The organism is Marinobacter sp. BSs20148 (genome assembly GCF_000283275.1).
GTDB lineage: Bacteria > Pseudomonadota > Gammaproteobacteria > Pseudomonadales > Oleiphilaceae > Marinobacter > Marinobacter psychrophilus.
Window position 1 is genome coordinate 171,594 of record NC_018268.1, and the last position, 115,343, is coordinate 286,936.

The 115,343-nt window shown below is 55.4% G+C and carries 101 protein-coding genes, 3 pseudogenes and 1 riboswitch (2 of these 105 cut by a window edge); of the genes and pseudogenes, 52 read left to right on the plus strand and 52 right to left on the minus strand.

Annotated elements, in window-relative coordinates:
- Together MRBBS_RS00740 and MRBBS_RS00745 are read left to right on the plus strand one after the other, a co-directional pair.
- Positions 1 to 1,353: the 3' portion of an FAD-dependent oxidoreductase gene (locus MRBBS_RS00740; RefSeq protein WP_014869488.1), read on the plus strand. 798 nt of this gene lie to the left of the window's left edge; 1,353 of the gene's 2,151 nt are visible here — the last part of the coding sequence; the start codon falls outside the window, past its left edge; its stop codon occupies positions 1,351 to 1,353.
- A gap of 113 nt (positions 1,354 to 1,466) precedes the next feature.
- Complete coding sequence (locus MRBBS_RS00745; protein WP_014869489.1) at positions 1,467 to 2,447, plus strand: radical SAM protein; 981 nt, start codon at positions 1,467 to 1,469, stop codon at positions 2,445 to 2,447.
- 145 nt (positions 2,448 to 2,592) lie between these two features.
- On the opposite strand, the gene MRBBS_RS00750 is transcribed toward MRBBS_RS00745, so the two are convergent.
- Positions 2,593 to 3,102: a MaoC family dehydratase gene (locus MRBBS_RS00750; protein WP_014869490.1), complete on the minus strand. Its 510-nt coding sequence runs from the start codon at positions 3,100 to 3,102 to the stop codon at positions 2,593 to 2,595.
- A 14-nt stretch (positions 3,103 to 3,116) separates the two neighbouring features.
- Between MRBBS_RS00750 and MRBBS_RS19590 the strand changes: the two genes are divergently transcribed.
- From MRBBS_RS19590 to MRBBS_RS00760, 3 genes are all read left to right on the plus strand, one after another.
- Entirely contained in the window at positions 3,117 to 3,341 is a 225-nt protein-coding gene (locus MRBBS_RS19590) for a hypothetical protein (RefSeq protein ID WP_187290816.1), read from the plus strand.
- Positions 3,342 to 3,480: 139 nt separating this feature from the next.
- Positions 3,481 to 3,996 (plus strand): diaminobutyrate acetyltransferase, encoded by a 516-nt coding sequence (gene ectA / locus MRBBS_RS00755; RefSeq protein ID WP_041635005.1) that lies wholly within the window; start codon positions 3,481 to 3,483, stop codon positions 3,994 to 3,996.
- Between the two features lie 194 nt (positions 3,997 to 4,190).
- Positions 4,191 to 5,651, plus strand: a complete 1,461-nt coding sequence (locus MRBBS_RS00760; RefSeq protein ID WP_014869493.1) for an aspartate kinase — start codon at positions 4,191 to 4,193, stop codon at positions 5,649 to 5,651.
- A gap of 106 nt (positions 5,652 to 5,757) precedes the next feature.
- Here MRBBS_RS00760 and MRBBS_RS00765 read toward each other — a convergent pair whose 3' ends face one another.
- The 4 genes from MRBBS_RS00765 to pdxH are packed head-to-tail and all read right to left on the minus strand — an operon-like array spanning position 5,758 to position 7,979.
- Complete coding sequence (locus MRBBS_RS00765; RefSeq protein WP_014869494.1) at positions 5,758 to 6,213, minus strand: DUF3429 domain-containing protein; 456 nt, start codon at positions 6,211 to 6,213, stop codon at positions 5,758 to 5,760.
- Positions 6,210 to 6,512: a DUF6482 family protein gene (locus MRBBS_RS00770; RefSeq protein ID WP_014869495.1), complete on the minus strand. Its 303-nt coding sequence runs from the start codon at positions 6,510 to 6,512 to the stop codon at positions 6,210 to 6,212. The genes MRBBS_RS00765 and MRBBS_RS00770 overlap by 4 nt, the downstream gene beginning before the upstream one ends.
- A 57-nt stretch (positions 6,513 to 6,569) precedes the next feature.
- Positions 6,570 to 7,331, minus strand: coding sequence for a 4'-phosphopantetheinyl transferase family protein (locus MRBBS_RS00775; protein ID WP_014869496.1), 762 nt, complete (start codon positions 7,329 to 7,331; stop codon positions 6,570 to 6,572).
- On the minus strand, positions 7,332 to 7,979 hold the full coding sequence (gene pdxH / locus MRBBS_RS00780; RefSeq protein ID WP_014869497.1) for a pyridoxamine 5'-phosphate oxidase: 648 nt from the start codon (positions 7,977 to 7,979) through the stop codon (positions 7,332 to 7,334).
- Positions 7,980 to 8,133: 154 nt separating this feature from the next.
- Between pdxH and MRBBS_RS00785 the strand changes: the two genes are divergently transcribed.
- Positions 8,134 to 10,845, plus strand: a complete 2,712-nt coding sequence (locus tag MRBBS_RS00785; protein WP_014869498.1) for a DUF748 domain-containing protein — start codon at positions 8,134 to 8,136, stop codon at positions 10,843 to 10,845.
- 5 nt (positions 10,846 to 10,850) lie between these two features.
- A complete protein-coding gene (gene yfbR / locus MRBBS_RS00790) occupies positions 10,851 to 11,444 on the plus strand; it encodes a 5'-deoxynucleotidase (protein WP_041635006.1) in 594 nt (197 codons plus the stop codon).
- A 28-nt stretch (positions 11,445 to 11,472) separates the two neighbouring features.
- Here yfbR and MRBBS_RS00795 read toward each other — a convergent pair whose 3' ends face one another.
- Positions 11,473 to 12,507, minus strand: a complete 1,035-nt coding sequence (locus MRBBS_RS00795; protein WP_014869500.1) for an SPFH domain-containing protein — start codon at positions 12,505 to 12,507, stop codon at positions 11,473 to 11,475.
- 2 nt (positions 12,508 to 12,509) lie between these two features.
- The gene (locus MRBBS_RS00800) at positions 12,510 to 12,968 is read right to left on the minus strand and encodes an NfeD family protein (protein ID WP_014869501.1); all 459 of its coding nucleotides are present in this window, start codon (positions 12,966 to 12,968) and stop codon (positions 12,510 to 12,512) included.
- Positions 12,969 to 13,135: 167 nt separating this feature from the next.
- On the opposite strand from MRBBS_RS00800, the gene MRBBS_RS00805 reads away from it, so the two are divergent.
- Both MRBBS_RS00805 and MRBBS_RS00810 read left to right on the plus strand, forming a co-directional pair.
- Positions 13,136 to 13,957: a class II glutamine amidotransferase gene (locus MRBBS_RS00805; protein ID WP_014869502.1), complete on the plus strand. Its 822-nt coding sequence runs from the start codon at positions 13,136 to 13,138 to the stop codon at positions 13,955 to 13,957.
- Positions 13,958 to 14,045: 88 nt separating this feature from the next.
- Complete coding sequence (locus MRBBS_RS00810; RefSeq protein ID WP_014869503.1) at positions 14,046 to 14,450, plus strand: NINE protein; 405 nt, start codon at positions 14,046 to 14,048, stop codon at positions 14,448 to 14,450.
- Between the two features lie 10 nt (positions 14,451 to 14,460).
- Here the strand turns inward: MRBBS_RS00810 and MRBBS_RS00815 are convergent, their stop codons facing one another.
- On the minus strand, positions 14,461 to 15,168 hold the full coding sequence (locus MRBBS_RS00815) for a hypothetical protein (protein ID WP_227497553.1): 708 nt from the start codon (positions 15,166 to 15,168) through the stop codon (positions 14,461 to 14,463).
- Between the two features lie 132 nt (positions 15,169 to 15,300).
- A pseudogene (locus tag MRBBS_RS00820) lies at positions 15,301 to 15,787 on the minus strand (Hcp family type VI secretion system effector).
- Positions 15,788 to 16,152: 365 nt separating this feature from the next.
- On the opposite strand from MRBBS_RS00820, the gene MRBBS_RS00825 reads away from it, so the two are divergent.
- Complete coding sequence (locus MRBBS_RS00825; RefSeq protein ID WP_227497554.1) at positions 16,153 to 18,498, plus strand: diguanylate cyclase domain-containing protein; 2,346 nt, start codon at positions 16,153 to 16,155, stop codon at positions 18,496 to 18,498.
- A 16-nt stretch (positions 18,499 to 18,514) separates the two neighbouring features.
- Here the strand turns inward: MRBBS_RS00825 and MRBBS_RS00830 are convergent, their stop codons facing one another.
- On the minus strand, positions 18,515 to 19,279 hold the full coding sequence (locus MRBBS_RS00830; RefSeq protein WP_014869508.1) for a sulfite exporter TauE/SafE family protein: 765 nt from the start codon (positions 19,277 to 19,279) through the stop codon (positions 18,515 to 18,517).
- Entirely contained in the window at positions 19,270 to 20,415 is a 1,146-nt protein-coding gene (locus MRBBS_RS00835; RefSeq protein ID WP_014869509.1) for a hypothetical protein, read from the minus strand. Before MRBBS_RS00835 ends, MRBBS_RS00830 begins: the two co-directional genes overlap by 10 nt.
- A 233-nt stretch (positions 20,416 to 20,648) precedes the next feature.
- On the opposite strand from MRBBS_RS00835, the gene MRBBS_RS00840 reads away from it, so the two are divergent.
- The 4 genes from MRBBS_RS00840 to MRBBS_RS00855 all read left to right on the plus strand — a co-directional run bounded on the left by MRBBS_RS00840 (position 20,649) and on the right by MRBBS_RS00855 (position 23,946).
- A complete protein-coding gene (locus MRBBS_RS00840) occupies positions 20,649 to 21,281 on the plus strand; it encodes a hypothetical protein (RefSeq protein ID WP_014869510.1) in 633 nt (210 codons plus the stop codon).
- 158 nt (positions 21,282 to 21,439) lie between these two features.
- On the plus strand, positions 21,440 to 22,447 hold the full coding sequence (locus MRBBS_RS00845; RefSeq protein ID WP_014869511.1) for a methionine ABC transporter ATP-binding protein: 1,008 nt from the start codon (positions 21,440 to 21,442) through the stop codon (positions 22,445 to 22,447).
- On the plus strand, positions 22,447 to 23,124 hold the full coding sequence (locus MRBBS_RS00850) for a methionine ABC transporter permease (RefSeq protein WP_014869512.1): 678 nt from the start codon (positions 22,447 to 22,449) through the stop codon (positions 23,122 to 23,124). Before MRBBS_RS00845 ends, MRBBS_RS00850 begins: the two co-directional genes overlap by 1 nt.
- 39 nt (positions 23,125 to 23,163) lie before the next feature.
- The gene (locus MRBBS_RS00855) at positions 23,164 to 23,946 is read left to right on the plus strand and encodes a MetQ/NlpA family ABC transporter substrate-binding protein (protein WP_014869513.1); all 783 of its coding nucleotides are present in this window, start codon (positions 23,164 to 23,166) and stop codon (positions 23,944 to 23,946) included.
- Between the two features lie 145 nt (positions 23,947 to 24,091).
- Here MRBBS_RS00855 and MRBBS_RS00860 read toward each other — a convergent pair whose 3' ends face one another.
- Positions 24,092 to 25,438 (minus strand): alanine/glycine:cation symporter family protein, encoded by a 1,347-nt coding sequence (locus MRBBS_RS00860; protein WP_014869514.1) that lies wholly within the window; start codon positions 25,436 to 25,438, stop codon positions 24,092 to 24,094.
- A gap of 160 nt (positions 25,439 to 25,598) precedes the next feature.
- On the opposite strand from MRBBS_RS00860, the gene MRBBS_RS00865 reads away from it, so the two are divergent.
- Positions 25,599 to 26,030 (plus strand): CBS domain-containing protein, encoded by a 432-nt coding sequence (locus MRBBS_RS00865; RefSeq protein WP_014869515.1) that lies wholly within the window; start codon positions 25,599 to 25,601, stop codon positions 26,028 to 26,030.
- Positions 26,031 to 26,069: 39 nt separating this feature from the next.
- The gene (gene fghA, locus MRBBS_RS00870) at positions 26,070 to 26,927 is read left to right on the plus strand and encodes an S-formylglutathione hydrolase (RefSeq protein ID WP_014869516.1); all 858 of its coding nucleotides are present in this window, start codon (positions 26,070 to 26,072) and stop codon (positions 26,925 to 26,927) included.
- Here fghA and MRBBS_RS00875 read toward each other — a convergent pair.
- Positions 26,888 to 28,294, minus strand: coding sequence for an MATE family efflux transporter (locus MRBBS_RS00875; protein WP_014869517.1), 1,407 nt, complete (start codon positions 28,292 to 28,294; stop codon positions 26,888 to 26,890). The genes fghA and MRBBS_RS00875 overlap by 40 nt on opposite strands.
- Before the next feature lie 198 nt (positions 28,295 to 28,492).
- On the opposite strand from MRBBS_RS00875, the gene MRBBS_RS00880 reads away from it, so the two are divergent.
- The 5 genes from MRBBS_RS00880 (at position 28,493) to msrB (ending at position 34,575) form a co-directional block, all read left to right on the plus strand.
- On the plus strand, positions 28,493 to 29,368 hold the full coding sequence (locus MRBBS_RS00880) for a carboxylate/amino acid/amine transporter (protein WP_041635008.1): 876 nt from the start codon (positions 28,493 to 28,495) through the stop codon (positions 29,366 to 29,368).
- A gap of 116 nt (positions 29,369 to 29,484) precedes the next feature.
- The gene (locus MRBBS_RS00885) at positions 29,485 to 30,882 is read left to right on the plus strand and encodes a sodium-dependent transporter (RefSeq protein ID WP_014869519.1); all 1,398 of its coding nucleotides are present in this window, start codon (positions 29,485 to 29,487) and stop codon (positions 30,880 to 30,882) included.
- Between the two features lie 200 nt (positions 30,883 to 31,082).
- A complete protein-coding gene (locus MRBBS_RS00890) occupies positions 31,083 to 31,784 on the plus strand; it encodes a response regulator transcription factor (RefSeq protein ID WP_014869520.1) in 702 nt (233 codons plus the stop codon).
- 2 nt (positions 31,785 to 31,786) lie between these two features.
- On the plus strand, positions 31,787 to 33,271 hold the full coding sequence (locus MRBBS_RS00895; RefSeq protein ID WP_014869521.1) for an ATP-binding protein: 1,485 nt from the start codon (positions 31,787 to 31,789) through the stop codon (positions 33,269 to 33,271).
- 95 nt (positions 33,272 to 33,366) lie between these two features.
- Entirely contained in the window at positions 33,367 to 34,575 is a 1,209-nt protein-coding gene (gene msrB, locus MRBBS_RS00900) for a peptide-methionine (R)-S-oxide reductase MsrB (protein WP_014869522.1), read from the plus strand.
- Between the two features lie 49 nt (positions 34,576 to 34,624).
- Here msrB and MRBBS_RS00905 read toward each other — a convergent pair whose 3' ends face one another.
- Both MRBBS_RS00905 and MRBBS_RS00910 read right to left on the minus strand, forming a co-directional pair.
- Positions 34,625 to 35,362, minus strand: a complete 738-nt coding sequence (locus MRBBS_RS00905; protein ID WP_014869523.1) for a 3'-5' exonuclease — start codon at positions 35,360 to 35,362, stop codon at positions 34,625 to 34,627.
- Positions 35,352 to 37,229, minus strand: coding sequence for a putative nucleotidyltransferase substrate binding domain-containing protein (locus MRBBS_RS00910; RefSeq protein ID WP_041635414.1), 1,878 nt, complete (start codon positions 37,227 to 37,229; stop codon positions 35,352 to 35,354). Before MRBBS_RS00910 ends, MRBBS_RS00905 begins: the two co-directional genes overlap by 11 nt.
- A gap of 279 nt (positions 37,230 to 37,508) precedes the next feature.
- On the opposite strand from MRBBS_RS00910, the gene MRBBS_RS00915 reads away from it, so the two are divergent.
- Entirely contained in the window at positions 37,509 to 39,569 is a 2,061-nt protein-coding gene (locus MRBBS_RS00915; protein ID WP_014869525.1) for a bifunctional diguanylate cyclase/phosphodiesterase, read from the plus strand.
- 43 nt (positions 39,570 to 39,612) lie between these two features.
- Here the strand turns inward: MRBBS_RS00915 and MRBBS_RS00920 are convergent, their stop codons facing one another.
- Together MRBBS_RS00920 and cobT are read right to left on the minus strand one after the other, a co-directional pair.
- Positions 39,613 to 40,227 (minus strand): histidine phosphatase family protein, encoded by a 615-nt coding sequence (locus MRBBS_RS00920; protein WP_014869526.1) that lies wholly within the window; start codon positions 40,225 to 40,227, stop codon positions 39,613 to 39,615.
- Complete coding sequence (gene cobT, locus MRBBS_RS00925) at positions 40,220 to 41,311, minus strand: nicotinate-nucleotide--dimethylbenzimidazole phosphoribosyltransferase (RefSeq protein WP_014869527.1); 1,092 nt, start codon at positions 41,309 to 41,311, stop codon at positions 40,220 to 40,222. Before cobT ends, MRBBS_RS00920 begins: the two co-directional genes overlap by 8 nt.
- A 177-nt stretch (positions 41,312 to 41,488) precedes the next feature.
- Here cobT and cobU point away from each other — a divergent pair, with 177 nt between their 5' ends.
- From cobU to bluB, 12 genes are all read left to right on the plus strand, one after another.
- The gene (gene cobU / locus MRBBS_RS00930) at positions 41,489 to 42,007 is read left to right on the plus strand and encodes a bifunctional adenosylcobinamide kinase/adenosylcobinamide-phosphate guanylyltransferase (RefSeq protein WP_014869528.1); all 519 of its coding nucleotides are present in this window, start codon (positions 41,489 to 41,491) and stop codon (positions 42,005 to 42,007) included.
- Positions 42,007 to 42,969, plus strand: coding sequence for an adenosylcobinamide-phosphate synthase CbiB (gene cbiB, locus MRBBS_RS00935; RefSeq protein ID WP_014869529.1), 963 nt, complete (start codon positions 42,007 to 42,009; stop codon positions 42,967 to 42,969). Before cobU ends, cbiB begins: the two co-directional genes overlap by 1 nt.
- The gene (gene cobD, locus MRBBS_RS00940; protein ID WP_014869530.1) at positions 42,969 to 43,988 is read left to right on the plus strand and encodes a threonine-phosphate decarboxylase CobD; all 1,020 of its coding nucleotides are present in this window, start codon (positions 42,969 to 42,971) and stop codon (positions 43,986 to 43,988) included. The genes cbiB and cobD overlap by 1 nt, the downstream gene beginning before the upstream one ends.
- Before the next feature lie 28 nt (positions 43,989 to 44,016).
- Positions 44,017 to 44,227, plus strand: a riboswitch (cobalamin riboswitch).
- A 160-nt stretch (positions 44,228 to 44,387) separates the two neighbouring features.
- Positions 44,388 to 46,229, plus strand: a complete 1,842-nt coding sequence (locus tag MRBBS_RS00945) for a TonB-dependent receptor domain-containing protein (RefSeq protein WP_041635416.1) — start codon at positions 44,388 to 44,390, stop codon at positions 46,227 to 46,229.
- Positions 46,230 to 46,252: 23 nt separating this feature from the next.
- Positions 46,253 to 47,197, plus strand: coding sequence for a cobalamin-binding protein (locus MRBBS_RS00950; RefSeq protein WP_144012675.1), 945 nt, complete (start codon positions 46,253 to 46,255; stop codon positions 47,195 to 47,197).
- A gap of 30 nt (positions 47,198 to 47,227) precedes the next feature.
- A complete protein-coding gene (locus tag MRBBS_RS00955) occupies positions 47,228 to 48,187 on the plus strand; it encodes a FecCD family ABC transporter permease (protein WP_014869534.1) in 960 nt (319 codons plus the stop codon).
- Entirely contained in the window at positions 48,187 to 48,957 is a 771-nt protein-coding gene (locus MRBBS_RS00960; protein ID WP_014869535.1) for an ABC transporter ATP-binding protein, read from the plus strand. The genes MRBBS_RS00955 and MRBBS_RS00960 overlap by 1 nt, the downstream gene beginning before the upstream one ends.
- A 25-nt stretch (positions 48,958 to 48,982) precedes the next feature.
- Entirely contained in the window at positions 48,983 to 50,311 is a 1,329-nt protein-coding gene (locus MRBBS_RS00965) for a cobyrinate a,c-diamide synthase (RefSeq protein ID WP_014869536.1), read from the plus strand.
- A gap of 12 nt (positions 50,312 to 50,323) precedes the next feature.
- Positions 50,324 to 54,526, plus strand: coding sequence for a cobaltochelatase subunit CobN (locus MRBBS_RS00970; protein ID WP_014869537.1), 4,203 nt, complete (start codon positions 50,324 to 50,326; stop codon positions 54,524 to 54,526).
- 53 nt (positions 54,527 to 54,579) lie between these two features.
- A complete protein-coding gene (gene cobO, locus MRBBS_RS00975) occupies positions 54,580 to 55,191 on the plus strand; it encodes a cob(I)yrinic acid a,c-diamide adenosyltransferase (protein WP_014869538.1) in 612 nt (203 codons plus the stop codon).
- 3 nt (positions 55,192 to 55,194) lie between these two features.
- Positions 55,195 to 56,703 (plus strand): cobyric acid synthase, encoded by a 1,509-nt coding sequence (locus MRBBS_RS00980; RefSeq protein WP_014869539.1) that lies wholly within the window; start codon positions 55,195 to 55,197, stop codon positions 56,701 to 56,703.
- Positions 56,700 to 57,398 (plus strand): 5,6-dimethylbenzimidazole synthase, encoded by a 699-nt coding sequence (gene bluB, locus MRBBS_RS00985; RefSeq protein ID WP_014869540.1) that lies wholly within the window; start codon positions 56,700 to 56,702, stop codon positions 57,396 to 57,398. Before MRBBS_RS00980 ends, bluB begins: the two co-directional genes overlap by 4 nt.
- A 13-nt stretch (positions 57,399 to 57,411) precedes the next feature.
- Here bluB and MRBBS_RS00990 read toward each other — a convergent pair whose 3' ends face one another.
- Together MRBBS_RS00990 and MRBBS_RS00995 are read right to left on the minus strand one after the other, a co-directional pair.
- Entirely contained in the window at positions 57,412 to 58,851 is a 1,440-nt protein-coding gene (locus MRBBS_RS00990) for an ATP-binding protein (protein ID WP_014869541.1), read from the minus strand.
- Complete coding sequence (locus MRBBS_RS00995) at positions 58,842 to 59,528, minus strand: response regulator transcription factor (protein ID WP_014869542.1); 687 nt, start codon at positions 59,526 to 59,528, stop codon at positions 58,842 to 58,844. The genes MRBBS_RS00990 and MRBBS_RS00995 overlap by 10 nt, the downstream gene beginning before the upstream one ends.
- Positions 59,529 to 59,732: 204 nt before the next feature.
- Between MRBBS_RS00995 and MRBBS_RS01000 the strand changes: the two genes are divergently transcribed.
- The 5 genes from MRBBS_RS01000 (at position 59,733) to MRBBS_RS01020 (ending at position 67,493) form a co-directional block, all read left to right on the plus strand.
- A complete protein-coding gene (locus tag MRBBS_RS01000; protein ID WP_227497556.1) occupies positions 59,733 to 60,452 on the plus strand; it encodes a thermostable hemolysin in 720 nt (239 codons plus the stop codon).
- Positions 60,436 to 62,625 carry an AMP-binding protein gene (locus MRBBS_RS01005; RefSeq protein WP_014869544.1) on the plus strand — a complete coding sequence of 730 codons (2,190 nt, stop codon included), beginning with the start codon at positions 60,436 to 60,438 and terminating at the stop codon, positions 62,623 to 62,625. Before MRBBS_RS01000 ends, MRBBS_RS01005 begins: the two co-directional genes overlap by 17 nt.
- Positions 62,612 to 63,394, plus strand: coding sequence for an SDR family oxidoreductase (locus tag MRBBS_RS01010; protein WP_014869545.1), 783 nt, complete (start codon positions 62,612 to 62,614; stop codon positions 63,392 to 63,394). Before MRBBS_RS01005 ends, MRBBS_RS01010 begins: the two co-directional genes overlap by 14 nt.
- A 164-nt stretch (positions 63,395 to 63,558) precedes the next feature.
- A complete protein-coding gene (locus tag MRBBS_RS01015) occupies positions 63,559 to 65,112 on the plus strand; it encodes an NADH-quinone oxidoreductase subunit L (protein WP_014869546.1) in 1,554 nt (517 codons plus the stop codon).
- The gene (locus MRBBS_RS01020; RefSeq protein WP_014869547.1) at positions 65,112 to 67,493 is read left to right on the plus strand and encodes a YbcC family protein; all 2,382 of its coding nucleotides are present in this window, start codon (positions 65,112 to 65,114) and stop codon (positions 67,491 to 67,493) included. Before MRBBS_RS01015 ends, MRBBS_RS01020 begins: the two co-directional genes overlap by 1 nt.
- On the opposite strand, the gene MRBBS_RS01025 is transcribed toward MRBBS_RS01020, so the two are convergent.
- The 13 genes and pseudogenes from MRBBS_RS01025 to MRBBS_RS01085 all read right to left on the minus strand — a co-directional run bounded on the left by MRBBS_RS01025 (position 67,377) and on the right by MRBBS_RS01085 (position 79,211).
- Positions 67,377 to 68,456, minus strand: coding sequence for a F0F1 ATP synthase subunit gamma (locus MRBBS_RS01025; RefSeq protein ID WP_227497557.1), 1,080 nt, complete (start codon positions 68,454 to 68,456; stop codon positions 67,377 to 67,379). The genes MRBBS_RS01020 and MRBBS_RS01025 overlap by 117 nt on opposite strands.
- Positions 68,440 to 70,086 (minus strand): F0F1 ATP synthase subunit alpha, encoded by a 1,647-nt coding sequence (locus MRBBS_RS01030; RefSeq protein ID WP_014869548.1) that lies wholly within the window; start codon positions 70,084 to 70,086, stop codon positions 68,440 to 68,442. Before MRBBS_RS01030 ends, MRBBS_RS01025 begins: the two co-directional genes overlap by 17 nt.
- Before the next feature lie 6 nt (positions 70,087 to 70,092).
- Complete coding sequence (locus tag MRBBS_RS01035) at positions 70,093 to 70,863, minus strand: F0F1 ATP synthase subunit delta (RefSeq protein WP_014869549.1); 771 nt, start codon at positions 70,861 to 70,863, stop codon at positions 70,093 to 70,095.
- Positions 70,864 to 70,901: 38 nt separating this feature from the next.
- Complete coding sequence (locus tag MRBBS_RS01040; RefSeq protein ID WP_007349152.1) at positions 70,902 to 71,189, minus strand: F0F1 ATP synthase subunit C; 288 nt, start codon at positions 71,187 to 71,189, stop codon at positions 70,902 to 70,904.
- The gene (locus MRBBS_RS01045) at positions 71,186 to 71,950 is read right to left on the minus strand and encodes a F0F1 ATP synthase subunit A (protein WP_014869550.1); all 765 of its coding nucleotides are present in this window, start codon (positions 71,948 to 71,950) and stop codon (positions 71,186 to 71,188) included. Before MRBBS_RS01045 ends, MRBBS_RS01040 begins: the two co-directional genes overlap by 4 nt.
- The gene (locus tag MRBBS_RS01050) at positions 71,950 to 72,261 is read right to left on the minus strand and encodes an ATP synthase subunit I (RefSeq protein ID WP_014869551.1); all 312 of its coding nucleotides are present in this window, start codon (positions 72,259 to 72,261) and stop codon (positions 71,950 to 71,952) included. Before MRBBS_RS01050 ends, MRBBS_RS01045 begins: the two co-directional genes overlap by 1 nt.
- Positions 72,251 to 72,589 carry an AtpZ/AtpI family protein gene (locus tag MRBBS_RS01055; protein ID WP_014869552.1) on the minus strand — a complete coding sequence of 113 codons (339 nt, stop codon included), beginning with the start codon at positions 72,587 to 72,589 and terminating at the stop codon, positions 72,251 to 72,253. The genes MRBBS_RS01050 and MRBBS_RS01055 overlap by 11 nt, the downstream gene beginning before the upstream one ends.
- A complete protein-coding gene (locus MRBBS_RS01060) occupies positions 72,586 to 72,996 on the minus strand; it encodes an ATPase (RefSeq protein WP_014869553.1) in 411 nt (136 codons plus the stop codon). The genes MRBBS_RS01055 and MRBBS_RS01060 overlap by 4 nt, the downstream gene beginning before the upstream one ends.
- Positions 72,993 to 74,365: pseudogene (gene atpD, locus MRBBS_RS01065) on the minus strand (F0F1 ATP synthase subunit beta). The gene MRBBS_RS01060 and the pseudogene atpD overlap by 4 nt, the downstream one beginning before the upstream one ends.
- A 76-nt stretch (positions 74,366 to 74,441) precedes the next feature.
- On the minus strand, positions 74,442 to 75,365 hold the full coding sequence (gene arcC / locus MRBBS_RS01070) for a carbamate kinase (RefSeq protein WP_014869555.1): 924 nt from the start codon (positions 75,363 to 75,365) through the stop codon (positions 74,442 to 74,444).
- Positions 75,366 to 75,399: 34 nt separating this feature from the next.
- Complete coding sequence (gene argF / locus MRBBS_RS01075) at positions 75,400 to 76,401, minus strand: ornithine carbamoyltransferase (RefSeq protein ID WP_014869556.1); 1,002 nt, start codon at positions 76,399 to 76,401, stop codon at positions 75,400 to 75,402.
- A gap of 17 nt (positions 76,402 to 76,418) precedes the next feature.
- Positions 76,419 to 77,648, minus strand: a complete 1,230-nt coding sequence (locus MRBBS_RS01080) for an arginine deiminase (protein ID WP_014869557.1) — start codon at positions 77,646 to 77,648, stop codon at positions 76,419 to 76,421.
- 45 nt (positions 77,649 to 77,693) lie between these two features.
- Positions 77,694 to 79,211, minus strand: a complete 1,518-nt coding sequence (locus MRBBS_RS01085; protein ID WP_014869558.1) for a YfcC family protein — start codon at positions 79,209 to 79,211, stop codon at positions 77,694 to 77,696.
- 228 nt (positions 79,212 to 79,439) lie between these two features.
- Between MRBBS_RS01085 and MRBBS_RS01090 the strand changes: the two genes are divergently transcribed.
- Positions 79,440 to 80,108, plus strand: coding sequence for a DNA-3-methyladenine glycosylase I (locus MRBBS_RS01090; protein ID WP_014869559.1), 669 nt, complete (start codon positions 79,440 to 79,442; stop codon positions 80,106 to 80,108).
- A 152-nt stretch (positions 80,109 to 80,260) separates the two neighbouring features.
- Positions 80,261 to 80,767, plus strand: coding sequence for a YSC84-related protein (locus tag MRBBS_RS01095; protein ID WP_227497610.1), 507 nt, complete (start codon positions 80,261 to 80,263; stop codon positions 80,765 to 80,767).
- A 53-nt stretch (positions 80,768 to 80,820) separates the two neighbouring features.
- Here MRBBS_RS01095 and cobS read toward each other — a convergent pair whose 3' ends face one another.
- Entirely contained in the window at positions 80,821 to 81,606 is a 786-nt protein-coding gene (gene cobS / locus MRBBS_RS01100; protein WP_014869561.1) for an adenosylcobinamide-GDP ribazoletransferase, read from the minus strand.
- A gap of 198 nt (positions 81,607 to 81,804) precedes the next feature.
- On the opposite strand from cobS, the gene MRBBS_RS01105 reads away from it, so the two are divergent.
- Complete coding sequence (locus tag MRBBS_RS01105) at positions 81,805 to 82,653, plus strand: transporter substrate-binding domain-containing protein (protein WP_014869563.1); 849 nt, start codon at positions 81,805 to 81,807, stop codon at positions 82,651 to 82,653.
- 46 nt (positions 82,654 to 82,699) lie between these two features.
- Here the strand turns inward: MRBBS_RS01105 and ehuA are convergent, their stop codons facing one another.
- From ehuA to ehuC, 3 genes are all read right to left on the minus strand, one after another.
- Positions 82,700 to 83,464: an ectoine/hydroxyectoine ABC transporter ATP-binding protein EhuA gene (ehuA, locus tag MRBBS_RS01110; protein WP_187290789.1), complete on the minus strand. Its 765-nt coding sequence runs from the start codon at positions 83,462 to 83,464 to the stop codon at positions 82,700 to 82,702.
- Positions 83,465 to 83,526: 62 nt separating this feature from the next.
- Complete coding sequence (gene ehuD, locus MRBBS_RS01115; protein ID WP_014869565.1) at positions 83,527 to 84,198, minus strand: ectoine/hydroxyectoine ABC transporter permease subunit EhuD; 672 nt, start codon at positions 84,196 to 84,198, stop codon at positions 83,527 to 83,529.
- A 3-nt stretch (positions 84,199 to 84,201) separates the two neighbouring features.
- Complete coding sequence (gene ehuC, locus MRBBS_RS01120; protein WP_144012676.1) at positions 84,202 to 84,846, minus strand: ectoine/hydroxyectoine ABC transporter permease subunit EhuC; 645 nt, start codon at positions 84,844 to 84,846, stop codon at positions 84,202 to 84,204.
- A 269-nt stretch (positions 84,847 to 85,115) separates the two neighbouring features.
- Between ehuC and MRBBS_RS01125 the strand changes: the two genes are divergently transcribed.
- From MRBBS_RS01125 to MRBBS_RS01135, 3 genes are all read left to right on the plus strand, one after another.
- On the plus strand, positions 85,116 to 85,988 hold the full coding sequence (locus MRBBS_RS01125; RefSeq protein WP_014869568.1) for an MBL fold metallo-hydrolase: 873 nt from the start codon (positions 85,116 to 85,118) through the stop codon (positions 85,986 to 85,988).
- A 7-nt stretch (positions 85,989 to 85,995) separates the two neighbouring features.
- Positions 85,996 to 87,723 (plus strand): SulP family inorganic anion transporter, encoded by a 1,728-nt coding sequence (locus tag MRBBS_RS01130; RefSeq protein WP_014869569.1) that lies wholly within the window; start codon positions 85,996 to 85,998, stop codon positions 87,721 to 87,723.
- A gap of 62 nt (positions 87,724 to 87,785) precedes the next feature.
- Positions 87,786 to 88,445 (plus strand): energy-coupling factor ABC transporter permease, encoded by a 660-nt coding sequence (locus tag MRBBS_RS01135; RefSeq protein WP_007349074.1) that lies wholly within the window; start codon positions 87,786 to 87,788, stop codon positions 88,443 to 88,445.
- A gap of 34 nt (positions 88,446 to 88,479) precedes the next feature.
- Here the strand turns inward: MRBBS_RS01135 and MRBBS_RS19750 are convergent, their stop codons facing one another.
- The 3 genes and pseudogenes from MRBBS_RS19750 to MRBBS_RS01145 all read right to left on the minus strand — a co-directional run.
- Positions 88,480 to 89,703, minus strand: coding sequence for a putative bifunctional diguanylate cyclase/phosphodiesterase (locus MRBBS_RS19750; RefSeq protein WP_201764329.1), 1,224 nt, complete (start codon positions 89,701 to 89,703; stop codon positions 88,480 to 88,482).
- Positions 89,631 to 91,787 carry a PAS domain S-box protein gene (locus tag MRBBS_RS01140; protein ID WP_014869571.1) on the minus strand — a complete coding sequence of 719 codons (2,157 nt, stop codon included), beginning with the start codon at positions 91,785 to 91,787 and terminating at the stop codon, positions 89,631 to 89,633. Before MRBBS_RS01140 ends, MRBBS_RS19750 begins: the two co-directional genes overlap by 73 nt.
- Positions 91,788 to 92,146: 359 nt before the next feature.
- Positions 92,147 to 92,617 (minus strand): annotated as a pseudogene (locus tag MRBBS_RS01145) (response regulator transcription factor); the annotation flags it as partial.
- 36 nt (positions 92,618 to 92,653) lie between these two features.
- On the opposite strand from MRBBS_RS01145, the gene MRBBS_RS18755 reads away from it, so the two are divergent.
- Genes MRBBS_RS18755 through MRBBS_RS01175 form a run of 6 tightly spaced genes read left to right on the plus strand, consistent with a single transcriptional unit; the run spans position 92,654 to position 101,648 of the window.
- Complete coding sequence (locus MRBBS_RS18755; RefSeq protein WP_264641333.1) at positions 92,654 to 92,953, plus strand: efflux RND transporter permease subunit; 300 nt, start codon at positions 92,654 to 92,656, stop codon at positions 92,951 to 92,953.
- A gap of 17 nt (positions 92,954 to 92,970) precedes the next feature.
- Complete coding sequence (locus MRBBS_RS01155; protein ID WP_014869574.1) at positions 92,971 to 94,200, plus strand: efflux RND transporter periplasmic adaptor subunit; 1,230 nt, start codon at positions 92,971 to 92,973, stop codon at positions 94,198 to 94,200.
- The gene (locus MRBBS_RS01160; RefSeq protein ID WP_014869575.1) at positions 94,197 to 97,394 is read left to right on the plus strand and encodes an efflux RND transporter permease subunit; all 3,198 of its coding nucleotides are present in this window, start codon (positions 94,197 to 94,199) and stop codon (positions 97,392 to 97,394) included. The genes MRBBS_RS01155 and MRBBS_RS01160 overlap by 4 nt, the downstream gene beginning before the upstream one ends.
- Positions 97,391 to 98,068 (plus strand): ABC transporter ATP-binding protein, encoded by a 678-nt coding sequence (locus MRBBS_RS01165; RefSeq protein WP_014869576.1) that lies wholly within the window; start codon positions 97,391 to 97,393, stop codon positions 98,066 to 98,068. The genes MRBBS_RS01160 and MRBBS_RS01165 overlap by 4 nt, the downstream gene beginning before the upstream one ends.
- A 5-nt stretch (positions 98,069 to 98,073) precedes the next feature.
- On the plus strand, positions 98,074 to 100,539 hold the full coding sequence (locus MRBBS_RS01170; RefSeq protein ID WP_014869577.1) for an FtsX-like permease family protein: 2,466 nt from the start codon (positions 98,074 to 98,076) through the stop codon (positions 100,537 to 100,539).
- Complete coding sequence (locus MRBBS_RS01175; RefSeq protein WP_014869578.1) at positions 100,536 to 101,648, plus strand: lipocalin-like domain-containing protein; 1,113 nt, start codon at positions 100,536 to 100,538, stop codon at positions 101,646 to 101,648. Before MRBBS_RS01170 ends, MRBBS_RS01175 begins: the two co-directional genes overlap by 4 nt.
- Positions 101,649 to 101,663: 15 nt before the next feature.
- On the opposite strand, the gene MRBBS_RS01180 is transcribed toward MRBBS_RS01175, so the two are convergent.
- The 11 genes from MRBBS_RS01180 to MRBBS_RS01230 form a co-directional block, all read right to left on the minus strand.
- A complete protein-coding gene (locus MRBBS_RS01180; protein ID WP_014869579.1) occupies positions 101,664 to 102,389 on the minus strand; it encodes a proteasome-type protease in 726 nt (241 codons plus the stop codon).
- Between the two features lie 93 nt (positions 102,390 to 102,482).
- On the minus strand, positions 102,483 to 103,268 hold the full coding sequence (locus MRBBS_RS01185) for a transglutaminase family protein (RefSeq protein WP_041635010.1): 786 nt from the start codon (positions 103,266 to 103,268) through the stop codon (positions 102,483 to 102,485).
- A complete protein-coding gene (locus MRBBS_RS01190) occupies positions 103,265 to 104,203 on the minus strand; it encodes an alpha-E domain-containing protein (RefSeq protein ID WP_014869581.1) in 939 nt (312 codons plus the stop codon). The genes MRBBS_RS01185 and MRBBS_RS01190 overlap by 4 nt, the downstream gene beginning before the upstream one ends.
- Entirely contained in the window at positions 104,197 to 105,630 is a 1,434-nt protein-coding gene (locus MRBBS_RS01195; RefSeq protein WP_014869582.1) for a circularly permuted type 2 ATP-grasp protein, read from the minus strand. The genes MRBBS_RS01190 and MRBBS_RS01195 overlap by 7 nt, the downstream gene beginning before the upstream one ends.
- Positions 105,631 to 106,006: 376 nt before the next feature.
- Positions 106,007 to 106,924 (minus strand): MotB family protein, encoded by a 918-nt coding sequence (locus MRBBS_RS01200; RefSeq protein WP_014869584.1) that lies wholly within the window; start codon positions 106,922 to 106,924, stop codon positions 106,007 to 106,009.
- Positions 106,925 to 106,927: 3 nt separating this feature from the next.
- A complete protein-coding gene (locus MRBBS_RS01205) occupies positions 106,928 to 107,713 on the minus strand; it encodes a MotA/TolQ/ExbB proton channel family protein (RefSeq protein WP_014869585.1) in 786 nt (261 codons plus the stop codon).
- A gap of 73 nt (positions 107,714 to 107,786) precedes the next feature.
- On the minus strand, positions 107,787 to 108,185 hold the full coding sequence (locus MRBBS_RS01210) for a YkvA family protein (RefSeq protein WP_014869586.1): 399 nt from the start codon (positions 108,183 to 108,185) through the stop codon (positions 107,787 to 107,789).
- Between the two features lie 27 nt (positions 108,186 to 108,212).
- A complete protein-coding gene (locus MRBBS_RS01215) occupies positions 108,213 to 109,538 on the minus strand; it encodes a DASH family cryptochrome (protein WP_041635011.1) in 1,326 nt (441 codons plus the stop codon).
- Positions 109,539 to 109,741: 203 nt separating this feature from the next.
- Positions 109,742 to 110,491, minus strand: coding sequence for an SDR family oxidoreductase (locus tag MRBBS_RS01220; RefSeq protein ID WP_014869588.1), 750 nt, complete (start codon positions 110,489 to 110,491; stop codon positions 109,742 to 109,744).
- A 33-nt stretch (positions 110,492 to 110,524) separates the two neighbouring features.
- Positions 110,525 to 111,652 carry an alkene reductase gene (locus MRBBS_RS01225; protein ID WP_014869589.1) on the minus strand — a complete coding sequence of 376 codons (1,128 nt, stop codon included), beginning with the start codon at positions 111,650 to 111,652 and terminating at the stop codon, positions 110,525 to 110,527.
- A gap of 68 nt (positions 111,653 to 111,720) precedes the next feature.
- Positions 111,721 to 112,308 carry a TetR/AcrR family transcriptional regulator gene (locus tag MRBBS_RS01230; RefSeq protein ID WP_041635424.1) on the minus strand — a complete coding sequence of 196 codons (588 nt, stop codon included), beginning with the start codon at positions 112,306 to 112,308 and terminating at the stop codon, positions 111,721 to 111,723.
- Between the two features lie 114 nt (positions 112,309 to 112,422).
- Between MRBBS_RS01230 and MRBBS_RS01235 the strand changes: the two genes are divergently transcribed.
- Positions 112,423 to 113,535 (plus strand): S-(hydroxymethyl)glutathione dehydrogenase/class III alcohol dehydrogenase, encoded by a 1,113-nt coding sequence (locus MRBBS_RS01235; RefSeq protein WP_014869591.1) that lies wholly within the window; start codon positions 112,423 to 112,425, stop codon positions 113,533 to 113,535.
- 53 nt (positions 113,536 to 113,588) lie between these two features.
- Here the strand turns inward: MRBBS_RS01235 and MRBBS_RS01240 are convergent, their stop codons facing one another.
- Positions 113,589 to 114,635 (minus strand): peptidoglycan -binding protein, encoded by a 1,047-nt coding sequence (locus MRBBS_RS01240; RefSeq protein ID WP_041635012.1) that lies wholly within the window; start codon positions 114,633 to 114,635, stop codon positions 113,589 to 113,591.
- Positions 114,632 to 115,343, minus strand: partial view of a MotA/TolQ/ExbB proton channel family protein gene (locus MRBBS_RS01245; protein WP_014869593.1) — the 3' portion only. Its footprint extends 17 nt past the window's final position; the window shows 712 of its 729 coding nt (coding positions 18–729); the start codon falls outside the window, past its right edge — the gene reads right to left on this strand; it ends in the stop codon at positions 114,632 to 114,634. Before MRBBS_RS01245 ends, MRBBS_RS01240 begins: the two co-directional genes overlap by 4 nt.

Consider the following 115,343-nt stretch of genomic DNA (forward strand, 5'->3'; position numbering starts at 1 on the left):
GAAAAACACAAAATGGGTGGTGACTGCCTTAATACCGGATGTATTCCTTCGAAGGCACTCATTCGAAGCGCGAAGGCGGCGGATACATTGCGCCATGCCAATCGTTACGGCCTCGAATCGGTGCCGGTGAAAAGCTCATTTCTGAACATCATGAACCGTGTCAAAGACGTGATTGCCAAAGTAGAGCCCCATGACTCCCCTGAGCGCTATCGGCAGCTGGGAGTGGACTGCATCGCTGGCGAGGCGAGCTTCGTCTCGCCCTGGGAATTGGAGGTGCGGCACAACGATGGCCACACAGAGCGGCTGACGGCGCGAAGTATTATTGTCGCCACCGGCGGTAAGCCGGCCATGCCGCCGATTCTGGGGCTGGAAGGTATGGAGCCTTTGAACTCTGACAACCTTTGGGAGCTGCAGGAACAGCCGGAGCGTTTGCTGGTGTTAGGTGGCGGCCCTATCGGTTCCGAGCTGGCCCATGCTTTTGCCCGTTTGGGCAGCCAGGTGATTCAGGTAGAAATGGGCGATCGCCTGTTGGCAAAAGAAGACAAAGATGTGTCTGAACTGGTGAAAACCCAATTCGTAAACGATGGTGTTGACCTTCGTCTGGAACATGCGGCTAAAGAGTTCGCCATCGAAGAGGGCGAGAAAGTGGTTTACTGCGAGCACAAAGGGGAGATGGTTCGAATCGCCTTCGATCAGGTGCTGGTCGCGGTGGGCCGTGCCGCAAACACCAAAGGCCTGGGGCTTGACAAAATCGGCGTCGAAACCCTGCCCAATGGAACCGTTCCGGTGGAAGAAGACATGAGTTTGCGCTATCCGAATGTGTTCGCCTGTGGCGATGTTGCCGGGCCTTATCAGTTTACCCATGCCGCGGCGCACCAAGCATGGTATGCCTCTGTGAATGCCCTGTTTGGTCAGTTTAAACGCTTCAAGGTAGATTACCGGGTTATGCCGTGGGTCACTTTCACCTCGCCGGAAGTGGCGCGCGTCGGGCTGAGTGAAGCCGAAGCTAGCGAGAAGGGCATTGCCTTTGAAGTCACCAAATACGGTCTGGACGATCTGGATCGGGCCATTACTGAAAGCGAAGACTCAGGTTTCATAAAGGTGCTCACGCCGCCGGGCAAAGACAAAATTCTCGGCGTGGTGGTGGTGGGTTCCCATGCCGGCGAAATTCTGGCGGAATTCACTCTGGCGATGAAGCACGGCCTGGGACTCAATAAAATTCTTGGCACAATTCATCCGTATCCGACCTGGAATGAAGCGGCCAAAGCCACTGCGGGTCAGTGGAAGCGGGCCAATGCGCCCCAGCGTTTGCTGGCCGTGGTGGAAAAGATTCACAGTTGGCGTCGCGGTTGAGACGCGTCCGGCGTCAGCGCCGGTCTGATTGCTGCTGTTTGACGGCGATCCTAATGCTGTCTGACTGCTAACTATCTAAAACGAGTGTCGAAATTTTTAATTATGGAGCCTTTATGCCGCCGACCCTGGCCAGCACGCCCGTTAAGGCTTCCCGTACACGCATTCCGCTGGTGGAAGTTCTAGAGCCCCGCGCAGCCGACAGCTGGACGCATACCCGCAACGACGACCCCCGTGGGTATATTGATGCGGATACTTTAAAAGAGCTGTGGATTCACACTGGCACTGCCTGCAACCTGGCGTGCCCGTTCTGTCTGGAAGGCAGTCATCCTGGTGATGGCCGCATCCCCGGTATGAAGCTGAGCGATGTGAAGCCGTTTATCCATGAAGCTATGGGTATGGGCGTGGAGCAGTTTTCCTTCACCGGTGGCGAGCCGTTTGTGATTCGGGATTTTGTGAATATCCTGAATTATGCCAGCCAGCACCGGCCATGTTTTGTCTTGACCAACGCCACCGAGCCGCTGTTGAAACGCAGGCATCAGGTGCTGTCGCTGCTGAACAATCCCTATCCCATTCACTTCCGCGTTAGCCTGGATTTCCCCGACCGCGCCCGCCATGACAAAGACCGCGGTGAAGGCAGTTTTGATCAGGCATTAGAGGGTGTGCACTGGCTGGTTGAGCAAGGTTTTAAGGTGTCTATTGCGCGCCAGACCGATGTCAACGAAGTGGCGGCCGAGGTGGAAGCTGCGTTCCGCGAGATCTTCCGCGAATGGGGCATTCCTGAAACCCTGGCGTTTACCGCGTTTCCAGACCTGGGTACGCCGGGTTCGGAAGACGGTAGTCCGGAGATTACTGAAAACTGCATGGAGAAATACCCCACCAGTGATAGCCGCGCGCACTTTATGTGCACCTACACGCGGATGTTGGTGAAGAAGGGTGACGATGTGCGGGTGTATGCCTGTACGTTGGTGGATGATGATCCGCAATACGATTTGGGTGGCTCGCTGACTCAGAGCATGGATGAGCGCGTTATGTTGCGCCATCATCGGTGCTTTTCTTGTTATCGCTATGGGGCCAGTTGTTCGGCGCCTGCTTAGGTTTTTTTTGGGTGTTTGGGCTTGGTCATTCTGGCATTGGAGTTAACGGTCTGGGTGGTGGGGCTTTGTGCTTGCTTCTTGGACTAGCGCTTCGCGTGTTGGTCGTTGGAAGTATTGTTTGGTGCCGTTCAGTCAGGAGGAGCATTTACGCGTAGAGATTTCTGACGCCGTTGGTGGGATCGCCTTCGGTGAGCATCTCGGTCAGGCGTTTTCGCTCGTTTTCATTGGGCAGGACACCGGTTATTTCTGCTTCAAGAACGGTGACTCCGTCACCATTGATGACGCTGATTTCCGCCTTCGCGCGTTCTTGTTCGTCGATTTTGCTGATGACCCAGTCGCAGGTCAATGTTTCACCGGCATAGACAGGTCGTTTGAACTTGAATGACATACCTGATGCCAGCCAGCCTATTTGACCGCCGATTTCGGTGATCAGACTTGCTGTCAGGAGGCCGTGAGCAATAGGTTCGCGCATACCTTTGATCGTCGCAAAATGGCTGTCGCAATGGACCGGGTTGTAGTCTCGGGAAATCGCCGCGAAGGATGCGATGTCTTCAGGGCTAAAACAGCGGGTTATGGTAAAGCGATCGCCGGCAATTAGCCCTTCGGCAGCGCGCTGGCGGATGTTTCTGATGAGTACCCGAGGCTTGTCTGGCATGGTCTGTTTTCCTTATGAGGCTTAACCCGCCGGTGGCCGTTGAGTGTTCAGCTGAGCTTCTGGACCGGTCTTGCGCTAGGCCTGGCCTTGGCCGTTGGTGCTATTCCCGCTGGGGGATTGGTGACGGCAAGTACGGCCTGCTGTTGGGCGTTAATGCCTGGGGCTTTTTGCCTTGGCGCACCTTCAAGCTCCCGGACCCGTCAATTCCGTACAAAAAGCCATCAAAATTTGTTGTTTAATCTCGGTATTGACGGCTATTATTTTGACGGATTATGCTGCCGAAAATCCATAATCAGTCTGCCATCTTTAGAGTAAACTTGAAATTTAGTGCGTGGTCTATATAATTTACCTTGAATTTTCAAGGTAAATAGATTCGTTATGACATCAGAAGGATCGAATACCACCGCCATTAACCTGCGGAAACCTGTGAAGGATGATGGCTTCAGGCTGAATCAGCTGGTGGCTGAGTGTCCACCGCTGGATCCGAATTCAATTTACTGCAATCTTTTGCAGTGCAGCGATTTTGCCGACACGGCAGTGGCTGCGGAGAAAGACAGCGATCTTGTAGGCTTTATTTCCGGTTATATCCCCCCCCAAAAGCCGGAAACAGTCTTTGTATGGCAGGTTGCGGTCCATGAGAAAGGTCGCGGTCAAGGGCTTGCCAAGCGTATGTTGAAGGCGATTGTGGCACGGCAAGAACTTAGCCACATTAGCTATATGGAAACCACCATTACCGCTGATAACGACGCTTCCTGGGCGCTGTTCCGCTCGTTCACCCGCGATATGGGCACCGAATTGACCTTTGAGGAGCACTTCACGAAAGACGTGCACTTTGGCGGTCAGCACGACTCCGAAATTTTGCTGCGCATTGGGCCCTTCACCAAGCCTGACTGAGCCCGAATGCCCGAGTAAATGCGCTAGCCGACAAGCCACTGGTTGAGCTTGCCACAGCGTGCCGTCTGAAATCTGACGTGCAAAGAGGTAAAATCATGGGATTATTTAAAACCGTTGAATCTGAAGCGCGTGCCTATAGCCGTGCTCTCAAGGGTTTGTAATCGCACCAAAGAACCGATAGTAAAGGTGAAATTATGACTGCGCAATTACATACCGTTGAAAAAATCGGCGGCACCTCCATGACCAACTACGAGGCCGTACGCGACAACATCATTATTGGTAATCGTAGCAAAGACGAGCTGTATCAGCGCATCTTTGTGGTGTCGGCCTACGCCGGTGTCACCAACGAGTTACTAGAGCATAAAAAAACGGGTAAGCCGGGCGTTTATGCCCTGTTCGCGGATGCGGAATCGGATTGGGCCTGGGGCGACGATCTCACCAAGCTGGTGCGCTTTCTTACCGACATCAACGGCGAGATGTTCGAAGACTCGATGTTAAAGCAGCAAGCCGACCAGTTCATTACTGATCGGGTTGAAGGCGTGCGAGGCTGTCTGATCGACCTGCAGCGCTTGTGTTCGTATGGTCAGTTTCAGCTTGAAGAACACTTGCTGACGGTGCGCGAGATGCTGGCCGGTATTGGCGAAGCCCACAGTGCCTTCAACACGACATTAAAACTGCAGCAGGAAGGTGTCAACGCCCGCTTTGTAGACTTAACCGGCTGGCGCGATGCAGAACTGTTGCCGCTGGATGAAAAGCTTAAACACGCGTTCGATGCGGTAGACCTCACCCGTGAACTGCCTATTGCCACCGGTTATGCGCAGTGTAAGGAAGGCCTGATGCGTACCTTTGATCGCGGCTACAGCGAAATGACCTTCAGCCGAGTGGCGGTGATCACCGAGGCCCGTGAGGCCGTTATTCACAAGGAATACCATTTGAGCTCGGCCGACCCCAATATTGTGGGTGCCGACAAGGTAGTACCTTTGGGCCGCACCAACTACGACGTGGCCGACCAACTGGCCAACCTGGGTATGGAAGCCATTCATCCACGTGCCGGTAAAGGCCTGCGCCAGAATGATATTCCACTGCGGGTGATGAACACTTTTGAACCGGAACATACCGGTACTCTGATCACCAAAGACTACGTTAGCGAAAAACCTCAGGTAGAAATTATCGCCGGTGCCAAGGGCATCTTTGCTATTGAATTGTTTGATCAAGACATGCAGGGCGAGCCAGGTTCAGACCGCAAGATTTTGGACGTGCTGAGCCGATTTAAGGTGCGCTTTGTGTCAAAAGACACCAACGCTAACACCATCACCCATTACGTGAGTACCACGCTGAAACACGTAAAGCGGGTGGTGAACGCGCTGAAAGAGACGTTTCCCAATGCTGAGGTGAATACTCGCAAAGTGGCGCTGGTATCGGCAATTGGCAGTGACATGAAAGTGCTTGGCATTCTGGCACGATCAGTAAAAGCGCTGGCCGATGCAGAAATCAGTGTGCTGGCGTTGCACCAGTGCATGCGCCAGGTGGATATTCAATTCGTGATCGATGAAGACAATTATAAGGCTACTATTGTGGCGCTCCATGCCGCGTTGATAGAACCGCACAATCACGAGTACGCGATTGCCTCGGCCGAGCAGTGCGCTCTCGGTTAAAATATGCCCTAAGTGAAAGGGGGCGCTTAATCAAAGTGTGCCCCGGATTGGCAAGAAGGCTAGCGCCAATCTTTTTCTGCGAAGTGAACCACTTGGTTCTGGTAAATTAGCCGTAATGTACGGCAAAGAACCAAGTGGCTACAATCACTTGACATAACACGACTGTCAGCGTTAATCCTAAACGCAGGCGAAGATACCATGCTGGCCAGTAAATCTTCATCCAGCGTGCGTCGACCAGATACAACCCCAAAAACGCAACTGTAAACAGTACTGCTTTCCACGGCGAGGTCACTAATAGGCCCACGCCTGCCGCAATAAAAAATATCTGACTGAACAACATCGACACGAGCGGCGACATTGGATAGCAGCGGTCTTCACGCTGCAGCGCAATTGTCCAGTAAACGCCCGCCATAAAAGCCAATATCCCGGCGCTGTACGTGTAAAACCAGTTGCTAACCACTAGGCTGTGATGGGGTATCAAAAATAGTGCCACAATCGCGCCAATGAAGGGGATCAGGCCAGCCAAGCCAACAAAGATGGCCAGTCGGGCCACCGCAATCATGGCTTTTGCCTCTGTACCCGAATCCTTAGCGGCTCAGCGCTGCTAGGTTCCATACCTACCATTTCATTGTATGCCGATAAATGAACCACTTGAGTTTCAAGTATGTGAAAACTGCTCAGCATGTCTTGGGCGTGCCAGGTGCTGCGAAACTGCGTGGTGCCGCGCTCATCAGACAAAATCATCTGTTGGCCATCTACTGTAAGCCTCGCCATATAGCTTTGGCCTTCCAGCGAAAGTATTTCCATCAGCTCGATACTGGCATTGTTACGATTTTTCAGTTGTTCCACGGTAATACGCAAAGTGACTCTCCGGTTAACTTCTTTCTGCACTAAATACGCAGGATAAGTTGTTTAAGATCAGCTGTCGCGAGAAGCCATAGAGCGTATTGGGCGCTGGAACAGGGGTTCCCAGAGGGAGTCCAAAGTATCTGCCGGCGTGAGCCTGTAGTCGCTCAGGGGTGGTTTCAGCAACAGGATGGAAGGCCAGGTAAGAGGTGTTTCGGGTGCCTCTACCGCCAATCGGCGATACACCAGAGTGACCAAAAAACCGTCTACATAGATGCAGCAGGCCTGCCATGGACGAGTGCTGTCGTACCGGTCACCGCAAAGTTCGAACCCACGGCGCACCTCCAGGGTTTGCAGATTACCGGCAATGCCGCGGCCGGTGGCTTTTAGCCAGGCTTCCTTCAATGTCCATACTTTCAGAAATTCCAAGGCGTCGTCTTGGGCCAGCAGCCATTCCTGTTCAACCGGTGAAAACCAGCGTTGCACCACTTTTCGCCAGTTTGGGCGGCGCTGGCAGGGCTCAATATCCAGGCCGACCTCTTCTTGCAGGTTGGTCGCGCAGGCCGCTATTCCGTTGCTGTGGCTGAGCGACAGCCGCCATTCAGGAGGGTACTGCGATTCTGTAGGTCGCCCCGTACATGGGGAGCACACACTAGGCGTCTCGCCGCTGGCACCCGCCAGTGCCTGACGAATTAACCAACGGCTACTGAGAAACTCGGCACGACGAGCGTCGCTGCAATGCACAGCCCGGTTATATTCACTGGCATTTAACCAAGATGGCAGTTCAACGTGAGTGCTGGTGGTTTGATGGCACAGCCATACCGTTGGTGTCACTCAGGGTTGCAGCCGTTCGATGGTCCACGGTTTATCATCACCTTTTTCAGTTCGGTTATATTCGAACCGATCGTGAAGGCGGCTGGGGCGACCCTGCCAGAACTCGATGCTGTGGGGCACCACCCGAAAACCACCCCAAAAACTAGGCAGCGGCACTTCACCATCATTAAACTTCTGCTTTATTTCCGCGACTTTCTGTTCCAGCAGCCCGCGGGAGGTAATGACCTTGCTTTGCTCTGACACCCAAGCGCCAATCTGGCTGCCGCGAGGGCGCGAGGCAAAGTAACGCAAGGATTCGGTTTTGCTGACTTTTTCGACTTTGCCCTGAATGCGCACTTGGCGATTCAGGCCCAACCAAGGAAACAACAGAGCCGCTTTTGGATTCTGCTCCATTTCACGAGCCTTACGGCTGCCGTAATTGGTATAGAATACAAAACCACTGTCGTCGAAGTATTTAAGCAAAACGGTGCGCAAATCGGGCAAGCCATCGTTGCCGGCAGTGGCTAGCGACATGGCATTGGGTTCCAGAATGTCAGCTTTCCGAGCATCTTCAAACCAGACCTGGAACTGTTGCATGGGGTTGTCATCCAGTTGGTCCCGATCCAGACCGTCGCTCTCGAAATCCCGGCGCATATCTCCGATGTCCATCAACCTTCCTCATTTGGGATGTGTGCGTGTGCCTTGGCCGTACTATATCGCAGGACATATACGAAACGGGACTTTATCGGGTTCATGAGAGCTGACAAAGGACCTGTTTGGCGTCTATCCTTCCAATACATCGACTATTTTCAAGGAGACCTCTGTGGCCGAGCGTCCTGTTCGCCAGATTCGTCAACGTAACCTGTGGCCAGGGTTGGCTGTGGTTGTGTTGATCGTTTTGTTGCTTTGTTACGCGCTGGGCGGTTTTCTGCTGTTGCCTTGGTGGGTGCACAAAAACCTGCCTCACTACGCTCAGCAACAGCTGGGCTGGCAGGCAACGGTAGGCGAGGTGCATGCCAACCCCTTCACGTTCAGTGCAGAGCTGCGGAATCTTCAGGCTAACGACGCAAGTGGCGAGCCAGTGCTGGCCTTTCAGCGGCTTTATGTGAATCTGAGCGCGTTTGACCTGTTTAACGGTACCACCGGTTTTCAGGCTGTCGAGCTGGAACAACCCATGTTGCGGCTGGATGTGTTGGCAAGCGGGCAATTGAACCTGATGCGTGATTGGCAACAAGCTCCAGCCCGAGCCGGGCAGTCGTCAGACACTGCTGATATTCAGAGCGATACCGAGCCGGGCAGTCTTCGCATCTATTTGCAGCAGGGTAACTTGAGCGCGGGCACGCTGGTGTTGCGTGACTTAAATAAAAACAACAGCCAAAACAACAGCGTTGAGTTTCGCATAACACCGCTTACCTTCAGTTTGCAGAATTTGGCGACCTGGGCACGACCCGGCGATATTGGCCAATATCGGTTGGAGGCCGTGCTGGACCAACAAGCGTTGAGCTGGCAAGGCAGTTTTGAGGTAGACCCGATGTATTCCCGCGGTAGCCTGAGCGTTGATAACCTGGGGCCGGGCGTGTTGTCTTACCTGCTAGCGCCCTATATGCCCTTCCAGTTGCGGTCCGGTCGGGTCAGCCTTAATACCGATTACCAATGGCAGGCAGCGCAATCCATGGAGTTGTTGACCCAGCACGGCAAGCTGACGTTTGATGATGCAACTCTGGCTTTGGCGGCCGAGCCTAGTGAAGTAGCCTTCCGTAGCGGTGCCCTTACTGTCGACCAGATTCGTTTTGACCTTGCCGCCAGGCGAATAGAGGTAGGAAAGATCGAGTTCGACGGGCCCGAGCTGAACCTGAACCGCAGCGCCAACGGCGACATCGACTGGCTGGTTGCTGGCGTCCGGCCCGCGGGAGAAGGCTTTGCTAGTCGTTCTGGTCAGTACGACAGCAGCCCTGAATTTCGCTGGTCGGTGGCTGGAATGGACATTCGCGATGGTCAGTTAAGTTGGCGCGACCAAGTGCCTGCTAATATTGCAGAGTTGCAACTGAACGGCTTGAACCTGAGCCTTGGACCATTTACAGACCACTTTGACGAGCCGGTAAACTATCGTGCAGACGCCATTCTGGCCAGCGGCGGTAGTCTGGACGTGAATGGCCAGTTCACCACGCGGCCATTTAATCTGGAAATGGCCGTTGTGGGCAATGAGTTGGCGCTGCCTGCGTTCGCGCCTTATGTGCAACAGCGCATGGCAATAGAGTTACCGGCGGGGCTGCTGTCAGTCGATGGCAGCCTGAATCTGGACCAGCAACGTTTACCTCTGACCGGCACTTTCAACGGCAGTGCTTCGGTGACCGGTTTGGACACCCGCTTGCCTGGCAATGGCCAACCACTGTTGGCCTGGCAGACGCTGCAGCTGGCGCCCATTGAGTACAACGTGAACCCGGCCCGCCTGGAAATCGGCCGCGTAACGCTGATCGAGCTTGCCGCGAACATCACTCGCAGCGACGATGGCAGTCACGACATCACCCATCTGTTAACGCCGACAGCTGCGGCTGCGAACGAAAACCAGGGCTTCATATTCCGAATTGGCGAGTTGCAGTTAGACAACGCCGATGTGGACTACACCGACCGCACTTTGAAGCCCGAACTCACTACACGCTTCGGGCAGCTCTATGGCAACCTTAGTGGCTTGAGTAATATTCCGCCACAGCAGGGTAGAGTGAGCTTGAAAGGAAAGGTCAATCAGGTAGGCAACCTTGATATGAGCGGCTCTATCGCGACATTGGGTACTGATCAGCAAAGCGACCTGGTGTTGAATCTGGAAAACTTGGAGTTGCCGCGCCTGTCGCCCTATTCCGGACGTTATCTGGGGTACGGCATAGCCGGCGGAAAGCTTGATCTTAAGCTGGAATATCAGCTACAGGGCACCCGTATTAACGCCTCAAATCAGATTATTTTGAACCGCTTGGAGTTAGGGCGCCCCATTCCCAGCGAGCAGACGGTTGGCGTACCCATTAAGCTGGGGCTGGCGTTGCTGCGCGACGGCGATAATGTGATTGAATTAAACGTGCCGGTAAACGGCGATTTGGCAGATCCCGAATTTCATATGGGCAAGGTAATGATGAGTGCCTTTGTCAACGTGCTGACAAGAGCGGCCACTTCGCCGTTTGCGCTGATAGGCACGTTGGCAGATGTTGCTGGTCTGGGTGGTGAGCAGATGCAACAGGTCAGCTTTGTGCCGGGTGGCATCGAGCTGACCGAGGCGAGCAACCAAAAGCTGGCGGCATTGGCTCAGGTTTTGAACCAGAAACCAGAGCTTATTCTGAGTATTCGCGGCGCAGCAGCGCCCGAGGCCGACGCCGGTGCGCAGTCACCTGGCGCCCTTGCTGACAGTCGCGCTATGGCCTTGCGCCAGTTACTGGTGAATACTCACGGTGTAAACTCGAAACAGATCTTCGTGAGCGCACCAGAAACCGACGCCAGCGTGGATGCCAATGGCAATATTGCCGTAAATTTCACTCTGGACGCCCGCTAACCCATATGAGTCGCCCTGTGAGCCACTTTTTTGCCTATATTTCCCGCCTGCGCTGGATAAAGCGTTGGGGCCTGATGCGAAACGCTATCGATGAAAACGTCGCCACCCATTCCTGGGAAGTCGCGACTCTGGCCCACGCCCTGGCGCTGATCCGTAATGAACAGTTTGGCGGTTCGGTAAACGCCGACCGTATTGCGGCGGCAGCGCTTTACCACGATGCCACCGAGGTGATTACCGGGGATTTGCCGACACCGGTAAAATATCACTCGAAGGTGATGCGCCAAGCGTTTGGGGACATTGAGCACAAAGCCGAGGCCGAACTGCTGGCGTTATTGCCGCCACATTTGCAAAAGGTGTTTGCGCCCTATGTGCAGGAATCTGCTTTGGGTGAGGAAGAGAAAAAACTGATTAAAGCCGCAGACCGGTTATCGGCGTGGCTAAAATGCCGCGCGGAAGTGGCGGCAGGAAATCGCGAATTCGAGCCAGCCACGGCGCAGATACACCGGCGGCTGACGGAAGAAACCTTGCCCGAAGTGGCGTACTTTTTAGAGGTTTTCGCCCCCAGCTACGACCAGCCGTTAGACAACCTGCTGGGCTAGGGCCCAACAGGTCAGGTGCAACAAAACCTCAGGCCTGGCCGGAAGATCCCAGCATGCCGGCGCGCAGACCGTCTTTTTTCAGTGAGCTGCGCACCGCATCTTCCGGGCTGCCCGCCAGGTCGCGGAACATACCCATAGAGCCCAGCAGCGCAGACGACTCGTAAGGCACGAACACCCGCTCGCCGTCTTTGGCCATATTGGGCAACACCTTGATGTAGCTTTGCCCCAGCAAATAGCCGATAACGGTTTGCTTGTTGTCTTCGCTGTCGCCGATGGCGCTCAACACCAGGCGAATGGACTCCTGCTCGCCCTGGGCCCGCAAAATGGCGGATTCTTTGTCGCCCTGGGCGTTCAGGATGGCTGCTTCACGCTGGCCTTGAGCCTTGGCGATGGCGGCGGTTTTTTCACCCTCGGCTTCGGTCACCGTGGCACGACGTTTACGCTCGGCCGCCATCTGCAGGCGCATGGCCTCTTCTACTTCTTCGGGCATGCTGATGTCCTGCACTTCTACCCGAGTCAGTTTTACTCCCCATTTGGACGCAGGCTCTTCCATTTCGGCCTGAATGGCGTTGTTGACTTCGGCGCGGGACTCAAACAGCTTATCCAGCTCCATTTTGCCCACCACAGAACGCAGGGTGGTTTTGGCCAATACTTCAACCGCCTGGCTCATGTTGGCTACTTCATACACGGCGCGGCGTGGATCGATAATCTGATAGTACAGGGCGCCGTTGATCGACACGGTGACGTTGTCAGTGGTGACCACCGGCTGGCCGGGAAAATCCATCACGGTTTCGCGCCGGTCGATGCGTGCTTCATCACTCATCACGGCCTGGTAATCCTGGCCGCTGCGCAAATAGCGAATCATGGTGATGGCGCGCGGCCGTTCAATGAACGGAATAATAATGTTCACGCCGCTTTCCAGAATCCGGTTAAAAGAGCCCAAACGCTCGATCACCATCACTTCAGACTGGCGCACAATCACCAAGCCTTTGGTAATGATAAAAATGCCAATGGCGACAACAATCAGACTGATGACCAGCCCGGGGGTTAGAAACTGTTCCATGGTTACAGGTCCTTGGAGGTTGCAAGTTCAACAATGGCGGTGGTGCCATCGAAGTGGTCAAAAATAAGCGCTGTGCCCTCTGGCAGTTCGGTTTGTCCGCCCGATTGTACCCGCAGGCGATAGAAGTCACCGTTGACTTTTATGCCGGTGGCGTCGTCAAAATCACGGCGTAAACTGCTGAATTTTTTCCCCTGATCTACGCCGGTGCCGGTCGTGCCGTAGGCTACGCCTTTCGGCGAGAAACGCGGCTTCAGCCAGCGAACGACAATGGGCACCAGGATGCCCGAAAACAAGCCCATTCCTGCCAATTGCCATTCCAGGGAAAAGCCTAAAAACGCCAGTACCGCCGTAAATGCAGCGGCAATCGCCAAGGCCAACAGCACCATAACGCCGGATGTCAGCTCGGCCAGGCCCAATAAGAGCGCCAGAATCAGCCAGAGGTGGGTAATACTCCATTCCATAGTGAGTTCCGTAGCGTGTGCGTTACGAGCGTAAACTCGAAAATTAGTCTCAATTGTACCCAAATTGGGAGCTGCTGCCATGGAATGAATTGGGGTTCGCGGTACGCGTGCCGTTCAAACCCTGTATATTTGGCGTATGTCTGATTTGCCGAGGGTAAAACTGCGTTATGTGCGAACTGCTGGCGATGAGTGCCAACACCCCGACGGATCTGTGTTTCAGCTTCACCGGCCTGACCCGCCGTGGCGGCGACACCGGGCCCCACAAAGATGGCTGGGGTGTGGCTTTTTATGAAGGCAAGGGCGTGCGGGCATTTCACGATGTAGACGCCAGTGCCAATTCCCGCATTGCCGAGGTGGTACAAACCCATCCCATTAAAAGCGAAGTGGCGCTGTGCCATATTCGCCAAGCGAATGTGGGTGAAATTTGCTTGGCCAACACCCACCCGTTCATGCGTGAACTCTGGGGCCGTTACTGGGTGTTTGCTCACAATGGCCAGCTGTCGGATTTTTGCGCGAAGCCGGGGTTTTATGAGGCCGTTGGCACTACCGACAGTGAAGCCTTGTTCTGTGATTTACTAAATCATTTGCGCGATCACAGTGACCGCCACAGTACCGAGCAGGATACGGTAGACCAGTTGATTCAGCTTTCAGCTGCCTATGCCCGGCAAGGCGTATTCAATCTTTTGCTCAGCAACGGCGATTGGCTGTTCACCTTTTGCTCCACCAAAATGGCCAGCATTACTCGTCGCGCACCTTTTGGGCCGGCGCGCCTAAAAGACACCGACGTGACCATCGACTTTGAAGCAGAGACCACCCCAAATGACATCGTTAGCGTGGTGGTCACCGAACCTCTGACCTCTGATGAACAGTGGGATGTGTATCAGCCCGGAGAGTGGCGTTTGTGGCGCAAGGGAGAAGTCATCCAGAGCGGTGTGGTTGCTCTGGCGAAAATTGATTCGGCACCAACTCAGGCCTATATAGAGTCATAATTGGGCCAGTCATCAAGCGTTCATGTCAATTTAGACCACTGTTGAGAGCGCTAGCTAGAGCGCTGTCTGAAGCACTATCGAGAACACTATGCAAGAACCGGATACACACAGTAAGTTTTTTGGCTACCTACTTTGGATTTTTGGCTTTCTGGGCGCGCACCGTTTTTATTACGGCAAGCCGATTACCGGCACCATCTGGTTCTTCACATTGGGTCTGTTTTTGGTGGGCTGGATCGTCGACCTTTTCCTGATTCCAAGTATGGATGAAGAAGCCGATTACCGCTTTGTCGAAGGTCCCGTCAGTTACAACATAAGCTGGTTACTGCTGACGTTTACCGGTTTGTTGGGTCTGCATCGGATGTACATGGGGAAATGGATAACCGGAGTTCTTTACTTGCTTACCGGTGGCCTGTTTCTGGTGGGTGTTCTGTACGATTTTTGGACACTGAACACTCAGATATCAGAGCGCAATCACGGCAGTCTGCTTCACTGATTGCCGTCCTTTAACGGGCGGTCAGCATAACCTTGGGTACCCGGTAGAGCAGCCCGCGGCTGACACCAGTGCCTTTCACTGTGCAGGTCTTGCTATTCACCCTGCTAATGACGCCCTGTCGCTGGCGCTGCCCTACGCCAAAATTCACACATTCACCTACCTGCCACTGGTGCTGCGACACCTCGGGTTCGGCGTGGATTGGCGAGAATGGCTGCGCCGGCAGGCTTAGCTCGCGCTCGCCTGCCTGCTTCTGTAAAAATGCCCGGGCACTCTGGGCTGCGCCGCTATTATGCAACTGGTCCAGAATGTCGTAAAAATGGCGATTGTGTACTGAGCCAAAGTGGCGCTGACCTGCTACCTGTTGCAACAGGTGGGCAAACTCGTGGCAACAGGTATGGGCCAGCAGATTAAGCGGGCTTACCTCACCGTCAAAATAACCCCTTTTTCGAATTTCCCGTGCCGACAACCAGCCAGCAGCGGTTTCCGGCTGGTATTTGGCCAAAATCATGCGTTGTCCGTAGTTGATAACATGCGTATGGCTGCGGGTGTCGTAACGGTGATAGGTAGCCTGCCCGGACCCCACACGGCATAGCAGTGACTTTGCCTTGCCTTGAGCATTAATCCAGCCCGCAGCGGGTTGCCACAAAATTTGGTCGGTAGCCTGGCACATAAGCCGGCCAAGGTTTATGGCCTGATACTGTGAAATAGACGTCGTCATTACGAGTAGCAGCGCGTTGCAATGAATTCACAGCAAGTTTTACAAGATTATGAGGGTAATGGCTAGTTTGCTCGTGCCCTGCAGCAGCTGCATGTTATTCGCTGCAGGGCATTAGCGACGTATAAAACCGAACTAGGCTTCGATCGGCGTGCGCCAGTCGTCAGCGCCGGAAGTGCCAGCCACGCCGTGCCCCCAGGTGACTTTGCGGTATGACAGCGACACGGTAACCAGCTGGGTGAAGTCTGAGCTGGTGGTGTCTTGGCAATGGGGCATATTGCAGCTGATATCAATGATGGTGGCGTCTTCCAGAATGGTCGAGAAGAAGTGCTCTTGTTTGCCTTCTACCGAGGTCCGATAACACTTCAGTTCCACTTTTGGCAACATCTCACCAGACGCCAGAGCGTTGTACATCAACGGTGTGGCTTTGTTCAGAGCTGAGGTGAACTTGAACGGTTTGGGGGTCGGTAGGTACGGTAACGACGTGGCTGAATGCCTGCACCAGAATTTCATCTTCGTGGCCTTCTACATAGATATTGCCCACAGAATCGGCGGTGAAAGCACCGGCAGTGATGTGGCCCTGGGTTTGGCCTTCGATATTGATATAACAAGGAGTTGGCATTGTCTGCTCCGTGACGTGTTTAAAGGTTGGCATTCCTGCTGTCCTAACATGGACCCAATACTCCAACCAAACCTTGTGCCAGATTGTTAACGTCATTTAAGATCAGAGGCTTATAGTTATTTTTTAGGCTCAAAAAATATTCGGGGCGAAGAGCTGCCCGCGGTCTGGGCCAGTTATTGCGGCCCAAGCAAGTTGTTGCCAGCGTGTAATGAGTGTTGCCGCCCCGCGCGGGCTGCTTTGCGGTTATAAGCATAGTCCATGTATTTTGTGGGTGTACGGGCCTGCTAAACTGAGTGCCACGTATCAACGCGCTGTGATCAGGGAGCCATGAGTGCCGATTATTCAAAAATATGCAAGATATCAACGTGTTGATTAAACGCTGGTTGGGCAGCCTGGTGAACCGGGCGATCGCTATGGTCGTTGTTGTGATTCTAGTGGTTGCGCTGACGGTCATGCTGGTGGGTGGTCTGCTGAGCCAGCGGGAACTGGAGCAGCAGGCAGAAGTACAGGTGGAGTCCATCGCCGCTTTAGTGTCTTACGAACTGGACGATAAATTGTCCATGCGCCTGAATATTGTCAGCCACGTGGCAGAAAACCTGACCATGACCGAACGGGTGTTTCGTGACCGGGCTGGGCTGTTATTGGCGCGCCAAACCGAGTTGCTGCATCTTTTTGATGGCCTGTTTATTCTCGATGCCGAGGGTCTCCTGCAGGCGGAAGCTCCGCGCTTTGGCTTGCCTAAGGGGCTGGATCTCAGCACCCGCGAGTATTTTGACCGCATATCCACGCTGATGACGCCGATCATCAGCGAGCCTTACGCATCTTCTTACGACGGTAAACCTGCGGTTATGATCGGTGCGCCGGTGTTCAATCATGACCAGCGTTTTATAGGTATGATTGGCGGCGTCATGCTGCTTGAGGGCGAACACATTCTGAAGAAATTCGGAAATATCCGCTTTGCGGGAACCGGTTATATCGGCATTGCGACCCGCAGTGGCACAACGTTGGTAAACGGGCGTACCGGGCAGTTTATGGTGCCCCTGCGATCGGAGAACCCAACACTGATAAAGGCCATGGATGGATTCGAGGGAACTGCAAAAACCGATAACGGCGATGGTGATGTAACCATTATGTCGGTGCGGCAACTGGATCAGGCACCTTGGTTTGTAGCTGCGGTTTGGCCTACGAAGGAAGCTTTTGCGCCAATTGACCGCATGGGCAGTGAGCTGGTCTGGACGCTGTTGTTGATTCTATTGGTGCTGGTACCCATTGCCGGTTGGCGTTTTCGCATGCTGATGCGCCCTTTGAAATTGCTGGGCGAACAGGTACAGGATCGCCACCTGGGCTTGCGTTCGCAGCCAGTTGCGATTCCCGGCAGTATCGAAATACAGCGCGTAGCCACTATATTCAACACGTTGATGATCGAGCGTGAGAGCGCCATGCTGTCGCTGGCGGAACGCGAGGCTTTTTATCGTTCGCTGACCGAAAGCGCACCCATTGGCATTGCCCAAACCGACGTACTCGGCCGCATCGAGTTTGCCAACCCTGCGTTGGAGGTCATTCTTGGCCGTCCGGCCGCAGAGCTAATTGACACGCCGATAATGGGTTACCTGCAAAATAGCGACAGGAAGACGTTAATTACCGGCTGGCAGCGTGGTATCTATCAGAGAAAAACGTTTCATGGCCGGGTGCGCCTGGCGGCGTTTGACGGGCAAGATGGTCTGTGGATTGACATGATGTCGGCGGTGATCGAAACCGACGAGCGCACTCTGGGTACGATTACCGTTATGCGGGACATTACTCAAGAGCTGGCAGTGGCCAGCGCCCTGGAGGAGGAACAGCGGAGAGCGCAGAGTATTATTGGTGTGCTGCAAGAGGGCGTGCTGATGGTTGATAACACCGGCGCTGTCCGTTACGCCAATAGCGCCGCGCTGCAACTTTTGGGAATACGTGAAATCATTGAACCGGCCAATTTCTTTGATCTTGTGTCGATCAATGATGAGAATTGCAACTATACCTTAGAGAAATTCCGGGCCAGCCAGAAAATCGATAATCTTTACGCGATTTTGCGCAATCACGCCGGCGGCGAGTTTGATATCGACCTAACCATGCTAAAGGTTCGCCACGGTGAGTACCACGAGCGCTTGGTATTTGTATTGCGCGACGATAGCGCGCGTCGCCAGGAAAACGAACGGCTGTCATGGGAAGCGTCCCACGACCCACTGACCCAGCTTTTTAACCGCCGCGCCTTTGGCCAGGAATTGGACAAAGCGCTGGCAAAGGCCGGCCAGAATAAGGTGGCCACCGTGATGTTGCTGATTGATCTTGATTACTTCAAGCCGGTGAACGACAAAGGGGGACACCTCACCGGTGACAAGCTTCTGCACCGCCTGGCTGATTTGCTACGGCAGACAGTTCGCCAGTCTGACACTGTTGCGCGCCTGGGCGGGGACGAGTTTGGAATACTTCTGCCCTGCTGTGGTGTGGAACGCGCCGAGGCTCTGGCGGAGCGGATTCGCGCAGGGATCGAAGCCCTGGTCGTTGAACACGAAGGCGAAGACTTCAGGGTAACCGCCAGTATTGGCCTTGCCCAGATTAATCCCACTGACACCAGCACAAAAGCCATTATGGCCCGTGCTGACGAGGGCTCATACCTGGCCAAAGGCCGCGGCCGTAATCAGGTGGTTGTGGTTTTGGTGTCAGGCGCCTAAAACCTGCGGATATCATTTACCACCAAGCGCCCGCGGCACCTGCCTGCCAAAGCAGACGCAGAGCCAAGGCTGTCAGTAGCAGATTCAGCACCATGCCAAAGCGCTGATCGCTGAACGCATTCAACAGGCGCAGACCAAGCCATGTGCCGATAAAACCGCAGCCAGTCATCGCCACGATCAACGCCAGCCAGTCACTTAACATAAACCCGGTCAGTCCGAAGATGAGGGCTTTCGGTGCGTGTTGCAGAGCCATGGCGGTTGAAAACGTGGCAATGGTAATAAAGCGGTCGCGGTGAATCTGTTTGATAAACGCTGCGACCAGTGGTCCGCTGGCCCCGACAAACAGGCTGATAATACTGGTAAACGCCGAGGCTATAACAATTCCTGGAGTGCCGATGGCGGCTTTCGGCAGTTTGGGTCCCCAGCACAAAAACAGCACAAACAGTGCAATGGTCAGCTGCCAGATTTGAGCGGGTAGATCCACTAGTAACCACGCACCCAAGCTGGCTCCAAGCACGACGCCGGGAGCAAAAGCGGCAATCACTTTCCAGTCGATATGGCGCCAGGTCAGTGCGGCTCGGCCACAGTTCGAACCCAACTGCACCAGACCGTGCACCGGAATAATGGCGGCCGGGGGCATCCAGCTGGCCATAATAACGATCAGTAACAGGCCGCCGCCGGCACCCAGACCGGCGCTGATCATCGAGCCGAGCACCGAGGCTAGTAGCAGCAGCAGCGCGACACCTGCGGCCAAGCCATCTGGCAGCAGCGTTATTTCCATTGACAGAACTCGGAGTTTTTCAGCTTGGGGCTTTCACACAGGGCCTCCGTGGCCAGCTGTACATCCGCCACGTAATACAGTGACGACAGGCCAAAACGATCCCGCCCCAAGTTGTGGAAAATCATTCCGAACGCGATATCCCCCGCTGAATATTGGGCCTGGTGGCGCGCAAAGTATTCCGCAGGCCGGCTCAGCAGCTCATCTTGCAGTAGGCTTTTCACTCGCCCCGCACCGCCGTGGTAGGCCTGAACCAGCAATAAACTGAACAGTTCATCGCGTTTTTGCGCGGGTAACTCACCGAAGCGGTCGGTAAATGCCGGGCGTAAATTACGCGCGTTCTGATTGCTCAACTGAAGAGCGCAGTCCATCTGTGCCAACCTGTGCCAGTAATTCTTTGGTGAAATACGGCAGTCTGATAGCGCTGCAGGCGACAATTGCATGATGCCGCGGGCGTTGGCCGTTGAATGGGCTCGGGTTTGGGCGCCGCTTTCGATCAGTAATTGCCCGGCCAAATAGCGCGGTAACGCCGGCGGGAGTTCACTTAAACGTTGCTGACTATTGCGCTTTTTATACACGGCCATCAGCGTTTTGTGCAGCGACACTGAATCGCCCTGACCGCCTACCTTGATGTCATCCCATGCGCCCCACAGGCGATCTTCCTCTTTTTGGCCAAGGTAGCGGGCAATAGAGCCGGGAAGATCAACGTGAGGTTGGTCGCAGGCCAGTGCAAATGGATACCCTGTCACATTCGCTGCGCCGGCGGCCCAAGCGCTGCTGCGGCCATCCTTGAACATTTCCTGACGGGAGTTGTTGAGCTGCTGTTGGTTGGCTTCGACGGTGTCAGCGTCTTCACTCCAGCCTAAAAACTGGCCGCGCATATCGTAAAAAATATGGCGGTTCTGGTGGGTGCAGTAGCTCGACTCGTTCAATACCCAGCTGCGAACAGTGAGCACGTTGCGATAGACGCCCTGGCTGGACCAGTAGGGAGCAGCGCGCACCACATCGGTCCAGGCGTCAGCCTTGCCGGGGCTGGCAGCGGAAGTGTTGGAAAGCCATGGCAGCGTTGCCAGAAGGGCCGCCAGTAACAGCCGAGTTATGGAGAAAAAGAAACGTTTCATAAAGGCGGCTTCGTACATTGAGGATTTGAATATTGACCCTTTGGCCGGCCAACGTTGTTACAGGTATGGATGTGGGCTCACAATAGCAAAAGTGATGCCTGTTGAAAGCAGATTCATTGTTTTACCGGGGCTTGTGATTTGCTGTTATCGCCCTCACGTTTATCTTTCCATGTTGTAACAGGCTATGCTGATTGATGGGGAGTGCGGTTCTCCCTGTTTTATTCTGATGGCATCGAGGAGGCTAGAGCATTATGAACCAACCGATGGCAATCGAAGAACTGGTATCGGTCGCCCAGGCGGAAGCCATGGGAGAGTTAGATGCCCCAATGATGGCCATAGTGCTGGCCAGCGAACACAGCTACGATTTACCCATTCAATCTCTGGAAACTGACGCCGACAAAGCCCGTTGGGGGCTCATTCTTCGCGCTGCGAGAGAGCACGTCGAAGCTGATGCGGTAGCGGTGCTTTACCCGGCTTGGACCACCATCCGCAACAAAAAGTCAGGGCCGGCGGCGGACTCTGTTGCGGGCACAGGTCCCAATGGCGAGAACGACATTGAGGCGGGTGAGGAAGATGAGGCGGATGGCCCCATTGACACCCTGTTTGTGCAATTACACACCCGTGACCACATCTACTGGCGCGGTTTCGAGCAAATCCGTGACCCACGGCATCAGCGCATTATTGGTTTCCGTAAAATCAAAGCTTTGTCTACCGATTACCAGCGCGATGAGGCGCCTTTGGTTGCAGCGTGGCTCAGTACCTTGTTCGACCCGCTGCCTAACGAAGGCGAGGAAACCGCGACCGACCGCCAACTTTCAGATTTGCTTGAAGAGCCGGAGGTAAGCGCCGCGCTCTACCCTCGTGAGTTGCGGGCCTTGCACTAAGTGCCGTTGTTTTAGTGGAACGAGCGTTAGCCGGCTTAGGCGCAGAGCCTCAGCCGGTTAATGCGGACTCGGGTTTGATCAGCGAATAGTCTATAATCACGGCCTTCCAAATTTGCACCGACAAGACACTGACGCGCAAGGCGCAACAAGGTTGATCCGTGATCGTATTTGACCAGATAGAGAAATCCTACCGGGTGGCGGGTAAGGCCATACCTGCGCTGCACCCCACCAGTTTTGCTATTGAAACCGGCGAAGTGTTCGGCATTGTTGGCCATTCCGGTGCTGGTAAATCCACCCTGGTGCGGCTCATTAACCTGCTGGAACACCCTACCGGCGGTAGCATCAAGATCGATGGCGAAGACGTTACCCATTATAACGCCGCCCAGTTGCGCGCCTTTCGCCGCAATGTTGGCATGATCTTCCAGCACTTTAATCTGCTGTCATCGAAGACGGTGAACGACAACATCGCTTTTCCCATGAAGCTGGCCGGCATCTACACAAAAACCGAGATTCAGCAGCGGGTTGCGGAATTGTTGGAGCTGGTCAGCCTGTCTGAACACGCCACTAAATTCCCATCCCAGCTCTCCGGCGGTCAAAAACAGCGAGTGGGCATAGCCCGAGCACTGGCCTGCCGGCCCACTATTTTGCTGTGCGACGAAGCCACCAGTGCGCTGGACCCGCAAACGACCCAATCAGTGTTGAAACTGTTGGCCGACATCAACCGCGAGCTGGGTCTGACCATTGTGCTGATTACCCACGAAATGGACGTGGTGCGCCGGGTGTGTGACCGGGTTGCGGTGATGGACGCAGGCCGCGTGGTGGAAATGGGGCCGGTGAGCGATGTGTTTCTGCACCCGCAACACCCCACCACTCGCGACTTTGTCTTCGAAAGTGAAAATGTCGATAGCCTGGAATTGCAGCAGGATTTTAAAAAGGCCAAAGGCCGCATTCTGCGCCTGACCTTCAAAGGCGAGTCTACCTACGACCCGTTATTGGGCAGCGTTGCGCGCAAGTCCGGTGTCGATTTCAGCATCATCTCCGGTCGCATTGACCACATTAAAGACACGCCCTACGGCCAGCTGACTCTAGCGCTGGTCGGTGGCGACCTGGCCGTGGCAATGGCGGCGCTGGAAGCCGCAGATGTGCACGTAGAGGTGATGAACTGATGGAATCCCTGATGCAAGATTTACTAAGCAACGTAGACTGGGCCGAAATCGGCATTGCCAGCTGGGACACCCTAATTATGGTGGCCATGTCGCTGCTGTTCAGCGTGGTGATTGGCCTGCCCATCGGCGTGTTGCTGTTTTTGTTTGGTAAACGTCAGCTGCTGGAACAGCCCTTAGCCTACGCGGTGCTGTCGTTTGTAGTGAACGTATTGCGTTCGGTGCCGTTTATCATTCTGTTGATTGTGATGATTCCGTTCACCGTGATGATGATAGGCACCTCCCTGGGCGTTGCGGGAGCGATACCACCATTGGTCGCCGGCGGTGCACCGTTCTTTGCCCGCCTGGTAGAAACCTCGTTGCGCGAAGTAGACCGCGGCATTATCGAAGCCACCCAAGCTATGGGTGCCAACGTGCGGCAAATCGTCTTCGGCGCCTTGTTGCCGGAAGCGCTCCCGGGCATTATCGCCGGCGTTACCGTCACCGCGATTACCCTGGTGTCCTACGCCGCCATGTCCGGCGTGATCGGCGGTGGCGGCCTGGGCGACCTCGCCATTCGTTTTGGTTATCAACGGTTCCAGACGGATGTGATGGTTATTACGGTGGCATTGCTGGTTATCTTCGTACAGTTGCTGCAAATGCTGGGCGATCGTCTAGTTATACATTTCAGTCGTAAATAGCGGCGAATCAACCTTTAGATTCAACCAAGGAGAACACCGATGACCTTCAAGAAGACCCTGATTGCCCTGGCTGCAGCGGCCACTTTCTCTGCCGCTGTCAGCGCCGAAGAGCTCAGCATTGCTGCGACTCCGGTCCCCCACGCTGAAATTCTGGAATTCGTTAAGCCGATGCTGGCCGAGCAGGGCGTAGAGCTAGACATAAAAGTATTCACCGATTACATCCAGCCCAACGTTCAGGTCGATCAGAAGGCCATGGACGCCAACTTCTTTCAGCACCAGCCGTACCTGGACGAGTTTAACGCCGGTCGTGGCACCACCCTGGTGACGGTTGCCGGTGTTCATGTTGAGCCTTTTGGCGCTTACTCCAGCAAAATTAAATCCCTGGACGAATTGAAAGACGGCGGCGTGGTTGCCATTCCTAACGACCCCACCAACGGCGGCCGTGCCCTTTTGCTGCTGCAAAAAGCCGGACTGATCACCTTGAAGGAAGGCAGCAAAATCACCGCGACACCGCGTGATATTGCCGATAACCCGAAGAATCTGGAATTCAAGGAACTTGAGGCCGCTACCCTGCCGCGCATCCTGAACCAGGTAGACGTTGCGCTGATCAACACCAACTACGCGCTGGAAGCTGGCCTGAACCCGACCAAAGACGCGTTGATTATCGAAGGTTCGGATTCACCTTACGTCAACATTTTGGTGGCACGCCCAGACAACAAAGACAGCGATGCGATGAAGAAGCTGTCAGCCGCGCTGACATCTGAAGACGTGAAAGACTTTATTTACGAGAAATATCAGGGAGCTGTGGTTCCCGTTTTTTAAGAGCACATGCATTCTGATGTGTCATTGATATAAAAAAAGCCGGGCTGCGTCAGCAGCCCGGCTTTTTTGCAATTATAGAAATGCAAACAGCGCTGTTTAATCGCCAGACCAGTTAGAGGTCGGGTCTGGAGTCATATGCAGCTACTTACCGCCGCTCGAAATGCTCTCGCGTCAGGCGGAAAACTACGGGGCTCAGCAGCAACAGCGCAATCAGATTTGGCAGTGCCATCATCGCATTCAGGGTGTCTGCTACCAGCCATACAAACCCCAGATTCAGGGAAGCGCCAACGGGTAGTGCCAGAATCCAGGCAATACGATAGGGTACAACGGCGCGGGCGCCGAACAGGAACTCCATACAGCGCTCACCATAGAACGACCAACCCAAAATAGTGGTAAAAGCGAAAACCGCCAAGGCAATGGCGACCACGTAGTTACCGACGCCTGGCAAGGCAGATTCGAACGCCATAGAGGTCAGTTCGGCGCCGGATACACCAGAGGTCCATACACCAGAAGTGATAATCACCATGCCGGTGATGGTGCAGATTATGATGGTGTCAATGAAGGTGCCTAGCATGGCCACCATGCCCTGATTAACTGGGCTATTGGTTTTTGCTGAAGCGTGGGCGATGGGTGCGGAACCCAGACCAGCCTCGTTGGAGAAAATGCCCCGAGCCACACCAAAGCGTAACGCTGCCCATACCGCGGCGCCGGCAAAACCACCCTCGGCGGCAATCGGACTGAACGCGTGCTTGAACACCAGCGCAAAAGCCGCAGGCAGTTCGGCGGCGTTAATAGCCAGCACAGAAAGGCCCGCCATCAGGTAAAAAATTGCCATCAACGGCACCAGGGCACTGGCGACTTGGCCGATACGCTTGATGCCCCCAATCAGCACCATACCCACCAGTACCATCAACACCAGGCCTGTTACCCAGTGGGGTACGCCAAAGCTCGCTTCTATCACGTCGGCCACCGAGTTGGCCTGTACCGTATTGCCAATACCAAACCCGGCAATGGCGGCAAATATTGCAAACAGTACGCCCAGCCAGGCCCAGTTCTTACCCAGACCATTGCGGATGTAGTACATGGGGCCGCCCATGTAGACTCCACGCCCGTCGGTTTCGCGGAAACGCACGGCCAGCACGGCTTCCGAGTATTTTGTGGCCATGCCCACCAGCGCGGTCAGCCACATCCAGAAGAGCGCGCCTGGGCCACCCAGAAACACCGCGGTTGCCACTCCGGCGATATTGCCGGTGCCTACAGTAGCCGACAGCGCCGTCATCAGCGCCTGGAACGGCGGAATGTCACCCTCTGCGTCGTCGCCGATGGGCTTGCGGCCCTGCCACATCAAGCGGAAACCGGCGCCCAGCTTAAATATGGGCATCAGCTTCAGGCCGAGGCTTAAAAAAAGCCCAACGCCCAAAATCATAATGAGCATGGGCGGGCCCCAAACCAGATTGTTGAGTTGGGACATAAAGGCTTCAATAGCGGGCATTAAGAACTCTCCTGCGAGTGTGCTGTAACTTTTTATTGGGATGGAGGGCATTTTCGTTGGTAGACTATCAACACAAAAAGTTGAATTGCAAGGCAGCGGGCCGTTTGCGTAGGTTGCGTCGGTCTGAGACGAATCTGGGTTCACCACACAGGATTTGATTATGCGTTCAATGAATGTTTCAGACGTAATGTGGAACCACATAGAGCCGGTGCGCGGCGAATGGTTAATCAGCCGCGTGGTTAGTCATTTATCGGAAAATCACGTAACCGGCTTGCCGGTGGTCGACAGTCAGCGCAAATTGATTGGGTTTGTATCTGAGCAAGACTGCATTCACGCGTTGCTGGTAAGCAACTATCACTGCGAAGGCGAACCCGCGGTGCGCGAGGTGATGATCCTCCAACCGGTGACGGTGTCGCCAGACTTGGGCGTTGTCGATCTGGCGCAAAAACTTGGCGCGGGCAAGCCGAAAGTGTACCCGGTTGTGGACAACGGCAAATTGGTGGGCATAGTCACCCGCAGCGCCATTTTAGACCACCTTGTAAAATCAGGCTGTAAGGTGGGCACGCCAAGGTTTGCCAACTCTGATGAATGAGCGTTAGGCTTTTATAAATACTTTGACACAGAGGACACCATGGAACTGCTTTTAACCAATGCCAGCTTTGGCGGCGAGCACCGCCGTTACCGCCACACCGCCGCGACGCTGGAATGCCAGATGGAGTTTTCTATATTCCTGCCGCCGCAGTCGCTGGCAGAGCCGGGCCGTAAGGTGCCCGTGTTGTACTGGCTGTCAGGCCTGACGTGTAATGATGAAAATTTCATGCAAAAAGCCGGTGCACAGAAACTGGCCGCTGAGCTTGGCTTGGCGATTGTGTGCCCGGATACCAGCCCGCGGGGCGTCAATTTGCCGGGGGAAGACGACAGCTACGATTTTGGCAGCGGTGCAGGCTTTTATGTGAATGCCACAGAGCAGCCTTGGGCACCCCACTACCGGATGTACGATTACGTAGTGAAGGAACTGCCCCAACTGGTAGAAAGCGAGTTGCCCGTTAGCGCTGAAAAATCCATCAGCGGCCATTCCATGGGGGGTCACGGAGCGTTGATATGCGCGCTTAAAAACCCGGGGCTTTATCGGTCGGTATCAGCGTTTGCACCCGTTGCCCACCCGGTGGAGTGCCCCTGGGGTCAGAAAGCCTTTGCGGGTTATCTTGGTGGTAACCAAGAGCAGTGGAACCAGTGGGACGCCACCCTGCTTATCGCGGAGGCCCAGGAACGCTTGCCATTACTGATTGACCAAGGCACTGCGGACCACTTTCTGGCAGAGCAGCTTAACCCACAGGCGCTGGTGCGGGCTTGCCACAGCGTTAACCATCCGGTAACCCTGCGGATGCAGTCCGGCTATGACCACAGCTATTTCTTTATTGCATCTTTTATTGACGACCACCTGCACCATCACGCCGAAGCCTTGGGCTTGGCCCAGCCCCAGTTGTAGCCGAACAGGCGCCAGCCCATTAGTATACTGGCGGAGATCAGCCCGCCGGTGAGACCTAGCCAGAAGCCCGCGGCGCCCATTGCTGGCACCAGAACGCTGGTAAACGCCAGCGCATAGCCCAGCGGCATACCCACCACCCAGAATGAAAACAGTATGATGATCATCGGAATGCGTGTGTCTTTATAGCCTCGCAGGCCACTGATGCAGGTAACCTGAATAACATCCGCCACCTGAAAGAACGCGGCGTACATCAACAGGGTAACGCTGACCGCCTGAACTTCGGGATCGCTTGAATAAAGCGCGGCAATGGGCGCGCGGAATACAAACAGCACAATCGCAAACAGCAGCGAAATAAAGGCGGCCAAGATAAGCGAACTGCGTGACAGCAGGCGCGCAGACTCGGGTGAGCCCGCGCCTACCAGAAAACTCACTCGCAAGGTGATGGCCATGCCCATGCTCAGCGGCAGCATAAACAACAAAGACACCACGTTTAACGCAATCTGGTGCCCGGCCACCACCACTGGCCCTAACGGTGCCAGAAACAGTGCGATCACTGAAAACAGGCTGGCTTCAACAAAGATAGTAAAACCAATGGGCAAACCCAGCCTCAGCACGAAGTGCAGCACCCGCGGATTGGGGCGGGCGACATAGGCCAGCAGACGGAAGTTCTGATAGACCCGGCTGCGATTCAGGTAAATCAGCAGCCCGATCGCCGCGATACCGTTAGACAGTGACGTGGCCCAACCGCAGCCGACACCCCCCATAGCGGGAATACCCAAACCGCCATAGATAAACAGATAATTCAGTGGCAGGTTGAACAGGGTGCTGATCAGTGAAAACACCATAATCACCCGAGTATGGCCCAAGCCATCCGTCAGCCCGCGCAGAGAGGTCATTAACAGCAGCGCGGGAATACCCCAGGCGAAGGCGTCCAGGTAGCCTTGGGCAATGCCGGCGGTGGCGGGTTCCAGTTTCAGCCGGGTCAGCACCGGGTGCACATTTGTGAGCAAAACAATCATGATCACCGACGCAGCGGCGGCAATATAAAGCCCTTGCCAGACCGTTGGCATAATTCGCCGAAGTTTGTTGGCGCCTTTATAGCCGGAAATGATCGGCTGCTGGGCGCTTAGAACGCCCCAAAAAAACAGGAACAATGGCATCCACAAGCTGGAACCGATACCCACGGCGGCCAGATCCTGGGCGCTGGCGTGGCCGGCCATGACGGTGTCAATCACGCCGTTTGCCATCTGTGCAACCTGCGCGACCAGAATCGGCCCGCCAAGTACCGCCAAGGTTTTCCATTCCAGCAGTACCCGCGTAGCGAGAGGCTGGCGGACAGCGGGCAGTGGCTGGTGCAGTTCATCCATAACAGTTGTCCGAAATACGGTCGAATTCGGTGGCGGCTCTGAATGACCAGTCAGGGGCCGTCTATCGGGGAGCGGATGTTACCGGATCTGGGTGCTCAGGGGCATTGCGCATTATCCGCATAGGTTTTTTTTGCCTCCTGTAATCGATCGCAAAAGTGGGTAACATGCTTGTCCATCATTTTTGCAGGCGTAACGGGCATGGGCTTTCTGGTATTTGTTACTGTTCTCTGGGCATTTTCGTTCAGTTTGATCGGCGAGTTTCTGGCGGGCAGGGTAGACAGCTACTTCGCAGTTCTTACCCGGGTGTTTCTGGCGGCACTGGTATTTTTACCGCTTACCCGCTGGCGCGGTGTGCCCGCTGGGCTGAAAAAAGGCATTCTGGTCAGCGGTATGCTGCAGTTCGGCATTACCTACGTGTGCCTGTATCAAGCTTTTAGCTATCTGTCGGTACCAGAGGTGCTGTTGTTTACCATCTTCACTCCTCTGTATGTGACCCTGGCGGACGACGCCCTGAACCGACGCTTTTCCCCGGCGGGGCTGGTGGCGGCCGCACTGGCTACCTTGGGCGCTGGCGTTATTCGTTATGATGGCCTGAGTGAAGACTTTATCACCGGCTTTTTATTGCTGCAGGTGGCCAATATCACCTTTGCCGCGGGCCAAGTGGGTTACAAACACGTAATGGCACGCTACCCTTTGCCCATCCCACCCTGGCGCACCTTTGGTTATTTTTTCTTTGGCGCTTTAATTGTGGCGCTGCCATCGTTTCTGATTTTTGGCAACGCGGACAAGCTGCCCGCCACGCCCACGCAGTGGGGCATTCTGGTCTGGCTCGGGCTGGCGGCATCGGGCCTGGGTCTGTTTCTGTGGAACCGTGGCGCCTGCTACGTCGACGCCGGCACTCTGGCGGTGATGAATAATGCTCTGGTGCCTGCTGGTTTACTAGTGAATCTGCTGATTTGGAACCGCGATGCGGATATTCTTCGCCTGGCTGTAGGCGGCGCTATCATTCTGGCGTCTTTGTGGCTGAACTCGTGGCTACGGGCTCGCTGGAGCGGGGCTAGAGGCATAATTTGAGTGATTGGTTGGCATCAGCTGGCCAGTGCTGGCAAAATCCCGTCCCAAGAGCCCTGGCCTGACCCAGGGCGATCCTTTTTAAGCGCATTCCTTAGCCCAAAGCACAGGACAAGAACATGACTCAGTCGAAAACGACCTCGGGCAGTAACGCAGGTTTGTCCCGTGGTCTCTGGTCTTCCCGCTTCGCCTTTATTCTGGCAGCAACCGGTTCTGCCGTTGGCCTTGGCAACATTTGGAAATTCCCTTATGTAACCGGAGAGAACGGCGGCGGTGCCTTTGTACTGGTGTACTTATTGTGTATCGCTGTTATTGGTGTGCCCATCATGATGGCGGAGGTGTTCATTGGCCGCAACGGCCGTCACAATCCCATAACCAGCATGCGCCTGGTCGCTGAGCGCAATCTGAAATCGCCAGTCTGGCGCATTTCAGCGGTGATCGGCATGATCGCGGCTTTTGCCATTCTGTCGTTCTATTCGGTGATAGGTGGCTGGGCGGCGTCTTATGTTGGCCATGCGGCCATGGGCGACTTCACCGGCGGCACGGCGGAATCCATTGGTGATCTGTTCGGCGGCCTGTTGGCCAGCCCTGTGCAGTTGCTGGCTTGGCACACTGTGTTTATGGCGTTGGTGATACTGGTGGTGTCGCAGGGCTTAAAGGGTGGCCTGGAGCGCGCCGTGACCATTTTGATGCCGGCACTGTTTCTGCTGTTGCTGGTTGCGGTGGGTTATGCGACGACGACCGGCCATTTCGGCGAAGCCGTCAGTTTTCTGTTTACGCCAGACTTTTCCAAGCTGACCATTGAAGGCGTGCTGATTGCTTTGGGCCACGCGTTCTTTACCCTCAGTCTTGGTATGGCCATTATGATGGCCTACGGTTCCTACCTCGGTAACGATGTTCCAGTGGGCCGCACGATGGTTTTCGTAGCGCTGATGGACACCGCGGTCGCCCTGCTGGCGGGACTTGCCATCTTTCCGGTGGTCTTTGCTAACGGCTTGGAACCCAGCGCCGGCCCCGGACTGATTTTCCAGACTTTGCCGCTGGCGTTCGGCAATATGCCGATGGGCGGCCTGTTTGGCACACTGTTTTTTGTGTTGCTGCTGTTTGCTGCCTGGACCTCAGGTATCTCGCTGCTGGAGCCGGTGGTGGAATGGGCGGAAGAAAATACCAATATGAGCCGCACTGGCAGTGCCATTTTGGTGGGCATGCTGTGCTGGCTGTTGGGTATTGCCTCGATTCTGTCGCTGAACGTATGGTCAGATGTGACCCCGTTGGGTATGTTCGCAGCGTTTGAAGGCAAAACCATTTTCGACTTGCTTGATTACTTCACCGCCAACTTCCTGCTGCCGCTGTCTGGTTTGTTAACCGCCATCTTTGTAGGCTGGTTTGTGGCGAAAGAGTCGCTGAAAGCAGACTTGAATTTGCACGGAGCCACGTTTGAGTTGTGGCTGAATCTGCTGCGTTATGTAACGCCCGTCGCGGTTGTCATTGTGTTTGTTTATAACCTGTTAGGGTAAATAGCGGAAAAGTGAAAAGCCCGGAAGGCAGCGATGCTTTGCGGGCTTTTTTATGCGCCGGAATTAGTCTTCTTGGAAACCGCCAAACATTAGCTTTCTATTGGTGGCCTACCTGCGTGACGAGTTTGTGACGTTTTCGGGTTAGACTGAAAAATCGCCACTCCTTAGTCTTGCAGCCCAGACAAACGAGCCATAGCACCATGACACGCAGCGTACTGATTATTGAAGACAACCCTGCCATCGCCGAATTGGTGAGTATGCAGGTGAGTGACCTGGGCATGACGCCGGTGCTGGCCAATCGTGGCGACGACGGCCTGGCGCGTTTTCGCCAGGGCGGTATCGATCTGGTGGTTCTGGACCTGATGCTGCCGGGCCTTGATGGCCTGGCGGTGTGCCGTGAAATCCGCACCGCGTCAGATTACGTGCCTGTGCTGATGCTGACCGCTAAAAGCACCGAGTTGGACAGGGTGTTGGGGCTGGAAATGGGCGCCGACGATTACCTGACCAAGCCTTTCAGCGTGGCCGAGCTGGGGGCCCGCATAAAAGCCTTGTTTCGCCGAGTGGACGCCTTGTCAGCCCGCGCCACAGCTGCCTCAGAGAACCGTGAAATTGCAGTAGACGGCCTGCGCATAGATCCGCTGCGGCGGCGAGTGTTTGTCAACAATGCAGAGGTAGAGCTGACCGCCCGTGAGTTTGATTTGTTGTGGCATTTCGCCAGCCATCGCGGCCGGGTGTTCAGCCGCGCTCAGCTATTGGATGCTGTGTGGGGCTACAATCATCAGGGTTACGAGCATACGGTGAATACCCACATTAACCGTTTGCGTAACAAAATCGAAACCGATCCCGCCGAACCGCGCTACGTGCAAACGGTGTGGGGTGTTGGTTACAGATTCCAGGACTGACTATGGCTCTACCTCTGTTGCGAACACTCTATGCCCGTCTGGCCCTGGGTCTGTTTCTGCTGCTGCTGGTGATTGGCACCTTGTTCAGCGCCCTGAGTTTTTACTCAGTTCGTGAATACAGTGCCGCGGTAAACCACCAGCTCAACCGTGATTTGGCCAGTCGTTTAGTCGCTGACCGTAATCTGGTGACCGGTGACCGAATTGACTATCGCGAGCTGGAGCGCCTGTTTGATTTGTACATGAGCATCAATCCCAGCATTGAAATCTACCTGCTGGATTTGCAGGGCCGGATTGTTTCGTTTTCTGCCAATCCCGACAAGATCAAACGTAATCAGGTGTCCTTGCAGCCGATTCAGACATTGCTGACCAACCCTGACATGTACCCATTGCCCGGCGATGACCCCCGCAGCCACGATCGCCGCAAAGTGTTCTCGGTGACGCCAGTGCCCAGTGCCGACAACCCCAGCGGTTATCTCTATGTGGTGCTGCGGGGCCAGCAGTACGATTTTGCCGAAAGCATGGTGCACGGCAACCGCTTGCTAAAAATGGCTGCGGGCGCCCTGACCTTGAGCCTGGCGGTTGGCCTGCTGGCAGGGCTGGTGTTTTTCCGCCTGCTGACCCGGCGGTTGACCCGGCTGACTGCCCGGGTAGAAGGCTTTGAAGCAAAAACAGATAGGGATTCAGAACCGCAGCCGCCGCAGGTGCCCGGCGAGCGGGGTGACGATCTGGACTACCTGAGCTTGCGCTTTGACGCCATGGCACAGCGTATTGCCGGTCAGCTTGAGCTGTTGAAAGATAAAGACCATCAGCGCCGCCAGCTTGTAGCCCAGGTATCACACGATTTGCGCACGCCTTTGGCCGCTGTGCAGGGCTATCTTGAAACCCTAAGCCTCAAGCAAGACTCCTTGGACTTGGATCAGCGCCGCCGTTTCCTGGCGATTGCCCTGGGGGAAACCCGCCGCCTTGGCCAGTTGGTTGACGAGCTGTTCGAGCTAGCCGCCCTGGACGCTCGCGAAAAACAGCCCAATCTGGAGCGCTTTATCGTCGCCGAACTGGTGCACGATGTGCTGCAAAAGCATACGCCTGGTGCCGTGCAAAACGACGTCAGCCTGAGCATAGGCGCGATCGAGCCAGCCATTGTGAACGCTGATATCGCGATGACCGAACGGGTGCTGGATAACCTGATCAGCAACGCTATTAGCCACTCACCGGCGGGCACTAAAGTGCGGGTGAGCGTAGCGGCAGACGCAAACGGTGTGAGTATTCACGTGGCCGACTCTGGCCCGGGAATTAATAAACAGGCCCTGGCACACATTTTTACTCCGTTCTATCAGGCCCCCGGTGCTAACCGCAGCGGCCACGCCGGGCTTGGGCTAGCCATAGCCCGGCGCATGGCAGAACTGCATCAGGGCCGCATTACGGTGAAAAATCGCTCTGCTGGCGGCGCAGAATTTTTATTCTGGTTGCCTTTGGCCGACGAAAAATAATCCATGCCGTTATAAATTCGTAACAATATAGGAACGTTTTGGTGATGCCTCAGGGTTAGGATAATCATCGAACACCACTTTCTAGGAGCTTTTTTATGAATCGCAAATTACAAGCTGTGCTTGTTGCGGTGGTCATAGCGGCCAGCGGCGCGTTTTACGCAGCCTTTGCCTCCGCTCAAAAGAACACCGTCTTAGGCAACCCCTATGCGCCCACCGACTCGAACCTGGCCGTGGCGACTGTGGCCGGTGGCTGTTTCTGGTGCGTGGAAGCGGGTTACGAGAAAATCCCTGGCGTAGTAGAGGCCGTCTCTGGCTACACTGGTGGTGAAACCACAAACCCGACTTATCGCTCGGTGTCTTCTGGCGGTACCGGTCATACCGAAGCCGTGCAGGTGTATTACGACCCGCAGCAGATTACCTATGAAGGGCTGTTGCAGGGCTTGTGGCGGATGATGGACCCAACCGACGATCAGGGCCAGTTTGTAGACCGTGGTACCCATTATCGCCCGGCCATTTTCTACCACAACCAGGAAGAAAAGCAGAAAGCTGAAGCAGCCAAAAAAGCCTTGCAGGAATCCGGCGTGTACGACAAACCGGTGGTGATCGAGATAGTTCCGGCGGGCGCTTTTTACCCGGCGGAAGACTATCACCAGGATTACTACAAAAAGAATCCAGTGCGCTATAACCTCTACACCTTCAATTCTGGCCGCTACCAGTTTATTGAAAGCGTGTATGGCAAAGACTACGAGCTGGACTTTAGCCAGTTCAAACCGGCTGTCAGTAGCAATAGCAGCAACGCGGGCGTAGAGCCGAGCGCGGAACAAGCACCTGGCTCGAGCGCAGGGTTCAACCCTGCTGCCTTTGTAAAGCCGCAGCAGGACGAGCTGAAAAAGTTGCTTAGCAGCGTTCAGTACAACGTGACTCAGGAAGACGGCACCGAGCGCCCGTTTAACAACGCCTACTGGGATAACAAAGAGTCCGGGCTTTATGTAGACGTGGTATCTGGCGAGCCGCTGTTTTCTTCCCGTGACCAGTACAAGTCTGGTACCGGCTGGCCCAGCTTTACCCGCCCGCTGGCCCCGGACATGGTGAAGGAGCATGAAGATCGCGCTTTCTTTATGACTCGCGTTGAAATCCGCAGCCGTTATGCAGATTCCCACTTAGGGCACGTGTTTGATGACGGCCCGGCGCCCACCGGTAAGCGTTACTGCATGAACTCAGCGTCTATGCGTTTTATTCCGCTGGCGCTGATGGCCGACGCTGGCTACGGCAATTTTATGGACGCGGTAGAACCCGTTAACTGAGGCTTTCAGCCTGACGTCACAGTCAAGCCTGACCTTTTAAAACGTGAACTTAAAGCCACAGATCGCTCACCGGTGTTTGCGCACCAAAATGGTGGGCGATTTGTGCTTGTAGCAATTCTGCGGTGGCAATGGCGTCCATCAATGCATTGTGCGCGGCATAGTGGGGCAACCCATAACGTAAACGGCTGTCTGACAGGCGAATAGAAAGCGGTTTTTTGCCCCGCCAGGTTTGCCAAAAGTTGGGCCGGCGGTTTGGGTGCAGGTGGGCTTCTATGGCCATAGTATCCAGCAGCGGAAACTGAATCCCCTCCTGCAACCGGTGAAGCAAAGCCACATCCAGAAACGGCCGTTCGATATCGCGGTAATGAACCACCGGCAGGCGCCCCGCCAGGCATCCCAGTAGTTCCGGCAAAATGTCGACCAGATCTGGCGCCTGTTCCAGATCAGCGTGGGTAATACCGTGAATCGTCACCGACGTTTGGTGCAAGGCAAGCTTGGGCTTCACCAGCCAGTGGCGGGCGGCGCTGAGCTGAATACCCTCCAGAGTAAACGGCACCAGGCCAACGCTGATGATGGAATGTTCTGTGGCGCTCAGACCGGTGGTTTCAAAGTCTATCGCCACCATCGGCACCTGTGACAAAGGCGTATTCGCGTCGCAGCAGCCGGCCTGGTAAAAAGCCTTCAATAGGGGGTAGCTAGTGGCCTCTGTCAGGGTCTGATAGCGGTCAGGCCAAGGCACATTGGCAAAGGGCTGGGATGGTGGTGTATCCATGTATTCAAGTGGCATTGCGTGCAATCTGGGCGTTATAGCGATATTTCAGAAATTTCTGGGCGTCGCTGAGCACCTGAAAGGCGTCTTTCAGATGGTTCCGCTCGAAAGGCGAAAGATCCTGCGGGCGCACGTTGTTGTCGGGCTCGCGCCCGGCTTCAATGGCCAGCGCCTGATGGCGAATACGCACAATGGCGATAAACTCCAGAGCATCTCGTAGGTTACCAATGCCATCGTCCAGAATTAGACGGGTTTTGCCGATTGCGTCCAGGCGCTCGAACGAATTCTGAGCCTTGGAGCCACAAGCCAAAGCGTGTATGCGAATAAGGTCTGACAGTGGCGCCGTGCCACGGCGTTTCAGATTGAAGGTCTTGCCGTGCTTGCCGTCTTCTTCCATCACGAAATTACGGAAGAAGCCCAAAGGTGGCGTGCGATTCAGAGCATTGCGCGCCATCATTGCCAAAAAACGCTGGCTGTTTGAAGCCTTTTGCGCCACCAGAGTTTTTAGCTGTTCGGCAAAATCGGTTTCCCCGTAAATACCGTCAAGATCGAAAAAGATATTGCTATTAAGCAGGGCCCTGGCCTGGGGGTTATCGATCCAGTCGCTGAAGTAGGCTTTCCAGGCCCTCAGTGGCTGGCGCCAGCGCTCATTGGTCGCCATGATGTCACCTGTGCAGTAGGTGTAGTTGCACTCAGCCAGGCCGTCGCTGACAAACTTCGCCAATTTCAGAAAATAGACGTCGTGTTCCTCTGCGACAAAGCTGTCGTCCAGAATCATGGCGTTGTCTTGATCGGTCACCACTAGCTGTTCATCCCGCGCCATAGAGCCCAGGGCCATAAAGCAGTAGGGCACAGGCGGTGGTCCCAGCTTCTCCTCGCCCAGTTCTAGCAGCCGTTGGGTGAAACTACGGCCAATCCCCGCCAGGGCACTGCCAATCATGTGCGAGTTGGCGTCTTCATTCACCATGCGTACGAAGCTGTCGCGCACTTCCAGGCTGATTTTCTTCAGGCCTTTTACGCTGGTTTGGTGGTAAATATTGCTGACCAGATACAGGCTGCTCTGGCTTTCATATTTCACGATGTCAGACAGCGCAATCACTCCGCGCACTTCGTGATCGTCCATTACCGGCAAATGGTGCACGTTATTGTGCAACATAGTCAGCATGGCTTCGAAAATATAGTGGCTGGCCGGTATGGTGATCAGCCCTTCGGTCATAATGTCGCTAATTGGTGTTTCTGACGGCAGTGCTTCAGTCAACGCGCGGATGCGCAGGTCGCGATCGGTGATAATGCCTTTCAGTCGCGCCTGGTCACCTTCCCCTTCCATCAGAAGTAGCGCTGACACGCTGTTTTCGGTCATGATTCTAGCCGCTTCCTGCAGCCGAACCGTATAAGGTGCAGACACGGTTTTGCGTGAAATTAGCCGGCTTACCCGTGAGGTCATCAGCTGGTTGGATTTTTCACGCCGCGATACCGCGGAGCGCAAACGGCTTCGGTCTTCAATTTCCACGTAGTCCGCAAAACCCTCGTCCTGTTCGAACAGATAATGGAAGGTTTCTGCCGGAATACGGTAAATCAGGCTGTCCTCAAGCACGGTTGCCGGAAAACGCACGTGTTTGTTCATCATCAGGCCAAATTGGCCAAAGATGTCACCCTCACCAATCCGGTTATACAGCTCGCCCGAGCGTCGAAAAATCTCTACTGCGCCGCTGCGCACGTAATACAGGGCCTTGCTGGGATCATTTATGCGCAAAAGCTCGGTGCCGGCACGGGCATAAACGATCTCGATGGTTTCGGTCACACGGTTGACCAACTCCTCTGGCATCTCGTTAAACGGCGAATGCTGTAGAAGATGGTTACGAATGTCGATCAGTTCAGCCTGCATGCAGCCCCCAAAGTGGATTGAATAGTGCTTGGCCAAAACTATAGCAGAAAGCACTGTTTGATCGTGGGTGATAGCGCCAAAATGGCTGGCGGTGCTGGATGCAGCCATAAAATCGCTGTCCTTCGCCGGTTTAAAGCCGGATCGCTTGCCCAATGGAGTCACACTTCTCAGGCCCGGCATTTTCTGGAGGGTCTTGGTACCAACATTTATTGTTAGGGTCTAGACTAAAGGTAGATAACGGTTTGTGTCGTCTAACTTAGAGGCAACCAAATTACAAATATGCTACTTCATCAAGCAGCTACAAGGGATGCTATCCGTCAGTTATTTGATGCGGTGAAGGCGATTTCTGTTCAAGGATACGATGAAGACCGGCAAGTTGTTTACTGGAATGTAGGTAGCGAATTAATCTATGGCTACACCAGAAAAGAAGCTTTAGGCAGAAAACTGGAAGAGTTAATTATTCCTGAGCATATGCGTGATCTTGTTGTTGCCGCGCATGAAAATTGGATCGGTCAAGGTATTGAAATCCCTGCGTCAGAAATGACTTTGTGCAATAAAAACGGTGAAGATGTCAGTGTCTTTTCAAGTCATGTTTTATTTGCTGATGAAAATAATAAAAAAGAAATGTATTGCATTGATATTGATTTGGCTGAGGTTAGGCAAGCTCAGGCCCAGGTAATCCTTAAAGAAGATATGCTGCAAGCTGTGTTTAAAGCGATCCCTGATTTATTTTTCTTAATGAAAGAAGATGGGACGATCATTGATTATCATGCCAGTGATGAAAATAATCTCTATGTTGCGCCAGAAAAATTTATTGGTAAACCTATGTCTGTCTTTTTGCCTGACAAAGTCTCTAGTAAATTTAGATCTCATATTTCCAAAGTCGTAGAACAAGGTGGTGTATCAAGTTTTGAGTATGAGTTAGATATGCCTCATGGCCCAACTTACTTTGAGGCAAGAATTAGTTACTTACAAGCGGATAAAAAGGTTTTGGTTGTCGCTCGAGACATCACGGAAAAATATAAGTCCGCCGAAGTAATACGGCAACATGCTTATTTTGACAGTCTAACTTTATTGCCCAACCGTTTCTTGTCTCTTGACCGTTTGTCACAAATGCTTGAAGAAGCAAAGCGAAATTCTGAGAAGGTCGCCATACTCTTTTTAGATTTAGACGATTTTAAAAGAGTGAATGACTCCTTAGGCCACGAGGTAGGAGATAAACTACTCGTGGAGGCCGCCAACAGGTTAAAAATGGCAGTACGAAAAGCAGATACAGTAGGCCGTTTAGGTGGCGATGAGTTTATTATTTTGGTGCGGCCGTTAACAGATGTTCGCAATGTGATTGATATTGCAGAAAATCTGCTTAGAATTTTCAGAGAGCCTTTGCAGATTGACGGTAGAGAGTTAATCCTGACCTTGAGTATTGGTATTGCTATTTATCCTGAAAATGGTGATTTTGCCTCTGATTTATTACGCAATGCCGACACGGCAATGTATCAAGCGAAAGCATCAGGGCGTAATTCCTATTCATTTTTTACGAAAGAAATGAACGATATTATGTTACGTCGCTTTGAAATCGAAGAGCAACTGAGCAGTGCGTTAGAACGGGGTGAATTTGAAGTATATTATCAGCCTAAAATGGATATAAAATATAGAAATGTTGTTGGCGCAGAAGCTCTAATTCGTTGGAAAAATCCGGTTCTGGGCAACGTTGCTCCAGACGAGTTTATTCCAATTGCCGAACACACGGGTTTAATTGACTCTATTGGAAAATACGTTATTGAACAAGCCCTCAATTTTTTGAGTGAGTGGCAGAATGCCCATCAACGACATTATACAATGGCGGTAAATTTATCCCCTCGCCAATTCAGGGATAAAGAATTGATGGATTTTATTCAAAAATCTCTTGGTGATGCGAATATCAAGCCCGATAATTTAGAGTTTGAAATTACCGAGGGCGTTTTAATGATTGGTAAATCCTATATTGATGCTGCCTTACACGAGCTCCATAAGCTGGGCGTAAAATTGTCAATGGACGACTTTGGGACAGGGTATTCTTCATTAAGTTACTTGCGGAAATATTCATTCGATGTGTTAAAGATAGATCGAAGCTTTGTAAGTGGTATAACGCTAAAAAAATCAGATTTTGACCTGGTAAAAGCAACCATAGCGATGGCGCATAGCTTGGGCTTGCTGGTTGTTGCCGAGGGCGTGGAAATACAGGAACAACTTACTTTACTGGACGAATTAGGGTGTGACCTGGCTCAGGGCTACTATTTTAGCAAACCGATACTGGCTAAAGAACTGATTAATTTTCAGTACACTGAGAATCGCTCTTAACATCTAAGCCGATGAGACCCACCAGCGGTTTGCAGTCCAGCTGTCAGTCGCTGACCAGGCCGTGTCCGATCAGGCTTTGAAAGCGTCCGTAGCTGGAGGTATTTACCTGAATGCGGCTGCGGCAGGCGTAGGGTGTGCTTATGCCGGAAAATGCATGTTCCAGCGGTATGCGCAGCACATCGGCTGCTATCATCCGCACAATCCCTCCGTGGCAAACGATCAATACCCGCTTGCCCGCAAGCTGTTCCTGCCAGTGATACCAACGCGCAATTACCCGGGTCTGAAAGTCGCTGACCGGTTCGCCTGAGGGGGGAGTGTTGGCAACCGGATTGGCCCAGAACTGGCTCAGGCGTTCGCCATCGCTGGCCATGACTTCGTCAGCCGTGCGGCCTTCCCAATCGCCGAAGCTGATTTCCCGCAGGTCGTCATCAAGGTACAGGGGGATTTGATAGCGTTCCGCCAGTTCCCGCGCAAAATGAACGCAGCGCAGCATGGGTGAGCTCACAATAACGTCCCAATGATCTGCGCTGGTAATGGCATCGCGCATTTGCTGCCACCCGGCGGTGCTAAGAGGATCGTCTTTACTGCCTCGATACATGGGCCCGCCTTCCGGTTCGCCATGGCGGATCACATCAAAAATGGTTGTGGTGTCAGTCATTGCGGCTGTTCGCTCCGGATTGAGGTGCATCATTCTGGCCGACATTTACGCCCGCGGCGTCAAAACTGGCCATATTATTGTGCAAAGCGCAGGCTGCACGTATCAACGGAACTGCCACCGCCGCGCCGCTGCCCTCGCCCAGCCGCATGCCCATGTCCAAAAGCGGTGTGGCCTTCAATGCATCCAGAATAGCCTGGTGGCCTGGCTCGGCCGAGCGATGGGAAAACAACAACCAGGCGCGAATATTCGGCTGTTCACTCACCGCGATCAGCGCGGCGACCGACACAATAAAGCCGTCTATCAATACCGGTATGCCCCGGGCAGCACAGCCCGCAATGGCGCCGGCCAGAGCGGCAATTTCGAAGCCGCCAAAGGCTTTGAGTACCGCCATGGGGGTTTGGTCATCGTTGTGGCGTTGCAGCGCCCGAATAATCACTTCGGCTTTGTGCCGCACCCCGGCACTGTCCAGGCCTGTACCCGGCCCGGCCAGGCGTATCGGGTTTTTGTTCAGCAGCGCACAGGCGATAGCGGCCGCAGACGTGGTGTTGCCAATGCCCATTTCGCCGCCAATAAACAAGTGGCAACCAGCGCGAGCCGCGCGTTGGGCGGCCTCATCGCCAAAGTGTATGGCCTTGGTGACCTGCTGGCTGGTCATTGCGTCTATTTCTACAAAGTTACGGGTGCTGGGCGCAATGCGAGCGTTAATGACACTCGGCAGATCCGGCGTGTCGGTAACAGTACCCAGGTTGATCACTTCCAGCGTTGCACCTAAGAGTTTTGCCAGCACACTGATGGCGGCGCCGCCGTTGGCGAAATTAGCAATCATCTGAGCGGTGACAGCTTGCGGGTAGGCAGAAATGGCTTCCGCGCAGACGCCATGGTCGCCGGCAAATATGCTGATGTGAATCTTGTCGGCTGTTGGCAGCTCGGAGCCTTGCATGCTGGCCAGCTGCGTCGCAATGGCCTCAAGCTGGCCCAATGATCCCGCGGGCTTGGTCAGCGTGTTCTGGCGCTGTATGGCAAGTTCCAGAAAATGGGAGGAAGGAAGCGCGGGGGGGTTGGTCCAACTGACGGGAAATAACATGATAAATACCTGTAAACTGCAAACGCGTAGCGCCACGGAAATGGCCAATAATATAAAAATCGATGTCGAGGCAGCAAAAGTTGGATGATACTCTGAGTCGTCCAGATCCGGTAGAGTTCAAGGCCCACCAGTTTGCCGGCTACCACCTACTTTTCCACCCCGAGGACTGAAACCAACATGCACACTCTGGTTATTGGTGGCGTTCGCTCCGGTAAAACCGCGTTGGCAGAACGCCTTGCCTGCAACACTGACGGCGAGGTGGTGTACCTCGCCACCGCAACCGCCGGTGACGACGAAATGCGCAGGCGCATTGATCGCCATCAACGGCAACGTCCTGTTAACTGGGGCTTAAGTGAAGAGCCATTAGCCCTTGCCTCGGTGCTTGCCCTCTATGCCAGCGCCGGCCAAAAAGCGCCGTGCATGCTGGTGGATTGCATGAGCCTGTGGGTGAGTAATCTGCTGCACGCCGGCGAGACGGTTTTTGCGTGGGAGCGGGAACAGTTTTTAACTCAGCTGGCCCAGTACCCGGGCAAGCTGATTATTGTCAGCAACGAAGTGGGGCTGGGTATTATTGGCATGGACCCCCTTACCCGACGCTTTGGCGACGAACTGGGCTGGTTGAATCAGGCCCTGGCCGAGCGTTGCGACACTGTGGTTATGAGCGTCGCCGGTTTGGCGGTGACTTTGAAGTCATAATGGCCGCTTTTCTTTCTCCCTTTTTTGCGCCTTTACTGGTTTGCCTGCTGGGCCTCACTCTGGACCGATTATTGGGTGAACCCCGCCGACTGCACCCACTGGCGGGTTTTGGCGCTCTGGCCAGTGCTTTGGAACGGCTGCTTAACAGCGCACCACAAAAGGCCTGGCGTAGCCTTATCCTGGGTACTTTAGCCCTGTGTTCACTGGTGTTGCCCCTGTTGCTTTTAACAATCTGGTTGTCTGCTGTGCTCAGCGGCTTTTGGTTGCTGCTGGCCCAGGCTACTGCATTGTACTTTGCGCTTTCTCTCAGGGGCTTGGCAGAGCATGGTCTGGCGGTGGCGCAGCCGCTGCAAAGAGGCGAGCTGAATTTGGCAAGGGAACAGGTTAGCCGCATTGTCAGCCGCCAGGCCAGCGCGCTGGATCAGCAGGGCGTGGCAGCTGCGGCCACCGAGTCTATGCTGGAAAATGGCGCGGATGCGGTGTTTGCCAGCCTGTTCTGGTTTTTAGTGGGCGGTATTCCTGGTGTGATTGTGCATCGTGTTGTGAATACGTTGGACGCCATGTGGGGTTATCGCAACCCGCAGTTTTTATATTTTGGTCGTGCGGCCGCACGGCTGGACGACGTCATGGGCTGGCTGCCTGCGCGGCTTACGGCGCTAACGTACACGCTGCTAGGTAATCGTAAGCTTGCGTGGCGCTGCTGGCGACAGCAGGCGTCCCAATGGGACAGCCCCAACGCTGGCCCGGTGATGGCGGCAGGCGCGGGTGCACTGAATGTTCAACTCGGTGGCCCGTCGCCTTATCCGCAAGGCGTAAAGCAGCGCCCGCACCTGGGCGGTACTAACCCGGCCAGTGCCGACACTGTTCAGGCGGCTATTGCACTGGTACGCCACGGCACCTGGCTTTGGTTGGCGGTTATATTCGCCATAAGCGGCCTTGTTGCCGTGGTGGCGGGATTGTGATGCTACAGCACGGCGGGCGGCTGAATGACGCGGTAAAGCGCTGGGGTATTCCCCGCGAACAGTGGCTGGATTTATCGACCGGTATCAACCCATCGGGGTGGCCGGTGCCGGAGTTGCCGGCGGACGTGTGGCAGCGCCTGCCAGAACAAGACGATGGCCTGGCAGAGATTATTCGTCATTGGTCGGGCGCGCCCTTGGCTTCTGGCTGTGTGCCTGTTGCCGGCAGTCAAGCGGCCATTATGGCGCTGCCCAGCTTACGCAAACCCTGTCGTGTAGGCATACCGGTACCTGGCTATCGCGAGCATGGGCACCATTGGCGCTCTGCTGGCCACAAGATTGTTCCCATTGAGCCTGTGCAGACCAAAGGCGGTGCCTCGGGTTGCGATGATCGTTGGTTGGATCAGCTTGACGTGCTGGTATGGATCAATCCTAACAACCCCACGGGTGCAATTATTCCTCCTTCCACGCTATTGCGTTGGCACCGGCGTTTGCAAAAACGCGGTGGTTGGCTGGTGCTGGACGAAGCGTTTATGGACCCCACGCCCACTTTTAGCCTGGCCTGCCAGAGTGGCCGCCCGGGTCTGATTGTTCTGCGCTCACTGGGGAAGTTCTTTGGTTTGGCCGGGATACGCGCCGGCTTCGTGCTCGCCGATAAGAATCTTGCGGGTGCGCTGACGGAAAAGCTGGGACCATGGGCGGTGAATGGTCCCGCGCGCCACGTAATGGCGCAGGCACTGCTGGATATAAACTGGCAGCAACAAGCCTGTGCTCGCTTGCAGAACAGCGCTCGAAGGCTAAGAGGCATATTGCATTCAGCCGGACTGAATCCGATGGGTGGAAGCGCGTTGTTCCATACCGTTCGCACCGAAGCCCCAACTTTGTTGGCGGACTGTCTTGCCGCGCAAGGCGTGCTGGTAAGAGTATTCGAACGACCCGGTATGGTGCGCTTCGGTCTGGCGCCAGACGAGAACGAATGGTGCCGCCTGGACAAGGCATTGGCGGACGCCGTCGGTGATTAATCATTGACCAGACATTAACGCATTGTTAGCCTTGCGTTCGTTTTCAGGTGTTGTTCGAGCGCTATCATCATCGCGACAACAGTGAAACGGGAAGCCGGTTAAAGTCCGGCACTGCCCCCGCAACGGTAAGTGAGTGAACGGCTAAGAAAGGTGCCACTGTGCGAACGCATGGGAAGGCTTGCGCCGTTCAGTAATACAGCTCACAAGTCCGGAGACCGGCCTGTCAACACACCGAACGCTGCGGAGGGCAGTTGCGGTGGGTAAACACCGATCCTGTTTCACGGCATTTCCCCACCTTTTGGAAGGCGCCCGCTTTGCTTGCGGACGGCTTTCGCTTTCCTTTGTAGCACCATAAAATCAGCCATGCGGGTGCGCGTGGTGTGGCTTTGAGTGCATTTTATGAAAGTTTTTCGCTTTGTTGCCAGCAGTCTGCTGGCGCCTTTTGCATTAAGTCCTCTTTCAATTGCGGTTGCCCAAGAATCTACTGGCGCGACTCTTGATCCGATTGTTGTTACCGCTACGCTTGGCCCTAAAACTGTGGGTGAAAGCCTGGCTTCCTTCACGGTGATTGACGAAGAAGAAATCCGCTCAAAAGCGCCTGCTGATGTTTCCGATCTTCTGCGAGGCCAGCCGGGTATTAACGTGACGGGAAATGGTTCTTTTGGCAAGACAACGAACGTCAATATTCGCGGCGTTCAGAGTGCCGGCACGGTTTTTCTAGTTGATGGCATTAAGCTGCACTCAGCGACCAGCGGAGGGGCCCCTTGGCAGTTTTTTCCGACAGAGCTTATTCAACGAGTGGAAATCGTTCGTGGGCCCAGAAGTTCGCTGTACGGCGCAGATGCTATGGGTGGTGTGATTCAGGCTTTTACGTTGGATCCGAAACAGGGTGAGCGCGGCTGGGTTGAGGCCGGTGCGGGTAACTTTGATACTCAAAAAGCGAGTGCGGGAGTCTCCGGATCCGCTGGGAGCACGCGTTTCAGTCTGAGTGGTTTGCACAAGGAGACCGACGGCACAGCAGTTCGTAAGAATATTAAAAATCTGGAACAAGACCAAGAAAAAGGCTTCCGCCAAACTGCCGGGTTGGGCCGGGTTGTACATGAACTAGAAAACGGGGGTGAGGCCAGCGCAATATTGCTGCAGTCTGAAGGAAACACTGAATACGAAGGCGGCAATACGGACTACACAATTCGGACTGTTGGCCTAGGCTTGGTTGCTCCGCTGAGTGATTATTGGCAAACCGGGATTCAGTTTTCAGAGTCACAAGATGACGAGAAAACATTATCGAGCAGTGGTGAGAGTTATTATTATGACACGCGTTTGCGACAGGCTAGATGGGAAAACACTTTTTCCTACAGTGTTCACGAACTGGTTGTTGGTGCAGAGTTGCAGCAAGATGAAGTTGAAAGCACTGAAGATTTTACTGAAACCAGTAGAACTAATACGGCCGTTTTTAGCCAGCTACGCTTGAACTTTGGCCCACTTGATACTCAGCTGAGTCTTCGCAGCGACGATAATGAAGCCTATGGAACTAATGAAACCGGTGGTTTAGCGCTGGGTTACAAATTTGATCAATCGCACCGTGTTCGCGCTAGCTATGGTACAGCGTTTCGAGCACCAACTTTTAATGATTTGTACATTCCGTATATAAAGTTTCCCAGTGGATATGAGTACCAAGGTAATTCCAATGTAAAGCCGGAAGAGTCAGAAAGCTACGAATTAGGCATTAGAGGAAACTACCGGGTATGGTTCTGGGATCTGGCGGTTTATCAGATGGACATTGAAGATCTCATCATTACTGACAAAATCGGGACGATCAATACAAAAGTCAATGTTAGCGAAGCCCGAATCCGTGGAGCTGAGTTTGGTGGCGGTTATGAGCTTGATGGTTGGCGAACATCGCTTGGTCTCACTTATATGAACCCGGAAGATCGTGAAACCGGTAATCAGTTAAGACGATTGACAACTAGGACTGCGCGAGTTGATTTGGACAAGACAATCAGTAGTTTTGTGGTCGGCGGTTCCGTAATTGCGGAAGGTGATCGTTATGACGACACCAAAAATAAAAATCGGTTGCCCGGTTTTGCTACTCTCGATCTGCGTGCCAAGTGGAATTTTGCTCCGAACTGGAGCAGCCGCGTGACCGTTGCCAACGTGTTTGACAAAGAGTATTCCACAGCGAAGAACTACGTCTCGGCAGGCCGCACAGCCATGCTGTCGGTTCGTTACGACATCCAATAAGTCTTAAATGCAGGAGTAAAAGCGTGGCTTTTCGCGGGCTGAATTTCAGGTTTGCCTTAGGGCTTTTGACAGCATTCTTGGCGCATCCGATATCAGCCAGCGAGATACAGCGTTGCGCTGTGGACGACACCGGGAAAAAGCTTTGTCTAGCAGCCCCGGCACAGCGAGTTATCACCTTGTCCCCCGGCGCTACAGAGCTGATGTACGCAGCCGGCGCCGGTGACAAAGTGATGGCCGTAGTCAACTACAGTGACTATCCCCCAGCCGCCCTTGAACTCCCACTGATCGGCAGCCACACCCGTGTCGACATGGAAGCCTTGATGGCGCTTAATCCTGATCTGGTGGTGACCTGGGTAACGGGCAACCCGCCAGCACAGGTTGAGCTGCTTCAAGAGTTGGGCGTGTCCACTTTTGCTATAGAACCCCGCACCTTTGCGGGGGTTTCCAGTGTTATCGAACGGCTTGCCACGCTTGCGGGCACCGAGCCGGAAGGTTTTGACGAGGCCGAACGCTTCCGTGTTGGCATTGCTGCTTTAACACAGCAGTATGCAGGCGTTGAACCCATACCGGTGTTTTATCAAGTGTGGGAAAAACCGTTAATGACCGTCAATAATGAGCACCTGATTGGCAAAGTGCTGAAGTTGTGCGGCGGTGTGAATGTGTTTGGCGATATGCAGCGGCTGATACCCAGAATCAGTGCGGAAGTTGTGTTGCAGGCGGACCCCGATGCCATTCTTACCGGCAGCGTTGACGGTGTTAGCGACGACCAACTGGATGAATGGAAGAAATACGCGGGGCTGACCGCGGTGGAAAAAAACAATCTGTTTTTCGTGCCTGCGTCGCCTATTTCACGGCCTACGCCAAGATTGCTTGATGCTATTCAATCGGTGTGTGGGAAGTTGACAATTGCCCGTGAGAATTTGGCAAGAGCCCGCGACAAGATGGAAAGTGCTCGTGAAAATTTGTAAGCCAGAGGTCAACGCTCAGGTTCTGAATCAATGACCCGCTCTTTGCTCAGCCTTGGCGTTTTGGCTCTGGCATCCATGGCGCTGGCGCTGGCGCTGGGTAGTGTGACGGTGTCGCCTGGGGATTTATGGCAGGTTATTCAGGGCGAAGGCAGCACGCTGCACCGAACCCTGTTGCTGGATTTGCGCTTGCCGCGCACGCTTGCGGCGTTTGGTACGGGTGGGCTCTTGGCAGTGGCGGGCGCCCTGATGCAAGTGTTGCTGCGTAACCCGTTGGCAGATCCTTACGTGCTTGGGCTTTCAGGCGGCGCGGCGGTTGGCGCACTACTGGCCATGCTGATGGGAATGGGCACGTTGATAATATCGGGCTCGGCCTTTGCTGGCGCCATGCTGGCAACCGTGTTGGTGTTTGGCCTTGCCCACGGCACCGGCAGCTGGACACCGTCACGCCTGTTGCTGACTGGTGTTGTCGTCGCGGCCGGCTGGGGCGCAATGATTACCCTCATGTTGGCCATTACCCCTTCCTACAAACTGCCCGGTATGTTGTATTGGCTGATGGGCGATGTGTCCTACGCCCGCTCGCCCTGGCCGGCGGTGGTGGTGCTGGCGGTGGCGGTGGTGTTGATTATGCCCCTGGCCCGTAACCTGAATGTGCTGGCACGGGGCCCCATGCAGGCGGCGGCGCTGGGCGTGTCGGTGCGACCGCTGGAGTGGACAATTTACGTTCTGGCCAGTTTGTTGACAGCAACAGCGGTCACCACCGCAGGCAGTATCGGATTTGTGGGTTTGATTGTGCCCCACATGCTGCGACTGATTCTGGGCAACGACCAGCGCATCATCCTTCCTGCCAGCGCACTGGCTGGCGGTACCTTGCTGGTATTGGCAGACACCCTTGCACGCACCATGATTGCGCCCGAACAGTTGCCCGTTGGGGTGATAACCGCCTTATTAGGCGTGCCCACGTTCCTGTACCTGCTGCACCGGAGCCGCTGATGAGCACGCTGAACACCCGTGATCTGGTCATCAACGTACCTGGCCGCCCCGATGGTTTTGCTTTGAACATGAGCATAGAGCCCGGTCAGATCTGGGGCGTACTTGGCCCGAACGGCGCCGGTAAAACCACGTTATTGCACACATTGGCCGGATTACTGCCCGCCCGCAGTGGCCAGGTGCAGCTGAACAGCAGGCCGCTCACCGCACTGAAACGCCGCGACATAGCCCGGCAACTGGGCCTGGTGTTTCAGGAGCGCCAAGACAGTTTTCCGGCGACCGTGCTGGAAACCGCGCTGATTGGCCGCCACCCCTGGCTGTCGCCCTGGGACAGTGAGCAGGGTGAAGATCTGCGCCGTGCGGAGCAGGCTTTGACCACGCTGGATGTGAACCAGCTGTCAGATCGCCTGCTCAATACCCTGTCGGGTGGTGAGCGACAGCGCGTTGCTATCGCCACACTGATGACCCAGAACCCCGATATCCTGCTGTTGGACGAACCCACAAATCACCTGGACCTGCACCATCAGGTGAAAGTGATGAACCTGTTGCGCGATCAGGCGGGTGCTGGCAAAACGGTGTTCATGTGCCTGCACGATCTGAATCTGGCGGCACGCTGGTGCACTCACGCACTTTTGCTCTATACCAACGGCGATGCCTGCTGGGGGCCCGCTAAAAACATGCTGGAGCCAGCAGCGCTTGAACGGCTCTACAACCAGAAATTAATCACCGTAGAAGCAGATGGTGCGCCCGTATTTGTACCCGTTAGTTTTTAATCAACACTCTGAATCTGGCTGATCAATGACCATAACCGTACCGGCAGTAATGATAACCGCACCTGCGTCCGGGCAGGGTAAATCCCTGGTGACCGCCGCCTTGGCGCGCCTGCATCGCAACGCTGGTCGCAAAGTGCGGGTGTTCAAGCATGGCCCTGACTACCTTGACCCGATGGTGCTGGAAGTAGCATCCGGCCAGCCGGTGTACCAGCTTCATCCGTGGATGACCGGTGAAGATGAGTGCCGCTGGCGGGTGGCAGAAGCCGCGCAAGATGCCGATCTTATTTTAATTGAAGGCGCCATGGGTTTGTTTGATGGCACCCCGTCCAGCGCCGATCTGGCCAAGCTGCTGGGCATTCCGGCCCTGCCGGTGATTGACGCCAGCGGCATGGCGCAAACCTTCGGTGCCCTGGTGCTGGGGCTGGCAAGCTTTGACCCCGAGCTGTCTGTGTACCAGGTTATTGCCAACAAAGTTGGCAGCCCGCGCCATGGCGCCATGCTGAAAGAACGCTTGCCGGATGGCATCAGCCTGCTGGGCGCTATTTCACGGGATGACGCCATGAGCATTCCGGACCGGAATCTGGGTCTGGTGCAGGCGGCAGAGCTGGAAGGTTTGGATCAACAGCTTGATCAGGCGGCCGAAGTGCTCAAAGCTGCGGGCCTCGATGTGTTGCCAAAAGCGGTGGCCATCGCTGCATCAGAGCGCTCAAAACCAGAGGCCTTGCTGGCAGGTGTGCGCATTGCCATTGCCCGCGATCTGGCTTTCAGTTTTATCTATCGCGCAAACACAGAACTGCTGGAAGCGATGGGAGCAGAGCTGCGTTACTTCTCACCCTTGGTCGATGCGCAGTTACCGCTTGCAGACGCCCTCTGGCTTCCCGGTGGCTATCCCGAGCTGCATGGCAGTACCTTGGCAAATAACACCGCGATGATGGATTCCATTCGTGCTTTTTACCACGCAGGCAAGCCGATACTGGCCGAATGTGGTGGCTTTATGGCGTGTGCGGAAGAGCTGGCAGACAAGGAAGGGGTTGTGCATTCGCTGCTTGGATTAATTCCGGGCCGCGCGGCCATGGCCAAGCGCTTACAGGGTTTGGGCATGCACAGCCTGACGGCACAGGAAGGCGAACTGCGGGGCCACACCTATCACCGGTCTACCCTTGAAACCTCCTGGAAGCCTGCCGCCCATACCTACAAACAAGTGGGTACCGGCAGCGAAGCTGTATTTTGCGAAAAGGGCCTGGTTGGTAGCTACTTCCACGGTTATTTCCCATCGGCACCCGCATTAGTGGCTGCTGTTTTTCGCGGTCAGCCATTGAGGTTTCCTAGCGCCTCGGAGAAAACTCATGCATGAGGATTTCCGCTGATGCGATACTTGAAGACCTTTTTGATCGCCCTGACGATGTCAATTTGGGCTCCGCCGCTGTTGGCTGCCATTGTTATGGGTATTGTTTCGGAGCGTTCAGCTGCGGAAATGGCCGCAGGCGCCCATCGCTTTCTGGATCGAAACCCTGATCACCAAGTGGTGTTACGAACCCCGGAACAGCTTGCCATCCAGAGCGACCAACACGTGCTTGAGCTGCTTGAGAGCGCAGATGCACTGGTGCTGTCGGCGGTATTTGGCGACCAGGTCAACCGTCTTGCAACGTTAATAGAACAAGTAGTTGCGGATGACCCCGCAAGGCAGATGCCCGTGTTGGGTATCAACAGTGATTGGCGTATCTCTCGGCTATCGCAGATTAATGGTCGCCAGCCATTGGCGTCGCTGGATGATGCCGGGCTCAGAATGCTGGTGGCTGCGCCAGCAGCGGGTGTTGACGCCAGTGATGACCTGGCAGACCGGCAGGCGGTATTTCCGGACCAGGCCGCCTGGCTGGAGGGCAGGGCCTTCTATCAGGGCAGAACGCCACAGCACCTTGATGGTCTGATGCGTTGGCTGTTGGCCCGTGCGGGTCATGATATGGATTATGAAAAGCCCGAACCCCGTGCCAGCATCCGCTACTATCAGAACGGTGAAGCCAACGCTGACGCTTCCCGATTAGAGCTGGCAGACGGTCCTGTGGTGGCGATTCTCGATCTTGATAGCGGTGATCGGCCTGGCGACCGGGATTTACTGAACGATATGTGTGCAGCTCTGAAAGCCCGAGACCTGCAGTGCTTCGCTATTCTCTCCCGCTGGGGCGGTGCTAGCCTTGACGCCTTAAGCGCCCTGGAAGCGACGATTCAGCCGGCGACGCTGGCGGGCATTGTCAGCCTGCAGGATTTTACCATCGGTGGTGGCGAGGGCCGCTTGCAGGTGACGCAGGAGCTCATTCGCCTTAACGTCCCGGTGGTCAAAGGGCTCAGGCTGGCTTCGCGAACCCGCAATCAGTGGCAGTTATCCGTTGACGGGATTCCCGCCGACAAAGTGCACTACAAGCTGGCTATGCCGGAACTTCAGGGCGTCAGTCAGCCTATGGTGCTGGCAACGGCGGAACCAGAGGTGATTGACACGCTAACAGGTGTTGCACTCACGCTGACACAGCCGGTGCCAAACCGCGTTCAAGCGCTGGCCGACCGCCTTAAGCGCTGGCAGGTGCTGCAAACCAAAGCGAACGCTGACAAGCGGGTGGCGATCCTTTACTACAACCATCCCCCTGGGCGCCAGAATGTAGGGGCGGACAATCTGGACGTGCTGGCCTCACTGTTTGAAATGCTGACCTGGTTGCAAGCTGAGGGCTACAACACCGGCACCCTGCCGGACAGCCCGGAAGCCTTACTCGACCTGATTCAGCAGCGTGGCGTCAGCTTGCCGGATGACCCGCGCGCGCTGCAGGAAATGGCGGGTGAGGTTCCATCGATGAGCGCGGAGACTTACCAGGGTTATCTGCAGTCTCTGCCCGGCGTCGTGCAGCAGGAAATGGTTCATGGTCCTACCGGGTATCTTCATGAACGTCTCGAACAGGCCCATCAACTTGCGGAACAGGGCCTGGCCCTAGGTATTTTGGACCGGGGCGTGAGGGACCTTCGGCATTTGATCGAAAATGTGAAGCACCCCAATCGACCCACAGCCCTGGCCCGTCTTGATGACTACGAAACATTATGGATCCGCCGGCTTAAAGAAGGCGGCCATAAAAACGAGCTGAACGCTCTGCGAGTGGCACTGACCGATACCGACCTTCCAGGACTGAAGGGTTGGGGTGAGGCGCCAGGGCAGTCGATGGTGGTGAATAATCGCCTGATTTTCCCCGGTCTGCGGTTCGGCAACATCTTTATCGGGCCACAGCCGCCAAGAGGCTGGGAGGTGAATGAAGAACTTCTTCACGCCAACACCACCTTTCCGCCGACGCATCAATACGTCGGTTTCTACCATTGGCTGCGGGATCACTATAAGGCCGATGCGTTGGTGTATGTGGGCCGGCATTCCACTCGTGAATTTCTGCCACGGCGACGTGCGGGCCTGACCGAGGACGATTATCCGGATCTTCTGGGTGGCGACCTGCCGCTGATCTACCCCTACATTGTGGACGGCGTTGGCGAAGGCATACAGGCGAAGCGCCGAGCGCTGGGCGTGATGATCAGCCATCTGACGCCGCCTCTGGCAGCCACCGAACTGTACGACAATTTGCTTGAAGTAAGGCAGTTAGTGGAGACCTGGCAGTCTGCCACCGAACCCAACAGCCCAACCCGGGAGCGAGCGTTGGCGTTGCTTCGGGAGAAAATTGCCGAATTGGATATCGCCGAAGATATCGAACATGAAATTGCCAATGAAATGGGTCTTGCGGCCGCCGAGGTCTCGGTCGATGAGTTGTCGCCGGAATTGCTGGTGCATGAAGCCGGGCATTATGTGACGAGCATACAAGAGCATTACATGCCCCTGGGCCTGCACGTGTTTGGTCAGGACTGGACCCCTGAAATGCTGGATACCATGCTGACCTCAATGGCAGGCGACTCCGGTAAACCAAACCCCGACTGGCGCCAGAAGCTGGCCGGTTCGCCGGCGGCGGAACGCAAGAGCTGGCTGAATGCGCTCAATGGTCGTTTTGTGGCACCAGGGCAAGGCAATGACCCGTTACGAACCCCCGAGGTTCTGCCCACCGGGCGAAATTTTCATGCCTTGTCTGACGACCTGATTCCGACACGAGTTGCCTGGTCGCTGGCTGAGGAACTGGTCGCAGAAGCGGAAAAAACCGGAACCCGACAGCGTGATGAAAGTGATGCGTTGGTTCTTTGGGCTTCGGATACAGTGCGCGACGAAGGCGTGATGATCGCTTTTGGTCTGAAACTTATGGGTATTCGGCCGGTCTGGAACAGCCGGGGCATTGTTAACGGCCTGGAGCGGCTGCCGGCCGGGCCGGGCACCGATAACCCGGTGCGGCGTAATGTGGTCTTTACCACGTCCGGACTGTTCCGGGACCTTTACGGTAGCAAGTTGGAATGGCTGGACCTTGCCTCTCGTTACGCGCTGGCGGGCGCCGCAAAAACGATTGTTAACGACCACCCGGATTTGGCGCCTGCCCTTGATCAGGCGCTGTTGGTGTTGCCGGTTGCCCTGCGTAAGCGCGGCATTGAATCGCTTGCAACCAATGGCGTTGCCGCGCGCTGGGTTGCCGATGTTCGAGTTCTGCTGGCGGCTGGGCAGTCGGGGCGCGACGCCGGCACACAGGCGGCCTACCGGGTGTTTGGTACAGCGCCGGGGGCTTACGGAGCCGGTGTTAATACTCTGGCTACGCGCACCGGAGCATGGCAGAGCCGACAACAACTGGGGGATGCCTATCGCCGCCGAATGGGCCATGTTTACGGTAAAGAAAGCAACGGTGAGCCGGCGCACGAGGCGTTTGACCGCCAGTTGCTGTCCGTAGACAAAACCTATCTTGGCCGGTCAAGCCATTTGTACGGCCTGCTTGATAACGATGACGGTTTCGACTTTCAGGGCGGCCTCTCCAATGCAGTGGAGCATCTGCGGGGTGAACCGCCGGAAAATCGGGTTTTGCAGTACGAGGATCCAAAGAACCCGCGTGTCGATTCACTTCAGCGCGCGTTGCAGGTTGAACTTCGCGCCCGCAATTTGAATCCGCAGTGGCTGGCACCGTTAATGGAGCATGGTTATGCCGGTGCCCGCACCATGGGCAGCGATTTTCTGGATAATCTCTGGGGCTGGCAGATAACCAGCCCGCAGGTGCTTCGCTCAAGCGTTTGGGATGAGGTTAATGACGTGTATTTTCAGGATCGCCACGGGCTTGGCTTGGATGATTTTCTGGCTGAGGGGCACAACGTCCACGTCAAGACGCACATGCAGGCAATTGCTCTGCTGGCAGCCAAACGTGGTTTCTGGGAGGTGGATATCTTTACCCTGAAACCGCTGTTAAGTGATTTCGCTAACAATATTATCAACCATGGCCTGCCCGGAAGCGGTCATACTCGTCCGGACCATCCGTTGATGGATTGGGTGGCAGGCCAGCTGGATCCGCAACAGCGGGAAGCTTTCGGTTCTGCCCGCAGGGGGGGTACCGCTGCGTATCCGTCCGTGCGTGCGGCGAACGATGACTGCCAGACATCGGTGATCCTGACGCGCTCAGGCTGCCGTTAGTGAATCTGGCCAGGGCCAGACATTTCATCCGTTAACTGAGAAGGAACCATTACATGCGTGAACGCGCCAAAGACCCCGAACGCCACGCCCGCCGTATGGCGGCCAAGCAGAAAATGATGCACGAACGCATTGCCCGCGCCCAGAAAGAGCAAGGTGTCTTGCTGGTGCTGACGGGCCCGGGCAAGGGCAAAAGCAGCTCCGGCTTCGGCATGGTTGCCCGCGCCCTGGGCCACGGCATGAAAGTGGGCGTGGTGCAGTTCATCAAAGGTGCTTTCAGCACCGGCGAAGAAGCCTTTTTCCGCAATCTGCCTAACGTGGATTACCACGTGATGGGGCAGGGCTACACCTGGGAAACTCAAAACCGGGAACAGGATGTGGCCTCTGCCACGGCCGCTTGGGAGATTGTTGCCACCATGCTGAAAGACGACAGCTACGACATGATTCTGTTGGATGAATTGAATATTGCGCTGAAGTACGAGTATCTGGACCTGGATCGGGTACTGGACGATCTGCAAAGCCGGCCCGAGATGCAGCACGTGGTGGTTACCGGTCGCCATGCGCCGCAGGAACTGATTGACCTGGCAGACACCGTTACCGAGATGGGCGTGGTGAAGCACGCATTCAAAGATCAGGGCATCAAAGCCCAAAAGGGCGTTGAGTTGTAGATTATGGTCACACTGATGATTCAGGGCACCACGTCTGACGCCGGCAAAACCACCGTGGTGGCGGCCCTTTGCCGCTGGCTGGCACGCCAGGGTGTGTCGGTGGCGCCGTTCAAACCGCAAAATATGGCCCTGAACAGCGCGGTGACCGTAGACGGCGGCGAAATTGGCCGATCGACAGCATTGCAAGCGCTGGCGTGTGGTCTTGAACCCCACAGTGATATGAACCCGGTGTTATTGAAGCCACAAAGCGACTGCGGCGCCCAAGTGATTCTGCGCGGCCAGGTGCACGGCAATATGGGCGCGCTGGACTATCATGCCTACAAAGCCGAGGCCATGGTGGCGGTTATGGACGCCTGGCGTGCGCTCAGTGAACGCTATGACGTGATCATCGCTGAAGGCGCTGGCAGCCCTGCTGAAATCAACCTGCGCGCCAACGACATCGCCAATATGGGCTTTGCCGAAGCCGCAGATTGCCCGGTGCTGTTGGTGGGCGATATTGACCGTGGCGGTGTGTTTGCCCAGCTGGTAGGAACCCTGGAGTTGGTTTCTGCGAGCGAACAGAACCGCACAAAAGGCTTTATCATTAATCGCTTTCGCGGCGATATCGCTCTGCTGGAACCGGGTCTGGACTGGCTGACCGAACGCACTGGGAAACCGGTCATTGGCGTGCTGCCCTATCTTCACGGCTTGATTGTGGATTCCGAAGACAGCATTGGCACCAGCGGCACAAGTGAAGCCGGCGCGCTGAATGTGATTGTGCCGGTGCTGCCGCGCATCAGTAACCACAACGATTTTGACCCGCTGCGCCTGCACCCCGGCGTAAACCTGCAATTTATTGGCCCGGACCAAGCCATTCCAGCAGCCGACCTGATTATTCTGCCCGGCAGCAAAAGCACCCGCACGGACATGGCCTTTCTTCACGCTCAGGGCTGGACGCAGGCCATCCAAAAACACCTGCGCTACGGCGGCAAGGTGTTTGGTATTTGCGGTGGTTTTCAGATGTTGGGTGATCGCGTGGATGATCCGGCTGGGCTGGAAGGCAGCAGCGGCACAACCGAAGGCTTGGGCCTGCTGGATATGACGACCACCATGGTCGCCGGTAAACAGCTGAAAAACGTTTGCGGAACACTGACGTTATCAAACCGGAATTCTGGCCAGACAGAGGCGGGTTTCAGCGGTTACGAAATGCACAACGGTGTGAGCGAAGGCGCGGCTCTGGCGCGCCCATTAGGTCGGATGAACGGCAAAAATGAAGGAGCTATTAGTGCCGACGGTCAGGTAGCGGGTACCTATGTACACGGAATTTTTGATGAGCCTGGGGCTTGTGAAGCCTTGCTGCATTGGGCCGGGCTGGACCACTCAGGTGCAGCAATAGACTATCAGCAACATCGCCTGGCCCAGCTTGACCGGTTGGCGGATCAGGTGGAGCAACATCTTGATACGTACTGGTTGCGCGACTTGCTGGGGCTGGAGTCAGTGACAACCACGGCTGGGCCAACGAGGCAGTCATGAGTGATCCCAATCGTCCTTTCACTGACGAAGAACGCGCGGGCCTGTATCGCGCTATTTTCGAGCGCCGCGACGTGCGCTCCCAGTTTTTGCCAGACCCCATCCCCCGTCCAGTATTGGCTCGGCTGCTGAACGCCGCTCACCATGCGCCGTCGGTGGGGTTTATGCAGCCTTGGGATTTTATCCTGATCGACAGCCTGGACGTGCGCCAACAGGTGTTGGCCAGCTACCACGAAGAAAACGCCAAAGCGGCAAACAACTACAGTGGTGAGCGGCAGGAAACTTATCGCAGCCTGAAACTGCAGGGCATTATCGAAAGCCCCATGAACCTGTGCATTACCTGTGATCGCAGCCGTGGCGGCAGCCATGTGCTGGGGCGCAGTTCTATTGTCGAGATGGATCTGTTCAGCACCTGCCTGGCGGTACAGAACTTATGGCTGGCGGCGCGGGCGGAGGGCATAGGCGTCGGCTGGGTGAGCATTGTGGATCAAACCACACTGGCCGGCATTCTGAACCTGCCGGATAACGTGTATCCGCTGGCTTATTTGTGCCTTGGCTACGTCAGCGAGTTTCTGGACCAGCCCGAGCTTCAGGCAAAAGGCTGGCGTTCGCGCCTGCCGCTGACCGAGCTGATGCACGGCAATCGCTGGGGGCAGCCGGTGGACGATAAAACGCTCTTGAATGCGTTGAAATCTTAAAGCCCGGTTGAGCTTAACGCTCACCGTCGCCGCTCATCATTGCGGTATTGTCGCAAAGCGCCGTGCGCGCCGGCAGCCACAGGCTGACACAGAGCCCGGTCTGGCCGTCGGGTCTTGTGTTCAGGGTCAGTTGTCCGCCGTGGAGTTCGGCAATTCGCCGCGCAATGGCTAATCCCAACCCTGCGCCCCCACCAATCCTTTGGTCAAGCCGCACAAAGCGGCTAAGCGCACGCTCCCGGTCCGCAGTTGCAATGCCGGGGCCCTGATCGCAAACAGTAACGTGATAGCCGTCGGCGGAGGGCACCAGGCGGGTTTCCACCACCGTGTGCTGCGGGCTGTATTGAATCGCGTTGGCCAGCAGGGATCGCATCAGGGTGGTGACCAGGGCGTTGTGGCAACACATCAGGGCTTCGCCGACATCGTCCTGTAAAACCGGCTCAATGTTCTTTTTCAGTGCCAGCGGTGCCACATCGGCAATACTCTGCTCAAGTATTTCAGACAGATTATGGTACTGCGGTGAAAAATCAGCGCCCGAGTCGACCCGGTTCAGCAACAACATTTGCTCTACTAAATGAGTCATGCGGTCAACGGACTGGATCAAGGTGTTGAACTGCTGCGGATTGCTGTCACAGGCTTTTTCAAGGTTCAGTCGCAGTGCTGCCAGCGGTGTTCGCAGTTCGTGGGCGGCATCGGCTGAAAAGCGCCTTTCCCGTTCCAGAGCCTGGTTTAGCCGTTTCAGCATACTGTTTACAGCTTGTACCAGCCCTGCAACTTCTTTCGGTGCCTGCCGGTCGTCAAGGGGGTGAATACGTTCCGGCGCCATATTGCGTATGGGGCGCTCAAGCCTTAGCAGGGGGCGAAGACCGATTCGAATGGCGGCGCTGGCGGCCAGCAGCAGTAACGGCAACGCGAGGAGTAAGGGCAGAACGTTACCCAAGGCCAGTTCCTGGCTCAGCTCCTCGCGAAGTGCCTCGCGCTGGGCGGTGCGAATCCAAAAGCCCGTGGCCGCGTCTTTTAGTGTGAACACCCGCCAGCGATAACCCCGGGATTCGGTCCAAGAGTAACCCGGGGCCAAAACCCCGGCGTCATCGGCGTTGAGCGTATCCAACAGGGGGGTGCGGTCGGGCGTCCAGACTTCAAAGGCCAGTTTCTTCTCGTATTTGTGCCCTGCGCCACCGGGCAGAATTTCGTCACCGTCTGCTTCGGGGTCAATGTCTTCAGCAATCGACAGTGTCAGCGTTTCGCGTAGGGTTTGCGGTAACTGCTCCAGTGACTGGGTGTCTGCCAGGTGGCGCACCAGCCCTTGCACAATGCGCGTGCTCTGCGCTAATTCGGCGTCGAACAGCTCTTCCAGCTCATGATTGCTTTCGACATAACTCCAGGCGGCGGCGATCAGGGCGATTAACAGAACCGTCGAGGTGACCAGCAGCGTGAGGGTGCGAGTCAGGGACATTCCGGCACTCCGGAGGCTGCCTGGCTGTCCAGCAGATACCCAACTCCGCGGATGGTTCGAATTGTCAGCTTGCCCACCCGACGCCGCAGATGATGAATGTGCACTTCCAGAGCATTGCTCTCCGCGCCCGCCTCCCAGCCATAGAGCTGTTCTTCCAGGCGCCTGCGGGTGGCAACCTGATCAGGGTGGCGCATCATGTACTGAAGAATCTGAAACTCGCTGCGGGGCAGGGTTGCGGTGTCTGTGCCGCAGGTTAGCTGGGCCGAAGCCGGGTCCAGTGTTAGCCGTCCTACGATCAGTTCATCTCGGTTGGTGGATGACCTGCGACGGGTGACGGCCCGAATCCGGGCCTTGAGTTCGGCCATGGCAAAGGGTTTGGTCAGGTAGTCGTCTGCGCCTGCATCCAGGCCCTGCAGTTTTTCCGCCAGTTCTGCCCTGGCGGTCAGAATGATAATGGGCAGCTGATTGCCCTGTTGCCGGGTATGTCGAACGATATCAAGGCCGTCTACCCTGGGCAGGGTTAAATCCAGTATGGCCAGGTCAAAATGCTCATCCACCAGCGCATTCAGTGCCTGCTGGCCATCGTCCAGCCAGTCTACGGTGTGCTGGTCTGCCCTCAGCATGTCCAGCATGGTGCTGCCCAAAAGGTGGTCGTCTTCTACCAGTAATATGCGCATCAAGCGTGGCCCGTGTCGGAAATATCGTCGAAACCGTATTTTACACAGGCTTTCTTAAGCCAGTCTTAACCGGCGCGTGGGGGGGAACCTTAAGGCCGGTTTAAGAATTCTGCTGCCAGAGCTTAAGGTTGGGTTAAGGCTTGCTGGCTAATCTGATGGTTCATGATTTCGGGCGCCCTGCCCAAAAGCTGTTGGAGAGCGCATATGAGCGACCCACTTACAATGTCCATACACTGCCCACCGGATTCGCCAGAGCTGGTTCCGGCCCTTCGTTGTGCCGGGCGCTGGTTGAGCGAGATTACACCCGATACCGCACTGGCGGCTACGGTTGCACAATTTATTCGGCGGCGGTTTTTGCAGGCCTATGGCGCCGAACCTTCGTTGCGGATACCGCTATTGCTGGCGTTGACCTCGGCTCAGGGCACGCTTTTAGCCGCGGTGGGCGTTCGTAGTGCGGCCCGGGAACGCCTTTTTCTTGAAGACTACCTATCTGTTCCGGTCGAATCGGTCATGCCGTCGGCGGGAATTGCGCGCAGCAAAATTGCAGAGATTGCACACTTGGCCGGGGTAGAAGCCGGTGTCAGCAGACACTTGTTTGCCTCATTGACGGTGTGGCTGCAGGGCGCGGGTTATGACTGGGTAGTGTGTACCGGCACCGATCAGTTGCGTAACAGTTTTCACCGAATGGGCATTGCCACTCAGGTGCTGGCCAACGCGAACCCGGCGAGTTTGCCCGATGGTGGCGCTGGTTGGGGTCGCTATTACGATCATCAACCCGTGGTGATGGCGATCAAAGTGGCCGACAGCCTTGGTGCTTTGCAGCAGGTGGGAATGCTACGGCGGATTCAGTCGGCGTCATCCGACCTCGGCTCAGGCGGTTCTGACAGCTTGCAGCAGGGAGATGCTTATGGCCGCCTTGCCTGAATTGCTTAAACGTCAGGCACTGGCGCACCCGTCACGTATAGCCTTGCGTGGGCCCGAAGCGGAGTTCAGCTATCAGCAGATGATGCAGGCGGTAGAAACGGTGGCCGAACAGCTAAACGTGCGGGGTATAAAGCGTGCCGGTGTGTGCGGCGACAACACCATTGCCTGGGTACTGGCCGACCTTGCCTGCCTGCTGGCGGGTGTGGTTTGTGTGCCAGTACCTGTGTTCTTTTCTGAATCCCAGACCGCCCACCTGATCGAACGGGCGGGCCTGGACGGCTTGCTGTGCAGTGAAGAGGCAAACGGCAGCGAGCCATTGGGCCAGGGCGTCTGGCTGCGCCCGCTGCCGGCGTTTGCAGCAGTGCCGCCGATGGCTCATCTGCCGCCGATACCGAAAGACACGGCGAAAATTACCTTTACCTCCGGCAGTACCGGCACCCCCAAAGGTGTGTGTCTGTCGGTGGCGCAGATGACCGCAACGACTTTGGCCCTGAAAGAACGGCTGTCGGGTGTCGAATTACAAACGCATTTGTGCATTCTGCCCCTGGCGACCCTTCTGGAGAATATTGCCGGCGTTTACTTGCCGTTGCTTATGGGGGCTACAGTCATGGTGGCGCCGTTGGCGCAGTTGGGTATGACTGGCAGCAGCGGCTTAAACCTGAGCCAACTGGTTGCGGGAATCAATCAACACCAACCTCAATCACTGATCTCGGTGCCAGAGCTGGCGATGGCGCTGGTCAGCGCCGCCGAACAGGGGCAGCTGAACAGCCGCTCATTGCGCTTTATGGCCGTTGGCGGTGGCCGGGTTTCTGCCGAGTTGCTGGCCCGTGGCCGCGCTGCTGGCCTGCCACTGTACGAAGGTTATGGGTTGTCGGAGTGCTGCTCTGTGGTGGCGTTGAACGTGCCGGCTGCCGAGTGTGTGGGCAGTGTGGGTAAACCTCTGTCTCATATCGATATCAAGGTGGATTCTGGCGGCCACATTCTGGTTCGAGGCAATACCCATTTGGGCTATCTGGGTGACGAATCGGAGCAGGACGAGTGGTTGGATACCGGTGACTTGGGCGCGCTCAACCCAAGCGGCTTTCTGTCGGTTAATGGCCGTTCGAAGAATCTGCTGATCACCAGCTTTGGCCGCAATATCAGCCCGGAGTGGCTGGAAAGCGAGCTTGTTCAGAGCTTGGGTATTTGCCAGGCCGTGGTGTTTGGCGACGGTGAACCGCAGCCAATGGCACTGATAATAGTGACAGACGGGCGTTCTTCAGACGAACTTGCCGGCGCATTGCGGCAACTCAATCAACGCCTGCCGGATTACGCCCGCCTGGCCATGGTGTATATCCGGCGCCAGCCCCTGAGCCAGTCCGAAGGTTACATCACCGCAAATGGCCGCCCGGTGCGGTTACACATTCAGACCCATCTGCCGACACTGTTGGCAAAAGCCTTTTCTTTATCTATGTCGACATCGTTAGCCAACCAATCAGGAGAATTTCACATGGCATTTTTTGACAGATTGCAGCAAGAAACAGCACAAGCACGGGCCCATGTTAGCGGCGCGCCGGTTGTGAAAGCGATTGGCGAAGGCTGTTTCAGCCTGGAGTCCTATACCTGGTTTCTGACCCAAGCCTTTCACCACGTTAAGCACACGGTGCCGTTAATGATGGCTTGTGGCGCAAAACTGCCCTCGCGAATGGAGTTCGTTCGCAAGGCGCTGGTTGAATACATTGACGAGGAGTATGGCCACGACGAGTGGATACTGAATGATCTGGACGCCTGCAGCGCCGACAAGGAAGCGATTCGCACGGGCAAGCCGGATGTGTCTATAGAGCTTATGGTGGCATACCTGTACGACCAGATTAACCGGGGCAATCCGGCGGCGTTCTTTGGCATGGTTCAAGTGCTGGAAGGCACTTCCATAGAGCTGGCTACGCCGCTGGCCGAGCAGATCCAGAAACTCCTTGGGCTTCCAGATCAGGCGTTCAGTTATCTGTACTCCCACGGAGCTCTCGATCAGGACCACTTCGAGTTTTTCCGCAACCTGATGGACGGCATTACCGACCCGACCGATCAGCAGGCCATTATTGATTCTGCACGCGTGGTATACCGGCTCTACGGCGATATGTTGCACAGCATTCCGCTGCCGGCCATGCGCAAGGAGAAACAGCATGAAGCTGCATGATCGGGTTTTTCTGCTGTTGGGAGGAACCGGGGGTATTGGCAAGGCGCTGGTGGAGCCGCTGGTTCGGGCAGGCAGCCGTGTCATCGTAGCCTCCCGCCATCCGGAACGTATTGGCCATCTGGAAGGTGTGTCGCCGGTGTGTCTGGACCTGGCGGCCGTCGATCTTGACCAACAGTTGGCGCGCTTGACGGAGGCCTACCCGGAGATCGACGGCGTGATCCATTGCGCCGGCCAGAATCGCTTTGCCGGACTGGCAAGGATGTCGGTTGACGAGCTCGATGCCCAGCTTAACGTAAACCTGCGCTCGGCCATGCTGGTGGCCAGACATTTTGCCCCCAGGTTCGAGAAGGCGGGCAGCGGCGCGCTGGTGTTTGTGGGGTCGACCTTTGGCAGCATAGGCTTCCCCGGCTATACCGCCTATTGCGCCACCAAATTTGGCCTGCGGGGGTTTACCGAAGCTCTGCGCCGGGAGTTGGCGGATACCGCTGTGCAGGTGGTGTACGTGGCCCCCAGGGCCACTGCCACCGACATGAATGCGGAAGCTGTGAACGAGTTGAATCGTGCGCTTGGTAATAGCGTGGATACGCCCCAAACGGTGGCAACCGCCATTCTGAAAGCGATGGAAAACGGCGATCGCCGCCGGTTCCTTGGCTGGCCCGAGAAATTGTTTGTGGTGATTAACGGGATACTGCCGCGCATTGTCGATAAAGCAATGCTTAAGCAGCTGCCGGTGATTCGGCGTTTTCTTAATGCAAAGGTTGCGTCATGAGGTAATGGACGGTCTCGCCGAAAAAGTCACCTGTATTAACTTTGAAAGGCGATTAATCGTTCTTTTTAAAAGAACATAACGATCTAAAATAACTATTTTTGTTTATGATAAAAGATTCGGATACTAGGAGCACCTAATGGCTATCCGACTCCGAGGTTCAATGAATGGTCGATGTTAAGTTAATCGAGCCACTGTTTTTGATTCTGGTACCGCTGCTTTACTTTATTGGAGCAATCACCAGCTCACTAAAAATCCCGCTTAACAGCCCCTTGATTTGCAATCTTGCCTTTGTCGCAGCCTTGGCAGGTGCCATGAGCGGCTGGCTTTTGCCGGGGTCCGCGAGCTGGCTGAATCTGGCGCCGCTGGCCTATATTATGCTGCTTCTGATTACCCTGTTGGGAGCGATTCTGGCCCGGTTCTCCATGAGGTATCTTGCGGGTGATCCGGGGCAGAGGCGTTTTATGGTCTGGTTACAGATCATACTGGGAGCCGTTTCTCTGATTGTTACAACCAATCACCTGTTGGTTTTTCTCGCCAGTTGGATTGTGATCAGCATCAGCCTTCACCAGCTGCTGATGTTCTTCCCGGACAGGCCCAGGGCTGCCTTGGCGGCTCATAAAAAGTTCATTTTTGCGAGACTCGCGGAGCTTTGCCTCGGGCTAGGGTTTGCGCTGCTGTATTTTCAGTACAACACTCTCTTTATCGACCAGATTCTTGCCGCTTCAGCAGAGACCGATGCTATTCCGGTTGTGGCGCAGTTTGCAGCGGTTCTGATGGCCGTTGCGGCGCTGCTCAAGTGCGCTCAGTTGCCGTTTCATGGCTGGCTGATGCAGGTTGTGGAGTCGCCCACGCCTGTGTCGGCCTTACTTCACGCTGGTGTTGTCAATCTTGGCGGCTTTTTGATGATCCTGATGGCGCCGTTGATCTCTCAGGTGAGTGCTGCACAGTGGCTTCTGTTGTTGGTTGCTGGCCCAACGGCGGTTTTTGCCAGCCTGGTGATGATGACCCGTATCTCTGTGAAGGTCCGCTTGGCCTGGTCTACCTGTGCCCAGATGGGGTGGATGCTGGTTGAGTGCGCTCTTGGCCTCTATGAACTGGCGCTTTTACACCTGGTTGCCCACTCCGCCTACAAGGCGCACAGTTTTCTCAACGCTGGAAATGCGGTGGAACTGTCTCTCAGAAAACGCCTGGTGGTTATCAAGACCCCTAGCGCAATTCAATGGCTGATTGCGGCGTTTTTGGCTTTTGGGCTTGCCGTAACAAGCGTCGTTGTTTCCGTCGGATCCACGCCTGCGCAGATGTTCTCTTGGGTTGTGCCCGGCATTGCGCTCACTATTTTGTTGTCGGAAGTGTTGGCGGCCGGTGGGGGCAAGCAATCAATTGCTCGGGGTTTGCTGATCGGTGCGGCCTTCTGGGGCATTTATTGGGCCCAGAAATCGGTTTTCCATGTGCTGTTAGCGCCACCGGAAAATCAGGCAGATGCGGCTGCTGTGAGCTTTGTGGCGTTGCTCCTGATTCTGCTGGTTACCGGCTATTACCGCGTTCGCTATCAGCGCTATTCACCCTCGGGTGCCAGATTCTACCGGTTCCTTTTTGCTGCCGCCTATCTGGATGAATGGGCAACGCGCTTCACTCTTAAAGTCTGGCCGGCAAAACTGCCCGATGTGGTCAAACCGCATTTTGTTTCGAACCACTTTGAAACCAAGGAGTCTGTCTAGTGTTAGCCTCGAGCGTAAAGGATCTTGATGAAAAAAACGGCTCCGCACCGGATTGGTTCCGGGCCGTTGCCGATGCGGGTGATCGGATTGCGCCTACCTGGCCTTTGGACCAGATGATCGCCGTTAATCCCTTCTGGGAAATGCGAGGCCTTTCTTTCACCAAGGTGTCAGCACGTATGGCGGCCCTTAACGGTGTTGGCAGCCAAAGGCCATCGGCGCTGGGTGAAAGCCCGGTGGATAAGGCTCCGGCGAAGTTGGCCAGAATGCCAGAGCACTGGCAAAACCTCAGTGCACAGCTTGACCGCCATCGCGATACCTGGCATCAGTTGGGGTGGCAGGATGAGATTGTTCAGCAGATCAGCCAGTTTTGCGGCGATTATTTCCAGCGGCTTGATGCCGGTGAGTTCAAAGCCGATGCCCAGCATCTTTATCAAAGCTGGCTTGGGATGACCCGCGCTGATCGGGGCATTGCGATTGTTATGGGCGAGCCAACGCTGACGTCGCAGTTCGATTTGCTGCCGGGTCAATTCGATACGCTTTTATTGGACGCTTTCAACACCTTGGCTCCGCACCCGGCGCCCGCAGCAGATTACGCCCATGCGCTGTTGCTGGATGTTAACGGCTGGGCCTCCTGGGTTGCGTATTTGCGTTGGCAAGATCGGTTGCAAGGCAAAGAAAGTGAAGACGCTGCCGATTTGCTGCCCGGCCTTTTGGCTATTCGTTTGGGTTGGGAACTGGCGTTGTGGCGCCACGTTCAGCACGCGGGCGGTGGTATTTTTGCAGACTTGAAACAGCGCTGGATCAAGCAATGGGAAGAGCTGCCAGCGATGCTGGAAATCCACGAGATTTTTCAGCAGCCCGCATGGGCGGCTCATAAAGAGGCGGAAGTAGCGTATCAGGCCGCCATGGCCGAGAAGTTGCTTTCTCAACCAAAACCACAGGCTTCGGAGAAGCAACCTCTTAAGCTGCAGGCGGCCTTCTGTATTGATGTTCGCTCAGAAGTATATCGTCGCGCTCTGGAAGCGCAGGACACGGCCATCCAGACCCTGGGCTTTGCGGGTTTTTTTGGATTGCCCATCGCTTATCATCCTAAAAACACTGACTTTATGCGGCCCCAGCTACCGGGGTTATTGGCTCCTGCTTTTGATGTAACCGAGCTTGAACCTACCAGTGAATCTGCCCGGCAAGCGCTGGCTAACCAGTCTCATTGGTCGAGGTTCTCCAGTGCCAGCCCGGCGAGTTTCAGCTTTATTGAGAGCCTGGGACTTGCAGATCTGGGTCGCATGGTGAAAAAGACGTTTAGGGGGCAGCCCCGGAGTAACCCCGTTGATGGCCTTCATGAAACTCAGACTAACTTCGAGATTTCGAAAGCGGGTGTTCCCTTAACCCTGGAAGAAAAAGCCGAGCTGGCGGGCGGCATTCTCAAAGCCATGACGTTAACAGAGCATTTCGCGCCGGTTGTTTTGCTGGTGGGCCACGGTAGCAGTACTCGCAACAACCCTCATGCAGCTGGCCTGGATTGCGGCGCCTGTGGCGGGCAAACGGGCACTGTTAACGTGCGCGTGCTGGCCGGGCTGCTTAACGACCCGAGCGTGCGAGGTGTTTTGGCGGAGCAGGGTTTAGTGATTCCAGAAGGCACCCGATTTATGGGTGCCTTGCACAACACCACAACGGATGACGTCGATTGCGCCGAGCCGATTCCGCAAAACATCAAGGCATTTCTTCAGGCCGCAGGCGCTCGGGCGCGCCGTGAGAGGGCTGTTCGGCTTGGCGTCAGCAAGGCAGCCGACGTGGATCAGGCCGTTAAACAGCGCAGCCAGGATTGGTCAGAAGTGCGGCCTGAGTGGGGGTTGGCGGGTAACGCCAGTTTTATTGTTGCACCGCGGTCATTCACCAGGCACCTGGACTTGGGCGGCCGGAGTTTTCTCCATGATTACCGCTGGCGTGACGATGCAGGCTTTCAGATCCTGGAACTGATTATGACCGCTCCCATGGTGGTCACTCACTGGATCAACCTTCAGTACTACGCCTCGGTAACAGACAACCTGCACTACGGCAGCGGCAACAAAGTGCTGCATAACGTGGTTGGCGGTCATCTGGGCGTTTTTGAGGGCAATGGCGGCGATTTGCGAATCGGCTTGCCCTTGCAGTCACTGCATAGCGGCGAGCAATGGATGCACGAACCCCTGCGCCTGAGCGTTTATCTGGCAGCGCCAAGGGAGGCGATTGCTGACATCGCCCGGCGCCACAGTGCCGTGGGAGATCTAATCGACAACGACTGGCTGTATCTGTTCCGGATTGACGAGGAGAATAAGTCGGTTGAGCAGTTCTATCACGGCCAATGGACAACGAAAGCTGAAGGGCTTAATAGCGCTGACTGAGGGCCGCAGCGCCTCCCTCCACCCTTTTTTCAGGCCGGCCCGTTCGATGATGCCTATGAACAGGCCGGCCTGAAAAGGGCTTTTTTTCGGCTTTTTCTTCAATGCCTCAAAGCCAATAATCACATCCATCAATTCGTTGGTGATTTCGGTCTGGCGCACAGAACGCAAATCGCCCGTTACAATGCCAATACGCTCATCCACCGACTGCTCGGCCTGCTGCATCAGTGCCAGGCGCGCTGCGTTCTCAGTCACCATGGCTTCGGCCGAGGCGCGAAATACGCTGGCAAAGATGTGGCTGCGAATCAGCGACGACAGCAGCGCATCAGCGGCCATGGTGTAATCCGGCAGCGCCCTAGAGTTCCAGCGCTTGGTGCTTTGCAACAGTGCCGGTTCCAGTGGCAGCAGGCGCCGGGTGACGGGTTCGCGGGTGCCGTGTTCACCGCGTTGAGTGAACGCCAGGGTAACACCGACGCCTGATAGAGACTGGCCACGGCCGAGAGCGTCAATACGGCTGACAATGTCGCCGGCCAGACGGCCAATGCCGTCGGCGGAGGCGGGTGGTAGTAACGTGGCTTCCGGTTTCAAGCCCTGATCGGTGAGGGCATCCTGCATTTGCGCGCCAATGCACAACAGGCGCGGCTTGCCGGCGCTTTGGGCGTTCTGGTGCTGCTTCACCAGCTGCGCCAGGCTTTCGTTGTAGTTGCCGCACAGGCCGTGGTCTGTGCCAAACACTACGATTAGCTGTTCGGCGCTGGCGTCCTGTTGCAGGCTGAGCCCACCGGTACGGTATGCAAACGCGGCAAAGCCCTGCAAAATAGTCTGGTGGTAGGCCTCTATGGAACGCGCTGCGCGCTCGTAGGGCGAGGCGTTAATGGCCGACAGCGTTTTCATGGTGTGCACAATGCCACGGATGCTGGTCAGCGTGTCGCTGTGGCGCTCCAGCGCTTCAAGAGATTGGGCCATTCCTGTTCTCCAAGTCAGTCCCCAAATCAGCTTCCAGAGCCGCGCGAACCATAGCGATCACCCGCTCGCTGTCCTCTGGCCGTAACTCTTTGTTGTCCGCTATGCGTTGCTCAATCTCCTGCAACTGTTTCTTGGCCAGCGCGCGTATGCGCTGCATGGCATCTACCAGCAGCTGCTCTTCCAAACCGTCAAGTAAGCCTTCCATGGCCGCAATCAACACTGCAAGTTGCTCAACCGCCGGCATCGGATCGCGCTCGGCCTGGCGCAGGGAATTGCGCACCGCCGCGCCGCGCTTCAGGCGGGCGCGGGTCGCGTCATCCAGCCGCGTACCAAAGCGGGCAAAGTCTTCCAGTTCTTCAAATTGCGACAGAGTCACCCGCAGGTTGCCGGCAACCTTACGCAGGGCCCGGCTCTGAGCCTTGCTACCCACGCGGGATACCGACAATCCCTGATGCACCGCCGGGAACTGGTTCTTTTGCACCAGCTGTGGTGACAGGTAAATTTGGCCATCGGTGATAGAGATCAGGTTGGTGGGAATGTACGCAGACAGGTTCTCGGCCTGGGTTTCTACCACTGGCAGAGCGGTAATAGAGCCACCGCCTAACTCTTCGGTAAACTGGCCGGCCCGTTCCAGCAGGCGGGCGTGAACGTAGAAGATGTCCCCCGGGAACGCCTCGCGCCCCGGTGGCCGGCGCAGCAGTAACGACAGCTCGCGGTAGGAGCGGGCATGGTGGGTCAAATCATCAAATATGATCAATACATCGCGGCCCTGATCGCAAAAATACTCCGCCATGGTCATCGCGGCATAGGGAGCGATGTAGGCCAGGCCGGGTGTTTCCTCATCGCCGGCGGACATTACGACGCTGCGGGCCATCATGTCGCCTTTTTTTAGCGCGCCGATAACCCGTGACACAGCATCGCCGCGCTGGCCGATAGCGCAATAGATACAAATCACGTCGGACCGTACCTGGTTGAGCATAGTGTCCACCGCGATCGATGTTTTTCCGGTTTGGCGATCACCGATGATCAGTTCGCGCTGGCCCAGGCCCACCGGCACAGCGGCGTCTATGGCTTTGATGCCGGTCGCCAGCGGCTTGAAAATGGCCGAGCGGCTCAACACGCCAGGCGCCTCGGCTTCCACCGGGTGATCGGCGACTGCCGCGATGACCCCAAGGCCGTCGCGGGGAAGGCCGATGGCACTTACAACGCGGCCCAACAGAGCCGGGCCAACGGGCACGCTGATGACCTTGCGAGTACGCCGCACGTCTTCGCCAAGGCGGATGTGTTCCGACGGTCCAAGCAGAATAACGCCCAGCCGGCCGGGCTCAAGGTCCAGCACAATGCCGCGTACACCGGACGCAAATATCAGCAACTCATCCGCCAGGGCGCGAGCCAGGCCGGTCACTACGGCCACGCCATCGCCCACTTCAATAACGCGACCCACCTCAGTCAGCACCGGTGCGGGTGTCGGTGTGGCCAGCAGGTCTTGCTGCCAGCGCTGGAACTGCTGTTCGAAATTCTGGTCCTGGCTCTGGCTCTGGCCCTGAACCCGAGGCTGCGCGCTGGCAGGGATTTGCGCCTGGCTGTTGTTGACGCTGTCGATGTCGCTGCTGCTGTCTCTATCGCTCATAGTGAATCATTCAGCCTCAGCTTGCGCCCGGCCTGAAGCGCCGGCGGTCAGGCGTTGGTTCAGCAAAGCATCAAATTCGTCGGTATAACTGTCAACCGTCCACGCCACCTGGGCGCCGCCTATTCGCAGAATCAGTCCGGGCGCCTGCTCTGCGTCGGTCTCAAAGCTCAGTGCCATGGCTGGCAACAGCTTGTTGAGATCGGTTTCCAGTTGTGATTGCGCGGCTTCTGGCAAGGGCTCGCGGGTGGTCGCGATGGCTTGGGTGCTGCCCGCTGCCGCTTTTTTCAATTCGTCTACTAACGGTTCCAGACGTTTGCTCACACGGCGCACAATGACCTGTTCCAGAGTTTCATCGGCGAGGTCACGAAGGGCTTTGCGGGTGAGTTCTAATAGGGTTTCCTGCCCGGCACGCTGCAGCCTGGCGGCGAATCGTTCCCGCTCCCGTTCCAGGTGTTTGCGCCAGTCTTTTTGTTCCTGCTCCAGCCGGGCGCGGGCTTCGGCCAGCAAGCTGTCGCGCTGGCCTTCAGTTTCGCGCAGCGCTTTCTGAATCATGGCGTCCTGGTCAGACATCAGCTGTTTTTTCTGCTGCTGGAAGTCGGCTTGTGCGGCTTGTGCTTTTTGCTGAGCTTCACCGGCGGCGGCCATGCTTTTGGTGATTTCAGCCTCGCGCGCGTCAATGCCGTCCAGAATAGGGCGGTACAAGAAGCGTTTCAGCAGCCACACCAGCACCAGAAAGTTGGCGAGTTGTGCCAGAACGGTAATCCAGTCAATGGACATAATGGTTGACCTGTTGGGTGAATCAGCCAAAGGGGAGGCTATCCGGCAGTTACCGTCGCTGCCTGTACCGCCGCATCCCAAAACGGGTTGGCGAAGATAAGAATCATCGCCACGACGAAACAGTAAATGGCGGTGGATTCAATCATCGCCAGGCTGACGAACAGGGTACGGGACAGAGTAGGCGCAGCGTCTGGCTGCTGGGCAATGGCGGCAATAGCGGCCGCGGCCGCGCGCCCTTCAGCCAGGGAAGGCCCTATGCAGCCAATCGCTATGGTGAAACCGGCGGTAAAAATAGAGATTGCCGCGATAATGGCAAGATCGGTCATGATTTTTCCTCGTTGGGAGACGACGGCTGTGTTTGTTTGGGTGACGTTGTGTGCTCTTTATTTAAAGCTGATGGCTCTCTATTCAAAGCTGATGGCTCTTTTTCCGCGGTAGCAGAAGAAATATAGACGGTGGCTAAAATGGCGAAGATGTAGGCCTGGATCATGCCGGTGAGAAGGCCCAACATGTCCATCAGCACCGGGAAGAAAAACGGTGCGACGGTGAGTAGAATGGCGGCAATAACAGCCCCGCTCATCACGTTTCCGTAAAGGCGGATAGCCAGCGAGATACCACGGGAAAATTCGCTGATGATGTTGAACGGCAGCATGATGACCGAGGGTTCAATAAAGGTTCGCAGGTAGCTTTTTACGCCGCCGCTGGCAATGCTGAATACCGGAACGGCGACCAGCACCGACAGTGCCAGAGCCATGGTGGTCGACAACGACGAGGTAGGCGGCGAAAAGCCGGGAATCACCAGCATCAGATTCGACAACGCAATAAACAAAAACAGAGTGCCGGCGAAGTACATCACGTGGCGGGCTGAATTCTGGGTGACTTCCTCAATCTGGCCCTGAATCAGTTTTACGATCACTTCCAGTGCCGTACGCAGGCGGTCGGGTGGCACGTCGGCGCGCAGGTTGCGAGTCACAAACCAGGAAATGCCCACCAGCAACACCATCACAATCCAGGTATTCACGATGGTCGCGTTCAAGCCCCAGCCACCGAGGGTGAGCACAATGATGTTGTCCGGTGAAAACTGCATTACGCGCCCTCTTGTTCTGCTAAAGGTGTGGTGTCGCGTTTTCTGGCCCAAAGCAGCGCAACCATACGCACTAACAGAAATGCCAGGGCGAAACCGGCCATGGGCCAGGCTGTGGCACTGCTGGTGGCAAGCCAGAAACCGACGCCCAGCAGCATGGCGATGCGCACGGTTGCGCTGAGCAATAACAGGGCTTCGGGCTGGCGCGAACGCAGAGCGCGTTTCATACCCCAGGCCAGCCCGACAAAAAACAGGCTGCTGACGGCCACCCCTACGGCCAATCCCAGCAATACAGCTGACCAGTCAACCGTCATGTTTGTCTCCTTCGTTGGCGTCTGTGTGGTTATTATCGCCGCCGGCTTTTGGGGTTTCTTTATCAATCCAGTTCCAGGCGATCATGGCGCCCACCACAATACCCCCCAGAATCAGCGCGATGGGCCAGGAAAAATTCTGCGGCGCTACCTTGTTCAGCCACAACCCCAGAAACGCCCCCGCAACGGCAGGTACCGCTACTGACCAGCCAATCATGCCAAAGGCGCCGATGCCTCTTAATGGGCTGGCTCCGGGCTGTTTGCGGGCACGTTGAAGTCGTTCAGTACTGCGCCGGATATCGTCGGCAGAGCGGTCTTTGCGGCTTCTCATAGCGCGGGTTTCCGTAAGTCGCCAAAGCGTCGAACAATGTTGGCTTCCAGCCGTGATAGCGCTGACCGGGCCACCCGCTCTTCTTCGTCTACCTCCACAAAGGCCGTTTGTATGGTGTCGTTCAGGGTGTCCAGACTGTCGCCCTGAACACCCCGACGAATGGCGATGTCTACCTGATGGCCGGTTTTCACCAGCAGGCCCTCGTCGATGCCAAAAAACAGCTCTCCACCGGTTTCGTCCGTCAGAATCAGCACCGACGGCACCAGCGCGGTGACAAAGTCGGTATGGTTGGGCAGCATGCCAAAGGCACCGTTGAAGGCGGTGGCAAATAGCCGCTGTGCGCGGCCTTCGAACAGAGTGCGGGTAGGTAGCCTTAGCGTAACCGTCATCACGTTTGCCAGGCTCATGACGATGACGCCAAATCTTTCAGCGAGCCAATCATGTAATAGTCGCTTTCGTTATCGTTGAATTCAGTCTGGTTGAGTATGGTTTCGCAGTCGTTCAGCGTGTCTTTGATGGGCACTCGCCTGCCGTCGACCGAACTCATAGTGAAAAACGGCTGGGTCAGATAGCGCTCCAAACGTCGCGCCCGCGCCACGACAGCGCGATCGGCGGCCGACAGTTCTTCCATACCCAGCATGGAAATAATGTCTCGCAGGTCCTCGTAATCGGCCAGGGTACGCCGCACCGCACGGGCGATGTCGTAGTGGCGCTGGCCGACAACCGCGGGCGTCAGCATCACAGAAGCCGATGCAAGAGGGTCGACGGCCGGGTACAAGCCTTCGCTGGCGCGCTTGCGCGACAGCACCACCGAAGCGGACAGGTGCGAAAAAATATGTGCAGCGGCAGGGTCGGTGAAGTCATCCGCCGGCACGTATACCGCCTGAATAGAGGTGATGGAACCGTTGCGGGTGGAGGTGATGCGCTCCTCCAAGGTGGCCAGTTCGGTGGCCAGTGTGGGTTGGTAGCCCACCCGTGACGGCATACGGCCCATCAAACCGGACACTTCCGAGCCTGCCTGAACAAAGCGAAAAATGTTGTCGATTAGCAGCAGAACGTCCTGCTTTTTAACGTCACGGAAATATTCGGCCATGGTGAGCGCTGTTTTGCCCACCAGAAAGCGCACACCGGGAGCCTCATTCATCTGCCCGAACACCATCACGGTTTTGTCGCGCACGCCGGCGTCGCCCATTTCCCGGTAGAGTTCTTCGGCTTCACGGGAGCGTTCGCCAATACCGCAAAACAGGCTGACGCCCTCGTATTCCTGCACGGTGTTGTTGATCAGCTCGGTAATCAGCACGGTTTTGCCCACACCGGCGCCGCCAAACAACCCGGTTTTGCCGCCGCGCTCGATAGGCGACAACAGATCAATGGCTTTGATGCCGGTTTCCAGAATATCGCTGTGCACCACGCGGTCCTCCAGCGCCGGTGGTGGCTGGTGAATGGAGCGGCGAATGTCGGTAGCAGGGGCGGGTTTGTTATCAATGGGTTCGCCAAAGACGTTCAGCATGCGGCCCAGAACAGCGTCTCCAACCGGAACCTGGATGGGTGCGCCGGTAGCACGCACAGAGACTCCCAGGCCTAACCCGCGTACCGGTGCCAGCGCCATACAGCGCACGGCGCCGCTTTCCAGCAGGGACATGACTTCCAACGCCAGATTGCCGGCGTAAAGCAAATCGTGAATACGTGGAGAGTCTTGCGGAAAAAGAACGTCAACAACGCCACCGCGAATGCCGACGACCTCTCCATCAAGTTCGCCGTTTGCGAGGTGCTCATTAACAGAAGTAGGCTCCGGGCTACCCTGATCTGAGCCCGAAACAGCTTGATTCAACATGACGAAGCGCCTGAACAGTTAACCGTTGTGAGTGGCTGACCCTGTGATGAGTGTTCCCGCCCGCGCCTCCAGAATGGCAAGCGCATCTTCTAACCGGCCAATGCCGCTAATGCCCCCGGTATCTGCAAAGTCGCAGGCCGCCGTTACCTTTGGCCCCATGGACCCGGCGGGAACGTTCAGCGTTCTTGCCTGGGCCGGTGTAACGGTGCGAACCGGCGCGGCAGTGGGTTTACCAAAGTCACGATAGACAGCATCCACGTCGGTCAGTAATAGCAGCGCGTCGGCACCCAACTCCCGCGCCAGCAACGCACTGGCGGCATCTTTGTCGATAACCGCTTCAACACCGGTCATGCTGCCGTCGTTGCGGCGCAGCACCGGAATGCCGCCACCTCCGGTACAGATTATGACCACCTGCTGATCCAGCAGCAGTTTCAGTACCCGCATATCCGGAATTTCCTTGGGTGCAGGGGAGGGCACTACCCTGCGCCACTTGTCGCCATCGGCTGCGATCTGCCAGCCAGCGGCCGCGGCGCGGGATTCCGCTTCTGCCTTATCGTACACCGGGCCAATAAATTTGGTCGGATGGGCAAAGGCAGGATCATTCGGATCGACAACAACTTGGGTAAGCAGGGTTGCCACTGGGCGATCATGGCCCAGAGCATTTTCCAGTTCCTGCTCAATCATGTAGCCGATCATACCTCCGGTCTCGGCACCCAGCACATCCAGCGGGTAGGCTTCGTCAGGCTTATAGGCGGCACCCTGCAACGCCAGCAAGCCCACTTGGGGGCCGTTACCATGGGTAATCACCAGTCGGTGCCCGGCGCGCACTAGTTCCGCCAGGGATGTCGCGGCTTTTCGAACATTGGTGCGCTGGGCTTCGGCGGTCAGTGGTTCGCCGCGTTTCAACAGGGCGTTACCGCCCAGTGCTGCAACAATCAACATCGTGTGTGTCCTTCTTCATCAATCCGCGCCAGAGTCAGGCCCCAAGGGTGGCTACCAGCACCGCCTTGATGGTGTGCATACGGTTCTCGGCCTGGTCGAAAACAATCGATGCCGGGCTTTCAAAAACCTCATCGGTTACTTCCATGGCACTGATTCCGAATTCTGCCTGAATTTCTTTACCAACGATGGTGTCGGTATTGTGAAACGCTGGCAGGCAGTGCATGAAGCGGGCGCGGGGGTTGCCGGTTTTTTCCATCACCGCCGCGTTCACCTGGTAGGGCATCAACAGCTTTATCCGGTCGCCCCACTTTTCTTTCGGCTCGCCCATAGACACCCAAACGTCGGTGTAAACAAAGTCGACCCCGGCCACCGCCGTATCCACATCTTCGGTAATGGTAATGCGGGCACCGGTTTCCCGCGCGATCGCCTGGGCTTCGTCCTGAATGGATTGCTGAGGCCAGCAGACTTTGGGTGCACACAGGCGCACATCCATGCCCATCTTGGCGCCACCGATCAGCAGGCTATCGCCCATGTTGTTAGCGGCGTCACCAAGAAAAGCGAAGGCAACCCGGTGCAGCGGCTTCTCAACATGCTCTTGCATAGTTAAAAAGTCAGCGAGAATTTGTGTTGGGTGGAACTCGTCGGTCAGGCCGTTGTAGACCGGTACTCCGGCATATTCGGCCAATTGCTCGACAATCTTCTGCCCGAAGCCGCGGTACTCGATGGCATCGTAAACCCGGCCCAGTACTCGAGCAGTGTCTTTTACCGATTCCTTGTGGCCGATGTGGGTTCCAGAGGGCCCAAGGTAGGTGACCCGGGCGCCCTGATCGTAAGCGGCCACTTCGAACCCAACCCGTGTGCGGGTGGAGTTCTTTTCAAAGATAAGCGCGATTTCTTTGCCGACAAGCTGCGGTACCTCGGTGCCGGCGTATTTCGCCGCCTTCAGATCGGTCGACAGCTTAAGCAGAAAGCTGATCTCACGGGGGGAGAAGTCTCGCAGGGTCAGGAAGTGGCGGTTGTTCAGATTAAAAGCCATGGTTTTATCCTTTCCGGTCAGATGGGGTCACGAATCGTGGGGCAGCTCATGCAGCGTCCGCCGCCCCGACCACGGCCCAGCTCAGCGCCGGGTATGGCCAACACTTCGATTCCCGCCGCTTTGAGTGCCGCGTTGGTGTCATCATTTCGGTCGTAGCCAATCACCACGCCCGGACTTATGGCCAGCACGTTGTTGCCATCGTTCCACTGCTCACGCTCGCGCTCGGCCGGGTCGTCGCCGCCGGTTGGAACCACTTCCAGGGATTTGTAGCCAAGAACCTCGGCCACTACATCAAACAGCGGCCGTGAGTCCTGGCGGAAAGACAGGTGTTTTTTGCCCTCACCGGCGCGCAAGTCATAGCAGATCACTTCGTCCGCTACTTCCTTGAACGCTGTAACCACGTTGCCGCCGCAGAAAGTGAAGATGGTGTCCAGGTGCATGGAGGTGCGGGATTTTGGGATCTGGCAGGCAATAACCCGCTCTGCGGTGCCTTTTTCAAACAAAGCGTTGGCTAATTGTCCTACGGCTTTTGGTGATGAACGCTCGCCCATTCCTACAAGCACGGTGCCATTGCCCACGGGCATGATGTCGCCGCCTTCGAGCGTTGCCAAGCCATGATTCTTGGTAGGGTCGCCCCAAAGCACATCTGCTTTTCCAGCAAACGTCGGATGGAAACGGTAAATGCCGGCCATCAGCAGGGTTTCGGGTTTGCGCGCGGCCCAGTACATGGGGTTAAGTGTGACGCCACCGTAGATCCAGGCACTGTTATCGCGGGTGAAAAGAAAGTTTGGCAATGGCGGCAGCACAAATCCGTAGTGCCCCAGGTGGTTACCAAAAAGACCGGTTGGGTTAAAGGGCAAGTCGGCCACTTCCAGGCCACCCATCAGGTATTCCGCAAGCTTGGCGCCTGGAAGCTCGTCCATCCATGCGCGTAGGTCGGAAATCATCCCGACTCCGATGTCGTTCCAGGTGATTCGATGATCGAGAATCCATTTACGGGCTTCGGGTATGTCTAAAGTTTCTGCCAATAGTTCGTTGACGTCTAAAACCTCAATACCCCGTGACCGCATAAGCTCGGAAAATACGTCATGGTCTTTCTGAGCCTGTTTTACCCAGAACACGTCGTCAAATAGCAAATCGTCACAGTTAGACGGTGTGAGCCTGCGGTGAGCCAGACCAGGGCGGCAGACAATAACCTGCCGCAGTGTTCCGGCTTCAGAATGCACGCCAAGTGTTAGTTCAGACATGGTTAATCTCCAATGTGTATGGCTTCGTCATTACTTCGAAAAATGTCAAAGTAATGCCGCAGCACTGATGACCACCGAAATGAAAATTGTAAGAATCAGCAACAAGGGCCAGATAAACACGAGCCAGCGGTCGTACGACACTCGCGCAATGGCCAAGCCGCCAATGACAACGGCGAAGGTGGGGTTGATCAGGTTGACCAGACCGTTGGCGGATTGAAAAGCGGTCACAACAAGGTCGCGCCCGACATTGGCGAAGTCCGCCAGCGGTGCAAGAATCGGCATAGACAACACGGCCAGGCCTGAAGACGATGGCACAAAGAAACTCATGCCCACTTCAATCCAGAACATCAGGTTGATAAACGCAAGCTCGGGCAGCCCGCCAAGAGAGTTTTCGGCGCTGTGTAGAATGGTGTCAGCAATCATGCCCTGGTCCATCATAACCACGATGCCGCGGGCCAGTCCGACCACCAGCGCGACACCCAGAAGATCACGAGCGCCATCGACAAAGCTGCTGGTCAGTTTTTTCTCGCCAAGGCGGGCAACAATGCCAATCACAATGGCCGAACCAAAAAACAGCGCGCCCATGCGGGCCATCCACCAACCCTGCGAAGACACACCCCAGATCATAAACACAAAGGTTGCAGCGAAAACCAGCAGGGCGACAATCTGGGTTTTGTCGAGGGTGGAGTCATCAACCCCGTCATGCTGCTTACGGAGGAAAAGGCGGCGGTGAGCATCCCATTGTTTGGCCACAACAGAGCGGGATGGATCCGCTTTAACGCGCATTGCGTAACGCATGACATACGCAGCACAAATAAGCAGGCCGCCAACCAGCAGAATAAAACGCACCACAATGCCATCGGTAAACGGAATGTCGGCTGCATTGGCGGCGATAACGGTGGCAAACGGGTTGATGGTGGACCCCAGCACGCCGATACCGGATCCCACCAGAATAATGGCTACCCCGGTGACAGCATCGTATCCGGCGGCCATCATGACCGGAATCAAAATGGCATAAAAAGCCAGTGTCTCTTCGGCCATGCCATAGGTTGTGCCGCCGATGGCAAAAAGGGTCATTAGTATCGGAATCATCCAGATTTCATGGCCCTTGAGGTGGCGCATAGCGCTGCGGATACCGGTATCAATGGCGCCGGTGGCATTCATTACACCCAGAAAGCCACCCAGGAAAATGACGAACAGGGCAACATCTATCGCGTTGGCCACATAGCTGTCCGGATCATAAAACCCGGCGGTGGGCGCGAGCATTATATCCACGAAACCCTGAGGGTTTGCCTCAACAGCCTTGTAGGTGCCAGGCACGGCCACGTCGCGGCCGACCTCTTCGTTCATCACCCGGTCGTATTGGCCAGCAGGTATAATCCAGGTCAACGCGGCCACAAAGATAATCAGCAGAAACAGAATGGTGTAGGCGGTAGGAAACCGCGTTGCCAGATCGTGTTCCGGATTGTCTGAAGAGTTATTTGGAGAGAGATCCGGAGAGTTATTTGCAGGGTCTGAAGAATCGTCAGAAGGGGTTTTGGGGGGGTGGTTTTTATTGTTCACAGCAGTTCTCCTTTATCCACATCGACAGCTATAAACAGAGCCAATGAAAGATCCCGGTCCTAGCTGTGAATGTTTTACTTTTGCCCAGCCGGGTGGGACTTCGGTTTCCGAGTTGTCCGCCCTCACAGTAGTTGAAAAATGGCCAATCGAAATTGAGCTAGGTCAGTCTTAAATAAATGACCTATTAATTTTTCAACAACCCATTCATACCCCAAAAGACAAGATGCTATGCGCTTTTCAGAAATTCATGAGCGCGCGATTGCGCGCAAAGGTGGCGTTGAAGAGTTAAACGCCCGGTTACCCACGCCGCCGCCGGCCAGCGCGCTGGAACAGCGCAGTGACGATCGCTATTTGGCAGAAATGACCTGCTGTGTGTTCAAGGCGGGTTTTGTATGGCGGGTGATTGATAAAAAATGGCCAGATTTTGAAGTCGCCTTTCACGGCTTTGTGCCGGCCTACTGGCAGCAGGTGCCGCCGGACGTGCTGGAAACCCTGGCCTGCGACGAACGCATTGTGCGCAACCTGCAAAAAATCCGCACGGTGCCGGAAAACGCCCGCATGATTATGGACACGGTTCACACGCACGGCAGTTTCGGTGCATTTCTACGTCAGTGGCCGTCGTCTGACCAAGCCGGATTGCTGCTGTGGTTCAAGCGCCATGGTTCGCGTCTGGGCGGTAACAGCGCCCAGTACTTTTTGCGCCGGGTGGGCTGGGACGGCTTTATTATGTCCAACGATGTCATTCGGGTGTTGCGTCAGGCCAAGCTTCTGGATGCATCAACGAGCAGTAAAAAAGGCCTGTACCAGGTGCAGGAGGCATTCAATGCCTGGCACGAAGAAACCGGCCTGCCTTACAGTCAACTGTCGCGAATAACCTCTTATTCAATCGATGGTTAAGGCAAGTCAATGGATGGTCAAGGCAATGTGTCCCAGCTTTAACTGTGGGTCTTCAGCCAACGATCTATAGTTTGGTGAACACTCAGGAGGACTGTGTCATGAATCGTTTGGGTAAAACCTTTTTTGGCTTTGTATTCGCGCTGACGTCCGCCATGGTAATGACCGTTGCGAACCCTGCTCTGGCGGCCAGCGCTGAAGATCTTGACCGCAATGCGATGCAGGCTTTAAATACGCTGTATAAAGTGCATCCGGTGGCTGAAACCCTATCAAAAAGTGCCAAAGGTATTTTGGTGTTCCCCAATATCGTAAAAGCTGGCCTGGTATTTGGCGGCAGCTATGGCGAAGGTGTGTTATTGAAAGGCTCGGCGGTGGCTGATTACTACAATTCCATCACCGGCTCCTGGGGCTTGCAGGCTGGTGCACAGTCGTACGCATACGCGGTGTTTCTGATGACGGATGCCGCCGTGTCTTATCTGGAGAAAACCAACGGCTGGGAAATTGGCGTGGGTCCGACTGTTGTCCTGGTTGACGAAGGCGTGGCCAGAAACCTGTCGACTTCGTCCCTGAAAGACGATGCTTATGCGTTTATTTTTAGTCAGCAAGGCCTGATGGCCGGGCTGAGTATTGAGGGTACGAAAATATCCCGCATTGACCGCTAGAAGCCAGAGTGGCGTTACTGCAAGCGGCTGCAGTAACGTCAAACTGTCGGCGATTAAATCAGCAGTAACAACACCAGCTCACAAAACACCACACTGGCCCCGAGCGTATCGCCGGTGTAGCCGCCCAGCTGGCGTTTGAGATACCAACCCCAAAGCAGAGCAACCCCAACCACTGCCAGCGGTGCCAGCAGCCATAAGCCTGGCAGCCAGGCGCTGAACACCAATGCCACTAGCAGGGTAAACCCACTGCTGTACCCGAGCCGCCGGCGGGAAAAGCCTTCGGCCACCGGTTTGCTTTTGCTTTTGTCGGGATCGGTCACGTAATTCAGGAATGACATTAACAAAAGTGGTGTTTGCCGACTAATAGCCGGTGCCAGAAGCAGCGCCAGCATGATGTGATGGCTCTCCACCAACAGGGCGACTTTGAGCGCTAACGCCAGCACCAGTGCTACCGTGCCATAGGTGCCAATGCGGCTGTCTTTCATGATTTCCAGGCGCTTTTCAACGGTATAGCCACCGCCAAATGCGTCCACGCTATCCGCCAGCCCGTCTTCGTGAAAAGCGCCGGTAATGAAAAGATGAAAACACAGCACCAGCAGAATGCTGACCAGCGGGCTGCAGAAAAGCCCCAGTAGCGCAAACAGTCCGACGTACAGGGCGCCCAGCAACAAACCGACGAGTGGAAAGTAAACGCTGCACTGGTTCATCAGTTTTTGGGAATAATCAATCGACACCAGCATGGGTATGCGGGTTAAAAATCCGACGGCCAGCCAGAATGCCTGCCACTCGCGGGCAGCGGCTGTTGTGGTCTGTTTATGTGTGGGGTTTGGGCCTGTCAAAGCGAACTCCGTATGTGAGTCAGTCCGGGGATAATACCGGATTGGTTCCGCTGCATGTGGCGTAACGTCCGTTGTGGCTGATGAATTGCCCCAGCTTGCGCAGTGCAGCCTGTGCTTGCAGTGGTTAACAAATGTCGGTGCCTATAACTATGTCATAATCATCAAACGCATGAATGAGATAAAAAACGAGGCAACCCGATGACATTATTTAACAACCGATGGACAAAAACTCTGGCACTGGCAATCGCAGTGTTTGTTTCAGCCGGTGTCGCTCAGGCTGATACGCTTGAACAGCGAATCTCGGAAGGTGAGTCGATTCGCCTGGGTTTTTCTGCAGCACCGCCCTGGGCTTACGCCGGTAACGACGGTACGGCCAAAGGTTTTGTTAACGGCATCGCCATCGACGTGCTCAAGCGCATGGGATACACCAACGTCGAGCCTGTTCTAACCAACTGGTCCAGCCTGATTCCCAGCCTGAAAGCTGGTCGCGTGGACATAGTGACTGGCGGGATGTACATCGTTAAGGCACGTTGTGAAAACATGGATTTTTCAGACCCAATTGGCGCTTTTGGAGACACCTTCGTGGTGCCCAAGGGCAATCCCAAAAATCTTGAAACCTATCAGGATTTGATCGACCAGAATCTGACCATGGTAGCGCCGTCCGGTTACAACACACTGGCTGATGCCAGAGACGCTGGCGTCCCTAAGAACAGCATCACGGAAGTACCGGGTACCACGGAAGCCCTGGCTGCGCTGCGCACCGGTCGTACCGATGCCGTTCCCATTAACGTGCTGGAAGCAAAGCACGCCGCAGACCTGGATGATAGCTTTGGTATCTCTGACCCAGAGGCGTTTGTAGGGCGCGCAAAGCAGGTTGTTGGCATCGGTTTCCGACCTGAAGACAGTGCTTTTCGCGCCGAATTCAACAAGGCCCTTAAAGACTATATGGGCTCTGATGAAATGATGGCAACGGTAACGCCCGACGAATACATCAAAGCGTTTTTACCGGGTGAACTGACAACTGAAGACGCCTGCAAATCTAACTAAAGGCCAGAGCAGGGACAGATTTCAAATCTGTCCCTTTTTACCGGGCTTAGTTTGCCTCCAGAACCGCACTCAGGAACTGCTGGGTGCGTTCGTTCTGGGGGTTGTCCAATAGCATTTCTGGCGACCCCTGCTCTTCAATCTTTCCATCAAAGAACAGGCAGATCCGGTCTGAGATTTCCCGAGCGAAGCCAATCTGGTGCGTTACCATCAGCATGGTCAGGTTGTGCTGATCGACCAGGCGGCGTATTACGCCGGTAACTTCGCTGATGACCTCTGGGTCCAGTGCAGAGGTCACTTCGTCAAACAACATCACTTTCGGGCGCATGGCCAGCGCGCGGGCGATGGCGACACGCTGCTGTTGTCCGCCCGACAGTCGCGACGGGTGCTGGTCGCGTTTGTCAGTCATACCCACCAAATCCAACAGTTCCAGTGCGCGCTCTTCCGCTTCCTGTTTCGACAGACCCAGAACCTGCATCGGCCCCTCAACGCAGTTGCCAAGCGCTGTCATGTGCGGGAACAAGTTGAAATGTTGGAAGCACATGCCGATTTTAGAACGAATTAGCCGCAGGTGGACAGCGTTGGCGCGGACCAGGCGACCGTTTTTTTCCATGTGAGTTAACGGTTCGCCGTCGACATAGATCACGCCGCTGTCGATGGTTTCCAGGGTCATCAGCATCCGCAGCACGGTGGTTTTACCCGAACCGGAAGGGCCGATAATGGTGACCATTTCGCCTTCTGCAACATCCAGATTCAGGCCGTCGAGCACCACCAGGCTGCCATATTTTTTGGTCACGTTCTGAAACCGCACCATGGGCACATTGTCGCCCTCCAGTTTTAATGGGTATTGGCTCAGATCGTGGCTTATGCTGTTTTTCATCTAGTCAGTCCCATTTTGCGGCGCAGCGCCGTCTCGAATCGGCGAATAAGCCAGGCGGTTGGCAGCGAAATAGCCAGGAAGATCAGGCCGACAATGGTGTAAGGCTCCAGATAGCGGAAGTTCTCGGCACCAATGGAATTGGCCGTGTGCATCAGCTCTGCCACCCCGATCACCGACAGCATTGGGGTGTCTTTAAAGATACCAACCAGATAGTTGCCCATGCCCGCAAGCGCCGGCGGCAGTGCCTGCGGAATGATGATGCGGCGATAGGTTGTGACGGTCGACAAGTTAATAGCCTTGGCAGCTTCCCACTGACCTTTTGGCACGTTTTCAATGCCGCCCCGATACACTTCGGAAAGGTAGGCGGCGTAATGCAGGCCGATAGCGATTAGCCCTGCGGCCCAGGGCGACAGGCGCAGGCCGAACTGCGGGCCCACGTAAAAAATGAAGAAGATCTGCAACAGCAATGGCGTCGAGCGGACAAACTCTACCAGCTCGCGTACGACGAAGGTCAGTGTGCGGGAGCGCGTGCGTTGTGCCAGCGCAAACACCAGCCCCAGCACGACCGCCACAGCGTAACCGCCACCTGCCGCCAGCATTGTGTTGCCCGCTGCAAGTAGCAGGCGGGGCAGAATTTCCCAAGTAAAGTCCATTTTCCAGTCAAGCATGATTTACATTCGTCCGATTTTGCGGGCCATCACCCGTTCTAGCCAGCGCATGATGGGTGTCACCATAAATCGTGCAAAAATATAGTAAATGATAAGCGCGGTCCCAAAGGCCTGGGCTGACAGGTAGGTATTGTTGTTGACCTGGCGTGTTTCAAACATCAGGTCGGCGACTGAAATCAACGCCACCAGAGCGGTGCCCTTCAGGATTTCGATCATCAGGTTTCCCCAGGGTGGCAGTATGGCCACCAGTGCCTGTGGCAATATAATTCGTTGCATGCGCTTTGCCGGTGACATATTCAGTGCCAGCGCGGCTTCCCATTGGCCCCGTGGAACCGACTGGATTGCGCCGCGCACCAGTTCAGCACCGTAGGCCCCATAACACAGCCCGACGGTAAGAAAGCCTACGGTAAACTTTTCCAGGGTGAAACCAAACAGCGGCAGCACGAAGTAAAACCAATAAAGCTGCACCAGAAGCGACGTGCCGCGGAAAATCTCAATATAAGTAATAGCGACAGCGCGCATGGGTTTTGAATGCGCCATTTTCATCAGCCCCGAAACCAGTGCAGCGACAATCGCGACCAAAGCGGCCAGCCCGAACTGACCCAGTGTGATCAGCGTACCGTCAATGAAGCGGCTGCTGTAGGTCATGAGAAAATCTAAATAGGGCATCGTTAGATATGGCCTCGGGCACGTTGCGGGCTGATTTTGGGGTAGAAGGTAATGAATTATTGTTGCACATATTCGGTGGTGGTAGTAATTGCTCTAATAATTTGATGTCGAGGTTTGCAGTGCGGCAACATTCTTCTTTCAGTTAGGCTGCTTAGAAGAAAACATTACTTCAATATATATTCTATATTGGTATATGCTTAGAGCTTATTAACAGGTTCGATGTTTGCGAATTCGAAAGGAGTTTAGTCATGACCACGACCAATCCAACCGTTCAGCATTTTTTTGACGAACCTACCAATACTTTCAGCTACGTGGTGCAAGATCCTGCGTCTAAGGCCTGTGCCATCATCGATTCGGTACTGGATTTTGATTACGCCGCTGGTCGCACCAGCACGGTCAATGCAGACGCTATCATTGCTTATGTGCACGAGCACAATTTGCAGGTGGCGTGGATTCTGGAAACCCACGTGCACGCAGACCACTTATCGGCAGCACCTTATCTGCACGCGCAGTTGGGCGGGCAAACCGGCATTGGCGCACATATTTGTCAGGTGCAGGAGGTTTTCGGCAAGGCGTTTAACGCCGGATCGGAATTCGCCCGCGACGGCAGTCAGTTCGACAGGCTGTTTAAAGACAACGACAGTTTCGCTATTGGTGGGCTGCAGGCTCAGATCATGCATACACCCGGCCATACGCCCATCTGTCTGACGTATGTTGTTGGCAATGCGGCGTTTGTGGGGGATACGCTGTTCATGCCGGATTACGGCACCGCGCGTTGCGATTTTCCCGGTGGTGACTCCCGTGTATTGTTTCGCTCAATCCGCCGTGTGCTGACGCTGCCAGATACAACCCGTCTGTTCCTGTGTCACGATTACAAGGCGCCCGGCCGGGACAGCCATGCCCATGAATCGACGGTTGCGGAGCAACGCGAGTTTAACATTCACGTGCACGACGGAGTCAGTGAAGACGACTTCGCAACCATGCGCAATGAACGTGACGCCACTCTGGATATGCCACGGCTGATTTTGCCTTCGGTGCAGATTAACATGCGCGCCGGCGAGTTTCCGCCAGCGGAAGACAACGGCCAGGCCTACGTGAAAATCCCTTTAAATCTGTTCTGAGCCGCTGATGAACCTATCCCGTTACCTGCCCGTATTACAATGGAGCAGACAGTATAACCGCCAGCAAGCGGGCAGTGATCTGGTTGCTGCGTTAATTGTGACGGTGATGCTGATACCGCAATCATTGGCATATGCTTTGTTGGCAGGCCTTCCCGCTCAAATCGGGCTGTACGCGAGCATATTGCCGTTGGTGGTATACGCTTTGTTCGGAACCAGCCGCACCTTGTCGGTGGGACCTGTCGCGGTCGCGTCGCTGATGACGGCGGCGGCGCTCGCGCCTTTGGCGCAGGCAGGCAGTGCCGAGTATATAGCGGGTGCCGTGGTGTTAGCGCTGATGTCCGGGTTAATGCTGGTACTGATGGGCGTATTACGCCTGGGGTTCTTGGCCAATTTTCTTAGCCATCCGGTTATCTCGGGCTTTATTACGGCTTCCGGCATTGTGATCGCGGCGAGCCAACTTAAGCACGTATTTGGTATAACCGGGTCGGGCCATAACCTGTTTGATATAGGCCGTTCGCTTTCGGCATCGGCGAGTAGCATCAATTCGGCCACCTTGGCCGTTGGTGTGAGTACTCTGGTGTTTTTGGTGTTGGCGCGTACTCGCCTTAAACCTGGCTTGTTGGCGTTAGGAGTGGCGCCGCAGATGGCCGATGTAGCGACCAAAACGGCGCCTATACTGGCGGTAGTGTTGACTACCCTGGCGGCTTGGTTCTGGCAATTGCAGCTTCAGGGCGTAAAGCTGGTGGGGCATGTTCCCTCTGGGCTGCCACAGTTAACTTGGCCACAGGCCGACTGGGCGCTTTGGCAGCAGTTAGCGGTAAGCGCATTGCTGATCAGCGTGGTGGGATTTGTGGAGTCGATATCGGTGGGTCAGACACTGGCGGCTAAACGCCGCCAACGGATTGACCCTGACCAGGAACTGATCGGACTGGGCGCGGCGAACCTCGGTTCGGGTATTTCCGGTGGTATGCCGGTAACCGGCGGGTTTTCCCGCTCGGTGGTGAATTTTGACGCCGGTGCCGAAACGCCGGCGGCGGGCATCTATACGGCGGTGGGCATTGCAGTGGCTACCCTGTTTCTGACTCCGGCTATTGCCTGGTTGCCGCAGGCCACGCTGGCGGCAACGATTATAGTGGCGGTGTCTACGCTGATTGATATTCCGGCACTGCGCCGTACTTTGCGCTATTCACGCACGGATTTCGGTGCCATGTTGGCCACCATTGTGTTGACTCTGGGGCACAGCGTAGAGGCTGGTATTATCACCGGGGTGGCTTTGTCTCTGGGGCTATTTCTGTATCGTACCAGTCAGCCCCACTGTGCTGTGGTTGGACGGGTGCCAGGCAGCGAGCATTTTCGTAATGTGCTACGCCATAAAGTAGACGTATGTCCAACGGTGACATTTTTGCGGGTAGACGAGAGCCTGTATTTTGCCAACGCCCGATTCCTGGAAGAAACGGTGCTAGACATTGTGACCAGCGAACCACAACTGACGGATTTGGTGTTGGTCTGCCCGGCAGTGAATTTGGTGGATGCATCGGCGCTTGAAAGCCTGGAGGCGATTAATGAACGCCTGAAAGATGCTGGTGTACGCTTACATATGTCAGATGTGAAGGGGCCGGTGATGGACCGGCTGAAACGCACGGAGTTTTGTCAGCACTTGAGTGGTGACGTTTTTTTGAGCGCCCACGAGGGCTGGAAAGCGCTGGTAACGGGCCCCAAAAACGATGATTTATAGCCGATAGAAATCAGCACGGCGGGTGTCCCGATCGCTGCTGACTACCCAGACGGGCCAGACATATGGGCATGACCGAAAACTTGCTTTCCACGACCCAATGGGTGATTACGGCCCTTTTGTTCGCCGTTATTTTGCTGGCGGCTGTGCGCAGTGTTGATTGGCATAAGTTACGGCAAGACACCTCGTTGCAGCATACCTTTTTTGGCGCTGCTGTTGCGCTTGGGTTTTTGTGGCAGTTGCGCGCCGGTATATCACCGGGGCTGTCCATTCACGTCTTCGGCATCACCCTTGTTACGCTGATGTTAGGCTGGGGCCTGGCGGTATTGGCCGGCCTGCTGGCACTGGTGATTATGGTGATTACCGGCCGTGAACCGCTGATCATGTTTGCGGCCAATGGCCTGATAACAGTGATGGTACCGGCGCTGGTCAGTTACGCCATCATGCTGTGGGAGCGCCATCGTGATTTTAATAATTTCTTTGCTTATATTTTTGTCTGCGGATTTTTTGGTTCGGCCATTGCAGTGGCTGTAGCGGGTGTGGTGATGTGCCTGATGCTATGGACCAGCGGCGTATACACTTTCGCCGAACTGGTGCACGAGTATCTTAGCTATCTTCCGCTGTTCATGATTCCGGAGGGCTTTGCCAATGGGGCGTTTGTAACCGGGATGATGGTGTTTAACCCAGACCGCCTGACCACCCTGGATCAGCGTCGTTACCGCTAAATCGCAGTAAGGCGTTCACAAAGAAAACCTGTGCTCAACTGCGCCTTTCTTGCGTTTCTATGAACAGGTCTTGAAGTGCGCAGGGCTTTCCGAAGAGGTAACCTTGATACGCACCGCAGCCCAAATCTTGAAGCATTGCTCGCTGCGCTTCTGTTTCAACGCCTTCGGCGATCACATTCATTTGCATTGCGTTGGCAAGGGTAATTACCGCCTGTGCAATGGCTTGATCGTCGGGGCTATTAATAATATCCCTGACAAAGCTTTGGTCGATTTTTAGCTGGTGTATTGGTAGCTGCTTAAGATAAAACAAGGAGGAGTAACCTGTACCGAAATCATCAATGGAAAAGGTAACTCCGTGGCGCTCCAACTCTAACATTTTTATTTTAACGTTCTCGACATCGCTCGCCAGAAGACTTTCGGTAATTTCCAGCTTGAGATTATGCGGTTTGGCGCCCGACGCGTTTAGCGCATTGAGCACCGTACGGACAATATTCTTTTTATTGAACTGCACAACACTGATGTTGACAGCCATCGTCAAATTAGCTTTTGCTGGATCGGAGGCCCATTGGGTCAGTGTTTGGCATGCCTCGCGTAAAACCCATTCCCCGATAGGCACAATAAGGCCGGTTTCTTCCGCCAACGGTATAAAATGCGCTGGAGAAATGAAGCCTTTAGTAGGATGGGCCCAGCGCAGAAGTGCTTCAACTCCGGTCAACCGCTGGTGCTGATCAATCTGCTTTTGGTAGTAGAGTTGAAACTGATTTTTCCGGAGAGCTTCATACAGGTCTTGCTGCATCGCTGCACGCAAACTGACGACAACTTGCATTTGTGGATCAAAAAAATGCACGTTATTACGGCCGGCCGCTTGAGCTTTGTATAAAGCCATATCTGCTTGTTTGAGCAAGTCCCCAAACGATGAAACGTTACTATTGAAAGTGGTCACGCCAATACTTGCCGATCCGTTGTAAGGAGATCCGTCTAAATCAAATTCTTGCGTCAACTGGACACTGATTTTTTCGGCTGCAGCTTCAACCTGAGCGGCCGCTTCATTTCGATCGGTACTGAGTCCCTCGATCAGCACCACAAACTCATCACCCCCCAAATGCGAAACGGTATCCCCGTGCTGAACTGACTCAATAAGACGTGCTGCGACCTGGCATAGCAATAGGTCGCCTTTGTCATGACCTAAGCTATCGTTAACATTCTTAAAATTATCGAGATCCAGAAACAAAAGAGCAGCGTAAGAATTTTTACGCATGCAATAATTTGCTGCAGCCGATCTTTAAGCAAGCGGCGGTTAGGCAGTAGCGTCAACGGATCATAAAACGCTAATTTATGTATCTCATCTTCACGCTTTTTGAGCTGTGTGATATCTCTTATAATGCAAAAATATTTAATATCGCCCAACGACTGCATTTCGGTCATTCTGACTTCGATGGGAAAGACAGTGCCATCTTTATTCAGCGCTTCGAACTCGCGATAACGGTAAATAGCGTTTCCTGTGTTCCTAGACATATATTTTGATATATGTTTATTGAGATATTTTCGGTGCGGTGTTTTTATTAATACCTTTACATCTTCACCTATCATCTCATCGCGACCGTATCCAAAAATGCACTCGGCTCCATGGTTGAACGTACGAATTATTCCCTTGTTGCTAATAGTGACGATGCCGTCTTGCATGTTCTCAACAATCGCGTGCATCTGTTTTGATTGTTCATCTGATTTGTGTCGCGCAGTTACTTGATCATTGATGTCAAAATGTGTGCCTAGTAACCATTCTGCTTTGCCATCTTCAGTGCTGGACAATATTCGGCCACGAGTATTTATCCAAACCCACTCGCCATTCTTATGTTTCATTCGAATATCCGCTTCGTACGCGGGTATTTGCCCCGTGGCGTACTTGTCCAACGCTGAAGTGCAGTAGGCGAGATCTTCTGGATGAGTCAGGTTTTCCCCGGTTCTACGGTCCGTCGGCATTAACTCATGGAGTTTGTAACCCAGTAAATTTGCCCATTTCTCGTTGATTGTAAACTCGCCATTCTGCAGGTTAAGCCGCCATGTGCCAATGTTGTTAGCGTCAATCACCGACTTAAGAAGGTCTTCATTGTAGCTGATCAAATCTGCATCACGTTTCTCTTTTGTAATGTCAGTCTCGATAGTAATGTAGCCTTTAAATTTTTTGTCATCATCCCAGAGAGGATCATAAGCGATTCTGACCCAGTAAGGTGTGCCAGATTTTGTATAGTTAAGCACATCAACATTGTAATTTTCATGGCTGGCTGCGGCTTTACGCATTGCTTCTACGGTGGCTGGGTTAGTGTCTTTTCCCTGAAGTAGGGCGCCAGGCTGGATCCCGATCATTTCATCCGAACTGTAACCCGTAATTTCACTATAAGCTTCGTTAATCCATAAAACAAAGCCACTTTGATCCGTTATAACGACACCGTTTGTGGTTTTTTTGACCACATCTGAAAGGCGGCTAAGCTCGGCATTGATCAAGGTTTGCTCCGTCGTATTGCGGATAACAACCAGCACTTCATTCTGATCAATCTTTACATAGCGCGCTTCAAACGACGTACTCTTCGCGAGGGTATAATTGTGCTGAATCACTTCTTTAGAGCTGAACGCCTTTTGCACATTCATTGTAAGCTGCACACCTAGTTCACCAGGTAGCACTTCTTCAATGGTTTGCCCCAATACCTTGAGCCTCGGTTGTAGCAGGTCTGGATGTTCGTTGCACTCCAGAAAACGAAAGTGGCGATCGATCACAAATACCATATCGGGCATGGTTGCGAGTATGGATGACGCTCTGATCGTGCTGGCGGCCAACCTTTGCTGAGATTCATCAGCTTGACCGATGCGAGCAATTTCGTGCTCAACCATATCCGCAAAGTCACGCAGCGCTTGCTCTTGATTGTCAGAAAAACAGTGAGGTGAGGGATCAAAGATGCACAAGGTTCCGATCGGTAGACCACCTGAATCCCGCACCGGCGCACCGGCGTAGAAACGGATGTGCGGAGCACTCGTTACCAACGGATTCGTAGAAAAACGTGCATCCTGAAGCGCATCTGTAACCGTAAGGATCCCGCAACTCAATATTGCGTGGCCGCAAAAAGAAATATCGCGACCCAGCTGGTTTTCCTTCAGACCTACCCTGGACTTAAACCATTGCCTGTCGTTGTCCACCAAAGACAGCAGGCAAGTCTCGACACCGAAAAAGCGCGCGGCTAGGCGAGTGATACGATCAAAACGTTCCTCCGGCGGCGTATCAAGAAGTCCTGTACTCTGCAGTGCTCGCAAGCGTTCAGACTCATTAGCAGGAAAGGCAGGTGCGCTCACAAGACCTCCAAAGGTTGTTCTGGTTCTTGAGAAAGAATCACGAGACTCACCAAAAAAGTGAGATTGAGATCGCGTTATTTACCTTTAAATCTTATTGGTACAAAACGTATACGTACTTCCACGCATGATGGTTCTGGATCGGAACCGACGGTCTGTCCAGAGCCTGGAGCATGGCGATGCAACGTCAAGAGCCTGATGAGGGCGGTTGCCGCAACGACAATCTTGATGCGTGCTCCATAAATCGTCTACCAATATCCTGATAACATTGTATAAGGGCTAGCACAAGCGGTTTACCTGGAACGCGACTAATGAATGTTGAACCGTCGTCGCGGTAAGGCGTGTAGAGAGAAAGCCCGTGCTCAGTTGCGCCAGTGGGAGCGCTTCTGCAATTTACGCTGTAGTGTCCGGCGATGCATGTGCAACGCTCTTGCCGTGGCGGATATATTGCCGTCGTGCTCGTTAAGAACACGCTGTATGTGTTCGCGCTCCATTTCCCCCACCGAAGGCGGTTCCGAGCGCACTTCAAGTGCTTTGTTCAAGAATCCAAAACCGGCGATCAGCTGGTTCACCGTTACCGGTTTGCACAGATAATTTACGGCGCCGCGGCGCATCGCCTCAACCGAGGTCGCAATACTGCCGTAACCGGTTAACACAAGAACGGCCAGGCCCGGCTTGCAGCTCAGCAATTCAGGCAGCAGCTGCAACCCACTCTCGCCAGCCAGGTTAAGGTCTAGAACGCAGTGACTGAAATGGTGGTCGGCGAGCGCTGCGATTGCTTGTTGGGCCGTTTGTGCGGTTGTGGCTTTGATATTCTGACGGGCCACGCGCTTTTGGGGCGTGAATTCACCGCCACCAGCATAATTGGCATGATCGCGCTGGCCGGCATTATCGTACGTAACTCCATACCGCTGGTGGTTTTTATTCGCCAGCTGCTGGACGAAGGCATGAGTTTGGAAGACGCTGTAGTCCAAGCCGGTGCGGTGCGGATCAAGCCGATTGCGCTGATCGCAGTGTCGGCGATGGTCGGCGCCTACTTTATACTGAAGGATCCAATCTTTAATGGCTTGGCTATATCACTGGCATTTTGCCTTGCCGTGTCTACCCTTCTGACCGTGATTGTGGTGCCTTTGTCGTATTATGCAATGGCGCGGCGGCGGTGGATTTGAACAGGAAATTTTACCCGATGATAAAACGATTTTCGCCTTGGTTGGTTCTGCTGCTGGCCATTGTTGTGTTTATGGCATTGCGAATGACCCGCCCGGAGCTGGTTCAGGCCGAAGCCCAGGAACGCGCATGGTTGGTGGCAGTGCAACGTGCTGAATTAATTGCCGCTACGCCGTTGTTGCCTTTGTACGGTCAGGTCGTTGCCCCGCAACAGCTGACCGTAACAGCGGCCTTGCCCGGGCAGATCGCCCAACGCCCGGTGTCTGAAGGCCAGGCGGTTGCCGCTGGCACTCTGCTGGTGGCTCTGGATGATGCTGATGTGGCGCCGGTCCTTGCCCAGGCGCAAGCCGAAGTGGCGGACTTGCAAGCACAGATTGAGGCCGAGCAGCTGCGCCACGGCAACGATCAGCGTGCACTGAAAAGCGAAGAGTCCATTCTGGCCAGCGCTCAACGTCAACTTGAACGCAACCAGTCGTTGCTCAAGCGCAACCTCACCTCCCGCGAAGCCCTGGACGCCGTTACCGACGCATATGCCCGCGCTGAACTGACTGTCAGCACGCGCCAGCGCGCGCTGGGCGAGCATCCAGCGCGCCTGGCCAGCTTGCAGGCACGGCTGGCCAATGCCAAGGCGAACCTGCAAGGGATTGAGCGTGATGCCGGCAGGGCAAGGGTTATTGCTCCGTTTGACGGCGTGATTACCGATGTGCAAGTGGCCGTGGGTGACCGGGTTAGCAAAAACCAGGCGTTATTGAGCCTGTACCCGCGTTTGGGGCTGGAGTTGCGAGCGCGGGTGCCAGAAGTCTTTGTGGCCGAGCTGCAACAAGCGTTAAACCGCGGTGAAAAGCTACAGGCGATCACTGACGACGGCCGCTACCGCTTCACTCTGCAACGCTTTGCAGGCACTGGCAGTGCCGCGGGCACCGAAGCGATACTGGTCGCTGATGGTTCAGCGGATGGCTTGCGTCCGGGCAGCTTGCTGCCAGTGACATTGCAGCGCCCGACTCAGCAACAAGTCGTTAGTGTACCGTTTAGCGCTCTTTATGGCGCCGACACGCTGTACGTTGTGGGCGAAGACTTCCGGCTGCAACGGCTGCGGGTAGAACGGGTAGGTGAAGCCCGTGCCGGTGCCGATCGTAACCTCTTGGTACGCGGGGATAAGTTGCAGCCCGGCCTGCGTATTATTACGACCCACCTGCCTAACGCCATGAGCGGGCTAAAAGTGGACATCGCCGGAGTGCAGAGCGAGTGACCGACCAGCCCGCTACTGAAAAGCCTGAAACTAATGGCTCCCGGACCCCACCACCGCGACGCGGCGTGATCGGGTTTTTCGTGCATCACAAACTGGCGGCCAACCTGGTGATGCTGGTGATGCTGCTGGGCGGTGTGTTGGCACTGACTCGGATGAATGTGCAGTTCTTTCCCACCTTTGCTCTGGATGTGGTCAGCGTGCGCGTGGTGTGGAGCGGCGCCTCCGCGGAAGACATCGAGCAGGGTATTACCAACCCTCTGGAGCAGCGCTTACGCAGCGTACAGAGTCTGAAAAAGATGACGTCCACCTCGGCTCAGGGTGTGTCGTCCATTACACTGGAGTTTCAGGAGGGCAGTGACCCGATTCAGACGCTCGACGACACCCGCCAGCGGGTGGACGAATTCAATAATTTTCCGGCCGACGCCGAAGAACCGCGAGTCTCGCGAATTGAACGCTATGAGCCGGTGGCGCGTCTGCTGTTGTACGGCGATGTGGACGCGGATGAACTGCGCTATCTGACCTACCGTTTTGAAGACGAATTGCTGCAACGCGGCATCGACAACGTATCAATTCGCGGCCTGCCGGAACAGCAGATCAGCATCGATGTGCCGGTGGAGCGACTGGAAACCCTGGGTCTGTCGCTGGAGCAGATTGCCGAGCGCGTAGCCGCCGTATCGCGGGATTTGCCCGCCGGCCTGTTGGGCCAGCAAGACGCCACCCGGGAATTGCGCGCGGTGGAGCAGGCCCGCAGTCCACAGCAGTTCGGCGAAATTCCGTTGCTCAGTGGTGATCGCATCCAGTTGCGCCTGGGGGACATTGCCAGTATCCGCCAGGAATCCCGCGACAACCCGCTTACTCTAACCCGCGATGATTTTCCCGCGGTCGAGCTACAGCTGCGGCGGGCCGAGGACGGCGATTCCCTGGCAGCCGCTAAAGTGCTGAAAGACTGGCTGGCGGATACCCGCGCTACCTTGCCTCCGAATCTGCAACTGGAAGTGTACGACGAAACCTGGCAACTGCTAGATGATCGCATTTCGCTGCTGACAACCAATGGCCTGGGCGGTTTAGTGCTGGTCGTACTGTTGTTGTATCTTTTTCTGCCCGGGCGTGTCGCCTTGTGGGTAGCTGTCGGCATTCCCACAGCCTTTCTAGCGGCTTTGGCTATTTTGTGGCTGGTGGGTGGCTCTATTAACATGATCTCGCTATTTGCGCTGATTATGGCGCTGGGTGTGATTGTGGACGACGCCATAGTGGTAGGTGAAGACGCCGATGCCCACGCCCGGCTGGGGCAGCCATCAATGGCTGCCGCTGAAGGTGCGGCAAAGCGCATGGTGTGGCCGGTTTTGGCGTCGTCACTGACCACGGTTGCGGCGTTTACACCTCTGCTAATTGTGGGTGGGGTGATCGGTAATATTCTGGGCGACATTCCGCTGGTGATGATTTGTGTGCTCATCGCGTCGTTGCTGGAATGTTTTGTGGTGTTGCCGGCGCACTTGCGCTACGCCTTTGTGCCGCGTAAAGCCAAAGCGGTCAGCAATAGTGCCGGGGCTAGGCTGGTGCGGGCGCCGGCGGTGGGGATCAGGCGCCTGCGGTCGGGCTTTGAACAGGGCTTCGATCGATTCCGCGAAGGCCGCTTCCGGCGTTTCTCCCACTACAGCCTGCACCATCGGGGGTTTACGCTTGCCGTTGCCTTGGGCCTCGCCATTATGACGGTCGGGTTGCTCAGCGGAGGCCGTATTGGCTTCAACTTTTTCCCCACGCCCGAACCTTCGGTGCTTTATGCCAACGCCAGCTTTGTTGCCGGCACGGATAGCCGCCGGGTAGATCAGTTTATGGCCACCATGGCGAAAAGCTTGAACGCTAACGAGGAGGCCCTGGGTGGCAATCTGCTGTTACACGCGGTTACCACGCGCGGCGGTACCTTGGGCGCGGGTGGTAGTTCCCGCAAGGGCGAAGAGTTGGGCTCGATGATGATCGAAATGGTGCCATCCGACGAGCGCAGCGTGCGCAACGCCGAATTTATCAGTGAACTGCGCGCGCGCCTGCCGTTGCCAGCGGGGCTGGAGAATCTAAGCATTACTGAACGTGAAGCTGGCCCCCCTGGCAGCGACATTAACGTGCGCCTGACCGGCCCGGACGCGACCAATCTGAAGCGCGCCGCTGAAGAAGTGGTGCAGGCACTTTCCGTGTTACCGGGGGTGCTGGACGCAGAAGACGATATGCCGTGGGGTCGCGAACAGTTGATCTATCAGGTCAGCCCTTGGGGTGAGGCCATGGGCCTCACCACCACCGATCTTGGGCGCCAACTGAGAGCTGCTTTTGATGGTCGGGTTGCACAGATCTATCAGGACGGTCGCGATGAAATGGAGGTGCGGGTGCAGCTGCCGAGATATCAGCGCGAGCGCCTGGCCACCCTGTCGCAAATCACCATCCGCGTGCCTGATGGTCGTTTTGTGCCGCTTACTCAGGTGGTGATGCTGGACCACCGGCAGGGCTTTGAGGCCCTGCGCCACGCCGATGGTTTGCTGGCGATAGAAGTGTCAGCGTCGCTGAACACAGACGTCAGCACCACCAGCGACGTTATTGCCAGCCTGGAAGCCAAAGCGCTGCCTGCCATCGTCAGCCGTTATAACGTGCGTTACAGCTTCGAAGGCCGCTCCGCGGACCAGCGTGAAACCATCGACGATATGAAAACCGGCCTGATCATTGGTTTGGCGCTGATGTATGTGGTGCTGGCCTGGGTGTTTGCATCCTGGAGCCTGCCGTTGATCGTGATGGCAATTATTCCTTTTGCTTTGGTGGGCGCCATTCTGGGCCACTGGTTGATGGGAATGCAGTTAACGGTGCTGTCGCTGTTTGGGCTATTTGGTTTGTCCGGCATTGTGGTGAACAACGCCATCATACTGGTGTCGTTTTACAATCAGCAGCGGGAAGCGGGGCTGGGCGTCGATGCAGCCCTGAACGAAGCCGTGGTGCAGCGGGTGCGTGCGGTATTGCTGACCTCGCTGACCACTATCGGTGGGCTGTTGCCACTGCTGTTTGAAACCTCTTTGCAGGCCCAGTTCCTGATTCCCATGGCCACTTCCATTGCCTTTGGCTTGGGCTTATCGACCTTGTTGGTGCTGCTGGTGATTCCGGCGTTGCTGTCTTACCTTGAGCAACTGAGGGCCTGGTGGGCCAGGGAGCCCACGTGACTGAACCATTACTGAAAGTACGCGGCCTGGGTAAGCACTTTGTGAGCGCCGGGCAAACCGTAGACGTGCTATCTGGGCTTGAGCTAACCCTGGCGCAGGGCGAATCCCTGGCGCTGATGGGCCGCTCCGGCTCTGGAAAAAGCACCCTGTTGAATATTCTGTGCGGCTTGGAGCAGCCCGACGCCGGCTTTGTGAGCATTGCGGGTGAACACTTTGCGGCAGATTCGAGCGCAAGCGGGCCAAACCAGCAACGCTGGGCTATGCTGCGGCGTCAGCGCATTGGCGTGGTGTTTCAGGAAGCTAACTTGATGCCGGCGTTGTCGTTGCTGGACAATGTGCGTCTGCGGGCCAGGCTGGCAGGGCAAAGCGACCAGCATTGCGGTGACTGGCTAAAGCGCTTGGGGATTGGCGAGCTGGCGCAGCGCTACCCGGATCAGGTCTCCGGTGGCCAGCGCCAGCGCGCGGCTTTGGCCATGGTGTTTGCCATGCGCCCGTCACTGATACTGGCAGACGAGCCTACCGGTAGCCTGGACGCCCGCACCGCACTTGAGGTGGTCGATGAGCTGTTTCACCAGCAAGCTGCCAGTGGTTGTGCGTTGATACTGGCCACTCACGATTCGGCATTGGCTGCCCGCTGTGGCCAGCGTCTGGACCTCGCTCAAATGGGAGCTTAGCGTTCATGTTCCTGTTTCCGGTGTCCCCGTTTTCAAACCTGTTCTCCGCTCTGTTCAGCCATTATCGCCGCCACCCCCTACAGCTGCTGGCGTTGGCGCTGATGATTATGTTGGCCACCATGTTGTGGACCGGGGTGAATCACCTGACAACCCAGGCGCGAGCCAGTCTGGGCCAGAGCGAGCAGGCCGTGGCCGCACGCACGCAGTTAGAGCGCGTTGATGGCCAGGCACTGACGGTGGCTGATTTTGTAACCCTGCGCCGTGCCGGCCTGTGCGTAACGCCCTGGCTGGAAGTGGAACGCCCGGGGCAGGGCGGCCGGTTGGTGGGGGTAGACCCGCTGGCCGCTGGTTGCTTTGCGCAAGCTGCCCCTGCTGGCAGTAACAACAGCCCTGAGCCAATAGACAGCCCTGAACCAATAGACAGTCCTGCATCATCAAAAGAACCTGCGCCGGCCTGGGTCCCAGTGTTAAACGGGGAGCCTTTTATCGACATCAGCGAAGCCGTGGCGCTGGCGCAGAATGTCGCCCCGGGCAAGGTAAGCCTGAGCCTGTTAATCGTGCCGCCTGAGCCGGCATCTGCTTTGCCCGCAGATTATCGGATGACGGGTTTCTCATTGGGCCCTGACACCGGCGAGTTGGGCGACAGCTTTCTGTTGAATCTAGACGCTCTGGGATTTTTAGTGTTGTTGATTACGGCCTTGCTGCTGCGCAGCGTTTACCAATTGGGCATAGCCCAGCGCCGTGACAGCTTTGCCCTGCTGCAGCGGTTTGGCGTAATGCCGTCAGCCATTAACCAGGTATTACTGGTCGAAATCCTGCTGTTGGCGCTGCTGAGCGTGTTGCCGGGTGTGTGGCTTGGGCGCCTGCTGGCGGGCACCGTGAGCGGTGGTTTTGGTCAAGCTTTGGACAGCCTGTTCGATACTCCGCTGTACGCCAGCCAATCAGAAAACTGGCTTACGCCGATAGCGACCATGATGGCCATCGTGCTGTTGGTGTGCCTGGCGCAGAATGTGCGGGCGATGCTGCTGCGCTCGGCGGCCATGTTGCCGTTTGCTTTACCAGCGAAGTTTTTGACTGGATTTGGAGTGAGGCCGTGGCCTTGGTTGGCGATGCCTTTGGCTGCGGCCGGCCTGGCGATGGCGCTACTGGCGCAGTCACTGCCGCTGGTGTTTTTTGCGGTCGCGCTAGTGTTTGCCGCTACCGGTATTGCCGCGCCATTTGCCATTGCCGCGCTGTCTGCAACCCTTGCCCGCAAAACGCAGGAGCCATTAGCGCGCTGGCGCCACACCGAGCTTGGGGTTATGGCACGCAGGCTGGCATTGCCTTTGGTTGCGTTGCAGTTTGCGCTGGCGATGGTGTTGGCGGTGCAGGCATTGGTAACTGTGTTTGAAGCCACCTTTGATGAGTGGCTGGGCCAGCGCTTAGCCGCCGATTATTTTATTGAAGTGCCTGCCGGTGCCAACGCAGATGCGGCGGCGCAGTGGCTGGTTGCGCAGCCAGAGCTGGCGCAAAGCGGCGACTGGCATCAAGTGGTGAGCGGCGTAGCGCAATTGCTGGCAGCGGCGGATCCAAAAATGAATGACCCGAAAGTGGCTGATTCAAAAATAGGCAGAAGAGCGCAGTCGGTTGACTTGCTCGCGTTGGGGCCTGTTAGCCCGCTACTGACCATGTGGAGCCTGCAGGCTGCCGATGACCAGCCCTGGCAGGGTTTTGCCGCGGGTGAAGGCGTTATGGTGAACGAGCAGCTGGCGCGTCGTTACCCGTTGGCGGTAGGGGATACCTTGGTGCTGACATTGGCGAACACTCGGCTTGAACTGCCGGTGCTGGCGATTTATGCGGATTACGGCCGCCCCGCCGGGGAAGTATTGGTCAATATTGAGCTCTTGCCGGACGAGTTTGTGCCGGCGTTTGAAAGTTTTTCGATCAGTACAGGCGCAAGCGACATGACGACGATAACTGATGGCCTTCAGCGGCTGTGGCAGGTAGAAAGCGTACGAGTACGTGATAATAAGCGAATCCGCGAGTTGGCCGATGCGGTGTTCGACCAGACGTTTTTGCTGACCCGCGCCATGACCTTTGTCACTCTGGTGCTGGCGGCGGTTGCCTTACTGATTATGGGCTGGGTGTTTTTCAGCACCCGGGCTTGGTATTTTCGCTTGCTCCAGGTGTGGGGCCTCACCAAACGCCAGGTTCTGGCGCAGCTGGGCCGGCTGGCGCTTACCCTGACCCTGACGATTACCCTATTGGCATTGCCGCTCGGCGTCTGGTTGACCTGGGTTCTGGTGCATCGAATTAATCCATTGGCTTTTGGCTGGTCTTTACCGATGGCGATTTACCCAGAATTCTGGCTTCAGTTGGGGGCTGTGAGTGTGTTGATCGGGCTTAGCATTACGCTGCTGATGCGCAGCCAGCTTGGCGGAAGCGGCCCAAAACCGGTTTCTGCCGCCAGCCTGCGAGGTGATGAACGATGATAAAAACACAAAACTGGCCCACAGGTTTTTTTCAAAAAACCGCAACTCTTGTGCTGCTGTCCGTCTCTGTGTTGTTGGCAGGGTGCTCGCAAGAGCCAGACACCGGTGGTTTTGCCGGTCTGGCTCAGGCCACCGACGGCAGTCAGAGTGAGCCCTTCTTACAGCCAGGGCCGGGGGATTGGCTGCGTTTTCCCGATGACTGGGGCCCGCACCCGCAACATCGTATTGAATGGTGGTATTTAACGGCCAATCTGAAAACCGCAGACGGCGAGCCGGTAGGCGTGCAGTGGACCCAGTTTCGCCAGGCTATTGAGCCACGCCCTGCGTCAGAACAGCCGCCGGCAGCAGAACTGTGGCCTTTGCAGGCAGCCTGGATGGCTCATGCGGCGGTCAGCCTTAAAGGTGAACACCGATTTGCCGAAAAATTCGCTCGCGGCGACATTGGCCAGGCCGGGGCCGTGGCCAGCCCACTGGATATCTGGCTTGATGACTGGCGGCTGACCGTGCAGCCTGACGGTGCCTTACGCCTGCAGGTGAACACGCCCGAGTGGGGTTACGATCTGTTGTTGCGAGTTCAGGGCGAACCAGTGGTCCATGGCGACCAAGGCTTCAGCGCGAAATCCGCAAGCGGCGAGGGCTCAATGTATTTTAGCCTGGTTGACATTGCCATCAGCGGTGAGCTGACCCTTAAGGGCGAAACCCAAACGGTTACTGGCAGAGGATGGTTTGATCGGGAGTGGAGCAGCCAGTTTCTGAAGGCCGGGCAGCAGGGCTGGGACTGGTTTGCTCTTCACCTGGAAAGTGGAGACAAGCTGATGGCCTTCCGTTTGCGGGATGGCAGCGGCAGCTTCCAGTCTGGCACCTGGATTCCTGAAAACGGTGACCCTGTGGCGCTGAGCCCTGAAGAGCTGAGCCTGCAGGAACTTGATTGGCGCAACAATGTGCCTGTGCGCTGGCGGCTTAGTATTCCGGCTTATCAGGTAGATCTGGAACTTAGCGCGCCACCCGGTGATTACCTCAATCGGGGGCTTTTCCCCTACTGGGAAAGTCCGGTCACTGTGTCAGGCAGTCACTTCGGCGAGGGTTACATGGAACTGACCGGCTATTAAGGCGCAGTGAGTTAGCTAGCCCAGATGTGGCGGCTCCAGACCGACCATTAACTCCTGGATGCCCTGGTGCCATTGCTGTCTGAGGGTATGGAAATACTCGCACTGTTCTTCCACACGATCGATAAAACAGGGTTTCAAGCCGTCTTTACGATAGATCGCAACGTCTAACGGCATCCCCACGGAGAGGTTGCTCTTCATGGTGGAGTCGAATGAGATCAGGGCACACTGGTAGGCACGGTCCAGAGAGGTGTGATAATTCATCACGCGATCCAGAATGGGCTTGCCGTACTTTGATTCGCCGATCTGGAAATAGGGGGTCTCTTCCGTTGCCTCAATAAAGTTACCTTCCGGGTAGATATTAAAAAGGCGCGGATCTTCGCCTTGGATCTGCCCGCCAAGAATGAGGGAACAGCTAAAATCCACATGACTCAGTTTGCCATCGGGATTATCCCGGCGGATCACTTCGCGCATGGTTTGGCCTACAATCTCGGCGGTTTCAAACATGCACTTGGTGTTGAGCACGTTCGTCACGTCTGTGGTTGCCCGTCGTTCAAGCAAGCTGATCACACTCTGGCTGGTCGCCAGGTTGCCAGCCGATAACAGAACCAGTTCGCGCTCCCCCGGCTGCTCAAAGACATGCATCTTTCGAAATGTGGAAATCTGGTCAAAACCGGCATTGGTCCGGGAGTCGGATGCGAACACCAGGCCTTCGGCGAGTCGCATCGCTACGCAATAGGTCATGAAGCCCTCCTGATAAGGCTTTGAATAAATCGTAGTCTAATCACAACTTCCGGTCAGGTGTGAGTAGTTTATTTTCGCATTTTCATAATTCTGTTACTGACTACCTGTCGCTTCCGTTACCCATGCGCGGGTTTCCATCAGCTCCATGCCGCCACCGCTGCGCACGCCCCTGACCGGCGCAGCATCCCGGTAATCGAGTCCCACGGCCAGTTTTATGTGGCTTTCAGCTACAATCAGGGTGTTGACTACATCAAAGGTAAGCCAGTTGCTTCCGATCCATGCTTCTGCCCAGGCATGAGTGACGACATGATCAATGCTGGCGGAATGAATGTAGCCGCTGACGTAGCGGGCTGGAACGCCAATATGGCGGCAACAGGCAATGAAAATATGGGTGTGATCCTGGCACACGCCGGCACCCAGCTTGAAGGCTTCGCTGGCGGTATTGGTAACAGTGGTCGCACCGGGCATAAACGCAATATGCTCACGAAGGTGCGTCATCAGACGCACCAGGCTGCGCTTGTTGCATGAGTACTGACTGGCGAATTTTTTGAGAGCCTCGTCTGTCTCTGTCAGCGCCGTATGCCTCAGGAATACCTGGGGCGGAAAGGGTGAGTCGTCACGGGTTAGTGGTTTACCGGTCAGGTCCACCACGCCTTCTGCCGTCAAAACAATCTCTGGGACAGCCTCATCGAGGGTCATTACGGTCACCGGATTGCCGAACCCGTCCATCATCTGGCTGGTTTCGCCTGGCGTATGAAGCTTCCAGTCATGAATCCGTTGCTGGGGCGTGTTCCTCGGCGTCAGACGGATGTATTGAATGCTGTTCTGAACCGGGGTTTCGTAGGTGTATCGTGTTTCATGATGAATTTTGAGTCTCATTGTTGCCACCCCATATAGTCCTTCTGGATTTGCCCGGCAATACCCTGAATGCGATCTAGAAAGTCCACCAGATACTCGTTCAGCCCGCGTTCTTCTATATAATCACGGTCGCCATAATGAATATTGGCGTACAGGCTGGAAGCCAGGCGACGGGAACGCTTTGCGCTGCCGCTTTCAATCTGTTCGAGCAGGCTGGAAATTTCTTTCAGGCAGCCGTGCAGGGAGCGAGGCACATCAGGCTTCAAAATGAGCAGTTCTGCCACATTCATAGGCTCCAGATTGTGGCCATAGGTATTCTGATAGGCCTCGAAGGCCGCCAGTGAGTGCAGAACCGCGGTCCACTCGAAAAATGCTCGGGTGGCTTGTTCTTCCATGGCTTTCATCGCCATTACATGACGGATGTCGAGCACCCGGGCTGTGGTGTCAGCCCGCTCGATAAAAGTGCCCAGGCGCAGAAAGTGAAACGCATCATTGCGCAGCAAAGTGCCATAGGCTGCGCCCCTGAACATGTGGGAGCGTTCCCGAACCCAGTCAAAAACACTGCTGGCATTGGATTCGGTTACGCCTTTCTTTTGCAGCTCTTTGAGCTCAAGCCAGGCCTGGTTGATGCTTTCCCATACGTCGGCTGACAGGTTGCCCCGAACGTGCAGGGCATTGTCACGTGCGCTTCGGATAATGTTGAATACGCTGGCCGGGTGGCGGTCATCCAGCAGCAGAAAGTCAATCAGATTCTGTGGTGTGATTTCATTATAGTATTCAAAGAAGACATCCCGGGTTCCAGAGACCAATAATGGGACTGATAGCTGTTCAATCCGGTCTTCCGGTACATCAATCAGGGCCATGGTCAGACTGACATCAAGAAGTCTTGCCTGGCTTTCGGCCCGCTCCAGATAACGGGCCATCCAGAACAAACTGGAGGCAGCGCGGCTCAGCATAAATCATCCTCCATTACCCAAGTGTCTTTGGTGCCGCCACCCTGAGACGAATTCACCACCAGCGAGCCTTCTTTCAGGGCCACGCGGGTCAAGCCACCAGGAACCATCTGTATTTTCTTGCCCGAAAGCACAAACGGGCGAAGGTCCAGGTGTCGGGGTGCAACGCCCTCATTTACAAAAGTCGGGCAAGTGGAAAGGCTCAGAGTGGGTTGGGCAATGTAATCCTGTGGCCGGGCTTTGAGTAGGCTGCGAAAGGTGGAAAGCTCTTCTTTGCTGGCCATGGGGCCAATCAGCATGCCGTAGCCACCGGCTCCCTGAGCCTCTTTCACCACCAGTTCCGGCAGGTGATCCAGAACGTATTGCAGATCTTTTTCCTTACGACACTGCCAGGTGGGGACGTTTTTCAGGATAGGTTCTTCATCCAGGTAGAAACGAATCATGTCGGGTACGTAAGGATAGATAGACTTGTCGTCTGCAACCCCGGTACCCATTGCATTGGTCAGCACGACATTGCCGGTACGATAGGCCGCGTAAAGCCCGGGGACTCCAATCATAGAATCCGGGTTGCCCGCCAGAGGGTCCAAGAAATCGTCGTCGATGCGGCGGTAAATAACGTCTACCTGTTGAGGGCCAATCGTCGTTTTCATAAAGACTTTGTTCTGGTGTACAAACAGATCTGCACCTTCCACCAGTTCCACGCCCATTTGCCGCGCCAGGAAAGTATGCTCGAAATAGGCACTGTTGAAACGACCGGGGGTTAGCACCACTATCTTGGGGTTCGGTTTGAGAGACGCTGCCCGCAGGGTTTCGCCCAGCAGGTTCGGGTAATGGTCAATTGGAGCGACCGGTGAGTGGGCAAACAGATGCGGGAAAAGCCGCATCATCATTCTCCGGTTTTCCAGCATGTAGGACACGCCGCTGGGGCAGCGAAGGTTGTCCTCCAGCACATAGAAGTCGCCGTCGCTGTGGCGGATCAGGTCGATACCGGCAATATGGGCGTACAGGTTACGAGGAAGTTTCAGATCCTGCATGCCGGGCTGGTACTGGGGGTTGGAAAAGACTTGTTCCGCACTGATTACGCCGGCCCGAACGATGTCGTAACCATGGTAGATATCGAACAGGAAACGATTAAGTGCCTGCACTCTCTGGCGCAGTCCGGCCTGGAGCTTCTGCCAGTCGCTGGAAGATATAACGCGCGGGATAAGGTCAAACGGAATGAGTCGGTCTGCGCCCTGGTCTTCGCCATAGACATTGAAAGTGATGCCCAGCCGCTGGAATAGTACGTCGGCTTCCCGTCGCTTTTCTGCGATCAGGCTTTCATCCGAGTTTGCGAGCCAATCTTCGAGTATCTTGCAATGTGGCCGCATTCGATTGTCTTGATCGAATAATTCGTCATACAGGCCTTTGCCTGGTGGCTGAATTAGCATGGTTCTGTTCGTCTCTCTGGACCGTGCCGATGAAGTTGGCACCTCTAATGGTATTAATAAGCAAAAGACGAGCCAGTCGATGAAAGTTCACGAATATTGTGCCTTTTAACAAAGGCGACGGTTGGGAATCTGTCGATTCAGAGTGGGCAAAATTCAACAGGCGGCTATAGAACCGCCTGTTGAAAGGTACGAGCAAGTGGAGTGTCCAATTCGGAGGGCTTGACGCCTGTGCAGTGGACACTGACGTCGGCGCCGCTGAACGCTTATTTCTCGATCAGACCCAGAAAAGGCTTCGATCGCGCCTTCAGTGGGGGTGTATTATTGCACTAATAAAGTGCAATAAAGTCGAATTCTGCGCAAAAACCGATCAGGCCGGCTACCAAGTGATACTTTCTACCGGAACCGGCCCGGATTGCATATCGATCACCGTATCCTGGCCCGGTAGCTGGCCGTCGATGATGTCACGGAGCTGAACTTCCTGTTCCGCTTGAGGGCCCGACAGGTCAATAATGATCTCAACCCGCCGGTTTTTCGCTCTGTTCTCGGCCGAATCGTTGTCTACCCATGGCGCGGTATCTGCAAGGCCTTTTACCGCCAACCGATTGGCCTCGACGGTTCCGCTGGTCAGCAGCGCGTTGGCCACAGAGGCGGCGCGGGCGGCAGACAGATCCCAGTTGCTGAAAAACCGGTCGGTACGGATGGGGACGTCGTCTGTGTGACCTTCTATCGTCAATTTGCCGGGAATAATGGCCAGTACTTCGGCCATTTCTAGCAGCAGGCTTTGGAAATCTCTGGTGAGCTTGGCCGATCCAGACGGAAACGAGCCTTTTTCTTCTACTCGAATCACAATACGGTACTGGTCCTGAGTCACAGCTATGTGGCCATCTTTGAGTGCCGGTCCGAGTACCTTGCGCAGTTGTTCCAACTGCACCTGTATTTTTTCCTGCTCGGCAGCTTTGGTAGCACTGTCGACGGCACCCTTCAGGGTATCCAATTCCGGTTTCTGATCGGTAGTAGCCTGCTTTATTTCATTGATTACGGTGGGCTCGGGCGGCGCCGACGAGAAATTGTCGAATATAATGCTGGTGCCCAGAGGGATTTCCACCGCGGGCACATCGCGCTGAACACCGAAGGCTGCGGACAGTTCGCCGGCAATCTGTTTGAATTTCTGAGCGTCGATTTCAGAAAACGACAGTAACAGCACAAAAAAGCACATCAACAGCGACATCAGGTCGGCAAATGTCACAACCCACGCCGGGATGCCAGGCTTCTCTTCTTCCGGGAAGTCTTCCATCGGTTAGTTGTCTGCCGCGGCAGCACTGGCTTCTTCAGATACCTTGTCGCGCTCTTTGGGAGACAGATAACTGGACAGCATCTGCTCGATAATTCGCGGGTTAACGCCTTCTTGAATAGCGCCCAGTGCGTCTATATAAAGCGACTGCATGCGGGCTTCCTGGGTCATTCGCAATGACAATTTGTCCGCAATCGGTGAGGCAATCATGGTCGCTATCATGGCACCGTACAATGTGGTTAGAAGCGCAACCGCCATGGCAGGGCCAATGGATTTCGGGTCTTCCATATTGGACAGCATTTGGACCAGGCCAATCAGCGTGCCAATCATGCCCATGGCGGGGCCAACGTCTGCGAAGGCGGTGAATACCCTGGCGCCAGAACGGTTGTGCTCTAGGGTCATCAGTTGCTCTTTACTGAGCAGTTGTTTGATGGTGGCACCGTCCTGGCCGTCGACCAACATCTGAATGCCGTTACTAAGAAACGGCGAACTTACCTCGCGCCCCTCCAGGCCCAGCACGCCCTGGCGCCGCGCCACATTCGCAATATCTACCAGTTCATCGATGGCTGAGCGGGTTTCTGGAAGTTTGAACTTGAAAGCGCGAATCGCTGCTTTAAATGCGCCCAGAAACTGCTGAAAACTGAATTTGGCCAAAACCACCAAAAGACTACCGCCAATAACAATCAGCAGCGCCGGGCCGTTGAGAAAAACGTCTGGTGACACGCCTAAAATTACCGCCGAGGCGATCAACATCATCGCCCCAACCAGGCCAATCAGAGTGGCAAAATCCACAGTAACTCCAGAATACTCAAGTTGTTGTTATAGAGAGAGCCGGTTTTACCGACTCGTTTTTGCGCGGGCTTTGTTAGTTTGTGTCTTGTAGTTCTTTCCATGCTGCATAACGGTGCAGGTCTGACTCCACCAGTTTCAGGCACAAGGCAACCACGCCTAAATCATCTACGAAGCCGATGGACAAAATAAGGTCTGGAATCAGGTCCAGCGGGTTTAAAACGTAAATCAATGCGCCAACAATGGCGGCGATGCTTTTCCACGGTATACTGCGATAACGACCGTTATAGTAATCTCGCACCAATGAAAACATCAGTTTTATGTCTGTTGTGAACCGTTTTAGCTTACCACTGTTTTTTACCTTTTCCTCTACCGCTTGCTGCTTTTCTAACAGGCGTTGAATATCCGCTTGTTTGACCTTGTCAGACTCCGATTCCAGCTGCCTGCGGGCGGTGCGTTCACTAATAAATGCCATAGCGTGTCCCGATTGAAGGCTGATGGGTCAGGAAAGCGGCCAGTCAGCCGCGTCAACGGTGTGCAGCCCCACGGGCTGCTCGGCGTGGCCGTTCCAGCGGTCAACAAAGGTACCGTTGGGGTCGTATTGCTGGGCTTGCTTGTCCAGATTGAACCGCCGCAAACCGCGGGGATCGGCGCCCACGCCCGCCAGATACTGCCAATTCCCGTAATTGCTGGCGACATCATAATCGATCAATTGCTGTTCAAACCAGGCTGCACCATAGCGCCAGTCCAGCTCTAGCTCGTTAATAAAACAGCTGGCGACCACTTGGCGGCTGCGGTTGCTGATATAACCGGTCTCTCGCAGCTGGTTCATGGCCGCGTTCACCAGCGGATAAGAAGTGTTACCTTCGCACCAGGCCTTGAAACGGTGGCCATAGAAAGTAACAGACTGGCGCTTGCCCTGCACACCGTCACGGCGGAATAACTCAGACCCGTGCCGCAGGGCATACCAATAAAAATATTCGCGCCAAAGAACTTCAAACCACAGCCAGTATGTGGATTCGTTGCTGGTGTGTTGCTGCTCATACAGGCTGATGCTGTCTGCGATCTCGCGCGCTGACAGGCAGCCATGGGCAAGCCAGGGCGAGAACTTGGAGGATGAATTCCAGTCGTCCAGTGCGTTGCGGGTCTCTTTGTAGGTGTCGATCGCGTGAGTACCCGCTAAAAAATCTCGCAAGCGTGCCAGGCCAGCCTGTTCACCGCCGCTGAACGCTGACGGCTGCGTGGGCTCCTGAATGGCAGGGCATTCACCGCGGTTATCGTCTGGCAAACCGGGCGCCGGCGGCAGCATTTTTACTGTTGGGATGCGTAGTCGCGCAGGTCCTCTGTCGCCTTTTTTTTCAATCAGTTTGCGAAACTGGGAAAAAGTCGCCGGCAAGTCTTGTAAGGGCATAGGCAGTAGGCTTTCGGTAAACAGGCCGAGGGTTTCATATTGCGTGAACGCTATTTTCGGGAGCTTGTCCTGAAGCGTTTGCCACTGCACGGCTTCACGGGTACCGGGCTGGCGCGAACGCACAATTCGGCTGATGGCGTGGCCGAGGGCCAGCGCAGGAATTACGGTTTCCGGGTCGCCCCAGGCGATGTGCAGGCGCTGGCCCATAGCGCGCAGGCTGCGTTCCAGCCCGATCAGGCTTTGCCATAAAAAACGCCAGCGGTGGTGGCCCATGGTTTTGCACTGTAACGGACCGGGTTTGAACCATCGTGGTTCCACAACGTAAACGCACAGGAGCATGTCCGACTTGGACGCTGCCAGCAAGGCGGCGTTGTCGTGTAAGCGAAGATCTCTAGTAAGCCAGTAGAGCGTGCGCAACGTAAATCCCTCGTTAAAACCTGTATGGTTATAACACTACGCTTCTGCGGGTTAAAAGGATTATCCACAGCGCTTCTATGAAGGTTCGTTTGAGCCTGGCGCTGCTCTTCTGAATGTGAGCCAGATCGGCTTGGGTAGGATGGGGGGTATTGTCGGGCGCCAACAGGGTCGGCGCCCGGAACGTCACCAGCTCGAAAGCGGGTTTACAGTTCTTGAGCCGTAGGGCGCAAGATGATTTCGTTGATGTCTACATCGTGGGGTTGCTCAATCGCGAAGACAATGGCGCGGGCAACCGAGTCAGCGTTAATAGCAACCTTGTAAAGCTCTTCCGCTGCTTTGGCTGCATCGGGATCGGTGATGGTGCTGGTCAGCTCCGTGGCAATCGCACCCGGCGAAATGTTGGTGCTGCGAATCTCGTCACCGGCTTCCATGCGCAAGCCTTCAGACAGGGCTCTGACTGCGTATTTGGTCGCGCAATAAACTGCACCGCCCGGAAACACTTTGTGCCCGGCTACCGAAGATAAGTTGATCACGTGTCCGCTGTGTTGTTCGCGCATGGTGGGCAGCACGGCCGCAATACCATACAAAACGCCCTTGATGTTGACGTCTATCATCTGTTCCCACTCGTCTACCTTCAGGGCGTCCAGTGGCGCCAGGGGCATGAGGCCGGCGTTATTGATCAGAACATCGATGCGGCCAAATTTGTTCTTGGCTGCTGCCGCGAGGCTTTCGACCTGTTTGCGATCGGTAACATCGGTGACCTGCCACAAGACTTCTGCACCTTTTGCTTCCAGCTCTTCGGTCAAAGACTTCAGACGGTCTTCCCTGCGGGCTGCCAGTACCAGTTTGGCACCACGGTCGGCCAGATGGCGGGCGGTGGATTCGCCCAGACCACTGCTGGCACCTGTGATGATGACAATCTTGCCGTTAATCGGATCGTTGGTGTTGCTCATAATTTTTCTCCTGTTCTGATCAGAAAATTCTGATCAGGCACTGATATCGAGTTCTTGCAGTGTGGGGTAATCGATGTAGCCGTGCTCATCGCCACCGTAGAAGGTGCTGTCATCCCAGCCGTTGAGCGGTGCATTCTGGCGGAATCGCTCGGGCAGGTCCGGGTTGGCAATAAACAGGCGGCCGAAGGTCACCAGGTCGCAACGGCCTTCGCGAATGCGCGTGCGGGCTTCTTCGGCTGTGTAGGCGCCGTTGGCGATGTAAGTGCCTTTATAAACAGCCCGGATCGCATCGATGATGCTTTCCGGGCGGCCGTTGGCGTGATTGCCCTGGAACGAGTCCTCTACTACCTCGAGATAAGCGATCCCCAGGTCGTTCAGGTGTTTGGCAAAGACGCTAAAGGTTTCAGTCGGATTTTCATCATGCATAGCGTTGAAACTGCCGGTCGGACCAACACGAACGCCCACTTTGTCTTTGCCCCACACATCGATGACAGCCTGGATGATCATCAGCGGTAGGCGCAGGCGGTTCTCCAAAGAGCCACCGTATTCGTCGGTGCGGTGGTTGCTGCCACTCTTTATGAACTGGTCCAGCAGATAGCCATTGGCAGCGTGGACTTCAACACCGTCAAATCCCGCTTCTTTCGCGTTCAGTGCACCCTGGCGATATTGCTCGACAATGCCGGCCATCTCGTGGGTTTCCAGCGCCCGGGGCTCAAGCACGTCCACCATGCCGGAATCGGCACTGATAAATGTTTTGGCGCCTTCTGGCTTGATCGCGGAAGGTGCGACCGGTAGCTCGCCATCCGGCTGCAGTTCGGGGCGGGAGATGCGACCAACGTGCCACAGTTGCATGTGGATACGACCGCCGGCCAGATGCACCGCCGCGGTTACCTTTTTCCAGCCATCAATCTGTTCCTGAGAATGAATTCCCGGCGTGAAGGCGTAGCCCTTGCCCTGGGGAGAAATCTGAGTGGCTTCACTCAGGATCAGCCCAGCACTGGCTCGCTGCTGGTAATATTGCGTGTTCATGTCGTTCGGAATATCGCCCGGTTGGCTTGAACGTGAACGGGTTAACGGTGACATCAGAACCCGGTTGGGCAGTGTGAGGCCGCCCATAGTCAAAGGCTGAAACAGCGGATCATTCGGTTGTTGGTTGCTCATCAAAGATACTCACTTTAGATTAATTAATGTTAATTAGACCAGTCTACTAGTAGCTGCGCGAAAAAAAATCAGCCAACGCCAAGATATTGAGTGAAAAATACACGTGCAAACCGTTCCATGGGATCCGTTGATTTCACAACTTTTGACCTCAGAAGGGCGCCTTCCCAGCCAGACAGCAAAACACTGGCAGCATCTGAAGGGTTAATGCTGGAGTCAATGTCACCTGCTGTTTGTGCGTCGGATATGCAGCGTTCAAAGCGTTTTTCCCAGCCGGTGAACACCTTGTCCAGTCGAACGCGGAAGGTCTCATTTTGCCCTGCAAGCTCCTGTCCTAAGTTACCCATTAGGCAACCACGGGTACAGTCGCAGTCGGTCATGCTTTCAACGCCGGTATCGAAGTAGGCGCGCAGGCGATCCACGCAGGAACGACTACTGTCGTTGAGAATCCGATCCAGCTTCGCATCGTATTCGTCGGCGAAGTTATCAATGATCGCGAGGCCGAAGTCATTTTTGCTGCTAAAATAATGATAGAACGACCCTTTAGGTACGCCGGCAACCGTAAGGATGCCATTGATGCCGGTTGCACCAAAGCCTTTCGTGCCGATAAGGTCAGCGCCGGTTTGAATAATAAGATTGCGTGTGTCGTTCGTTGTCATGGCGACCATACTAGACCGGTCGTCTAGAATACGTCAAACTCTTGGTATCCGGAATAACCGTAATTCTCTATTTTTAACTCTCTAATGTTAACTCTGTCTGCAAGGAGATATCCCGTGATTAAATCTCGTGCCGCCGTGGCCTTCGCTGCCAATCAGCCGCTGGAAATTGTAGAAGTGGATGTCGCACCACCCCAGGAAGGCGAAGTTCTGGTGCGTATTGTGGCCACCGGTGTTTGCCATACCGATGCCTACACCCTGTCGGGCGCAGACCCTGAAGGCCTGTTTCCGACCATTTTGGGCCACGAGGGTGGCGGCATTGTTGAAGCTGTGGGCCCGGGTGTGAAAAACCTGGAAGTGGGCGACCATGTGATCCCGCTGTACACCGCCGAGTGCGGCGAGTGTAAATTCTGTACCTCTGGCAAGACCAACCTGTGCGGCGCCGTGCGTGCAACTCAGGGTAAAGGTGTGATGCCAGATGGCACCTCGCGCTTCAGCTACAAAGGCGAGCCTATTTACCACTACATGGGCTGCTCAACCTTCTCTGAATATACCGTGCTGCCGGAAATCTCGCTGGCAAAAATCCCCAAAGAAGCACCGTTGGAAAAAGTGTGCCTGCTGGGCTGCGGTGTAACCACCGGTATTGGCGCCGTGCTGAACACCGCCAAAGTAGAAGAGGGGGCCACGGTCGCAATCTTTGGTTTGGGTGGTATTGGCCTGGCGGCTATTATCGGCGCCAAAATGGCCAAAGCCGGTCGTATTATTGCCGTTGACATCAACCCCGACAAATTCGACATCGCCAAGCAGTTAGGCGCCACTGATGTGGTCAACCCGAAAGATCACGACAAGCCTATTCAGGACGTGATCATCGAAATGACCGACGGCGGCGTGGACTATTCCTTCGAATGCGTAGGCAATGTGCAGCTAATGCGCGCTGCGCTGGAGTGTTGCCACAAGGGCTGGGGTGAATCCATCATCATCGGCGTGGCTGGCGCCGGCCAGGAAATCAGCACTCGCCCGTTCCAGCTGGTGACCGGCCGAGTCTGGAAAGGCTCTGCTTTTGGCGGTGTAAAAGGCCGTACCGAACTGCCTGGTTACGTGGCAAAAGCCAAGAGCGGCGACATTCCGCTAGACGTGTTTATTACCCACAACATGCCGCTGGAAGACATCAACAAAGCATTTGATTTGATGCATGAGGGCAAGAGCATTCGGACAGTGATTCATTTTTAAGTCTATGCGAGGTGAGTCGCAAGACCGGGGACAGACTTAAAGTCTGTCCCCGGTCACCGGTCGGTCAGCTTTATTTCAATGCGCCGGTTTTCCTGTAAAGCTTCTGGTGTGGTTCCATCCGTCACCGGAAAGAACTCACCAAAACCCGCCGCGACCATTCGGGTTTGCGGCACGCTCTGATCGGCCAGGTAGCGCACTACCGCGACCGCGCGAGCGGTTGAAAGCTCCCAGTTGGAAGGGAACTGCGGCGTATTGATGGGAATCCGATCGGTATGGCCATCAATGCGCAGAATCCACTCAAGATCTGCGGGAATGGTTTCAACCACATCGAGCAGTACTCCGGCAAGCTTGTCGAGTTCGCGTTTGCCTTCCACGCCGAGGAGAGCCGAACCGGAAGCGAACAGCAACTCGGATGGCAGCAGGAATCGATCGCCGACTATGCGGATGTTTTTATTGGCGGCCAGAAGGTTTCTTAACCGTGAGAAAAATTCAGACTGGTACTGCTCCAACTGGTTGATCCGCTCCGCCAACAATGTGTTCAAGCGCCGGCTGACACTTTCCAGCTCGTCTTCCTTATCCACGGTCATTTCTTTTTGCAGTCTAAGCGCAGCGGTTATCTGTCGCAGTTGGTTTTGAAGCGACGCAATCTGATTGGACAGCCGCATGATCATGGTTTGCTGGCTGTTGGAAAGCTCATCCTTGTTTCCCAGCTCCTGGTTCATGTCCGCCAGATTTTCAGCCCGGGCTTCGGCATCGGCGGTCTGCCGCATTAACTGGTCGCGGGACGCCTCCAGCCGCTGCTCTAGGTCTTCGTTCTCGGCCAGGCTATCGCTGAAGCTGTTTTGAACCATGAGCATTTGCTGCTCCAGAGCGGCCGTTGTGTCCTGTTCCAGACCCAATAATTGAGACAGCTCGCTTAGCCGCAGGTTCAGTTGAGCCAGTTCGGAGTTGCGGTCAGACAGTGTCTGCGCCAGAAAAAGCTGGCTTACCACATAAATCAGCAACATGAATATTACCAGCATCAGCAGCGCCGAGAGGGCGTCTACGTACCCCGGCCACACGTTGGTGGTGCTTCGGCTACGGCGTCTGGACCCAATCATCGCTGGCGTTCATTGCTGTTGAACGGGTCTAACAGGTTGGTAACGCCGGTCAGCCATTCTTCCAGCCCGTCGTAGAAACGGTTTTGGGCATGGCCCGCCTGGATATCAAGAAAGCCGAGTATCAGGGAACCACCAAGACCAAACAGCGACGAGCTGAAGGCGGTGCCCATACCCTGCAAGGGCGTTAGCAGCCCGGCTTGGAGGTCTGCAAACACCTTACTTAAATCACCTTGGCCCATGTCCAGGTTGGTAATCACCGCACCCACCGCATTGATGGTGCCCAGCAAACCCCAGAAGGTGCCCAGAAGCCCCAGAAAAACCAACAGGTTGATAAAGTAACGGGTGATCTCACGCTGCTCATCCATACGGGAATGAATGCCATCCAGAACCGTCCGTAGTGACATGGTAGAGAGCGTAAAACGGTCACGTTTGGAATCTTCGCCCAGCTGCCTGGCCAGCGGCTTGAGCAAGCGGGGTTCTTCTAGCACTGACAGGCCTGATTGGCCAGTGCGGAACTGGGAAATCCAGCGCAGTTCGGGAAACAGTACGAACACCTGACGATAGGTGAGGCCGATGCCAACAATGAGTACGCAAAGAATCAACAGGTTGAAAACCCAGTTGGCCATAAAGGCGGTTATCAGCGGTTGGTGAATCAATACGCCGACGACGGCGACAATCGCCAGAAAAAACGTCATCCAGAAAAGGGTA

Bases quoted from the DNA above. Each gene is read 5' to 3' on its own strand.
- MRBBS_RS00745 (WP_014869489.1), top strand. From the start codon at position 1,467: ATGCCGCCGACCCTGGCCAGCACGCCCGTTAAGGCTTCCCGTACACGC.
- MRBBS_RS00750 (WP_014869490.1), bottom strand. From the start codon at position 3,102: ATGCCAGACAAGCCTCGGGTACTCATCAGAAACATCCGCCAGCGCGCT.
- MRBBS_RS19590 (WP_187290816.1), top strand. From the start codon at position 3,117: ATGAGGCTTAACCCGCCGGTGGCCGTTGAGTGTTCAGCTGAGCTTCTG.
- ectA (WP_041635005.1), top strand. From the start codon at position 3,481: ATGACATCAGAAGGATCGAATACCACCGCCATTAACCTGCGGAAACCT.
- MRBBS_RS00760 (WP_014869493.1), top strand. From the start codon at position 4,191: ATGACTGCGCAATTACATACCGTTGAAAAAATCGGCGGCACCTCCATG.
- MRBBS_RS00765 (WP_014869494.1), bottom strand. From the start codon at position 6,213: ATGATTGCGGTGGCCCGACTGGCCATCTTTGTTGGCTTGGCTGGCCTG.
- pdxH (WP_014869497.1), bottom strand. From the start codon at position 7,979: ATGGACATCGGAGATATGCGCCGGGATTTCGAGAGCGACGGTCTGGAT.
- yfbR (WP_041635006.1), top strand. From the start codon at position 10,851: ATGAGTCGCCCTGTGAGCCACTTTTTTGCCTATATTTCCCGCCTGCGC.
- MRBBS_RS00795 (WP_014869500.1), bottom strand. From the start codon at position 12,507: ATGGAACAGTTTCTAACCCCCGGGCTGGTCATCAGTCTGATTGTTGTC.
- MRBBS_RS00800 (WP_014869501.1), bottom strand. From the start codon at position 12,968: ATGGAATGGAGTATTACCCACCTCTGGCTGATTCTGGCGCTCTTATTG.
- MRBBS_RS00805 (WP_014869502.1), top strand. From the start codon at position 13,136: ATGTGCGAACTGCTGGCGATGAGTGCCAACACCCCGACGGATCTGTGT.
- MRBBS_RS00810 (WP_014869503.1), top strand. From the start codon at position 14,046: ATGCAAGAACCGGATACACACAGTAAGTTTTTTGGCTACCTACTTTGG.
- MRBBS_RS00815 (WP_227497553.1), bottom strand. From the start codon at position 15,168: ATGACGACGTCTATTTCACAGTATCAGGCCATAAACCTTGGCCGGCTT.
- MRBBS_RS00830 (WP_014869508.1), bottom strand. From the start codon at position 19,279: ATGGAAATAACGCTGCTGCCAGATGGCTTGGCCGCAGGTGTCGCGCTG.
- MRBBS_RS00835 (WP_014869509.1), bottom strand. From the start codon at position 20,415: ATGTACGAAGCCGCCTTTATGAAACGTTTCTTTTTCTCCATAACTCGG.
- MRBBS_RS00840 (WP_014869510.1), top strand. From the start codon at position 20,649: ATGAACCAACCGATGGCAATCGAAGAACTGGTATCGGTCGCCCAGGCG.
- MRBBS_RS00850 (WP_014869512.1), top strand. From the start codon at position 22,447: ATGGAATCCCTGATGCAAGATTTACTAAGCAACGTAGACTGGGCCGAA.
- MRBBS_RS00855 (WP_014869513.1), top strand. From the start codon at position 23,164: ATGACCTTCAAGAAGACCCTGATTGCCCTGGCTGCAGCGGCCACTTTC.
- MRBBS_RS00860 (WP_014869514.1), bottom strand. From the start codon at position 25,438: ATGCCCGCTATTGAAGCCTTTATGTCCCAACTCAACAATCTGGTTTGG.
- MRBBS_RS00865 (WP_014869515.1), top strand. From the start codon at position 25,599: ATGCGTTCAATGAATGTTTCAGACGTAATGTGGAACCACATAGAGCCG.
- fghA (WP_014869516.1), top strand. From the start codon at position 26,070: ATGGAACTGCTTTTAACCAATGCCAGCTTTGGCGGCGAGCACCGCCGT.
- MRBBS_RS00875 (WP_014869517.1), bottom strand. From the start codon at position 28,294: ATGGATGAACTGCACCAGCCACTGCCCGCTGTCCGCCAGCCTCTCGCT.
- MRBBS_RS00880 (WP_041635008.1), top strand. From the start codon at position 28,493: ATGGGCTTTCTGGTATTTGTTACTGTTCTCTGGGCATTTTCGTTCAGT.
- MRBBS_RS00885 (WP_014869519.1), top strand. From the start codon at position 29,485: ATGACTCAGTCGAAAACGACCTCGGGCAGTAACGCAGGTTTGTCCCGT.
- MRBBS_RS00890 (WP_014869520.1), top strand. From the start codon at position 31,083: ATGACACGCAGCGTACTGATTATTGAAGACAACCCTGCCATCGCCGAA.
- MRBBS_RS00895 (WP_014869521.1), top strand. From the start codon at position 31,787: ATGGCTCTACCTCTGTTGCGAACACTCTATGCCCGTCTGGCCCTGGGT.
- msrB (WP_014869522.1), top strand. From the start codon at position 33,367: ATGAATCGCAAATTACAAGCTGTGCTTGTTGCGGTGGTCATAGCGGCC.
- MRBBS_RS00905 (WP_014869523.1), bottom strand. From the start codon at position 35,362: ATGCCACTTGAATACATGGATACACCACCATCCCAGCCCTTTGCCAAT.
- MRBBS_RS00910 (WP_041635414.1), bottom strand. From the start codon at position 37,229: ATGCAGGCTGAACTGATCGACATTCGTAACCATCTTCTACAGCATTCG.
- MRBBS_RS00915 (WP_014869525.1), top strand. From the start codon at position 37,509: ATGCTACTTCATCAAGCAGCTACAAGGGATGCTATCCGTCAGTTATTT.
- MRBBS_RS00920 (WP_014869526.1), bottom strand. From the start codon at position 40,227: ATGACTGACACCACAACCATTTTTGATGTGATCCGCCATGGCGAACCG.
- cobT (WP_014869527.1), bottom strand. From the start codon at position 41,311: ATGTTATTTCCCGTCAGTTGGACCAACCCCCCCGCGCTTCCTTCCTCC.
- cobU (WP_014869528.1), top strand. From the start codon at position 41,489: ATGCACACTCTGGTTATTGGTGGCGTTCGCTCCGGTAAAACCGCGTTG.
- cbiB (WP_014869529.1), top strand. From the start codon at position 42,007: ATGGCCGCTTTTCTTTCTCCCTTTTTTGCGCCTTTACTGGTTTGCCTG.
- cobD (WP_014869530.1), top strand. From the start codon at position 42,969: ATGCTACAGCACGGCGGGCGGCTGAATGACGCGGTAAAGCGCTGGGGT.
- MRBBS_RS00945 (WP_041635416.1), top strand. From the start codon at position 44,388: ATGAAAGTTTTTCGCTTTGTTGCCAGCAGTCTGCTGGCGCCTTTTGCA.
- MRBBS_RS00955 (WP_014869534.1), top strand. From the start codon at position 47,228: ATGACCCGCTCTTTGCTCAGCCTTGGCGTTTTGGCTCTGGCATCCATG.
- MRBBS_RS00960 (WP_014869535.1), top strand. From the start codon at position 48,187: ATGAGCACGCTGAACACCCGTGATCTGGTCATCAACGTACCTGGCCGC.
- MRBBS_RS00965 (WP_014869536.1), top strand. From the start codon at position 48,983: ATGACCATAACCGTACCGGCAGTAATGATAACCGCACCTGCGTCCGGG.
- MRBBS_RS00970 (WP_014869537.1), top strand. From the start codon at position 50,324: ATGCGATACTTGAAGACCTTTTTGATCGCCCTGACGATGTCAATTTGG.
- cobO (WP_014869538.1), top strand. From the start codon at position 54,580: ATGCGTGAACGCGCCAAAGACCCCGAACGCCACGCCCGCCGTATGGCG.
- MRBBS_RS00980 (WP_014869539.1), top strand. From the start codon at position 55,195: ATGGTCACACTGATGATTCAGGGCACCACGTCTGACGCCGGCAAAACC.
- bluB (WP_014869540.1), top strand. From the start codon at position 56,700: ATGAGTGATCCCAATCGTCCTTTCACTGACGAAGAACGCGCGGGCCTG.
- MRBBS_RS00990 (WP_014869541.1), bottom strand. From the start codon at position 58,851: ATGTCCCTGACTCGCACCCTCACGCTGCTGGTCACCTCGACGGTTCTG.
- MRBBS_RS00995 (WP_014869542.1), bottom strand. From the start codon at position 59,528: ATGCGCATATTACTGGTAGAAGACGACCACCTTTTGGGCAGCACCATG.
- MRBBS_RS01000 (WP_227497556.1), top strand. From the start codon at position 59,733: ATGAGCGACCCACTTACAATGTCCATACACTGCCCACCGGATTCGCCA.
- MRBBS_RS01005 (WP_014869544.1), top strand. From the start codon at position 60,436: ATGGCCGCCTTGCCTGAATTGCTTAAACGTCAGGCACTGGCGCACCCG.
- MRBBS_RS01010 (WP_014869545.1), top strand. From the start codon at position 62,612: ATGAAGCTGCATGATCGGGTTTTTCTGCTGTTGGGAGGAACCGGGGGT.
- MRBBS_RS01015 (WP_014869546.1), top strand. From the start codon at position 63,559: ATGGTCGATGTTAAGTTAATCGAGCCACTGTTTTTGATTCTGGTACCG.
- MRBBS_RS01025 (WP_227497557.1), bottom strand. From the start codon at position 68,456: ATGGCCCAATCTCTTGAAGCGCTGGAGCGCCACAGCGACACGCTGACC.
- MRBBS_RS01030 (WP_014869548.1), bottom strand. From the start codon at position 70,086: ATGAGCGATAGAGACAGCAGCAGCGACATCGACAGCGTCAACAACAGC.
- MRBBS_RS01035 (WP_014869549.1), bottom strand. From the start codon at position 70,863: ATGTCCATTGACTGGATTACCGTTCTGGCACAACTCGCCAACTTTCTG.
- MRBBS_RS01040 (WP_007349152.1), bottom strand. From the start codon at position 71,189: ATGACCGATCTTGCCATTATCGCGGCAATCTCTATTTTTACCGCCGGT.
- MRBBS_RS01045 (WP_014869550.1), bottom strand. From the start codon at position 71,950: ATGCAGTTTTCACCGGACAACATCATTGTGCTCACCCTCGGTGGCTGG.
- MRBBS_RS01050 (WP_014869551.1), bottom strand. From the start codon at position 72,261: ATGACGGTTGACTGGTCAGCTGTATTGCTGGGATTGGCCGTAGGGGTG.
- MRBBS_RS01055 (WP_014869552.1), bottom strand. From the start codon at position 72,589: ATGAGAAGCCGCAAAGACCGCTCTGCCGACGATATCCGGCGCAGTACT.
- MRBBS_RS01060 (WP_014869553.1), bottom strand. From the start codon at position 72,996: ATGAGCCTGGCAAACGTGATGACGGTTACGCTAAGGCTACCTACCCGC.
- arcC (WP_014869555.1), bottom strand. From the start codon at position 75,365: ATGTTGATTGTTGCAGCACTGGGCGGTAACGCCCTGTTGAAACGCGGC.
- argF (WP_014869556.1), bottom strand. From the start codon at position 76,401: ATGGCTTTTAATCTGAACAACCGCCACTTCCTGACCCTGCGAGACTTC.
- MRBBS_RS01080 (WP_014869557.1), bottom strand. From the start codon at position 77,648: ATGTCTGAACTAACACTTGGCGTGCATTCTGAAGCCGGAACACTGCGG.
- MRBBS_RS01090 (WP_014869559.1), top strand. From the start codon at position 79,440: ATGCGCTTTTCAGAAATTCATGAGCGCGCGATTGCGCGCAAAGGTGGC.
- MRBBS_RS01095 (WP_227497610.1), top strand. From the start codon at position 80,261: ATGGTAATGACCGTTGCGAACCCTGCTCTGGCGGCCAGCGCTGAAGAT.
- MRBBS_RS01105 (WP_014869563.1), top strand. From the start codon at position 81,805: ATGACATTATTTAACAACCGATGGACAAAAACTCTGGCACTGGCAATC.
- ehuA (WP_187290789.1), bottom strand. From the start codon at position 83,464: ATGGTGCGGTTTCAGAACGTGACCAAAAAATATGGCAGCCTGGTGGTG.
- ehuD (WP_014869565.1), bottom strand. From the start codon at position 84,198: ATGCTTGACTGGAAAATGGACTTTACTTGGGAAATTCTGCCCCGCCTG.
- ehuC (WP_144012676.1), bottom strand. From the start codon at position 84,846: ATGACCTACAGCAGCCGCTTCATTGACGGTACGCTGATCACACTGGGT.
- MRBBS_RS01125 (WP_014869568.1), top strand. From the start codon at position 85,116: ATGACCACGACCAATCCAACCGTTCAGCATTTTTTTGACGAACCTACC.
- MRBBS_RS01130 (WP_014869569.1), top strand. From the start codon at position 85,996: ATGAACCTATCCCGTTACCTGCCCGTATTACAATGGAGCAGACAGTAT.
- MRBBS_RS01135 (WP_007349074.1), top strand. From the start codon at position 87,786: ATGGGCATGACCGAAAACTTGCTTTCCACGACCCAATGGGTGATTACG.
- MRBBS_RS19750 (WP_201764329.1), bottom strand. From the start codon at position 89,703: ATGCGTAAAAATTCTTACGCTGCTCTTTTGTTTCTGGATCTCGATAAT.
- MRBBS_RS18755 (WP_264641333.1), top strand. From the start codon at position 92,654: ATGATCGCGCTGGCCGGCATTATCGTACGTAACTCCATACCGCTGGTG.
- MRBBS_RS01155 (WP_014869574.1), top strand. From the start codon at position 92,971: ATGATAAAACGATTTTCGCCTTGGTTGGTTCTGCTGCTGGCCATTGTT.
- MRBBS_RS01170 (WP_014869577.1), top strand. From the start codon at position 98,074: ATGTTCCTGTTTCCGGTGTCCCCGTTTTCAAACCTGTTCTCCGCTCTG.
- MRBBS_RS01175 (WP_014869578.1), top strand. From the start codon at position 100,536: ATGATAAAAACACAAAACTGGCCCACAGGTTTTTTTCAAAAAACCGCA.
- MRBBS_RS01180 (WP_014869579.1), bottom strand. From the start codon at position 102,389: ATGACCTATTGCGTAGCGATGCGACTCGCCGAAGGCCTGGTGTTCGCA.
- MRBBS_RS01185 (WP_041635010.1), bottom strand. From the start codon at position 103,268: ATGAGACTCAAAATTCATCATGAAACACGATACACCTACGAAACCCCG.
- MRBBS_RS01190 (WP_014869581.1), bottom strand. From the start codon at position 104,203: ATGCTGAGCCGCGCTGCCTCCAGTTTGTTCTGGATGGCCCGTTATCTG.
- MRBBS_RS01195 (WP_014869582.1), bottom strand. From the start codon at position 105,630: ATGCTAATTCAGCCACCAGGCAAAGGCCTGTATGACGAATTATTCGAT.
- MRBBS_RS01200 (WP_014869584.1), bottom strand. From the start codon at position 106,924: ATGGAAGACTTCCCGGAAGAAGAGAAGCCTGGCATCCCGGCGTGGGTT.
- MRBBS_RS01210 (WP_014869586.1), bottom strand. From the start codon at position 108,185: ATGGCATTTATTAGTGAACGCACCGCCCGCAGGCAGCTGGAATCGGAG.
- MRBBS_RS01220 (WP_014869588.1), bottom strand. From the start codon at position 110,491: ATGAGCAACACCAACGATCCGATTAACGGCAAGATTGTCATCATCACA.
- MRBBS_RS01225 (WP_014869589.1), bottom strand. From the start codon at position 111,652: ATGAGCAACCAACAACCGAATGATCCGCTGTTTCAGCCTTTGACTATG.
- MRBBS_RS01230 (WP_041635424.1), bottom strand. From the start codon at position 112,308: ATGACAACGAACGACACACGCAATCTTATTATTCAAACCGGCGCTGAC.
- MRBBS_RS01240 (WP_041635012.1), bottom strand. From the start codon at position 114,635: ATGATTGGGTCCAGACGCCGTAGCCGAAGCACCACCAACGTGTGGCCG.